This window comes from Anaerosolibacter carboniphilus, assembly GCF_014205875.1.
In the GTDB taxonomy this organism is placed as follows: Bacteria; Bacillota; Clostridia; order Peptostreptococcales; family Thermotaleaceae; genus Anaerosolibacter; species Anaerosolibacter carboniphilus.
The window spans coordinates 1-115,343 of the sequence record NZ_JACHEN010000010.1; the positions used below are offsets into that span (position 1 = coordinate 1).

Consider the following 115,343-nt stretch of genomic DNA (forward strand, 5'->3'; position numbering starts at 1 on the left):
TTTTATTTTTTTGATCCAAACGAAAAAATTATCAATTACTAGAAATTAAGAAAACCACCAGATAGATAAAATCTGGTGGTTTGTAATCAACCTCAAGAGCATCGGTTGATGCTCTTCTTTTCATGTATCGAGATGAGTAAAGATGCGACATAATCGTAGGGGCGTACATTATACGTTTGTATTCGTCGTATATGTGTCAACTTCTAGATCGTGTCATACTAAGCGCAGCGAAGTATCTAAAGGAACCTAACTACAGATCCTTCACTAGCGTTCAGGATGACAGTTGAGGGATATCTGTGGTCTGCGGGCGAACACTGTTCGCCCCTACCAATGAGCACAGTATGCCGTAAGGATCGGCACCCTCTATCGTTTCGTGGTTTTGAATCCCTGTTTTTTTCGGAACGCTGGGGGCATAGCTCCCTACAAAAAACATGATCTTCTGTGGTTTTGTAGGGTCGGACGACCCTGTCCGACCGATATTATTATGTCGCATTTTTTTACAACTGTGTCCTTATTTATTCTACTATCTAATTCCCTCAACTTTTCCTAACATTTAGAATATTTGTACCCCCTCTAGAATAAGTATTATATAGATGAGAAGAGAGGGGGATTCGGTATGAAAGTAAAGCTAAATTTCAAATTAAAGGCACTCAATTGGAAAATCATAGCGATTATGGCTATGATTATAATGATTGTGTTTGCTGGAATTTATACTGTAAAGTACTTTTTGAAGGATGATGCTGGTGTGCCTTTTGAAGTCCTAAGCGAGGAAGCAATTCCACAAAAGATACAGGAGATATTGCCAAGGTATAAGGCCCTGGAAAGAGCCCTTGCCTGCAAGATTGACGAGGAAATTTATGTCATTGTAACAAGAGGAGAAAAGCCTACAGGCGGATTTACCGTTGATATAGACCGGATTGAGAAGATAACAGAGGAAGAGAAAACAAAGCTGGTGGTATATGCACAGTTTGAAGATCCTCAACCAGGTGATGTGGTGACCCAGGTTGTTACATATCCCTATGTGGTAGCAAAAACAGAATTGAAAGCCTTACCTGATAAGATCGAGTTAAAGGTAAAATATGACGATTAATACTGAAGCCTGCATCTAAGATAGATGCAGGCTTTTTCCATGATTTACATAGAAGGATATGGCGAAATATGTCGAAAAAGTAATATAAGAACTATATAATTAGATAAAGTGCATATATTCAGAAAAGTGTGCAATTTATTCAAATCAAGACTTATGAAAAATATGACCTAAGGAGGACAACGGATGATAAATTTGAAGAAACTGATTTTATCAAGCACAATTGGATTGTCTATTTTTGCAGGCAGTATGGGCATGACCTATGGACAGGATACAATCTATAAAGTACAGGCAGGAGATACTTTCTGGATTATTAGTCAAAAATATGGAATTACGATAGAGAGCTTGATGAGAGCAAACGATGCCACAGAAAAGACCGTTCTTTACGCGGGTCAAAGCATTATTATTCCTACGGCAACAGCGGACAAGCTACATACCGTCCAATCAGGAGATACTTTTTGGATTATCAGTCAAAAATATGGGGTGGATATAAATCTTCTTATGAAGACAAACAATGCAACCCAGAGTACGGTACTTAATGTTGGAGATAAAATTATCATACCTACGAATACTACAACAACAAACAACACTACGACAAGAACTGCTGTACAGGTAAAAACATATACGGTGCAGGCTGGGGACACTTATTGGATCATTAGCCAGAAGCTAGGAGTTGATATCAGAAAACTAATGGATTTCAATGGGCATACGGAAAAAACTGTTCTCTATACAGGGCAGCAAATCAAGATTCCGCCAGTCGAGACAACAGACACAACACAAACTTCTTCTTCGGCACCTACCCAAAATACTGAGTTAAAACCTTATATTACTTATACATCCTATACGGTACAAAAGGGCGATGATTTCTGGAAAATATCTTTGAAGTTCGGGATATCGATGTATGAGTTGATGAAGGTAAATAATATGAGTGAAGCAACCGTGCTGAATATTGGAGATCAATTGAAGATACCTGTTCATCATGTTCCTGTAAAACCAACTCCTGGGAGTCAATATGGTGAATATCTTGATTGGTGGACAGAAGCCCAGTATGTGGTACCTATTGGAGCTCAGTATAAAATGACAGATTTTTATACGGGAAAGTCATGGAATATGAAGCGCACCATGGGAGCAAACCATGCGGATTGTGAACCAGTAACCAAGGCTGACGCAGAAGTCATGAAAAGTGTTTGGGATGGTGCCTATAGCTGGAAAACAAGGCCTGTTATCGTTGAATACAATGGTCGAAAAATTGCTGCTTCTGCGGCTTCTATGCCCCATGATGTTCAAACGATTACAGACAACGAATTTGGGGGACATATGGATGTTCATTTTGCCAACAGTACGCGACATAAGGATGGGGAGATCGATTGGGATCACCAGGCCAATATCAAGATTGCTGCGGGGATAAAATAAACAAAGAAAAAAGCATCCTTCTGATTTTTAAAACTCAGAAGGATGCTTTTTTTGTTTTTGCAAAACATAAAGTTTATTGTTAGTCAATACATAAGAGGGTATATATATTTACAAACTAATGTAAGGAGGTTGAGGGAATGATAAATAAGTGTAGACTTACAGTAGACAGATTAAAAAATAAGTGTGAAACGAATTGTTTTGATTTTAACACAACTGGCGATTTATACCCATTACAAGGTATTATCGGGCAAAAAAGGGCTGCAGAGGCATTAGAATTTGGGTTGGATATAAAAAAGAAGGGTTATAACATTTTTGTGTCGGGACAAAGTGGGACAGGTAGAAACAGCTATGCGTTATCCATCGTAGAAAGAAAAGCTGAGACAAAACAAGCGCCAGATGATTGGGTATATGTGCATAATTTTAAAAATCCTGATAGCCCTATTGCTCTAAACTTAGGACCAGGCACGGGAAAAGTGTTTAAAAAAGAAATTGAAAACATGATTACAAATCTTCAGAAAGAGGTTCCTCAGATATTCCAAAGCAGGGAATATGAAAATAAGAAAAGTGTATTATTGCAGCAATATGAGAAATATACACAGGATATTATCGAAGGACTAAATAATTTGGCGAAAACCTTTGATTTTACATTTACGCAGACAGAACGAGGATTGATGAGTATCCCATTAAAAGAAGGGAAGCCCATGACCGAAGAGGAATATAGAGGCCTCGGACCTGACGAAATTGAGACATTGAGAAAAAAATCAAGCCAATTGAGCCTTGAGACCATCGATATATTCAATAAACTACGGTCTTTGGAGGATGAGTTTAGAAAACGGGTAAAACAGTTGGATGAAAAAAGCGGATTGGATGTGGTAGACTTTCATATTAGCCAACTGATTGAAAAATTTGAAGGGCGGAAATGCGTAGAAGAATACCTGCGTCAGATGGAGGACGACATAGTTGAGCATATCGAGAAATTTAAATCAGGTGATAAGCCTGATTTAAGCGGAAACCCATTTGCCATGTTTCAGATGCGCTCAACGGAGGCTTTCTTCGACCGTTATCAAGTAAATCTTTTCATTGATAATGGGGATAAAGAAGGTGCACCCCTTATCAATGAAACCAATCCCAGCTATCACAATTTGATTGGTGGTGTTGAATATAAGAATGAGTTAGGTGTCATGAAGACTGACTTCATGCAAATAAAGGCTGGGGCATTACATCGGGCCAATGGGGGATATTTGATTCTTCAAGCCAAGGACATTTTATCCAATGCTTTCGCGTGGACAGCTTTAAAAAGGGCGTTGAAGACAGGAGAAATCAATATTGAAGGCTTGGACAAGCAAATAGGTTATGTGATTACCACGTCTCTAAAGCCACAACCGATTCCTCTTGATATCAAGGTCGTGATCATTGGAGATCCATATACGTACTCTATACTGTATAGTTATGATGAAGAATTCAAAAAGCTATTTAAAATTATGGCTGATTTTGATATTGAAATGGATCGAAACAAAGAAAATATGTATAAAATGGCTCGTTTCATTGCTACCCATTGTGAAAAGGAAGGATTGAAGCATTTTGACAAGTCAGCGGTAGGGCGAGTTATTGAATACAGTTCTAGGTTGGCAGATAATCAAGAAAAGCTAAGTTCACGGTTCAATCAAGTGGTAGAAGTCCTTTATGAGGCAGATATGGTAGCAGAAGCCATGGGAGCAAACATTATCAGCCTTGAACATGTGGAAAAAGCTATTGAACAAAAAATATATCGCAACAACAAGTATGAAGAAAAAGTTCTGGAGATGTTTGAGGATGGTACGCTGCTTTTGGATGTAGAGGGAGAAAAGATAGGTGAAATCAATGGTCTAGCCGTAACTGGCACAGGGGAGTATTCCTTTGGCAAGCCAAGTAAAATCACAGTGACAACCTATAGGGGGAAAGCGGGTATCATCAATATTGAAAGGGAAATCAGAAGAAGTGGGAGTATTCATGATAAAGGTGTGTTGATTTTAAGTGGATATTTCGGATCAAAGTTTGCACAGAAAAGACCACTTTCTCTATCTGCAAACATTGTATTCGAGCAGTTGTACTCTGGTGTGGATGGAGATAGTGCATCCAGTACCGAATTATACGGTCTTCTTTCAAGTCTTTCTGGGATACCTATCAAGCAATATATTGCAGTGACGGGTTCCGTAAACCAAAAGGGCGAAATTCAGCCTATTGGTGGTGTGAATGAGAAAATTGAAGGATTCTTCAAGGTATGCAAGTTGAAGGGATTGACAGGTAAACAGGGTGTAATGATTCCACATCAAAATGTGAAGAATCTGATGTTAAATGATGAAGTGATTAAGGCTGTGGAAACAGGTATGTTTAACATCTATTCTATTCATACCATTGACGAAGGTATTGAAATACTCACAGATGTATCAGCTGGCATCAAGGATGAAAAAGGAAAGTATCCTGTTGGTACAATTTATGATTTGGTAGAGAAAAAGTTGGAAGAGTTCTCAAAAGATGTGGATGAAGATGAGCAAGAAGAAAAGAATAAATCTGAGAGTAAGAACAGCGAAAAGAAGGAATAAAGCGAAAAAATAGGGCAGGTTTAAACCTGCCCTATTTGCATGCAATGATACGGGTTTCCGTGATGATATAGTCTACTGGATGATCAAAGGGATCCATTGGAATTTCTTCCACGATTTGCAGATCAAAAGCTAGGGCGATGGAAGGAATTTTTTTATTTTGCTGACTGAAAAAACGATCATAATATCCTCCTCCATAACCAATGCGATAACCATGGGAATCAAAGGCTACACCAGGAACAAGTATTAAGTCAAGACTGTTTGGATCGACGATGCGCATGGCATCCTGCTTGGGTTCTAAGATACCATAGTTCCCTGTTATCAAGTCCTGGGCTGGATCAAGGAGCTGGGAAAATTGCATTTGTTTTGTTGAAGGAATACTGATGGGAACCATGACATTTTTTCCAACGGATAGAAAGTATTGAATGATTTGATTGGTTTTTACTTCATTCCGAAAATCTACATATACTGATATATTTTTAGCTTCTTGTACCAAAAAAAATTTTTTAAGTTGTAAAAAAATGTATGAGCTCTTATTTTCCACCTCTTCAGCCGTTAATGCTTTCCGGATGCTTAATTTTTCCTTACGAATTTGATCCTTCATTTTTATCCCTCCAGGGTATGCGTAGTTTTCTATTTAGCCAAACAAAAGATGCCGAATAATGGTAATGTATAACTATTTGGAAATTCTTAGATTCATTATATAATAGAATACGAGGAAAGATGTAGAAAAATTTGTTTCTTCACAGATTCCTCACAAAGAACTATGAATTTCGTGGTAAAATGATAGAGGAAAATAAATGAATATGTAGAATTGTAAATTATAGTAGGAGATGGTGAAATGATAGAACTCTTGAATGTGACAAAGCAGTATGGAAATGGTACAACCGCCCTTTCCAATATTAATATAAAAATCGACAAAGGTGATTTTGTTTTTCTTGTAGGACCCAGTGGAGCTGGAAAATCCACTTTTATTAAGATGCTGCTCAAGGAGGTAGATCCTACGGAAGGGAAGATTATCATTGATGGTGTAGAAGCCACGACCCTATCCAGAAGGAAGGTACCCCAACTGAGGAGAAAAATGGGTGTTGTCTTTCAGGATTTTCGCCTGCTTTCCAATAAGACAGTCTATGAGAACGTGGCTTTTGCTATGGAAATCATAGAGGCTCATCCTAAAGAAATTAGAAGACAGGTACCTATGATCCTTAGCATGGTGGGTCTAAGTGAAAAATCAAAAATGTACCCTGAACAACTTTCAGGTGGAGAACAGCAAAGGGTATCGATAGCTCGTGCTATTGTAAATAATCCAGCCGTTTTGATAGCGGACGAGCCTACAGGGAACCTGGACCCTGAAACGGCTTGGGAAATTATGAAATTGATCAAACAGATTAATCGAAGAGGAACAACTGTTGTCATGGCTACCCATGCAAAAGAAATTGTAGATGTAATGCAGCAACGAGTGATCGCACTGGAACAAGGAAGAGTCGTACGTGATGACAGGAAGGGTGTATACGGCTATGAGGATTAGGACAGTTTCATATATGATTCATCAGGGATTTAAGAGTATTTGGCGGAATCGGATGATGAGTGTCGCTTCCGTTGGGTCGGTAGCATCGGCCCTGGTAATTTTGGGGATCGTTTTTATGTTGGTATTAAATATCAATAGTTTGGCAGAGTCAGCCAAGGAACAATTTGATTCCGTCCAGGTATACTTAAAAGACGAAGTAGATGGGGTAGGTATTGAAAAGATTGGGGCTGCAATTATTGCTTTGGAAGGCATTGAAGATATAGATTTTCTGTCCAAGGAAGAGGCATTAAACAATATGAAAGAGCAATGGGGAGACCAGGGTTATTTGCTGGAAGGCCTTGAAACCAATCCTTTGCCGAATTCCTTTGTCATCAAGATGAAGGATGTTAGTTATGCGGATGCTGTGGTGAAGGCACTTAAAAAACAAGATGGGATCGAAGAAGTAAAGTATTATAAGGATATTGTAGATAATCTCCTTAGAATCACCCATTTCATCCGGTTGGTGGGAATAGGTCTGATCGCAATCTTGATAGGGATTTCCATGTTCATCATTGCAAACACCATCAAGCTAGCGGTAGCGGCCAGATACCGAGAAATCAATATTATGAAATATGTTGGAGCAACCAACTGGTTCATTCGATGGCCATTCCTTATTGAGGGTGTTGTATTAGGTTGTATAGGAGCATTAATTGCCTTAAGCGTTGTAGGGTATGGGTACAAAATAGCTTTTGATATGGTTACGCAAAAACTATATGTGATGCTGTCTGCCTATATGATTCCTTCAACAATTGCAGTTCAAAATTTAGCTGTTATTTTTGTCGTACTAGGGGCAGGAATTGGTGCCTTAGGAAGCATTTTTTCTATGAGAAAGTTCCTAAGGGTGTAGAGGAAAGTTTTAAAGGGGGATGGAAGAATGAAACAAAAACGTTATTTTGTATTTTTGGTGAGTATGCTATTGATTTTTACCTTTACATTACAGGGCTTTGCATCTGACACAACCGGTGATCAAAAGAAGTTAAATCAGATCACCCAGCAGATTAAGAATTTCCAAAAAAAGATGACGGAGAATAAAAAGCAGGAAAAAAACCTAACTACGCAAATCAAGACCTTGGATCAAAAGATAGATCAGACGGAACAGGAAATAGGAGATATTAGTACGCAGATTACCATGACAAAAGCTCAAATTGACAAAACGAGAGCAGAGTTGAATGAAGCAGAAAATAAAATTGCTGGTAAAAAGAATGTCTTGAATGCTAGGCTAAGAGTTATGTATAAAAATGGAAACGTGGGCTATGCTGAAGTGCTATTGGCATCAGCCAATATTGTGGATTTTTTTTCAAAGCTGGATATGGTGCAAAAGGTAATTGATCATGATACTGGACTGCTGAAATATATGAAGGAACAGCGAGAAGCTATTGACGCCAAGAAAAAGAAGTTGGAAGCCTATGAAGGACAAATGGTTTCTATGAAAAATAAGATGGAAGTGAAACAGGATGAGCTGGAGTTGAGCAGGGGACAAGCTGCCAAAGCCAAGGAGCAGGTTCAGAAAGACAACGTAGCTCTGGAAAAGCAAATTGATGACTTAAATCAGTATGCACAAAAAATTGCAGATGAGATTAGAAGAAAGCAATCTAAGGGAGAATATACTGGAGGTCAAATGGCTTGGCCAGCTCCAGGGTACACTAGGATCACATCGCCTTTCGGATATAGAATTCATCCTATTTTGAAGACAAAGAAGCTGCACACGGGTATTGATATAGGTATTCCATTGGGTAAAGACGTTGTGGCTGCTGGGGATGGAACCGTAATTCATTCCGATTGGCTGGGGGGATATGGAAAAGTTATCATGATTGACCATGGAGGCGGTATTGTTACACTCTATGCCCATAATTCAAGCTTAGTTGCAAAAGATGGGGCGAAAGTGAAAAGAGGCCAGGTTATTTCGAAGGCGGGAAGTACAGGATTATCCACTGGTCCTCACCTTCACTTTGAGGTAAGGAAAAATGGAGATTATGTGGATCCAATTCCTTGGGTAAAATAAAGATAATGTGAAAGTCATATACTAAATAAGTATATGACTTTCTTGTTATATGCTCATAGGTAAACTATAATGAATATGGAAATATGTGGGGGTGATAGCGTGATTGAAGTAAAAAAACTCAGCAAGATATTTAAAGATGTTCAGGGAAAAGGAATGAAAAAATCTACAAAAGAAATCCATGCAGTAAAAGAAATAGAATTCTCCGTGAAGGATGGAGAGGTTTTAGGGCTATTGGGCGAAAATGGTGCGGGAAAAACCACAACCCTTCGTATGCTGGCAACGATGTTGAGACCAACCGCAGGTACAGCATTGATCAATGGTGTTGATATAATAAAAGCTCCTGAGCAGGTGAGAAACCAAATTGGTATATTATTTGGCGGTGAAGTTGGCTTATATGATAAGTTGACAGCTAGGGAGAACATTGCATATTTTGGGGCATTGAACAACATGGAGAAGCATGAGATTGATATTCGGATAGAAATGCTGGCAAAGAAGCTGGACATGATAGATTACTTAGATCGTAGAACCGGTAAATTTTCAAAGGGAATGAAACAGAAAGTTTCTATTGCACGATGTATCGTCCATGATCCTCAGGTAATGCTTTTCGACGAGCCGACCTCTGGACTTGATGTAACTGCTGCCCGGCTGATCCACGATTTTATAAAAGAATGTAGAGATATGGGGAAAGCAGTTATCTTCTCTAGCCACACAATGACTGAAGTGGAGAAGCTTTGTGATCGTATTGCTATCATCCATAAAGGAAGCGTCATTGTTGTAGGAACTGCTTTGGAATTAAAAGAAAAGTATCAATGTGAAACCATTGAAGATGTTTTTATAAGATTGGTAGGTGATGGAAGATGAACTGGAAACATGTCAAAATTGTTCTAGAGAAAGAGATAAAAGGACTATTTCGTGATAAAAGAACTTGGATTGCCAGCATTTTAATTCCTACTTTACTTTTTCCTATATTGTTCAATTTGATGGGAACGGGGATGAATAGAGTAGAGAAATCGGTGAATGCAGGTATTAAAATCGCTGTAGAGGCTCCAGCCGATGGGAAAAATGTAATCAAAGTGTTAAATGAAGATCCTATTATTGAAATTGTTGAAGAAGAGAATCCTTCAGAAGCACTAGAAAAAGGCAGAATTAAGGCTATTGTCAAGATTGGTAAAAACTTTGATCAAAAACTAAGGAATGGAGAGCAAGGTGACATTACGATCAACTATGACGAATCCAGTACAGAATCGAGCTTCGCATTGCCAAAGATAAAAGAAGTGTTGGATAGTTATGGGAATCAAATCGTTGCACAAAGATTAAGTGCCTATGGAATGGATCCCACCATATTGACACCAATCGAATTGAAAGAAAAAACCATAACCAAGGAAGAATCTGGCCCAGGTTTATTTATATTGTCATTTTTGCTGCCCCTGTTGTTAGTGCTATATCCAATTATTGGAGGAATGCCAGTCTCTATAGACTTGGCAGCAGGAGAAAAAGAGCGACAGTCTCTAGAACCACTATTATCTACAGGCGCCAGCAGGCTATCTATATTAATAGGAAAATATGTTACGGTAACTTTTGCATCGGTATTAGGTGTTGTGGCCTCATTGACAGGATTAATCATCGCATCAAAGACTTCGCCAGAAATGCTGCCTACTAATATTACAATATCTGTGCCAGGTATATTGATTATGGCTTGTGTTTCTATTATGATTGCAATGATCGTCAGTGCAATTCTATTGGTCATTAGTATTTTTGCAAGATCATATAAAGAGGCTACGACGTATATGAGCCCTCTAACCATTGTATTGATGGTGCCAGCATATTTGACCATGTTTTCTGATATCAAAACCACTTCAGATGTCATGTTTTTTATTCCAATTTTAAATGCTGTATTATTAATAAAAGAAGCACTCTTTCTGATAAATCCCATCCATATTGCTATTACCTTTGTTGTTACAGGTGTGATGATTGTAGGAGCCATCTTGTTTGCAAAGTATATGTTTGAACAAGAATGGGTGATTTTCCGTTCATAGGTAGTAACTAGGACATGGTATAATTAAAGTATCACAAAATAAAAGGAGACTAGACATGGTAATGTACAAAGCGGATGACTGGAAAGATTTAGATAGAGAAAGGATTTTGTGCATTCAAAAGCAGCTTATCGATTGGTATGAAAAGAATCATCGAAAACTTCCGTGGAGAGAGACCAGGGATCCTTATCATATATGGGTTTCAGAGGTGATGCTTCAGCAGACGAGGGTAGATACGGTGATTCCTTATTTTTTAAACTTCATTGGGAAATTTCCCACGATAGAAGTCTTAGCCCAAGCCCATGAAGAAGAGGTACTAAAAGCCTGGGAAGGTTTGGGATATTATTCTCGCGTTCGGAATCTCCAAAGGGGAGCGAAAGTAGTAATGTCTCAATATGGCGGTCTGGTTCCTAAAGAGCTTCAGGAGATTAAGAAAATACCAGGAATTGGACCATATACTGCAGGGGCTATCTTAAGTATCGCCTATGATAAGGCAGTTCCAGCAGTGGATGGTAATGTGATGAGAGTTTTTTCAAGGTTGTTTTGTATAGATTACGATATTTCTGATGGGAAGACAAGAAGAGAGATGGAGCAGATTGGAAATGTGGTTGTGCCTGAAGAGAATCCTTCTTTCTTTAACCAAGGGTTGATGGAGCTTGGGGCATTGATCTGTACACCTCTTTCACCCAAATGTATAGCATGCCCTGTTTATGGCCAGTGTCGCGCCGCCCAGAAGGGTATACAAAATGAATTGCCTATTAAGAAGAAAAAGCAAGCTGTGAAAGAAGTAGAATTAGAAGTAGCTTTGGCGTGGAAGGAGGATAAAGTGCTCCTAATGAAAAGACCCACAGAGGGACTCTTGGCAAGTCTTTGGACTTTTCCATCCGCTGTAAGAGAAGAAGGCTGGGAACCAGGAAATAGTATTATTCAAGAGTTGAAAGAACAATATGGAATGACTGTAGAAAATATAGCATACCTATTTGATGCCCACCATGTGTTCACCCATCTGAAATGGAATATGAAGGTGTATGGCTGCAATTTGGCTTCAGAAGAGAAGCTCGAATATCCTCAAGTTCAGTGGGTTACTCTGGATGAAATAAAGGATTATGCCATTCCTACAGCTTTCAAGAAGGTACTAAATAAGATCAAAAGATAAAGAGGGGGATCTCGTGTGAAGGAACAAAAGAGGATTCGGGATTATGGAGTAATCATCGGAAGGATGATACCAGGGGCAAAAAATGCAATTACCGATGTAAGAGGCGTAAAGGTAGGCCATTATACCTTAAAGAATGGGGCGATTCAAACCGGGGTTACGGCTATACTCCCCCACAATGGGAATCTTTTTCAAGAGAAAGTCATGGCGGCGGTACATGTCATCAACGGTTTTGGAAAAAGCATTGGAACTGTTCAAATAGAGGAACTGGGAACCATTGAGACACCAATTATACTTACCAATACGCTGAGCGTAGGCACCGTGGGAGATGCTCTGGTGGAATTCATGCTTGAACACAATGAAGATATCGGTATAACAACAGGCACTGTAAATCCTGTGGTATGCGAGTGCAATGATGGGTACTTAAATGATATTCGTGGTCGTCATGTGAAAAAGGAACATGTGCTATCTGCAATTCAAAGGGCAGAAGAAGAATTTCAAGAGGGTGATGTCGGTGCAGGCACTGGCATGTCTTGCTATGGATTAAAGGGTGGGATTGGTACAGCCTCTAGGATCATTTCTTTGGGTAAAAAGGATTATACGCTGGGAGTACTGGTGCTATCCAACTTTGGAAGGAAAGAAGATTTGATGATAGATGGTGTAAAAGCAGATAGGATGATTAAGGAAGTACAGAGGGAGGCGGATAATTTAGAGAAGGGTTCTGTGATCATCATTGTAGCTACGGATATCCCGCTGACGGAGAGGCAGCTCAAAAGGATTCTAAAAAGAACCTCTGTAGCCTTGAGTCGGACGGGTTCATATGTAGGAAACGGCAGTGGGGATATTGCCTTGGGTTTTACCACAGCTCACAGGATAAAGCATTATGAGAAAAGTCCTATTGTTACTGTAGAGATGTTGAATGAAAATGAAATTGATGAGGTATTTCGGGCAGTTGCAGAGGCTACTGAAGAAGCTATCTTGAATTCCATGATCTGCGCAGAGAGAACAGTGGGAAGGGCAGGCCACACAAGGGCGTCGTTGAAGGAATATATCCATGAGATCGTAAATGGATAAGACGCAGTTGTAGAAAAATGCGCCGTAAAGATAACGGTTGGACAGGGTCGTCCAACCATACAAAATTACAGAGAATTATGTTTTCTGTAGGGAACGATGGCCCCCATCGCTCCGAAAAAGAGAGGAAGTCAAAACCATGGAACGGCGAGGGCTGTCACTCCCTACGAGATACTGTGCCTATTGGTAGGGGCGAACAGTGTTCGCCCGCGGCCCACTGATACCAACCCAACTGTCATCCTGAACATCGTGAAAGATCTGTCTTTAGCTATTTAGATGCTTCGCCGGGCTCAGCATGACATCACTACAAGTTTAAATCAAACAAGCTATCTAAAACATAATAGGCGATCACTGATCGCCCCTACAGAGATAGACAGACAGGGTAATCCTTCCTCAACGAAATAACCTGCCCAAGAAAAATACCCAAATACCAAGAGGTGGACACATAGGTTCATGCCCTGCGATATGTCGCATTCTTTATTTATTACGAATCAAGCCTATCCCAGTGTAAAAACTTGGACAGGCTAAAATTTTATAATTATCAAAATAGTTCTTTAACAAACCCATAAAAAATAAATTCTATGTTTCAAAAAAATATTATATAATAATTAGAGTGACGAAATACATATTAGCAAAGTGGGTTGAGGATATGATAATTGCAGAGAAGACAGCAGTTTCCAATCGTGATGTTCGGAAAAAGATATATACGATGATTATTCCAATTTGTATGGAAAATGTACTTCAGATGCTAGCTGGCTTTATATCAACGGCTATGATCGGTTGGACTGGGGCTTTAGCTGTGTCTGCCATGGGTTTAAGTATGCGTATTACCCAGATTGTATGGGCGTTGTTTAAAGGGATAGCTACGGGAGGTACAGTTTTTGTCGCTCAAGCCTATGGCGCCCAAGAACATAAAAAGCTTAAGCATGTTATTCAGCAGACCTTGCTCTCTTCTGTTCTATTTGTCATTGTCATCCAGCAGCTTATCTATTGGAAAGCAGATTTCTTTATTAGTTGGTTTAATGCTGATGGAGAGTTGTTAGAAAAGAGTCTTGTTTACTTAAAAACAGTATCATTTGGACTTCCTTTTCTTGCGATCATGTTGGTTGTGGCCGGCGTACTTCAAGGCATGGGAAATACAAAGACTCCAATGAAAATTGCACTGATGATGAACTTGGTCAATATTTGTGCCAGCTACGTACTGATCTTTGGTAAGTTAGGCTTTCCAGTCTTAGGAATTGCTGGCGCCGCAGTTGGGACAGCCTTCGCTCAATTTGTTGGTGCTGGTATAGGCTTGTATGTTCTATTCAACAAAGATGGAGTCTTGTCTGGTTTATTAAACCTTTCTTTTCTAACGCTAAACAGACAAAAAATTCAAGACATATACAAAATGGGTATGCCTACGGCTTTTGAGTCTATTTTTTGGCAGATATGTACCATCATATTAACAAGATTGATATTAAAGTTTGGGGTAGAATCTTTAGCTGCCCATCAGCTGGGGTTACAGGCTGAGGCGATTTCCTATATGCCTGCTGCGGGCTTTAGCATCGCAGCCACTGCCTTTATAGGTCAAGCCATCGGGAGTAAAGATCCAGACCTAGGTAAAAAATATATGACTGAGATTGTAAAGGGGTCTATCGTGCTTACTAGCTTTAGTGTAGCGATTTTGTTGCTTATCCCTGGGAAGGTTATGGGCCTGTTGACCAACGATGTAGGTGTGATTGAATTGGGAATAAAGTATCTAATGCTGATGGCCGTCGTTCAGATTCCTCAGAATGTGGCAGGGGTACTGAATGGAGCATTGAGAGGCGCTGGATTTACAAAGGTGCCTATGATTGTGGCAGGAACAGGCTTGTGGTTAGTGAGATTGCCTTTTGCATATATTTTATCCCTAAAATTTGGATTGAATATTATTGGTGTTTGGCTGGCAATGACCTTTGATCTGGCTTTTCGATTTGTTTTAAGTTTTGCTTTATATAAACGCAAAAACATTTATCAATATATGACGTTTAAAAAAGAAGTGATGAAATTATAAAAAAATTTGTTTAAACTTGGAAAGCCTGGGTATCTATTTGATTAGGCAAGGTGCTTGTAAGGTTGACAAAAATGGAAAAAAAAGGTTGATTTTTTACGCCTTCTAATTTATAATAATTATTAGTTAATAAATTTTATTTAATATAAACAAATTAATGGAGGGATTAATCATGGAAAACAAAAAAACATTAGAACACTTGATGGCTGCCTTTGCTGGCGAATCTCAAGCCAACAGAAAGTATTTAGCCTATGCGAAGAAAGCAGAAGCAGAAGGAAAAGTCAATGCTGCAAAGTTATTCAGAGCCGCTGCTGAGGCAGAAACACTTCATGCTCACAAGCATTTTGAAGTAGCGGGGAAAATTAAGGATACAGCAGCTAATTTAAAGGATGCAGTAAATGGAGAAACTTATGAGTACAAGGATATGTATCCTGAGTTCTTAAAGGCAGCAGAGGATGAAGGCGATCAAGCTGCGATTCGTACATTTACATATGCATTAAAAGCTGAAGAGGTTCATGCAAGATTGTATGAAGAAGCTCTTGCAGATTTGGATAATGCCGAGGAAGTATTCTATTATCTATGTCCAGTCTGTGGAAATATTGAAAAGGCTGTTCCAGAGAAGTGTTTTATCTGTAATGTGCCTGGAGAAAAATTCATTAAGTATTAATTATATTGGTTGAGCAAAAACGGATGGAAACATCCGTTTTTTGTTTGTAAAAAAGTTGACAGAAAATGATTACGGATGTAATATATAAGTATTACACCTGTAATCATTTTCTGTTAATTTTGTTTTTCTTCACAATGGAATTGTAAGTTACAAGGGGATATAAAACTAAGATGGTAAATAGAGACTCCTAATAAAGGGGATAAAAAGGATGGGGCTTCATGAAAAAGCGATTTGAGAAGATTGGAAGAGGAAATAAGATTGTTTACATGATTTGGTGTCTGCTGATTGGATTGATTGGCAGCATTTTGCTGTACGGATGGCAGCGGGATTTTGATGAGACTTCCTTTGATGTGAATCGTGTATATGATCATATTAAAGAGCTTTCGTCTCCCCAATATAATGGTCGTTTACCAGGGACAGAGGGGAATCAACTGGCCCTAACATACATTGAGAATTACTTTAAAGAAATAGGAGTAGAACCTGGTGGAGAAGGGGACGGTTACTACCAGGATTTTGAGCACATGGTGGCTTCTTATAATGAAAAGCCTTATTTTCGTATCATCGATTCGAATGGGAATCTCTTGCAGGAATACAATATACGGGAGCATTACAGAGATTCTTTTGAGGGAAGAGGAGACATAGAGGGAGATTTGCTTTACATACCGATGCATATTCGAAATTACTCGGAAGAGGAGATCAAAGGAAAGATACTCTTGGTAGATATTGCAGTAGACGAAGAATATATAGACTATGCAAAGAACCATGGAGCAAAGGCAATCGTTGCTACCATATACGATCGTGATTGGAGATTAGATCCACGTAGAAGGATTGAGCCGATACGAATGATGAAAGGTTCGGGGAATCTATATAGACTAGAGGATCCAGGAATCATCCTCCATTATGTGGAAATACCTACATTTGTGGATTTGAAGCGTTATGCAGAAAATAAATATAGGGCTGAGATTGGATATTATTATGCTTTTCAGAATATAAGGATTTCAAATATCCTAGGAAAAGTCCAAGGGAAAAATCCAGACGCAGGCTATGTGATCATTTCGGCTCATATAGACCATGTGGGAGCTGATTATGATGGGCGTTATTTTCCCGGCGCGCTGGATGATGCATCAGGAACCGCAATGATGATGGAGATAGCTAGGGTGATCAAAGCTCAAAAATCACCGCCAGAAAAAACAATGATATTCGCTGGATGGAATAATGAAGAGGGTGGGATTGCAGGGTCTAGATACTATACAAATCATCCCATTTACTCCCTTGAGAAGACTCAGATGATCCAACTGGATTGTATAGGATCTGTGACGATGCAGGAAATTGACTTCGCTTCAGCAGGTGAAAAAGGAGTGATACTGCAGAATAAGTTTAAGCAGCTGGCAGATTTACGGGAAATCAAGGCGATAGAAAGCAATTTCTTATCCAGTGATCATGCACCTTTCATTGAAAAAAGAGTCCCGGCTGTGCTCATTGAAGACAATTTTCAAAACATTGTTCAAAGGCATCATATCCATACCTATAAAGACGATATCAACAATATCAGCAAAGAAAATTTATCAAAGGTGGCTGTCATCCTGCTGGATTATATCAAAGGGGAAGTCTATGGGGATTTTCTGCCTGACTACTTAGAAACGATAGAGTGGATTTTTTTAGGGGGATTGGCCTTATTCGGCATCATCATTTATATTATCTATTATTTGAGTAAAACAAACCCAGCTGGGGCTATTGGAAATTTAAGAATAGAAGACATATACTATGCAACACCCTTTCGGTTGTTGGCAAAGTGTTATCATTATATTTCTCTTATGACTATCGTTGTATTTATTCTGGTGTTTGTCGCCAATATTCCTACAAATTTCAATTTAATGATTGACCAAGGAAATGTATATACGAACCTTTCGATTCCTCTGACGGTGAAAAAGAGTGTGTTGTATATGAGAGGCTTATTTGCCAACGGATTCGGCAAATCAGCAGGGAAAGTGGATATTATGGAGATTGTATTGAACTCTTTTGGTAAAAGCATGATGCTGATTCTTTCAACCTTGATCCTCTCAACAATTATAGGGGTCGTAAAGGGGATTTTAGATGGTTATCGGGATACGAAAAATGGTATGCTCAGAACCATGGGAACATTGGCGGCCCTATCAATACCTGATGTTCTTATCGTAATTGCCATTCAAATCATGGTGGCTTATATGTATAAACATAATATCCTCACACCCCTTATGACAAAGGAGCTGATGAGAAAGTTCATTCTTCCCATGATCTGCCTATCTGTCGTTCCCTCTGTATATATATCAAGAATTACAACGGTGGTGCTTCATGAGGAAATGAAAAAAAGTTATGTGAAGGCTGCGAGGGCAAAAGGGCTTTCGAGATACAAGGTACTGGTACAGCATTTGTTGATCGGTGTAATCATGAAGGTGATCGATTCTTTATCTTCAGTAATACCTATCATTATTTCAAATCTAATTATTGTAGAATACTTTTTTCATTATCCAGGTGTCATTTATATGTTGCTGAAAGTATATCAAGAAAATGACCAGGCAACATTTTTAGGTCTATCTCTATCGTTAGGGCTGATGTATGTTGTCTTCAATATAGGGTTTACCGTACTATCATTTATCGTAAATCCCCTAAAAAGGGAGGGTATTCAATGAAGAAAATAAACCTGTCTCTTTTGATAGGAAGCTGCATTTTAATCGTATTGATCTTTGCCATGTTTTTTTCTCATCTACTGACGGATATAAACCCCTATAACACTCAAACCATGCGGTCATGGAATTATGAGAATGGAGATTTAAATTTGCAGGCGCCACCATACCCGCCTTCTAAAGAAAATCCTCTGGGGACTGACGAGATGGGAAGAGATGTCCTAGGTTTTATTATTTATGGTACGCAGCTGACCCTAACGATTAGCATTTTGGTTGTTATGGGGAGATTTTTATTGGCTATACCGCTGGGTGTAGCAGCAGGTTTTGGCAGTTATATTTCGAAAACGATAATCGAGCAATGCGGCATTATCTTTAGTGCACTACCAGCGCTGCTCATGGGAATCATTATTCTAAAAATGAATTTTTTTGCAAACTTGTATAAAGAACAATCCATCATCGCTTTTGTATTGGTGCTGACAGTTATCGATTGGGCAAAGCTTGGAAAGATGATTATGGAAAGGGTACAAGAAATTTTAGCAAAGCCTTTTATCAAAGGAGAAATTGCCATTGGAAAGAGTAAAATGGAGATTTCTTTGGAAAATGTAATTCCCCATTTGACGACGGAACTAGTAATACTATTTTTCATGGAGATTGCACGGGTTTTAACCATGATGATGCAATTTGGTATCTTTGGTGTATTTGTTGGAAATATGGGATTTATAGCAGATACAGAGGGGGGGCAGACCTCATTTTTAAACCTCAGTTATGAGCCAGAATGGGCAAGCATGCTAGGAAGCGCAAGAAATTACATTCGAACTGCTCCTTGGACTGTATTGTTTCCTGGGATAGCTTTCTTTATTAGTATCTTAAGTTTTAACTTGATTGGAGAAGGGTTAAGGAAACAATTGCAGGAAAGAAATTCAATGTATCTAGTATATTTGAGGCGACTATTGAGCTTTAGACAGTTTGAATGGACATTAGGAAAGAAGTGGATAAGGGAGAAGGGGCATCAGGTTTTTGTTTCTGGCATCGCGTTGTTGGTATTGTTTTCTTTTATAGGCGGAACGCTGTGGCGTCAGCATATGGGTGTTTTCCAATACGAAAAGGCCAAGGACGTATTTTTCAATGAGACCTTCGATGAGGTTCTTATTGGCACAGATCAGGGTAGGGAAACAGCTGAAAATATCAGTGAAGCTCTTGCAGAAATAGGTCTAGCACCTATTGATGAAAATGGATATGTCCGTGAATATAAGACGGAAGATATTTATATTCCTATGGAAGCCAGTGTAAAGATTCAGGGAAAAGCCATGGAAAAGAAAGAATTTGTGCATGGTGAGGATTTTGTGTTTCAAAGCTTTGGCGATATGGAACTAAGTGGAAAACTCAATGATGTCACGGAGGAGGATATGCTTTCTCAGATAGATTTTTCAGAATTTAAGGATCAGTTTTTACTTTTAGATAGTGATATTTACTCCGAAAAAGGATTTGATTACCTAGTGAAGAAAATTATGACAGAATCGGAGGCAAGGGGTGTTTTTTGTATTCTGCCAGAGGGAGAACAACTTCCTGATCCTATGGGAAAGGATGTTTATAGAGGCGCTGTCATGTGGCTGACATGGGAGATGGGAAAAGTTTTAAAATCCTTGGATGGCGGGGATGTGAAGGTAAGCTTAAAAAGTAAAAAGCTAGAGAGTATTGGCAGAAATGTTGTAGGTGTCATTCCAGGTAGTGATCCAAAGATTGGTGAGGAAGCCATTCTTTTAGGTGTAGGATATAATTATGATCAAGCCCATAGAGAAATTGGAGAGCAGCGCATTTTATTTGCCTTGGAACTGGCAAAAAGATTGATGCAGCAGAATCATGAAAAAAGCAGAACGGTTATTTTTGTATTTTGGGACGGGTCTTTAAGCAATCAATACAACGGTAAAATAGCCTATGGAAAGCAGCCTTTATATGATCCAGAGAAAAGTGAATTGTATATAGATTTGACCAAGATTGATACGGATATGGGAGATGCCATATATCTAGGCAGCAGGCAGGCACCTATAAGCAGATATTTTTCCTTCGCCTTCAATCATCAATTGGAAAACGAAATTCGTAAAAGAAATCTGCTTCAAAAGGAATATGTGGTAGATATTTCTGTGGAAGGAAAGGCAGATAACTACATGGATAAGATTCTATATTATGAAGCCAACACACCGACCATCATTCTAGGGATAAAAGATGAGAACAGAGATTCAGAAAAGAAAATAACCCTGGATAAGTTAGGGGAAATTTTGTTGGAGACCATAGAAAACAATAATCATTAATTGGATGTGAAATGAAATGTCAAATTCAAAATTATTACAGATAAAAGATCTAAAGATATCCTTTCCCTATGGGAAAGGAAGGGTACAGGTGGTACGGGATATCAATCTGGAGGTAGAAGCGGGAGAGATCGTAGGTATTCTTGGGGAATCTGGAAGTGGAAAGACCGTTAGTTCAACCGCTGTTTTAAGATTGTCTGATGGTGATGGCAGCGTTGATGATGGAGAAATTTGGTTTTGTGATATGAATTTGTTAAACCTTTCAGAGCATGAACTGGAAAAAATCAGAGGAAAGGAAATCGCCTATATTTTTCAAGATACAGTGGCTGCCTTGAATCCTTATCGTAAAGTTGGAAAGCAGATTCAAGAAATTACGAAGGTCCATGGGCTAGATGTTGAAAAAGAGGAAATTTTAAGGGTTATGAAAGAGATTGGTTTAGATAATGCCGATCTGATATATAATATGTATCCCTTTCAATTGAGTGGTGGACAGTGTCAGAGAGTAAATATTGCCATGGCTGTTGTATGTAGACCCAAATTGATTATTGCCGATGAACCAACCAGTGCAATCGATGCCTCTTTGCGGCGAAAGGTCTTACACCTTTTCAAGGATATTAATGAAAAATATGGGACGGCTATCATGATCATTACCCATGATTTTGATGTAGCGAAATTCCTATGCCATAGGGTTGTGATTATGTATGGAGGACTGGTGATGGAGGAAGGTAGAGTCCAAGAAGTCTTGGAAAATCCCATTCATCCTTATACTATAGAGCTATTAAAATGTGTGGCATCGCTAAATGAAGGAGAGGAATCATTATACAGCTTAGAAGGGATGCCGCCAAACCCTTATCAACTGGGAAACCAATGTCCCTTTTATGAACGATGCAATGATCGAATCGACTTATGTAGAGAAAGCATACCACCTATGGTGGACCTACAAGGGAATAGGAGGGCTAGATGTGTCCATGCAAAATCCGATAGGGTGTAAAGATGACATTCAAAAAGCATTGCTGGAAGTGGAAAGTCTCTCGAAGCATTATGTGGTGAAAAAGAATTTGTTTTCTCCAAAGACAGTGATAAGGGCTGTTGATCATATTTCCTTTGATATCTATGAAGGAGAGGCTTTAGGACTTATAGGTGAAAGTGGAAGTGGAAAAACGACGACAGGAGAGTTAATCCTTAGACTGATTTCAGCTGATGCAGGACGCGTGTTGTTTCAAGGAGAAGATATCTTACAGATGGGGGAAGACACTATCAGAAAAAAGAGAAAGGATATTCAGATTATTTTTCAACAAGCCCAAGAAACGCTGGACCCAAAGGCTACTATTGCTGAACTGATTGCCGTACCATTGAGGATTCATCGGATCGTACCAGCATCAGAAATTGAGTCAGAAGTCGATAGACTATTAAATATGGTGGGGTTGACAGGAAAAGATAAGCATAAATTTACCTACCAATTAAGCGGTGGACAAAGACAGCGAATAGGAATTGCCCGTGCCATCGCATCAAGACCTAAGTTGGTTGTTTGTGATGAGCCCGTATCCGCTTTGGATGTTTCTGTACAGGGACAGATATTGAATCTATTGATAGACCTTAAAAAAGAACTATCATTAACTTACCTATTTATTTCTCATGACCTAAAAGTGGTGCAGCATATTTGTGATCATATTGCAGTAATGTACAAAGGAAAAATACTTGAAATGGGTGAGAAGAATCAAATTATGGCGAATCCTACGCATGATTATACAAAACAATTGATAACATCGATGATATAAAGAGTTTCCCTGCTAAAATAGATTTTCATTGGTAATCAACTGGTAAAATAAGAGGTTTTTAGGGTATAATACTAGTGTAGACAATGACTAAAATTTTGAGGTGACAACATGAAACGAGAGGCAGTGCTAGATTTTTATATAGCAAATGGGGTTTTGTATGATACGGAAGAAGATCATATATTTCAAAGTATACAGTCCCAAAGCATATATGAGGTAATCCGTGTAATGGATAAGGTGCCTTTGTACGTAGAGGATCATCTGGAGAGAATGAGAAAATCCGCAGAGCTTTTGGACTATAGGATTCATAAGAGCGATCAAGAAATCATGGGTGAGATGGCAGCGCTGATCGAAGCAAATAAATTTCCAAATATGAATATAAAATGGCTATGTAGTGGCTTCGACAAGGAAGAACAGCTATTTCTTCAATATTTTGTCGAAAGCCATTATCCAGAAAGACAGGTTTACGAGAATGGCATCCATACGATTTTTTTTCATTCAGAGCGGGAAAATCCAAATGCGAAGGTTATGAATTTGGATTTGAGAAAGAGAATTAATGAGAAGATGAGCCTAGAGGGAGCCTTTGAAGCCATATTGATCAATCAGGATGGGTACATTACGGAAGGCAGTCGTTCTAATATATTCTTTGTGAAGGGAGATCAGGTCTATACGGCTCCACCGGGTGAAGTGCTCTTGGGCGTGACGAGGACACGAATCATGGAGGTTTGTAAAAAACTAGACATAAAAGTAATTGAACAGCATATCCATGAAACAGAGATCTCTCAAATGGAAGGTGCTTTTATGACAGGAACATCTGTCAATGTATTGCCGATTCGAAGTACAGGGGATCATGTATATGCCAGTGTGCATCATTCGATTACGGAAAGAATTGCCCAAGGATATGAGGAAGATATGGAAACATATAGGAAATCCTGTGGAATATGTTAAGGATCGAATAAGAAAGATTTTAGAGGGATATATAGGTTTGCCGGGTCTTATGCCCGGCTTTCAGCTTTTAAGCGATGTGATAAATTTGCAATGGAAGAAAATGATGGTATAATAAATAAGGAAAAATGCTTTTAATGATATTTTAAGCATCTTACTGTTGTGGTCGATGAAAAGAGTATAAAATATTGTTATATTCAGGTCAGGTGAGGAATAATATAAATTATGCTGATGAATCCACGCAAACAGTACCAATTATTTTTGAATGAGGTGAAGCATAATATGATCAGTAGAAAGAATGCCATATTGGGTGCCATGATTTTGGTACTGCTAACCAGTGTGATTACTTTTACCCTTACAAATGTTTTTGCTTTGAGCATAGGGGAGAAAGTTATTATTACGAAGAAGAATTATGATTATTACAAGGATATATCAAAAAGCTACAGCAAGGTCCTCAGCTTGAAGGAATTCATCGAGACCAATTACTATAAGGAAGTGGATGAAAGCAAGGTTGAGGATGGCATCATAAAGGGACTATTTCAATCTTTAGAAGATCCATATTCTGTCTATATGAGTAAAAAAGAATTTGACGATTTTATGACCCATACAAAGGGAACCTATGGGGGGATTGGTGTTATCATGACCCCTGGAGAAGATGGCTACATTACGGTAGTATCTCCCATCGAAGATACGCCTGGAGAGCGGGCAGGTCTGAAATCTGGGGATAAGATATTAAAAGTAAATGGAAAAGAGTATTCTGGTGAAAAATTGGATGAGGCAGTGGCTATCATAAAGGGTGACCCTGGCACCAAGGTGACTTTAACGGTTTATCGAGAAGGGAAAAATCAACCCTTCGATGTGGAAATTGTTCGAGAAGAGATTCGCTTAAAGACTGTAAAATCTCGAATGTTGGAGAATGATTTAGGATATATACGAATCACCATGTTCGATGAGATGACATCGGAAGATTTTAAGACCCAGTTAACCCAGTTGCAAAAGCAGAACATGAAAGGCTTGATCATCGACTTAAGGAATAATCCAGGAGGGCTTCTAGACCAGTGCGTAAAGATCGCCGATGAATTATTAGGAAAGACAGTGGTGGTCTATACCCAGGATCGTTCTGGTGAAAGGGAATACGAGTATTCTAATGCTGGAAAAATAGAGGTTCCCTATGTACTTCTGGTAAACAAAGGAAGTGCCAGCGCATCGGAGATTTTATCAGGTGCAGTAAAGGATACAAAATCAGGAACCCTTATTGGAACTACTACCTTTGGAAAAGGATTGGTTCAGAGAGTGAAAGCTTTAGAGGATGGAACAGGATTCAAACTCACTACATCCCAATACTTCACACCTAATGGGGTCTATATCCATGGGAAAGGCATTGAACCAGATATTGTAGTGGAAGTACCTGAGGATGAGACAGCGCAAGAGGAAGTAAAAGATGCAGATGATATTCAGCTTCAGAAGGGGATTGAAGTATTAAGGCAAAAATTGGCGAAATAATAGAAATAGTGCAGAAGTTTATAGCTTCTGCACTATTATTTTGCCCTCCAGAGGTTTTAAAGAAATGTTTAACTTAGAATCTAGAACTGAAAATTCGTGGCTATCGTGGAGTATATCCATCCAAGGCTGATCTCCAAATGAAGCAACATCGATAGTTAAAGGAATTTCTTGATGCAAACTTCTGTTGATAAAAACAAAAATACGATTGTTTTTTTTGTTTTCACCAAAGATATCCCGTTGACACTCAATGCAGCGCATATAGCCATAGATATCCTCATGAATGGGTAAGGAAATCCAATCTCCAGTGGAAAGGGCATCGTATTGGCGACGAATTTCTATGATTTTTCTATACCATGTCAGTAAAACTTGATCTTCTCGTCCCCAAGGGTAGGTTCTGCGGTTCAGCGGATCACTATAGCCTTCCACACCAGCTTCATCCCCATAATATATACAAGGAACGCCTGGGAAGGTCATTTGTACTAGGCTGAGAAGCGTTAATCGCTTTAGGGCTTTCTTTTTTTGTTCAGGGGAAAGCCGATAAAGCCCCTGTTCTTCCTTTGATAGAGACGATTCAGGCGGGGCATCTCCCAATAATGTTAAAATCCTTGGTACATCATGACTTCCAATAAGATTCATCGTTGCATAGAAGTGATGGCGGGGATAGTTTTCATATAGACACATGAAGGCTTGATGTACTTCCTTGCTATTGAAATGACCCAGGATAAAATCCAGAAGAATGTGACGAAATGGATAATTCATGATCGAATCCAGTTCCTCACCTAGTAAATATTCTCGAGATTCACCATGGCTGATTTTATGGGATGCATCCTCCCATACTTCTCCAATTAGGATACTTTCAGGATAGATTTCTTTCATCCGTTTGCGCAGTGCTTTAATGAAAGATCCCGGTAATTCGTCGGCCACATCCAATCGCCATCCCTTGGCGCCTGAGTCCATCCAATGCTGTAGGACACTATCCTCATCATGGATGATGAAGCCTTGAAAGGTAGGCTCTGTTTCATTGGTATTGGGCATGGTATCAATTCCCCACCAGCAATCATATTGATCAGGGTAGACTTCAAAGCGATACCAAGGATAATAGGGAGAAACAGTGGATTGATAAGCGCCTAAACCAGGATAGTTTCCATTTTTATTAAAATAAATACTGTCACTTCCCGTATGGCTGAAGACCCCATCCAAGATGATTGAGATGCCCAATTTTTCAGCTTCTTCACAGAGCGACTGAAAGGCTTCGTGATCTCCATACATAGGATCTATTTTCTTATAATCGGCTGTGTCATATTTATGGTTGCTGGAGGATTCGAAAATTGGATTCAAATAGATGAGGTTAATACCCAGTGACTGCAAATAAGGTAGCTTTTTTATGACGCCTGCCAGGTTGCCGCCAAAAAAGTCATACTGTACAATGGCACCTGTTTTTTGATCCCGAATATAGGAAGGGGTAGCATTCCAATCGGAGTAGAGATATGCCCCTGGTTTGGGATTCATGATCCTGCCATCCTCCGATCCATTGAAGAATCGATCCACAAAAATCTGATACATTACCGAGGATTTAAACCATGAGGGAACTAAGCTATTTTCCTTATGGACAGTGATCTGGTACGCAGGAGGTTGATAAAGATAGACTTGGCCTATACCTCCTTGCTGGTGAGGGTTGTTACCATAATAATAGGTGCTTGTATTTGTAGTAATAATAAAATAGTACCATACAAGGCACGGATAAGAAGGAAGGTCAAATACCAACCTATAGATTTGTTGATTATTTATAGATTCTACTAGCCTCATGGACAGCAGTTTTTCACCCTCTTGATCGGTCCAGAGGCGAAGGGCTACTTGATAGATTTCTTCTTCTCCATCTTCGACGGATAGGCCAAAAGAAACCCTATGCTGACAAGTAACAGCACCAAAGGGTGTTCGGTAAAAAGATTGATGGGAGTCATGATGAATCCAAGGAATTTTCAATGGGCGCACCAACCTTTCTATGATTTTGATTATGATGGGATTGTACTTCGTTATAAAGATAGAAACAGTCCGAAATAGATAACAGCTTCTGGTTAGTGGTTAGAGGTTAGTGGTATTGAAAGATATGAAAAGAAAAAGAATTTAAGCCTATCGTTGAGGGAATAGACTTTTTTCAAGATTAACGTTAAAGAGGGTATTGTAGCCCACTAACGACTGACTTCTAACCACTAACTCTACTCTCCTACATACACCGGATCAATCTGCCAAATACCTGAGGCATATTCGGATATGGTTCGATCACTGGAGAATCTTCCAGAATGAGCGATGTTGCAGACGCTCATTCTAAGCCATTGCTGAGGATTTCCATATAATTGATTGATACGGCGATGGGCATCCACATAGGATGAAAAGTCTTTTAAAACAAAATACTCATCATTTTGATAAAGAAGGGCATCGTAAAGACTTCGAAATTCATCTTGGGCTGCAGGTAAAAAACCGTTGATGAGCTGGGTGAGTATTGTTTTTATTCTCGAGTCTTGATGAAACATATCCCAAGCACTGTAACCACCGTTACGATAATAAGCTAAGACTTCATGGGCGGTAAGACCAAAAATCACAATGTTTTCTTCACCTACTGCATCCTTGATTTCGATATTTGCTCCGTCTAAAGTACCCAAGGTAATGGCACCATTCATCATAAACTTCATATTGCCAGTACCTGAGGCTTCTTTGCTGGCCGTTGAAATCTGCTCACTTACCTCAGCTGCAGGGAAAATCTTTTCAGCCAGAGAAACATTATAGTTTTCAAGAAAGACGACTTTGAGCTTATCTTTGATGGAAGAATCCTTGTTAATTAGATCTGCCAAAGTATGAATGAGTTTGATGGTTTGTTTTGCTTGATAATAGCTGGGAGCAGACTTGCCAGCAAAAATGAATGTTCGCGGCAGTATGTCAAGATCAGGGTTCTCTCGCAGTTGGTTATACAAATCCATGATATGTAGCAGATTCAACATTTGCCGTTTGTAGGCATGAATTCGTTTAATCTGGACATCAAAAATGGAATTGGGATCTACTTTTATACCAGTTTTGTCTTCAATGATTCTTGATAGGGTTAACTTGTTATTGTGTTTGATCGTAAAAATCTGTTGTTTGAAATAGGAATCCTCCTCATGATTCATGAGCTGAATGAGTTCAGAGGAATCATGGAGCCAAGCTGAACCAATGGTATCCGTAATGAGTTGGGAAAGGGAAGGATTTGATTTTATAAGCCATCGTCTAGGTGTTATCCCATTGGTTTTGTTATTGAATTTATAGGGAAAAACTTCGTAAAAGTGGGCCATTACCTGTTTTTTTAAGATTTCCGAATGGATTTCTGCAACCCCATTTACACTGTGACTGCCCACCACAGCAAGGTGGGCCATATGAACATAGCCGTCGGCCAAGATGGCCATTTGACCAATTTTTTCCCAGTTGTTAAGGTATCGCTGCCAAAGTCCATGGCAAAACCGTTCATTGATCTCATGGACGATCATGTATATCCGAGGGAGTAGGGATTGAAAGAGATCAATGGGCCATTTTTCCAAGGCTTCAGGTAAAATAGTATGGTTCGTATAAGAAATGGTTTGGGTGGTGAGTTGCCAGGCTTGATCCCAGCCCATGTCTTCCTCGTCGATTAAAATCCTCATCAGCTCAGGTATCGCCAATACTGGGTGGGTATCATTGATATGAATGGCGATTTTATTGGAAAACTCATGGAGGGAACCTCCTTTTCTTTTATAACGATGGATAATGCTTTGCAGGCTGGCGGAGACCAAAAAATACTGCTGCTTTAATCGAAGGATTCTGCCCTCTTGGTGTTGATCATCGGGATATAATATTTGGGAGATGGATTCCACTTCATGTTTATATTTTACGGCATTCAGATAATCACCACGATTAAAGGTGGAGAAATCAAAGTCTCGCATGGTTGTTTCTGCACTCCACAAGCGGAGGGTGTTGACCGTATTGTTTTGAAAACCTACAATGGGAGAGTCGTAGGGTACCGCCAGGACAGTATCATAATTCTCATGAATAAATATGGTTTTATTGTCATGCTGGTCTAAACGGACGACTCCACCAAAACGGACCTCCACAGCCTTATCAGCTTTTCGAATTTCCCATACATTTCCATGTTTTAGCCATGGATCGGGAAGCTCGACTTGATAGCCATCTACAATTTTTTGATCAAAGAAGCCATATTTATAGCGAATTCCACAACCATGACCAGGTAATTGGAGGGAGGCTAAGGAATCTAGAAAGCATGCAGCCAATCGACCGAGACCACCATTGCCTAAGCCTGCATCTGGTTCCAATGATAGAATCATTTCTAAGTCGATGGACAGTTCCTCAAAAGCTTCTAACACAATTTTTTTCCAATCGAGATAAAGGAGATTTCTCTCCATCATTTTGCCTAACAAAAACTCCATGGAAAAATAATATACCTGCTTTTTTCCCTGATTCACATAGGTTTGATTAGTATGAATCCATTTGCGACTCATAAAATCCCTAATCATCGCTCCCAATGTCATATACAAATCCATAGGAGATGCTTCTTCAATGGTTTGACCATGCATGGTTTCAAATTTTTCTAAAAACAATTGTTTGAAAAGTACTTTGTTCATGGGCCTGGAAATCACCTCCTAAAATTTTTGGGTCTGGAAGGTCAAGGTTTTATATAAGTGAGTATACTGCTGAGCCGATTGATGCCAGCTAAAATCACTATAAATTGCATTTTTAAAAACCTTGATCCATAATTTCTTATCCTGATAGGATTTCAGAGCCCTTTGAATCGTAAATAACATATCATGGGCATTGTAATGGGTAAAGCTAAAGCCATTGCCCGTACATCTATAATCGTTATATGACTGTACTGTATCCTTGAGGCCTCCGGTTTCCCGTACAATAGGAATGGAACCGTAACGAAGGGCAATCAATTGACCAATGCCACAGGGTTCAAAGCGTGAAGGCATCAGAAAGAGATCCGAAGCGGCATAAATTTTTCTCGCCAATGAATCATCAAACTGTATATGGACCGATAGTTTCGATGGATATCTAATCATTGCTTGTTGGAATAATTCCTCATATTTGGCCTCTCCCGTGCCTAGGATAACCAACTGTACATCTAAAGAAAGAAGCTCATCCAGTATATGGACTACCAGATCGAGGCCCTTAGAACTGACCAATCTGGAAATAATGGCAATCATGGGGGTATTGGAGTCCACAGAAAGGCCAAGGGCTTCCTGGAGCTTGACTTTGTTAAAGGATTTATCTTGTAGATTATCATAATAAGGAAGAAAAATATGAGGATCTTTATTGGGTGAATAAAGATCATAATCAATGCCGTTGATGATACCAAAAAGTTGTTTCCTTCTCTTTCGCAATAATCCATCCAGGCTTTCCCCGAAATAGGGTGTTTGAATTTCTTCACTATAGCTCTTACTTACTGTAGTAAGTAGATCTGAAAAGACAAGTCCACCTTTCATGAAATTGATTTGACCTTGGTATTCCAGGCTGTCAATGGTGAAATAACTATCGTCTAAGCCCAGCACATCCCCAAGAAAATACTTAGGAAATACCCCTTGATACTGAAGATTATGGATGGTAAAGATGGTACCCATGTTCTGATAGAAGGGGAGATGATTGTAAAAGGCTTCCAAAAACACACTGACAAGACCTGTATGCCAATCATGACAGTGAAGAATTTGGGGTTGGAAATCGATATGTGGCAGAAATGCCAAAGCTGCGCGACAGAAAAAAGCAAACCGCTCTCCATCATCTTCATAGCCGTAAATATGATCACGGTTGTAATAGTATTCATTATCAAGAAAATAGAAGGTAATGCCCTCGTAGCAGATTGTTTCAATACCGCAAAATTGATTACGCCAAGCGAGAGGAACGGTAATGCTTTTTTCCCAGACCATTTGCTCTTTCCAGTGTTGTTCAATCGTTCCGTATTTGGGAAGAACAACCCGCACATCCAACCCTTTTTCATGAAGAGCTTTTGGCAGTGAGCCAATAACATCTGCCAATCCCCCTGTTTTGATAAAGGGTGAAGCTTCTGAAGCGATATGAAGTATTTTAACCATTTGTTTATCATCCTCTCATTATAGACTGGTGTTCTTCTCAACAACCATGGGATATTCCCTTGAACCCCTCAACTTTTTGTCTCTGGTGACAAGAACATCCTTATCCAGTATGATATGCTTCAATTCAGAATTCTCATCTATTTCACAGTGCTGCATGACGATGCTATCCTTGATCACAGCGCCTTTATGAACCCGGACACCTCGAAAGAGAATGCTGTTTTCTACGGTTCCCTCTATAATACACCCATTGGCAATCAAAGAATTCTTGACCATGGCGCTATCCATATATTTAACAGGAGCTTGATCTTTCACCTTGGTATATATGGGACCGGATTTAACGAAGATTTCCTCCCATATATCTGTTTGGAGTAAATCCATATTGTGTTTAAAATAACTTTGGATGGAGTGAACCCTACCCACATAACCGGGATGATGGTAGCCAAACACCTTTAGACTGGATAAATTTCGAATGATACAATCCATGAGAAAATCATGACCACCCTTGGCAACAGCTTCATCAATGAGGTCAATGAGAAAAGCTTTTTCCATGATCAGCATATCCATGGAAAGTCGGTTACTTTTAGGTTTGGTGGGGCTAACCTCCATGGCTTTTACCTGACAAGCCTCATCCATGCTTAAGACGGTGGCATTGTAAAAATCTGTGGTGGCACTGTCTTCTTCAGTATAAAGGATTGTAATATCACCACCATGTTCTTTATGAAAGCGTAGTGGGTCCGTATAATTAATGTTACAAATCATATTGCTGCCAGAGATGACCACATACTTCTGGTGACTTTTCTCAAGATATTCTCGATTACAATGGAAATTATCCAGATCTCCTTTCCGAACATTATGATGATATGGAGGGGTTAGGATAAACAGTCCATCTGTTTTACGTGCCAATCCCCATTCTTTACCTGAACGAAGGTGATCCATCAAAGATCGGTATTTATCCTGAACGAGAATTCCTACATTTCGAATGCCGGAATTTACCATGTTAGAGAGGACAAAGTCAATCATTCGATAACGGCCTCCAAAGGGAACGGCCGCTGTATAGCGATTATCCGACAGTTCCTTTAGTAAAGTACCACTTTTTGTGTTGTTCACAATCCCCATTAAATCACCCATATTTCCACTCCTTTCTTAAATTACTTCTTGGTCAAACACCCGACCCCTAGAAATTTTCGTTCCTCTTGGTAGGTCCAAACCTTCACTGATGACAGTGATATCTCTTTCAGAGATGCTACTGCGAAACCAGTCGTCCAGTTCTCGATGGCCAATGGCGCTATTGCCACGGACGAGGGTCTGTTCACCCACAATTGACTTTTCAATGGTTACATTGGCACCTATTTTTACATAGGGCATAATAACAGAGTCCACAATTCGGGAGCCGGGTCCCACATAAACACCTGGAAAGATTACCGAATTTTCAACATCTCCATGAATCTGACAACCTTCGTTAATGAGGGAACGACGGACTTTTGCCATGGGAGAAATATAATTTGGAGGTTGGGTTGGATTGACAGAATAGATCCTCCAGTTTCGGTCGTATAGATCTAACTCTGGATAATCTGATAATAAGTCCATATTGGCTTCCCAATAGCTTTCAATGGTGCCTACATCCTTCCAGTAGCCAGAAAAGCGATAGGCAAACATTCGTTGGGAGCCTTGAAGCATCTTTGGAATGATATTTTTCCCAAAATCATGGCTGGATGTGACATCTGCTTCGTCCTCTTGCAAGTACTTTTTCAACAGCTGCCAGTTAAAGATATAGATGCCCATAGAAGCAAGATTATTTTTGGGATATAAGGGTTTTTCATCAAACGCTATAATCTGATTTTGTTCATTGGTATTCATAATGCCAAAACGGCTGGCTTCTTCCCAAGGAACCTCGATGACAGAGATGGTGCCATGGGCTTGATTTTTTTTATGGGCATCCAGCATAAGGGCATAATCCATTTTATATATGTGGTCACCGGATAGGATCAGGACATATTCAGGGTTATAAAGGTCTATAAAGTCAATGTTTTGATAGATTGCATTAGCAGTGCCTTTATACCACTCCCCGCCCAGTTCTTTTACATAGGGAGGAAGTACTGTAACACCACCGTCCTTGCTGTCAAGATTCCATGGGGCTCCTGTACCAATATAGGAGTTCAGTACCAACGGTTTGTATTGAGTGAGGACACCAACGGTATCGATGTCAGAATGACAGCAGTTGCTTAAGGGAAAGTCAATGATACGATACTTTCCACCAAAAGGCACCGCAGGCTTAGCCAGCTTTTTTGTAAGGATACCCAGTCTGCTTCCTTGGCCTCCAGCCAATATCATAGCAACACATTCTTTTTTATGCATCTTTTTTTACCTCCTTAACAGGTTCCGTTTCTTTTTACTGGTTCTAAGCTTTCTAATTTTTGGTTTTATATATATGGTGGCTAGGGGAGGAACCTTCACTGTTAGGGAGTAGGGTTGATTATGCCAGGGAATCGCATCAGCCATTAAGGGAGTGTTATTCACCTGGTGGGAGCCACCAAAAATGCTTAAATCGCTATTAAAAGCCTCCATATATTCGCCGAGCTGAGGTACACCAATACGATAAGCCTCTCGTACCACAGGTGTGAAATTGCAAAGAATGATCATAAAGTATTCAGGATTTATTGATTTTCTCATAAAGGTAATGATACTCTGCTGAGAGTCATGGGGATCGATCCACTGGAATCCATCCCAATCATGATCGATTTCCCATAGCAAGCGTTCAGCACTATAGAAATGATTCAAAAAACGGACATATTCATGGAGCTTATGATGCATGTCGTAATCCAGCAGAAGCCAGTCTAATCCCTGGTCATCTCTCCACTCAATGAATTGCCCGAACTCTCCTCCCATAAAAAGAAGCTTTTTACCAGGATGGGCCATCATATAACCATAGAAGGCGCGAAGATTGGCAAATTTCTGCCAATAATCTCCAGGCATTTTATTTAATAAAGATTTTTTTCCATGAACGACTTCATCATGGGAAAGGGGCAAAACAAAATTTTCCGAAAAGGCGTACATAAAGGAGAAGGTAACCAACTCATGATGCCATTTGCGGTGAATCGGGTCCATTTCCATATAACGAAGCATATCATTCATCCATCCCATGTTCCATTTATAGCTATAGCCTAAACCCCCTAAATATGTAGGCTTTGTTACCAAGGGCCATGCTGTAGATTCCTCAGCAAACACCAATACATTGGGATATTTATGACAGATGGTTTCATTTAATCGTTTCATGAAAGCAATGGCTTCAAGATTTTCCCTGCCGCCATGACAATTGGGCGTCCATTGATCAGAGGATTTTCCGTAATCCAGATAAAGCATGAAAGCTACCGCATCCACCCGCAAACCATCTAAGTGATATATATCCAACCAAAAGAGGGCATTGGAAATGAGAAAGGACCATACTTGAGGCTTTGTAAAATCAAAATTTCGTGTGCCCCATTGATGGTTTATAGCGCGCTGGGGATCTTGATACTCATAAAGTGGTGTACCATCAAAATTAGCAAGTCCGTGGGCATCGGAGCAAAAATGGCCAGGAACCCAGTCAAGAATAATGCCAATCCCTTTTTGATGGCAACTATCAACAAAATACATGAAATCTTCAGGTGTTCCGTATCGACTGGTGACAGCGAAATATCCAGTGGATTGATATCCCCAGGAACCGTCAAAGGGATGTTCTGTGAGAGGTAATAGCTCGATATGCGTGTAGCCCATCTCAACGACATAGCTGATCAGCAACGGAGCCAATTCCCTATAGGTATAGAAATCTCCATTATCTTTTCGCTTCCAGGAACCTAGGTGTACTTCGTATATATTTATTGGTGCGTTATAAAGAGAATTTCGACTCCGCAGACTCAACCATTCTTCATCATGCCATTGGTATTTTTGAAGGTTGAAGACTTTTGAGGCAGTGCCAGGTCTGGTTTCTCCAAAAAAACTGTAGGGATCTGCCTTATGAAGAATTTTTCCTTGGGATGTATGTATTTCGTATTTATACAAGGCTTCTTCCTTTAGGTTGGGAAAGAACAGAGACCAAATTCCTGATGGATCTACCAAGGAGAATGGGTGAAGGCTACCCTGCCAATCATTAAATTCCCCAATCAAGTAGACTGCTGCAGCATGGGGAGCCCAAAGGGTAAATTGAATGCCTGGTATACCGTCTTTGGCCACCAAATGGGCGCCAAAAAGGCCGTAACAATGGTAATGCCGTCCCTCTTGAAAAAGATTAATGTTCTCAGGCTCTAGTGATAACGCCTTCATTGGTTTGGATTCCACCTTTCTCATGGGTTTACAGGGTCATTCAGACAACCTTATTAATGTATATGTTCAGGCTGCATAGAAATGACTAAATTCACTATTCGTTAACACACAAGGATATATATATGATCTATTTCATGGATTTATCACCTTTTTTGTGTGTTGTGGTAAAAAATTCCTGAATTTATGGCCATAATGTATATATAAGAATGGGAAAAGGGGAAATGAGAATGGTAGAATTCTTAAGATGGAGTAAGACAATGGTAGTAATATTGGCCGTAGGCGGAATATCATTCCTTCAGTATAAAAAAATTCACGACTTTGAATACAAAGCCATGGGCTTTACAAAAACCACACTTAGGAAGAAAGTATTGAATGGGTTCATGATGGGTGTATTGGGCGGTAGCTTAGGAACCATAGTTATCCTTATGCTTGGGGTTACGATAGAACCTAGAGATTTTATCTACCTATTGCCAATGGCCTTTATGCTCATGTTGATCAATGTCCGTTATGTATGCTTTGCCTATGGGGGTGGCCTGTTAGGCATCGTCAGTCTTTTATTGGGTCTTCCCAAGATAAATATACCAAGCCTCATGACAATCGTAGGCGTTCTCCATTTGGTAGAGAGTATTTTAATATGGCTAGATGGACATCGGCATGCTACACCTATTTTCATCGAGGACGAAAAATACGGGATTGTCGGCGGATTTTTACTACAACGATTCTGGCCCATTCCCTTTATTGTATTGTTGGCGATGATGGGGACCTTAGGGAGTGAAAACCTGCCCTTACCCATGTCTATGTTTGTAGCAGTCTTGGGGTATAGCGATATGGCTTTATCCAGCACACCTAACCAAAAATCGAAAACTTCGGCCATAAGGCTTTTGACGTATAGCGCAATACTCATTCTTCTTTCAGTGATGGCCAAGAAATATATATTGTTTCAATGGATTGCTGTCAGTTTTGCAGCATTAGGACATGAAGCTTTAGTATTGTGGGGCCAAAAGGAAGAGAAAAGGAAGGCTCCGCTATTTAGGCATCATCGCCGTGGAATTACTGTATTGGATGTGAAAATGGATGGATCTAAGAAAAAAATGGATCTAAATCCAGGAGATGTGATTCTAAGGATAAACAATCATCCAATTTATGATAAGGCAGACATTCAGGTTGTTTTAAGCAGCTTTCCCCAGAGAATATGGATGGAGATCATCGATGCAGCAGGGAAGCAGAAGACCATTGAATATAAACATAGGTATGGAATGGATAGCTTTGGGCTGATTATCGTACCCCAAAATTCATCTGTTGTTTTTCTGCCAAGTCCATCCTTAAGTCCAATAAAGAAATGGATCGAGAGTATAAAAAAGTAACAATTCATAAGAGAAAGATACCTTTTAAGTCATGAAAAATAGATTTGATAAGATAAATCAAAAGACCAGCTCTAAAAGCTGGTCCTTAAATTGTTTTTTGTTGTAATTTGTGTTTATACATTCGAAAGTCTGCGGTTCGAAATAGTTCCTTGCTATCCGAGGCATCTTCAGGAAAAGAGGCGATACCATAGCTGAATGAAACTTGTACTTCTCTGTCTTCTGTAGAAAGTGTTCTTTCCTTTAATTGTTGAGTAATTTGTTGAAGCTTTTCCTGACTGCTTTCAGCAGTTGTATTTAAAAGGATGATGACAAACTCATCCCCGCCATATCGACCAATGATATCGGACTCCCGTATATTTTCGCGGAGCACCGAGGAGAAGGCTTTTAAAGCCAAGTCGCCAGTTTGATGACCATACATATCATTAATGATCTTCAAGTCGTTTAAGTCGATTACACAAAGGCAAAAGCTTTCATGATATCGCTTTGCTCGCTTATAAATACTCTCAAACAGTTCGTCAAAATAATGTCGATTGTATACTTTTGTCAATCCATCGTATCGGGAAAGAAACAGGGTTTTCTCCAGCAACATTACATTTTTAATGGCAATGCTCAGCTGATTTGCTAGGTACTCTATAATAGCAGTATCATGAATGTTAAAAGCATCCTCGTGCTGGCTGTTGTCTACATTGATCATTCCATAAAGTTTGTTGTCAATAAGGATGGGCGCAGAAATGGTAGCTCTAAGGGATAGGGCATCGGCATCTTCAAATTTAGTATAGGTTTCCTTTGCCAGGAATTTTTGATTAAATTTCATTGGGTTTTCTATGATACATGGCTTGGCATAATTGCCTTGAGTGTATTGGTATAAGAAGGTTTCTTCCACAGCCATACTTATTCTGGAGAGCCCCTTTAAGTCATAGCCTACAGCAGCCTTAAACTCTAGGCGATTATCATTATTTATGATAAGGATACTGCCAGCATCGGCTTTGTCGATAAGCTGGACAGCCTTCTTAACTACAGTGTTTAAGAATTCGTCAAAGTCTTTGATATCTAGAATCGAGTTGCTGATTTCTAACATTGCTTCCTTGATCAAATTATTCTTCTCCAGTTTTTCATTTAGATGAGTGATGCTGGAAATCGTCTGGGTTTGTCTGTCAACGATCTTATAATGATGCTTCAATGCCCTGGCATGGGCAAGTCCGAATATACCTAATAAAGCTGCTGTTAACAAGGGAAACAATAGGCTGGACTGTAGTCCCCAAATATCCAATAGCAAAGTGGCAATAAAGGGAGACAGTAATATAAGTATGCCTAAACGTGAAAATAAACCGATCTTTTTCTTTTCGCTCATGGAACGCCACCTTCATGTATTATAATTCAAGTCATGTTTAAATTATTCTAGAATTATTCCTATTCTCCTTCACTATTTCTAACATTATTTTGGCCATGGCCGTATATTGATTTTGACGAAATGGATAAAAAAAGCGACCCATTGTAGATGCCCAATGGGCGCCTCTACAACCTTAACCTGAACCTTAAAGATTTACATCATATGCATTGACTTTCAAAAAAAGGAGAGATATAATTAAGCATACGAACAAGTGTTTGATTTTCCATTATCTGTTTATAATGGATGAAAAATAGGTGTGTTATAATTTGTATGAATGCTGAAAAGAGGAGTATGTAGGATGAATAGATTTGAAATTGCATCGGAATACAAGCCTACAGGGGATCAGCCAAAGGCTATTGCATCCCTGAGTGAAGGGCTTACAAATGGAAAAAAGCATCAGACCCTATTAGGGGTAACCGGGTCAGGAAAAACCTTCACCATGGCCAATGTGATCGAGAAGGTACAAAGGCCAACCTTGGTGATTGCCCATAATAAGACGCTGGCCGCCCAGCTGTGCAGTGAATTCAAAGAGTTCTTTCCCAACAATGCAGTTGAATTCTTCGTGAGCTACTATGACTACTATCAGCCGGAAGCCTATGTGGCCCATACAGATACTTACATTGAAAAGGATGCTCAGATTAATGATGAGATTGATAAATTGCGACACTCGGCTACAGCATCTCTTTATGAACGAAGGGATGTAATCGTTGTTGCCAGTGTGTCTTGTATATATGGATTGGGAGATCCTGTGGACTATGAGACCCAGGTATTGTCCCTTCGTCCTGGGATGACGAAAAGTCGGGATGATATATTGAGAAAACTGGTGGATATTCAGTATATGCGAAATGATATCAACTTTGTGCGGGGGACCTTCCGCGTCCGAGGAGATGTTATTGAAATTTTTCCTGCTTCATCTTCAGAGAATGCAGTGCGAATAGAATTATTTGGAGACGAAATTGACCGAATTACAGAAGTGAATGCACTGACAGGGGAGATTATCGGTCTTCGAAATCATGTATCGATTTTCCCTGCATCCCACTATGTAACCACCCATGACAAGCTGGAAAAGGCCATCCTAGATATAGAAGGGGAGTTAAAGGGCAGAGTTCAGTACTTCAAGGACAATGAAAAGCTTATTGAGGCCCAACGAATCCAGCAGCGAACCATGTACGATATTGAGATGCTAAGAGAAGTGGGATTTTGTCAAGGTATTGAAAATTATTCACGACACATCTCTCAAAGGCCGCCAGGAAGTAGGCCATTTACTTTGATTGACTATTTCCCTGATGATTTTTTAATCATCGTGGATGAGTCCCATGTGAGCATTCCTCAGATTCGGGGCATGTACGCTGGAGATCGCTCTCGAAAGGAAAGTCTTGTGGAATATGGCTTCCGACTGCCCTCTGCCTATGACAATCGTCCTCTAAACTTTGGAGAGTTTGAGAGCTTGGTCAATCAAATTGTTTATGTCAGTGCAACGCCAGGTCCTTATGAGAAAGAACACAGCGAAAATACAGTGGAGCAAATTATTCGTCCTACAGGACTGATTGACCCAGAAATCACAGTGCGACCGATTAAAGGACAGATTGATGATTTAATCGGGGAGATCCATGGTGTGATTCAAAATAAGCAAAGAGTACTGGTTACTACTTTAACCAAGAAGATGGCGGAGGATTTAACCAGTTACTTTAAAGATGTAAACATCAAGGTGAGATATCTTCATTCAGATATTGATACATTGGAAAGAATGGAGATCATTCGGGACCTCCGATTGGGTGTATTTGATGTATTGGTTGGTATCAACCTCTTAAGAGAGGGCTTGGACCTGCCAGAGGTGGCTTTGGTTGCCATTTTAGATGCGGATAAAGAGGGCTTTCTTCGTTCAGAAACCTCCCTTATACAAACCATTGGTAGGGCTGCTAGGAATATTCAAGGGAAAGTTATCATGTATGCCGATAAAATTACAGATTCAATGGCTAAAGCCATTGGAGAAACCAATCGTAGAAGAGCGATCCAGGAATCCTACAATGAGGAGCACGGCATTGTTCCCCAGGGCATTGTCAAAAAGGTACGGGATGTGATCGAAGCGACGAAGGTGGCAGAAGATAAAGAACGATATGGTATGGAAGAAAAACTGGATGAGATGGAGAAAGAAGATATCCTGAATACCATTAAGCGATTAGAGACTGAAATGAAGGAAGCTGCAATCAATCTTCAGTTTGAGAGAGCTGCTGAACTGAGAGATAAGATCCTTGAACTAAAAGATACGTTGGATAATATGAGGTGAAGATATGGCAAAAAATAGTATTATTGTAAAGGGTGCCAAGGAGCACAATTTAAAGAATATAGATATAGAAATTCCTAGAGATAAATTTGTAGTCATGACTGGTTTGAGTGGGTCAGGAAAATCCTCCCTTGCCTTTGACACAATCTATGCGGAAGGACAAAGACGATATGTAGAGAGCTTATCGGCATATGCCAGACAGTTTCTAGGCCAAATGGAGAAGCCAGACGTAGAATATATCGAAGGTCTCTCTCCTGCCATTTCCATCGATCAAAAGACCACCAGTCGAAATCCCCGTTCTACAGTTGGCACAGTGACAGAGATTTATGACTATTTGAGATTGTTGTTTGCTAGGATTGGTACGCCCCATTGTCCCATCTGCGATCGAGAGATTACCCAGCAAACAGTAGATCAAATTGTAGACAAGCTGATGGCCTTGGAAGAGAGAACAAAAATTCAGCTGTTGGCACCCTTGGTCCGCGGTAGAAAGGGAGAACATACCAAGGTGCTGGAGGGCATTAAAAGGGATGGCTATGTAAGGGTTCGAATCGATGGAGAAATTCGAGAGATCGCTGAAGATATTAAGCTGGAAAAAAACAAAAAGCACACCATAGAAGTAGTTGTGGATAGGATTGTGATCAAGGAAGGCATTGAGAAAAGATTGTCTGATTCCATTGAAACAACTTTATCCTTGTCAGAGGGGTTGGTAATCGTCAATATCATTGATGGAGAGGATATGCTGTTCAGTACGAAGTTTTCCTGCCCAGAACATGGTATTGGCATAGAGGAATTGGAACCGAGAATGTTCTCCTTCAACAGTCCCTTTGGTGCGTGTCCTGATTGTAATGGAATCGGCTATTTACAGAAAATCGATTCTGACTTAATTATCCCGAATGCTTCCTTAAGCATTCGAGAAGGGGCTGTGGCACCTCTTTCTAATTCTTCGGAAGGTACCTACTATTATGAAATGATTGATGCCTTGGCCAAGGATCATAGCGTGGATCTAGATACACCGATGGAACAGCTGCCCGAAACCTTTATCCATGAGGTCCTTTATGGTACTGGGAAGCGAGCCATCGAATTTACTTACGAAAGCAAATTTGGGGGGATGAAAAAGTATCGTTCTCCTTTTGAAGGAATTATTAAGAATTTGGAACGAAGATACAAGGAAACAAATTCTGATTATATGCGGGAAAAAATCGAAGAATTTATGAGTTTAACACCCTGTGATAGCTGTAAGGGTATGAGATTAAAGCCTGAGGTGCTTGCCGTAAAAATTGCTGGAAAAAATATAGCAGAGGCAACAGAATTTTCTGTAAGAAGTGCTTTAGATTTCTTTGGCAACCTGGAGCTTTCAGAAAAAAACAAGATGATCTCTCGACAAATTTTAAAGGAAATTAATGAGCGATTGGGCTTCCTGGTGGATGTTGGCTTAGATTATTTAACCTTATCCAGGGCAGCAGGAACCCTTTCAGGAGGAGAATCTCAGCGGATTCGTCTTGCTACCCAGATTGGTTCTAGCCTGGTAGGCGTACTATATATTCTAGACGAACCAAGTATTGGACTGCATCAAAGAGACAATGAGAAACTGCTGAAAACCTTGCGAAATCTAACGGATTTAGGGAATACCTTGATTGTTGTGGAGCATGATGAAGACACCATGTTTGCAGCAGATCACATCATCGATATCGGACCAGGTGCAGGAGCAAACGGAGGGAAGATCATTGCCCAGGGAACTGTGGATGATATTATGAACAGCGAGGACTCCATTACTGGTCAATATCTTGCAGGCAAGAAGAAAATTGAAATCCCAGCAGAGCGAAGAGCACCTAACGGAAAATGGATTGAAGTGGTGGGTGCCAAGGAGAACAATCTCAAGAATTTAACAGTGAAAATACCCTTGGGGGTATTTGTATCCGTGACTGGTGTTTCAGGTTCAGGGAAAAGTACATTGATTAATGAGATCCTTCATAAAAAATTATCCATGGAGCTTCATCGAGCCAAAAGCAAACCTGGAAAGCATGAAGAAGTTCGAGGTTTGGAATATATCGATAAAGTCATAGATATTGATCAATCACCTATTGGAAGAACACCTCGATCCAATCCAGCTACTTATACAGGAGTTTTTGATATGATCCGAGATGTCTTTGCACAGGTTCCTGAAGCCAAAGTTCGAGGATATCAGAAGGGACGATTTAGCTTCAATGTAAAAGGTGGCAGATGTGAGGCTTGCAAGGGTGATGGTATTATAAAGATTGAAATGCATTTTCTTCCAGATGTGTATGTACCCTGTGATGTATGTAAGGGCAAGCGGTATAATCGTGAAACCTTGGAGGTAAAGTACAAAGGTAAATCCATTTCTGAAGTATTGGATATGACTGTGGAAGAGGCTGTGAGTTTCTTTCAGAATATACCTAGTATCAAAAGAAAACTGGAAACCTTGCATGAGGTAGGCTTAGGATATATTAAATTAGGTCAGCCGTCGACCCAGTTATCAGGTGGAGAAGCCCAACGAATTAAGCTAGCTACAGAACTTAGCAAGCGAAGTACAGGCAGAACCCTATATATTTTGGATGAACCTACTACAGGGCTTCATATTGCTGACATCCATAAGCTAATTGGCGTATTGAATAGGTTGGTAGAGAGTGGAAATACAGTTTTGGTAATTGAGCATAATTTAGATGTGATCAAGACCAGCGATTATATCATTGATCTTGGACCTGAAGGTGGGGATAAAGGTGGCCTTATTGTAGGACAAGGTACACCGGAAGAGATTGTTAAAATTCCTCAGTCCTATACGGGACTGTTTTTGAAGAAGGTATTGGATAGGGATTTAAAAGCCTAGCGTTGCGCTAGGCTTTTTTTAGATAAATAATAGGGATTAACTTACATATAATGAAGAATTACATGAAAGATACGACTAAAGTACTAGGATAAATAGAAGGATTTTGCAACCTATATAGCTAATATAGAGAGGAAGCAATTTGTTAGGAGGTAAGCATGACAAGTCCTTTGACAATAAATCAGAGAATTCGAATGAAACTCACCAATGAGCTTGGTGAGGTAGAGTTGGCTGGGACGATTGAAAACATTACAGAAAATGACATTTATGTCTTGCTGGACTATAAATTTGCACATAACAAAAATAAGCTTGAAGTTGCTTGTACAATTTGGGATCAATCGGGTAAAGCCTATCTTTTCAATTCCTTTATCCATACAATAAAGGGACAAAGTTTGAGGTTAAAAAGGCCTCAGGATTCGGAAATGGAACAATTAAAACGCAGAGATCAAGTGAGAGCGGGCGTAGATATTCCTGTATCGTGCTATATAAGAAGCTATGGGGATATGGAAATAAATAGCGAGAAATTTGTTCCAGCAGTAGTGAAGGATTTAAGTATAGGGGGGTTATTACTCCATTCTACTTTATCACTTCCTGTGGATACGGTTATTGTACTGGAATTGCCACTGGAGGAAGAACTGATTCTCGTTACCGTAAGAATATTGAGAAATCAAACATGCGAGGAAGGTTATGCCATGGGTGGACAATTTGTGGCCCTGGATGACCGAGATGTTCAAAAAATTAGAGCCTTTGTTTTCCGAACGCAGATTCGTTTTAAAAGGCAGAAAGAGCCAGTGACACACAATGGGTAGTCACTGGCTTTTATGTAATTTATCATTGATTAAGAATAATACCACGGACTTCTTGATCTTTGTTTAATACCAATCCGATGTGATCGCCAATTCGTAAGTCACCAAAAGAAAGATTCATCTGCTTATCATTTCGTTGAAGAATGATGATGACATTCTCCTTGACCTGGAGATTTGGTTCAATATAGGTATCTCGATCATCATAATGCTCTTCGATGGTTATAAGGTTACTTTTCTTATCTATGGCCAATATTTCTCCATAAATGAACTTTTCCTTCTCAAGAGGATTCGCTTCTGGAAAATCTCTGAAGACATAGGGTGATTGAATGGAAATCGTGTTAGATAACTCATCCCAGTGAATCTGAGCATGAAGCTGCTCAACGATAAATCTTATGGGCAAATATATCCGATCTTTATGAACGATAGCGCTGGCAGATAGGAGTGGTTCGTCATTCAACTGAAGGAGGACATCCTTCGAAATGACTTGAATGTTTTCTAACGTCGGTACTGCTGCCACCATGGATGTGGTCAGAATACATATAACAAAAAAAGTAGTACTTGCTTTTATCATTGCACTTTTCATAAATTTCCCCCTCTATATCATCGATATTGAGAGGATTAACCAATTTTCTAAAAAATATACACAAACTATTTATTTTCCTTTTAAAGGAACTCCTTTAGTTTGGAAAAGACCCATGAGTTGTCTTTGCATGTCAAGGGAAGTACGAAGAAGAAGGCGCCCTCTATCATGATGCAAAGTCAGTATGAGTTGATCTCCCTCTAGCGTATAATGCAGAAAATCTGAATAGTAATAAACGCCTGGATGATTATAAATAGAAGTATTAAAGGGGATATCTATTCTAGGATCGAATCCTCTAATAATAATAGCGGCTTGCGTAAGTTCAGCTTGGAGAGATTTGCCTCCGTACCAAAGAAGCAACTCAACGACTAAGACTGCTATAAGAAGCTGTGCTATAAAAGAAAGTGAAAAGTCCAAGGTCCTTAGATTTTTGAGTGCCAAAAGAAGCAAAATGCCATAATAATAGAGACGATTGTAAATGGGACGTTGAATAGGTATGGTGTTCATTAGAGCGCTGGCTGTTGGCGTCATCCTACGGATGAATAGATATTTATAACCATTTTGAAAGAGTACAAATAAGAAAATATAGCTAAAGGCATATAATAACGGAGCCGATGAAAAAAGTAATTCTGGAAGGAAAGGACTTAGCATCATCATGAACAGAATCGCTCCCATTAAGCCCACTGTAAAGCTGATGCTTCGTTGTGAATTGCTCATCATTTTCATCTCCTTTTATAAAATGATATCCTAATCTATTATATACAAATTTGATTTAAGTATCAATTTTGGTAAAATAGAAGTAATCGTATTGTACTTTGAAGAAACGTGAGGAATGTTATATGGTGGATTTAAGTGAACAACTGAAAAAACTACCAGATAAACCTGGTGTTTATTTGATGAAAGATAGTCATGGAGAAATTATCTATGTAGGCAAAGCCATCTCCTTGAAGAATAGAGTGAGACAATACTTTCAGTCTTCCAAAAATCATCCACCAAAGGTTCGTGCCATGGTGGAAAATATCCATGATTTTGAGTATATCATCACAGATTCTGAAGTTGAGGCATTGATGCTGGAGAGCAATCTGATCAAAAAGCACAGACCAAAGTATAATGTGCTGCTGAGAGATGATAAGCATTATCCCTATATAAAGGTTACCCTAGGTGAAAAATACCCTAGGGTAATGAAAACCAGAAAAGTGATTAAGGATGGTGCCAGATATTTTGGACCCTATATCCATGTAGGTGCAGTAAACCAGACCATCGAAATATTAAAGAAATTTTATCCGCTGCGAACTTGTAGTAAAAGCCTAGAAAAACCTCAGGAACGACCTTGTTTGAATTATCATATTGGGAAATGCCTTGGACCATGTACTGGGAATGTGAATCAAGAAGCATATGATAAGATGATCCAAGAAATCATTTTATTTCTCAGTGGAAAACAGGATGAATTGGTGAAAGAGATTTCTAAGAAAATGCATTTAGCAGCAGAAAATATGGATTTTGAAAAGGCTGCGGAATATAGGGATCAAATCATAGCCATTCAAAGTATTTTGGAAAAGCAAAAGGTGATTTTCGCTACAGACATTGATCAAGATGTGATTGCCATGGCTCGAGGTGTGGATGAAGCCTGCATCATGGTCTTTTTCCTACGGGGAGGCAAGCTCATGGGGCGAGAACACTACATGGTGAACGCTACAGATGAGGATGATAGAAAGGAGATTTTAAGTTCCTTTTTAAAACAGTTTTACGGAGGTACCGCGTTTATACCGAAAGAAATATTGCTGGAGGAGGAGCTTGAGGATAGTGATCTCATTTCCCAATGGCTAACGATGAAAAAAGATGGAAAGGTCAGTGTGAAAAACCCTAAAAAGGGAGAGAAAAAAGAACTGTTGGATATGGTGCATAAAAATGCTGTTGAAATCCTAGAGCAATTTAGTGAAAAACTCATCAGAGAAAGGCAAAAGAGCTTAGGAGCTTTAGAGGAATTGGCCGCATATATGGGATTGGATAGAAAGCCTTACCGAATTGAAGCCTTTGATATCTCCAATACCCAAGGAATTCATTCTGTGGCCTCCATGGTGGTGTTTGAAGGTGGGAAACCTAAATATAGTGACTATCGAAGATTTAAAATAAAAACCATAGAGGGACCCAATGATTATGGTAGTATGCAGGAGGTTGTGTATAGGCGATTTAAACGGGGGTTAGAAGAAAAAGAAGCTATGGAGAAAAAGGGAATTGTAGATGAAGAAGGAAAATTTTCTAGACTGCCTGATCTCATATTGATTGATGGAGGCTTAGGACAAGTAAATGCTGCAGCGGAAGTATTGTCTGCATTACAGGTAGATATTCCAATCGCAGGGATGGTGAAAGATGATCGACATCGAACAAAGGACCTGATCTATCAAGGCGTAGAGTTAGGTTTGAATAAAACATCAAATGCTTTTCTACTGGTTGCGAAGGTGCAGGAGGAAGCTCATCGATTTGCCATTACTTACCACAAAAGTCTCAGAGGAAAGACAGCGGTACAGTCCGTACTGGACGAAATTCCAGGAATTGGTGAGAAGCGAAGAATTGCCCTACTTAAACATTTTCAATCCATTGATAGAATTAAAAAGGCAGATGTGGAGGCTCTCTGTGAGGTAGAAGGAATGAATCGGAGAGCCGCAGAGCAGATCAAAGATTATTTTGATAGGGGAAAGCAAGAGGAAAGGTAGGGAGAAGCTGTGAGAAGCGTTAGTATCGGAGAATTGTGCAAGGATTTAAATCTAGAGGTTATTTATCAATCAAATCAAGGAGATATCAAGATTACTGTCAACGATGTGAATCGACCTGGCTTGCAGCTCACGGGTTTTTATAAATCCTTTGCCTATGAGCGGGTGCAAATCATTGGGAAGGTGGAGTGGAATTACTTTGAGACACTTACACACCAGCTTAGGAAGCAGAGGGCAAAGGAACTTTTTTCCTATCCCATTCCCTGTGTAATCATTGCAAGGGATTTGGAGGTTTATGAAGAATTATTGGAGGCAGCTGTGAAGTTTAACATACCCCTACTGCGGACCAAGATGCCAACTACAAAGTTTGTAAGTGTTTTGATAAGTTATTTGGAGGATAAGCTGGCGCCAGTGATTACAAGGCATGGAGTATTGGTAGAGGTTTATGGTATTGGTATCTTAATGGTTGGAGAAAGTGGAATTGGAAAAAGTGAAACGGCCTTGGAATTAATCAAAAGGGGGCATCGGTTGGTTGCAGATGATGCTGTGGAAATCAAAAGGGTGGATAACAGTACGCTGGTGGGAAGCGCTCCTGAAGTAATCCGCCACTTTATGGAGATTCGTGGGGTTGGTATTTTGGATGTGGTACAGTTATTTGGGGTTGGCGCCGTTCGAAATACAAAAGCGATTGATATGGTGATTGAATTGGAGAATTGGAATGATCAGAAACAATATGACCGCTTGGGAATGGATGAAGAATACAACAATATATTAGGTGTAGATTTGCCCAAAAATACAATTCCCATCAAACCTGGTAGGAATTTGGCCATGATTGTGGAAGTGGCGGCAAGGAATCACCGTCAAAAAAGGATGGGTTTCAATGCAGCAGAAACACTAAACAATCGCTTGCTCAAGCAGATGAATGAAGATGCAGGAAATGAGTAAATAAGTTAAGGCAGAGAACTTTCTCTGCCTTTATTCATTCATTACACTTATTTTCGAGCGCATTCTGATGCGGAGCCTTTTAGGATTTCAAGGCCATGGGCAAGGCTAGGCAGGATGTATTCTAGGCTTTCGCGTACAGCCTTAGGACTGCCTGGGAGGTTAATAATCAATGTATTGTTTCGTATGCCAGAGATTGCTCTGGAAAGCATAGCTCTGGGTGTGATTTGTAGACTATTGTAGCGGATCGCTTCGGAGATTCCTGGCGTTAGGCGATGAACAACCTGGAGTGTTGCTTCTGGCGTGATATCACGCTTTGAGAAGCCTGTTCCACCAGAGGTTAAGATTAAATCAACGCCAAGCTCGTCGCTCATAAAAATCATTTCTTGAGACAGAGCATCGGCTTCATCCGGTAGGATGATATATTTTTTCGTAATGTAGCCATTTGTTTCCATCATTTGTTGAATGACGATTCCGCTTTCGTCTGCTCGCTCGCCTTTAGATCCTTTGTCGCTGGCAATAATAATACCTAATGTAAACATGTGATGGCCTCCTTTGTAGTGGGGTTAGTGGTTAGAGTAAATCTAATTCTAGGATTTAATATATTTAAATGAAAATCGACACAATGTTATAGATACTTACAAGTTAATAACCTCGTATTCATTATCAAGTAGATTCAGATACAATATTTTTCTTCGAAGGAGTTCGCCTCGTCCAATCAAAACCTTCAACCCTTCGCTTACTTGGATAGAAGCCACCAAGGCAGGGGTAAAGGATGGGTTCCCTAGCGTCTGCTCAATACCTTTGACACTATCCACGGGATAGATATGGCTTAAGGTACGGTCTCCTGGAAGGATGGTTGTGATTTGCCCATACCAGCCTGCGATGGCGCCGTGGATCATGGGAATATTCAGTTCCTCTGCGACGGCTTGAACAGTCATACGAGATGGAATATTGTCTAGTGCATCCATTACAAGATGATGTCCCTGAAGAATCTCCCTACCATTTTCAGGGGTAAGTCTTTGGAGAATAGGATTTACGTTTATAAAGGGATTCACAAGTTTCATTCGCTCCTGGGCCTTTGCTGCCTTCGGAACACCAAGGGAAGCTACATCCGATAATAGCTGTCGGTTCAAATTGGTTTCATCAAAATGATCTCCATCTACGGCTGTAATGGAACCAATACCCAATCGACCCAACATTTCGATGAGATAGCCTCCTAGTCCACCACATCCTACGACACAGACTTTGAAAGTTTGCAGGTTTTCATTTTCAGCCAAAGATAGGGTGGCCATATTCCGCTCATATCTTTTCACCATCAACCACCTCCTACAGGCGGGAATATGGATACGGTGTCTCCATCATTTAAAAGTTGATCGAGGACACCATCACGGCCATTGACTAATAAAATAGCTACATCTTCTTCTGGAATGCCTAGCCCATCGATTACTTCTTTAGGGGTACGATTTGTTTCAAGATTTACGATGAGTTCTTTGCCTCGACCATTGCGAAGGGTAGCAAAGAGACGGACTTTGATGCTCATGGTTTCACCTCCTAGGGACACATAACAAATTTTCTAGTCCATAGACAATCGCCGCAGGAAGGATTTACGCCATAACAATCGGCTTCCGTATTCCTTACCATATCACAGCCTTCTACCAAATCGCAATCGATACAAGACGGATACAGGTTATGATAGATTGTCTGACGAAAATCTGCATAGGACTTTTGATGCCAGATTTCATAAAGGGAATGATTTTGAATATTGCCAAAGGAGTGACGCCCAACCTGTTTTTCGCGGCCAAAGACATACTCCTGATAAGGGTGAGACAGTCGATAGCATGGGACCACATCACCTGAGGCACAGACAAAAACGGCATCCTGCTCTATAAAATTGCATCTTCTTTCGGTTTTTAATTCATAATTCGGTAGAAGGAGCTGGATACCCTTCTTAAAAGAATAATTTCTTATTTGATGAAATAAAGCTTTCATTCTAGGGTTTTCATAGCGTGTATAAAGTATTTTTACAGCATTTTCTTGGCATTGAGGAAGTAGGTTGGAAATGATAACACTCTGGGCATTTAACGCCGCAGCAAGGTCAATCACTCGAAAAATATCATCCATATTATCTTCAGAAGCTACAAATTGAAGCTGAAGTATTGGTGTGCTTTTACTCAGTTGTTTTTTTGATTGTCGAAGATTGGTCAAATGATGAACTACTTTTTCTAGGGGAACGCCGCGAATGCTTTCAAAACGTTCTTCTAAGCCATCAATCGATACAGTAACAACATCTACATGTTTTATTACCATGTCTAATAATTCTCCATAAAGAAGTGTGCCGTTGGTAGTGAGGGTAAGGTGGTAGTCTTTCAGCATTTGGATTGCCTCTTGGAAGATGGGAGAGAAGGTAGGCTCTCCAATGCCCCCAATGACAATTTCTTTGATGGTATTCTGTTTATTCATTTCTGCTGTCAAGTGGACTAGGCTGCTCATACCGAGATCGGTGGGTGGACTATTCCATGATTTACGATAGCATATGCTGCAATCTAAATTGCATCGATCAGTAAGCTCTAAATATAATTTTTGAATGGTCATCTCATCACCCATTTTCTGTATAGATTAACAATAAGGGCTTCCAATGGAAGCCCTATATGTTTTAAATTATTTATCTCCTGCTGCCACTTCTGCATCTGCCAAAATATTTTCAGAGATCTGCAGCTTGTTTAATCGATCAGCCGTAGGAATACCTTGAGCATTCCAACCTCTAAGGCTATAGTATTCAGGCAGCAACTCGGACAACCTATGCACATTACCTGCAGAAGGACCTCCAGGAATTGCTTCATTCAATAATCTGCTTGGCAGTGTATCTTGAGAAGGATCAATACCTGCTTGGAGGTTGAATAGTTTTTCGATATTCCAAATTCTCTCGCCAGCATCCAATACAGTTTCAGCTGTCAAGTCAGTGCCAAGAACTGCGTTTAACATATCAGCATAATCTTGAGCGCCCATGGCAAAGGAAGTAAATAAACATAAGCCAGATGCATCAATGGCAGCTGTTAAGTCCTGGAATATTTTTGCCCATAATGCTTTGCCTTCTAAAGTGAAGCGGTCAAGCTTCTCTGGTAATCCAAGGATTTCAGGAGAGATTAAGTAACCTCTTACGTGGCAACCGCCTCGATTTGAAGTAGCATACTGCAATCCATGGCCTTGAATACCTCTTGGATCATAGGCAGGGAGCTCTTGCTTCTTAACGGTCATGGAATACTCAGGTACACCATACATTTCAGCAAGTCTATAGGAACCTTCGGCAAGCTTGTCACCCAAGCCATCTCTTAAGCCCATGCGTTTTGTCCATTCGATGACTGCTTCAGCATCACCAAACTGAAGGCTAATGCCATTCAACTCATCATCCTTGATGTAGCCTTTTTCATAAAGCTCCATGGCGGCTGCGATGGTAGCACCGGCAGAAATTGTATCCAATCCCATCTCATTACACCAATAGTTTGCCTTGATAACAGAACCTAGATCGGATACGCCACAGTCTGAACCGAACGCCCAAATTGTTTCATACTCAGGTCCGCCGCCTTCGATGTCATCAACCTTGCAGTAGCGTCCACAGGCAATTGGGCAACGATAGCATGGATCTTTCTTCACCAAATATTTTTCAGCTAAGGTCTCCCCGCTGATTTCTTCCGCTTTATCGAAAACTGAAGTTTGGAAGTTGTTTGTAGGGAAAACACCATTTTCATTGATAATATTAACGAGTACAGCTGTTCCATAGGCAGGAAGGCCTTGACCTGTAACACCGTTTTCGCGGATTTTCTTTGTACAGCTAGATACAACTTCTTTCAATTGATCACCGTTGAATAACTGAACTTTTTGGCTTCCTTTTACAACGATGGCTTTTAGGTTCTTAGAACCCATGACAGCACCAACGCCGGAACGTCCTGCAGCGCGGTCGTAATCATTCATAATAGCAGCAAGTTTAGATAATTTTTCACCAGCAGGTCCAATTGTGAGAACCTTTGCCTTCTCAACACATTCTTTTTCGAGAATTTCAGTTGTTTCAGATACAACTTTACCCCAGAGATGAGCAGCATCTTTAATTTCGATTTGATCGTCTACGATATTCAGATAAACAGGTGCATCGGCCTTACCTTCAACAATAATCATATCAAAGCCGCTGAATTTTAATTCTGCACCCCAGTATCCACCAGAGTTAGAGCATGCTACTGTTCCTGTAAGTGGTGATTTGGTAACTACCATGTATCGACCACCAGTAGGTGTTGGTGTACCTGTCAAAGGCCCTGTAATGAAGATCAATTTATTTTCCGGACTAAGGGGTTCGACTTCTGGGCTGACTTCTTCGCATAGTATTTTTGTTCCTAATCCTCTACCACCGATGTATTTTTTTGCTTTTTCTACATCTAAAGCTTCAACCTTCCAGCTTTTTTCATTAAGATTAACTCTTAAAATTTTTCCAGTATATCCGTACATTTGAATCCCCCTTTATTTTATTTTGGTCATCTAGAGATAATGCAAAGCTGATGCCAAAAAAAGAAACCCCTAAAGAATAGGGGTGTTAGATAAAAGGTGTTCTAAAACAGAACAGCACGCGGTGAATATGTATGTTCTAAATCGGAACAATGTTCAAAAATGGAACAATCGATGTTAAACTTTTCAATTTTACGATAAAGGGTGTTTCTTCCAATATCTAAAGCTTCGGCTGCTAAGGAAATATTTCCTTTGAATTTTCTTAGAACATAAAGAATATGTTGATGTTCCAGATGTTCCAGTTTAAGACAAGAATCCTCTAATCTGGAAGAAACAGGTTGAACACCGGTAGTCTTTTTACTCATATCCAAGGGTAGGGATTCTGTGTTGATGATCAATTCCACGATGTTCTCCAATTCCCGAATATTTCCAGGCCAATCGTATTGGAGTAAGTGCTCCATATACTCAAAGGGGATTGCTACCTTCCGTTTATTTAAACGTTTGGCGATGGTATCCATAAAATAGTCGATGAGAAGGGGGATATCCTCTTTACGTTCACGAAGGGGGCAAAGATAAATGGGCAAGACATTGAGTCGATAGTATAGATCTTTTCGGAAATTGCCCATTTCCACTTCCTTACGCAAGTCTTTGTTTGTGGCAGCAATGATTCTTACATTTACAGGAATCTGTTTTGCACTGCCAATTCTTGAGACGATACCCTCTTCAATAACCCTTAGGAGATTTGGTTGCATTTCCAAGGGCATTTCACCAATCTCATCTAGAAAGATGGTACCACCGTTAGCCATCTCGAACTTGCCAGGATTTCCCCCTCGCTTTGCTCCTGTGAAAGCGCCTTCTTCATAACCAAATAGTTCGGATTCGATAAGGTTACGGGGAATCGCACCGCAATTTACAGCGACGAAGGCTTCTTCATTACGATTGCCATGATTATGAATAGATTGAGCAAATACCTCTTTACCAGTGCCGCTTTCACCCAAAATCAGAATTGTAGATTTGCTATCAGCAATTTTTTTTGCATAATCAATATTCAAGAGAAACCGTTCATTCTTTCCAATGATTTTATTAAAGGTATAGATGGCATGACGATCAGCGATTCTGTTCGCTAATTTACGAACTTTTTTTACTTCCTTAAACACGCAGATAATCTGTTTAAGGCCCTTTTCCTTATCGATCAGTGGGTAGGCGCTAAGGCTAAATTGAAGTTTATTCTTTCGAGCATTGACATAGACATCTTCATCGACAAAAGTTTCTCTCGAGAATAAGGTAGTTTTGACACGATCCCAGCCTTCGAAGATCTCCCAAGTTTTCATTTTCAAGATTTCATTTTCTCTAAAACCAAACATTTCTGTGACGTGCATGTTGGCTGATTGAATCGCACCAGATAGATCACAGGTTAGAATACCAGCGGGAATGGAATCGATAATGGTTTCAATATGCTGTTTTGCTAGCACCAATTTTTCTGTATAACTTTTGACTTCCAACATTTTTTCGATGGCATTGGCTGCAGCGACTACCATCCCTAAGGTGTGGGAATGGACGAGCTCACTATAACCTGTCAAATCTAAAACACCAATGATCTTTCCCTCTGGGTCTCGAATGGGGGAAGCGGAACAGGTCCAACGATGATAGGCCTTTATAAAGTGTTCTTTCCCTGAAACCTGAACGGGCATTTCTTCTGCCAAGGCAGTCCCCATGGCATTGGTTCCTATATGCTGCTCATCCATATAGGAACCAGGCACCATTTTAAAGTCAAAGGCTTCGGATAGGATACCTTCATCTCCAATGACACTGAGAATACAGCCTTCTTCATCGGTAAGGATGGAAAAAAAGTTGGAACCTTTTACAAAACCATAAAGCTGATTCATGAATGGTTCAGCAGCAACCATCAGATCTCTTTTTTCCTCCAGCTTTCTTCGCAATGCATCGTCGGACAAGATTTTGCTGCTAAAGACCCTTGTAATGTCAATACCCATCTCTTGACATCGGGTGTGGGAAAGCGAAATATATTTTTTTTCCATGATCATTTGCATGTGCTTCAACCAAATCCCCCCAGACAGATAAATATTTACCATAAGAAGTGAAGAGTACTATAAAAAATATTTAATAGAAAATTCGAAAAATATTCTACTCCATTATACCGCAATCTTGAAATGAAATAAATCAGAAATCGTTGAAGCGATAAAGGAGATGCAATATTCCTAATTTTCCCCAAGGCAACACAAAGGACAAAAGATATGCTAAAATTGAATGGGTTAATCCAAAACTCATCGACGATTTGGTGACGAAGGATTCGTATAGTGGTTTTGAGTGTATTTGAAATATATAAAGGGCATGAATAGGAAGGGAAGAAGCAAATGGAAGGAAAAAACTATCTAACACCTGGGGAAATTGCTGAAACTACAATTCAAACAGGTATGAAAAAAGTAAAGCTAACATGGGTGCATCAACTGCTTTTGGGAATTCTGGCCGGTGCGTTTATTGCATTTGCAGCAGAGGGCTCTAATATGGCTGCCTTTAATTTATTTGCCAAGCCAGAGACCTATGGGCTTGGAAAGGTATTGGCAGGGGCTATTTTTGGAACAGGTCTAATGTTGGTAGTATTGGCCGGAGGAGAACTTTTTACTGGCAATACGTTGATTGTCATGGGGATTTTAGATGGCAAGGTAAAGCTCCAGGATATGTTGAAAAACTGGTTTTTTGTCTATTTGGGAAACTTTATCGGTTCCCTTCTGATCGCCCATATGATGGTGCAATCGGGGTTGATGAATAGCGGTGCCAATGTATTGGGGGGGGTGACCATCAAAATAGCATCCTATAAGGTAGGGCTTACCTTTATACAAGCATTCTATCTCGGCATCATGTGTAACTGGCTAGTTTGTTTGGCTGTATGGTTGGCTTATGGTGCCAAAGACATGGTGGGAAAAATATTTGGTATCTTTTTCCCTATATGGCTATTCATCACGTCAGGGTTCGAGCATAGCATTGCCAATATGTACTATATTCCCGCAGGAATTATGGCAAAATCAAATCCAGCTTGGGCAGAGGCTTCCCATCTGGCCGGAGAAAAGCTGTCCCATTTAAACTGGGGTACGTTTATTATAAATAATTTGATTCCTGTAACATTAGGAAACATCGTAGGCGGAAGTTTGTTTGTTGGAGGGGTTTACTGGTTTGTCTACATGAAAAAGAATGAGAAAAAAGAAGCAACGAAAATAGTCGCTTAATGGGCCTATAAATAGAAATAGGGTGAGAAAGATTTCTCACCCTATTTCTATTTATGATCACATGGCATTCTTGAATATTTGAATCACCTCTTGCAATGTAGCCAGGCGAGGATTTGTCAATTGACAGGCGTCTTTCTTTGCATTGACAGCCATGATCTCGAAGTCTTCTTCTTTCACACCTAACGCAGCAAGACCTGAAGGAATACCCACGGATACGGATAGTTTTTTAATGGCTTCAATAGATTTTTGGGCAGCTTCATTCACAGAAAGCCCTTCTACATTTTCGCCCATGGCAATGGCGATATCTCTGAAACGATCGGCACAGGCAATCAAGTTAAACTGTTCTACATGGGGCAGAAGGATGGCATTACATACGCCGTGAGGTAGGTTATAGAAACCACCCAACTGGTGAGCCATGGCATGGACATAACCTAGGGAAGCATTGTTGAATGCCATTCCGCCTAAGAATTGGGCGTAGGCCATTTTTTCTCTTGCTAACATATTGGTACCGTTTGCAACAGCAGCAGGTAGATACTTCGAAATAAGCTGAATTGCCATAAGGGCAGCGGAATCTGTTAATGGCGTAGCCGCAATTGAAACATAGGCTTCAATGGCATGGGTCAAAGCATCCATTCCTGTAGCAGCAGTTAAAGCTGGTGGCATGCCAGCCATCAATTCTGGATCATTAATAGAAAGGGCAGGTGTTACACGCCAATCAACGATGGCCATTTTAACTTTTCTGCTTGTATCTGTAATGATACAGAAACGAGTCATTTCAGATGCTGTTCCAGCCGTTGTATTTACTGCGATAAAAGGAACCATAGGATTTGAAGAGCGGTCTACACCTTCATAATCATGGATTTTTCCTCCGTTTGCAGCCAAAAGGCCAATGCCTTTTGCACAGTCATGGGAAGAACCGCCGCCAAGGGATACAATGGCATCACATTTTTCTTCTTGCCATACGTTAAAGCCCGCATCCACATTGTGATCTGTTGGATTTGGCTCTGCACCGCCAAAAACTACAGCTTGAAGTCCGGTATTCTCAAGAATGGACTTGATTTTATCAGCTACACCCATTTTTACAAGACCAGCGTCTGTGACGACCAAAACCTTATTGCCCCCTAAAATCTTCATCCGACTGCCCACTTCATTTACACATCCTGCACCAATTAGATTTACCGTAGGAATAAAATATGCACTTACTGCCATGAGAATTTCCCCCTTTTTAAATTAAATAAGATCATGATAAAATAAAGTCATGTCTTAAATGTCAAAGAATGCATCCAAATAGAGCAATCCTCACCTCCTTAGATATTTTGATTTTTGGTGGTATAAACATACCTCCTTTCATAAAAGAGTAAATGACTATAATAAAACAGTTAAATTTCGTTATGCTAGATTCTATTCCCTGTGGGGAGGGGAGTAGTTTTTCTACAGTGAGGCGCGTTATTTCAATAAGATATTATAAGAATATTTTTAAAATTAAAACAATTATTATTTTAATGACAAGTGAACGCTATAAAATCTTTATCTACCTATCTGATAAAAAATAGAAATTTCTTGATTTTTACAATTAATATAGCAAAAAATATAATAAAGTTATAAAGTAAATTATATTTTCTTTAAAGAAACTGATTATTTTTTAATTAACGATTTGGAAATATAACCGAATATGACGAACATGACAAATACAATTTCATTGTGAAGTGGCCAAAAAGAGGGGAAAGGGGGAAACGCATTTGGAAATGAACACTGCCATATTGCTAGCAGGTGGTAAGAGCCGCAGGATGGGATTTGATAAAAGATTTATTGAGATAGAGAATAAGACAATGGTCGATTTTCAGATTGAAAGATTATATAAAGCATTTCAAAGAATTCTTTTGATTACAGATGATAGACGGCTTTTTTCCGGCTGTTCTTGTGAAGTGATTGAAGATGAGTTTAAGGACATTGGGGTTCTTGGGGGGCTTTATACAGGACTGAAAAATTCATATACGATCTATAACTATGTTCTAGCCTGTGACATGCCAAGCATAAACTACAATTATATCGAATATATGAAGGAATTGCTTAGGGAAGCACCGAAAGAATATGATGGGCTGGTTACTCGATATGGAGAGTGGATCGAACCCTTTAACGCTTTTTATCACAAAAATTTGATACATCCATTAAAGGATGCCATCGAAGATGGTCATAAGCGGATATCTTTCGTTTTAAAAAAATGTGATGTTTTATATGTGGATGAGAGGACTGCCAGGAGCTTTAGCCCAGATTGGAGAATGTTTACAAACTTAAATTCAGAAGATGATCTGAAGAAATATTTGCAGAAGAAAGATTAATTTTCTAAAAAGAAAAAATCTTTGTATGGTTTTTTCCATTTTCGTATGCTATAATTTTTAAAGATTCAGTCAATTTTGAAATTAAAACAAATTGAAGAGTTTTTCCGAGTCATATTTTCTAAAGTATTTTACTAAGAGAATATGACCTTTGGGTACAAGAAGAAATTCTTGCACCTCCCGTAATTTGGAAAGGAAAAATACTATTTTGCTAACAAAACAATCCTTTCTGGGATTGTTTTTATTGTTTTTGCTTTGATTAGAGGGGGGCGAATGATGGAGTTGCTGAAAGTAGATACGGTAGAACAAGTGATGAAAAAGATGGAGGATTATTTTAAAGACTTGGTTTTGGAAGGACAGGAGATACATATTGCAGATGCATTGGGTAGAATTTTGTATGAGGATGTCGAAGCCCCTTTAGAGCTTCCTGAGTTTCGGCGTTCAACCGTTGATGGATATGCTGTTTTGGCCAAGGATACTTTTGGAGCTAGTGAAGGACTCCCTACTTTTCTGAACAATATAGGCAAGGTTGAAATGGGAAAAAGTACAGAACTAATAGTAAACAGTGGAGAATGTGTATATGTGCCGACGGGTGGTATGTTGCCTTCTGGGACCGATGCCATGGTGATGATTGAGCATGCGGAACATTTGGACGAGTTGACTTTAGCGGTATATCAGTCTGTTGCACCTGGAGAAAACGTTATGCAAGTGGGCGAAGATATCCAAAAGGGAGAAATTTTATTGAAAAGAGGGCGAAAAATAAAAGCTCAGGATATCGGTGCTTTGGCAGCCCTAGGAATCGAAAAGATAACGGTATTTGAACGGCCAAAGGTTGCTGTCCTTTCAACAGGAGATGAAATCGTTGACCCGTTTTCGAAGGTACAATTGGGACAAATACGTGATATCAATACCTATGCCCTATCAGCCATGATAGAAGAATTTGGAGGAGAGATTGTTCATCGCCTTGTCATTCAGGATGAGTACAACCAGTTGAAGGAAAAGGCAGCAGAAGTTTTGAAAGATTGTCATGTTTTGGTGATTTCAGGGGGCAGCTCTGTTGGCACCAAGGATGTCACAGCAAAAGTAATCAATGATCTTGGAACACCAGGGGTTTTTGTGCATGGTATTGCCATAAAGCCAGGGAAGCCAACGATTATTGGGAAGACAAATCATAAGGCAGTTTTTGGGTTGCCAGGTCATCCTGTATCTGCCATCATTGTTTGCAAAGTGTTTCTCGGATACCTATTGGATCGATTGCAAGCCCAAGAAGCAGGGGAGCATAAGACAATCTATGCCGCTGCCGCCGCTAACATCCATTCGTCACCTGGAAAAGAGACTTATCAAATGGTCATCTTGGAAGATCAAAATGGCGAGTATTTGGCCAAACCTATACATGGGAAATCCGGAGCTATCACGTTGCTGACAAAGGCCCATGGCTATATACGTATCGATACCAACAAAGAGGGCATCGAGAAGGGTGAAAAAGTGAAGGTAGTATTATTTTAGGGAAGGGGGAGAGCACACTTGAAAAAGAAAGAGCGAAATTTATATCTTTCCAATGTAGATGTAGAAGAGGCTTTGGACCTATATTTTCGGAGGGTAGATGAGCACCTTTATGGATTGGATGTAGAAAAGGTCCAAGTGATTGAGTCTCAAGGAAGGGTTACTGCAAGCCCAGTTTTCGCGAGATTGTCATCTCCAAATCATAACGCAGCGGCCATGGATGGTATTGCGGTGAAGGCTAAGACGACCTTTGGCGCATCAGAAGCCAATCCGATGCGATTAAAGCAAAATAGAGACTTTGTATTTATTGATACGGGAGACCCCATACAAGAACCCTATGATGCGGTCATTATGATCGAAGATGTGGTGGAGATTGACGAGGAAACCGTTGAAATTATAAAAGCTGCTTCTCCGTGGCACGATATCCGACCCATTGGCGAAGATATTGTTGCCCATGAAATGATTGTGCCTTCCCACCACACCATACGCCCTGTAGACTTGGGAGCATTGCTGAGTGGTGGAATTTTGGAAATAGAGGTATATCGCAAGCCTAAGGTAGGAATCATGCCCACAGGGTCTGAGATCATAGAACCCCATGAACCCATGGGAGAAGGTAAAATCATCGAATCCAATTCCAGGGTATTTGAAGGTCTTATCAAGGAATATGGAGGAAATCCCAATCGATACAGTCCTGTTGCCGATGATTATGGGCTGCTTCGGGAGCAGTTGTTGGCAGCAGTGGAAGAAAATGATATGGTTATTATCAATGCAGGTTCATCAGCAGGATCAGAGGATTATACAGTGAAGCTAATCCGTGAGCTTGGGGAGGTGCTGATCCATGGAATCGCTACGAGACCCGGTAAGCCCACTATCTTGGGAATTATCCAAGGGAAACCGGTCATGGGTATACCTGGATATCCTGTATCGGCATATTTTGTATTCGATACCTTTGCCAAACCGCTGATTGCCAAATATTTAGGGCAAGGAGTTCCCAATCGTCCACGGGTAGAAGCCGTTGTATCAAAAAGAATCGTGTCTGCATTAAAGCATAAAGAATACGTAAGAATGAAGTTGGGGATGGTAGATGATCAATTAATTGCTACACCATTAAACCGGGGGGCAGGTGCCACCATGTCCTTGGTAAGGGCAGATGGTATTTTGATCATTCCTCAGAATAGTGAAGGGGTCGAAGCAGGAGAGCGAATACAAGTGGAGCTGCTGAAGGATATGCAAGATATCCATCATACCATTGTCTCCATAGGGAGCCATGATCTAATCATGGATATGATGGGGAACTATATCCATCGTCAGAATGCCAGATACCACCTATCTTCTGCCCATGTGGGCAGTCTAGGTGGACTGATGGCCCTACGAAGGGGTGAGGCCCATATGGCGCCTATCCACCTCTTAGATGAGGCGTATGGAGAATATAACATTTCTTTTGTTAAGAAATACCTGTCCAACCTGGATATGGCACTCATCAAAGGCGTAAAAAGAATTCAAGGATTCATATTGCCGAAGGAAAATCCTAAAAACATCAAAAACTTCCATGATTTAACCAGAGAAGATGTTCAGTTCGTGAATCGGCAGAGAGGTGCAGGAACAAGGATTCTTGTAGATTATAAATTGAAAGAGAACCAGATTGATGGGGGAGCCATCAGTGGATATGATCGGGAAATGACAACCCACATGGCAGTAGCAGCAGCAGTGGCTTCAGGGGCCGCTGATGTGGGAATAGGAGTTTTATCGGCTGCCAAAGCATTAGATTTGGATTTTATACCCATTGGGGACGAGGAGTATGACTTCGCAGTTCCAACAAAATATCTAGAAAACACCATGATAAAGCTATTCATTAAAGTTCTTCAATCCCATGAATTAAAAGAATCCTTAGAGATAATGGGAGGATATAAGTTCGACCGTGCAGGAGAAATTATAATAATAAACTAAATTGTTAGTTGTGAGGACAGAGGGGGGAGAACGATGAAGGATACTTCAGGGAGAAATATCAACTATCTCAGAATCTCCATAACGGATCTGTGCAATCTAAGATGTATGTACTGTATGCCTCAGGATGGAATTGAAAAGAAGCATCACAAAGAAATCTTATCTTTAGAGGAAATCTATCAGGTGGCAAAGGTGGCAGTAGATCTTGGGATTCATAAGATTCGAATTACGGGTGGAGAACCTTTGGTGCGAAAGGGGATTATAAAGTTCATTGAATCCATTGCACAGTTAGATGGGGTAAAGGATTTAGCCATGACCACCAATGGACTCTTGTTGAAGAAATATGCCATGGATTTGAAAAATGCAGGGATCAATAGAGTCAATATCAGTTTAGATACATTGAAGGCAGAAAAATATGAACAGATTACCCGGGGTGGGAAATTAAAAACGGTCCTAGAGGGTATTGAAGAGGCAAAAAAGGTTGGACTCAATCCTATTAAGATCAATACGGTGCTAATTGGTGATTTTAATGATGATGAAGTAGAAAACTTTGTTGAACTAACCCTTAAGGAAAACATTGAAGTTCGATTCATCGAATTGATGCCCATTGGTCAGGCAAGTACATGGGCAAGAAATCGGTTTGTTTCCAACAATAGCATCAAAGAGCGGATTTCGGAACTGATTCCTATTTATGATGGAGATAAGCACAGTCCGGCAAAATATTATAAGCTGCCTGGCGGAAAAGGAAAAGTCGGATTTATTAATCCCATCAGCAGTCATTTCTGTAAATACTGTAACCGCATTCGGCTAACTGCCGATGGACGACTGAAGCCTTGTCTTCATTCCAATCAAGAAATTGATATTAAGACGGCTTTGAGGCATCATATCGGGGATTTAAGAAAGCTTATGGAAGAGGCAATTTTATCGAAGCCATCCCAGCATACGTTAAACGATTTAAACCATGAACCCATTGACAGAGATATGTATCGCATAGGAGGATAACATGAAGCTAACCCACATAGACGAACATGGAAGAGCGAAGATGGTTGATGTAGGAGAGAAGGCGGATACCCAACGGGTGGCTATTGCCGGAGCATCGATACAAATGGCACCCCAGACCTTATCCATGATCAAAGAAGGAAAAATGAAAAAAGGAGATGTCCTTTCGGTGGCGCAAGTAGCGGGAATTATGGGTGTAAAGCGAACCAGTGAATTGATTCCCATGTGCCATAATATACTGATTTCCGGTGTAGAGATGAACTTTAGAATCGATGAGGAAAACAGTATGATTCACATAGAGGCTACGGTAAAGACCGTTGGAAAAACAGGAGTAGAAATGGAAGCCTTACAAGGTGTATCCATCGCAGCCCTTACAATTTACGACATGTGTAAAGCGGTAGACAAGGATATGGTCATTTCCAATATCCGATTGATAAAAAAAACGGGTGGCAAGTCTGGCACCTATATCCGAGGAGGAGAGTGTGTTGAAGGGTAAAGTGATCGCTATCAATATCAGCGAAAAAAAAGGTGTACCGAAAAAAACAATTGAGCAAGGCATGTTTAGAGTAGATCATGGATTAGAAGGAGATGCCCATGCGGGGAACTGGCATCGACAGGTAAGCCTCTTAGGAAACGAAAGCATTGAAAAAATGAAGGCTATTGGAATAGAGGGCTTATGCACCGGGAAATTTGCTGAAAACATTACAACAGAAGGTATCGAGCTATGGACATTGCCCATAGGAACGAAGATTCAGATCGGTGAGACCATACAGGAGGTTACCCAGATTGGAAAAGAATGTCATACAAAGTGTGCCATCTTTCATCAGGTAGGAAATTGTGTTATGCCTACTGAAGGGATTTTCACCAAAGTATTGAAAGACGGCATCATCAAAGCGGGTGATGAAATTATCGTATTAAAGTAAAAAAAGAATCACTCTCCTTGCTAAAGAAGAGTGATTCTTTTTAACTATTGGGAGCTAAGCCTTTCACCCGATCTAATACTTCGCCAATACGAAGTGTGGATAGGGGGACTTCTTCTTCGGTAAGAACATCCATTTTCAGCAGCAAGTCTGTACTATTCTCTCGAAGACCTGCAAAAACAAGCTCTGTATTATTTGATTTCAATACTTCCTTTACATTTTTTAGAGAAATTGCACCAGAGGAATCGATGGCAGGCATATTCATAAGATTTAGCACAACGATGTCTGCGTCTTCAGCCTCAATTTCCAACTTGCTGATGATGGTATGGGCCACACCAAAAAACAAAGGACCTTCAATGGTATAGGAGGCGATTTTTTGGGTTAGGCCTGTACAATCAATTTCATATTTTTTTAGATAAACTTCTCCCATGCGAAGCACAAAGAAAAACATAGAAAGCAATGTACCGAAAGCTACGGCAATGGTTAAGTCCGTGAAGATCGTTAAGAGGGTTGTCGCAATGACCACGGTGCCAGCTCGTTTGGATGCATAAGCAATGGTCCGTGTGGCATTGTATTCTACCATCTTTATGGCTGTGCCCATCAATATGCCGCCCAAAACAGCCAATGGAATTATTGAAGCCAAAGATCCGAATTTTAAGGTGATTACCAATAACACAACACCATGAAGAACGCCAGATAATCTTGTTCTTCCACCTGCGTTTACGTTAACAACGGAACGGACGATGGCGCCTGTCCCGATGAGTGCACCAAATAAGCTGGCTACGGTATTGCCAATCCCTTGTCCAATCAACTCACGATTGGAATGATGCTTTGTCCTGGTCATTTCATCTACAATCAGAGAAGCTAAAAGAGATTCTATACAGCCGAGCATGGCTAACACAAAACCGGAACGTAGAATCTGATACAATGCTTCAACTTTGAAAATTGGGAAAGCAAATGTTGGGAGTCCACTGGGAATCGTACCTACCAGGGCATCTGTTGGTAAGAAATGTATTCCTAATAAGGTTCCCGCAATAAGGGCCACCAAAGAGGCTGGTATCTTCTTCGTTAGCAGAGGAAATAACAGCATGATCAATATGGTGATGGAGGCCAATACAGGATTGGTTTGAAAATATGTAATCATTTTAATGAAAATTAGAAAGCCAATACCATTGGTGAAGCCGATGATCACAGTTTGCGGGATCAAATGGATATATTTGCCCAATCGAAATACACCGATTAGGATTTGAATGATGCCTGCGACGAGCATGGAGGCAAATAGAGCCTCTAAGCCAAACTTCTCATATAGTTCAATGAGTACGACTGTCATAGCACCAGTAGGACCATTGACTTGAGCAGGGGTTCCACCAAACAATGTGGACAAAATCCCTGTGATAATGGCAGAATACAATCCTGCTTTTGCCCCAGCCCCAGAGGCCACACCAAAGGCTAATGCGAGAGGCAGCGCTACAATGGCTGTTGTAAAACCACCTAGGATATCGCCTTTTAGGTTCTTGATATCATAGGCCAAAACATGATTTTTTTTGGTCAATTTGTACCCTTCTTTCGTTTGATTTTTTAAAAGTGCAACCAATATTATTATTTTATTCTTTTCCAGAGGGCATTTCAAGAGAATGTTAAATGGAAATGTATTAGGAGAGCTTGGAAAATGAAGGCGTAAGGAGATATTGTTAGAAATATATTAAAAAATAGGCGTTTGACTCCTAAGAATGCTTATAAATATTTTGTAATAAATATTATGCAAAAATGAATTTACTATCTTTAGAAGATAGTGTATGATGATTAAGATGTTGAAAACATCAAGAAATGAAGGAATTCCAATAGGAATAGTTGGATAGGAAAAAATGTATTTTTTTGAAGAAAATACATGGTTACGAAATTACACATTTCGACAAAGAATTGATAATTTTATAACAAAAAAACTACACAGGAAACAAATTAAATGTTATAATGAGTTGGGGTATCCGTTAGGAAACTTTAGGATACAAGAAGATAACTGGAAAAACTGGAATTTTGAGGAATCGGATTTTAGTTTTGTAAGCGTTAGGTTGAGCAAATCAAATATGATTTTCATTCAATAAAAGTATTAAGGAAAAGGGGAGGTACTATGGCTAAGAACATTTTTACTCAGGAAAACTTTGCAAAACTGGATACCGTGATTGCAAAGCACAAAGGACAAAAAGGAGCTTTAATGCCTATTCTTCATGAAGCGCAAAAAATCTTTGGATGCGTTCCATTAGAAATCCAAAAGAAGGTTTCAGAAGAATTGAACATGCCATTGGCAGAAATTTATGGGGTAGTAACATTCTATTCACAGTTTACCCTTGAGCCGAAGGGAGATTATGTAATAGGTGTATGCTTAGGAACTGCCTGCTATGTAAAAGGAGCTCAAAAGCTCATTGACAAGGTCAAGGAATTGGCAAAAGTAGAAGTCGAGGGCACTTCCGCCGATGGAAAATTCTCTTTGGTAGCTACTAGATGTATCGGTGCATGTGGTCTTGCACCTGTATTAACTGTAAATGAAGATGTATATGGCAGATTGGTTGAAAGCGATGTTCCTGGCATTATAGCAAAGTATTAAAATAAAGATTTACAGATTCTCTTAGTGAGGACGGAAAACGATTGTTTTCCAATATATAACAATCGTATTTAAGCAGTAGAATCCACTATGATAATTAGGAGGGATTTAATCATGAAATCTATCGCAGAATTGGCGAAAATCCGTGAAGAGGCATTAAAAAAAGTTGATATAAGACATGACAGAGAAGGTACAAGAATTGTTGTTGGTATGGCAACTTGTGGAATTTCCGCAGGGGCTAGACCTGTTTTAATGCAGTTGGTTGAGGAAGTAAAAACGAGAAATCTTCAAGATGTGATTGTTAGCCAAACAGGATGTATTGGGGTTTGTAGACTTGAGCCGATCATTGAGGTCTACAGACCAGGTCAAGAAAAAGTAACCTATGTTGAAATGACAGCTGAAAAGGCAAAAAGAATTGTTGCTGAGCATATCGTAAACGGCAAAGTTGTTGACGAATACACAATTGGAGCAGCGAAGTAGTCGATAAATTCATTTCGTGAGGAGGTAAGAAAATGGAATTATATAGATCACACGTCCTAATCTGTGGTGGTACGGGATGTACTTCTTCAGGTTCAAAAAGCATTGAGCAGGCGTTTAACGAAGAATTAGCAAAACACAATTTAGTAAAGGAAGTAAAATTAGTTAGAACGGGATGTTTCGGTCTTTGTGAAGCAGGTCCTATCGTTATCGTATATCCAGAAGGTGCTTTCTACAGCCATATTAAAGTAGAAGATATCGCAAGAATTACTGAGGAGCACTTATTAAAGGGTAGAATTGTTACAGACTTATTATTCAAAGAGGCAGTAGTAGAAGATCAAGTTCGTTCTATTAACGAAGTAGACTTCTATAAAAAGCAGCAGAGAGTTGCGTTAAGAAACTGTGGTGTTATCAATCCAGAAGATATCACTGAATATATCGCATTTGACGGTTATAAGGCTTTAGCGAAGGCTTTAACTGAAATGTCAAGAGAAGAAGTTATTGAAACAATCAAAAAATCAGGACTTCGTGGCCGTGGGGGCGGTGGTTTCCCATCTGGACTAAAGTGGGAATTCACATACAAAGCCCAAGGCGATCAGAAATATGTTGCATGTAACGCTGACGAGGGAGATCCAGGGGCGTTTATGGATAGATCTGTTCTTGAAGGAGATCCTCATGCCCTTATTGAGGCCATGGCAATTGCTGCTTATGCAGTAGGATCTAATCAAGGTTATGTTTATGTAAGAGCAGAGTATCCAATCGCTGTAGATAGATTACAAATTGCTATTAATCAAGCAAGAGAATACGGATTATTAGGAAAAAATATTTTTGGTACGAACTTTGAATTTGATTTAGAAATCAGATTGGGTGCAGGTGCCTTCGTATGTGGAGAGGAAACAGCATTGTTAAACTCCATCGAAGGTAAGAGAGGTATGCCAAGACCAAGACCTCCATTCCCAGCGATCAAAGGTTTATGGGAAAAACCAACATTGTTAAATAACGTTGAAACCTATGCAAACGTACCTCAAATCATCTTAAATGGTGCAGATTGGTTTGCAAATATCGGTACAGAGAAGTCAAAGGGTACAAAGGTATTCGCCCTTGGTGGAAAGATCAACAATACAGGTCTTCTTGAAATCCCAATGGGTACAACGCTAAGAGAAGTAATCTTTGATATCGGTGGCGGTATTCCAAATGGTAAGGCGTTCAAAGCTGTTCAAACAGGTGGACCATCAGGCGGATGTATTCCAGCTGCACACTTAGATACACCGATAGACTATGACAACTTAATTGCCCTTGGTTCCATGATGGGATCTGGTGGTATGATCGTAATGGACGAGGACAACTGTATGGTGGATATCGCAAGATTCTTCCTAGACTTTACAGTGGATGAGTCCTGTGGTAAGTGTCCTCCATGTAGAATTGGTACAAAGAGAATGCTTGAACTATTAGATAAAATTACAGAGGGTCATGGTGAGGTAGGAGATATTGAGAAGCTTGAGAGATTAGCTGAAAATATCAAGGCATCTTCTCTGTGCGGACTTGGACAGACAGCACCAAACCCTGTATTATCTGCATTAAGATACTTCAGAGATGAATTTGAAGCCCATGTATATGACAAAAAATGTCCAGCGGGTGTATGCCAAGGCCTATTAAGCTTCCACATCACAGATGGATGTAAAGGTTGTACACTATGTACAAAGGCGTGTCCAGTCAATGCAATCTCAGGAGAGAAGAAAGGATTACACGTTATCGATACAGAAAAGTGCGTGAAGTGCGGGGCTTGTATTGATAAGTGTCCATTCAAGGCGATCATTAAGAAGTAATGGTTCGGACTTCTATTTTAGTAGAAAAGGAGCGTGCAGCAGTGGAAAAAGTTACTTTAACCATTGATAATATAAAAGTTGAAGTGCCTAAAGATTATACAATACTTCAGGCGGCAAAGTCTGTAGGTATCAATATTCCTACACTATGCTACATGAAAGATGTTAACGAAATTGGAGCATGTAGAGTCTGTCTTGTTGAGATCCAAGGAGCTAGAGGCTTACAAGCTTCTTGCGTACACCCAGTTGCAGAGGGTATGATCATCAAGACAAATACAAAGAAAGTTAGAGATGCAAGAAAATCAACAGTAGAGTTGATTCTATCCAATCACAATAGAGAGTGTTTAACTTGCTTCAGAAACAAAAATTGTGAATTACAATCATTATCTGAAGAGCTAAATATTACGGAAGTACCGTTTGAAGGTGCTAAAACAGAAGCGTTCTTTGATAACAAATCCCACTCCATCGTAAGAGATTCCAGCAAGTGTATTCTTTGCGGTAGATGTGTAAACGTATGTAAGAACGTACAAGACATCGGTATTCTTGAGTTCAACAACAGAGGCTTTAAGACAACAGTAGGTCCAGCCTTTGAAGTGAGTATGTCTGATGCACCATGTATCTATTGCGGACAATGTATCGTAGCATGTCCAGTAGCAGCTTTAAGAGAAAAAGAAGATATCGAGAAAGTTTGGGAAGCCATTGAAAATCCAAACATCCATGTTGTTGTTCAAACAGCACCAGCTGTTAGAGCAGGCCTTGGTGAAGAGTTTGGATTACCAATCGGTACAAGAGTTACAGGTAAAATGGTTGCTGCATTAAAGAGACTTGGATTTGATAAAGTTTATGATACAAACTTTGCAGCTGACTTAACAATCATGGAAGAAGGACATGAGTTACTACACAGAATTCAAAATGGAGGCACACTGCCAATGATCACATCCTGTTCACCAGGTTGGATCAGATTCTGCGAATTCAATTATCCAGAATTCCTAGATAATCTATCTACTTGTAAGTCACCGCATCAAATGATGGGTGCAATTATCAAGTCATACTATGCAGAAAAGAATAACATTGATCCTAAGAATATCTTTGTTGTTTCCATCATGCCATGTACTTCTAAGAAAACGGAGTCTGCTAGACCCGAAATGAAGGGAAATGGCTACAGAGATGTAGACGCTGTATTAACAACAAGAGAATTAGGAAAGATGATCAAGCAAGCCAGAATCGATTTCAATAAATTAGCAGATGAGCAATTCGACCAAGATTACCTTGGAGAATACACAGGTGCTGGTGTTATCTTCGGTGCTACAGGTGGCGTTATGGAAGCTGCATTAAGAACAGTAGCCGAAGTTCTAGAAGGTAAAGAATTAGAAAACATCGAATACAACGCGGTAAGAGGTGTTGAAGGTGTTAAAGAAGCTGAGTTAACTCTGGGTGGTATGAAAGTAAAGATTGCTGTTGCCCATGGTACTGCGATGGCAAGAAAAGTGCTTGAGATGGTGAAATCCGGAGAGAAAGAATATCATTTCATTGAAGTGATGGGATGCAGTGGTGGTTGCGTAACAGGCGGAGGTCAGCCACAGGTTCCTGCTCAGACTTTAATGGAAGTTGACGTAAGAGTAGAAAGAGCGAAAGCGCTATATGAAGAAGATACAGTGTTGGAATTCAGAAAGTCTCATACGAACCCACAAATTATCAAGTTATATGAAGAGTTCTTAGGCAAACCAAACAGCCATAAGGCCCATGAATTACTGCACACCCATTATTTCGCAAGGGAAAAATTCCCTTTAAACAAGGAAGAAGGATGTTGCTGTGGTCATGATGAAGCAGCTGTAGGAAAAGATCATTAATAATATAAAAAGGCGTAGGTGATAAATCACCTACGCCTTTTTGGTAATAGAATTTTATGGCACAGACATCTTACTTGGAAAATGTATCGGAACTTTGTGAAATTTCTGACAAATAAAACAAAGCAAATATCTAAATTTGTCGAAAAATTAGGCGTGCAGAAGCGACAGGATATGGAGAAAAGAAAGAGGCAAGTAGACAAAAAATAAATAGAAGTAATATACAGATTGATATTGTCAATATAAAAATGTATTGTATAAAAATAAATATAAAAAGGTAATAAATAAAGAGACCATTAAATTTCTAGTTTTTAGAGATGAACATGTCTAAACTCGCAGAAGTAGGGATATTATTAAAAATAATTATCTATAAAAAATAATAATTGTTGAAAAATTAACAATGTAGCATTATAATAAAATTAGGATCTGACAGGTGGATTGTATTCACCTGGAGGACTACAATGCAAGAACTAATTGCAAGGAAAATTCTGAGCAAAAGGTGAGAGGGTGATTATTGTGATGAAATCATAACTTTCCTTACCTTGGGAAGTTTTTTGTTTTTTGTAGAGGGGAGTATTGTGTGAAATGGAGAAGCGAATTGGTGTGGTTGCTGTGATTGTAGAAGACAAAGAAAGTGTTGAACAGGTCAATAAGCTGTTGAGTACTTATGGTGAAATCATAGTGGGAAGAATGGGGATTCCCTACAAGGAAAAGCATGTAAATGTCATCTCTATTATTGTGGATGGAACAACCGATGATATCGGTGGATTGACAGGTAAATTAGGTAGGCTAAGAGGCGTGACCGTAAAAAGTGCATTAACTCAAAAATAGGAGGAAGAAGAATGGATACATATCAAATCATTCAAGAAGATCAAATAGAAGCATTGTTAGAAGAGGGAAAGAAAGCAACGAAAGAAGAAGTATTGGAGATTATCGAAAAGGCTAGGGATTGCTATGGATTAAGCTTGGAAGAAGCCGCTATACTGCTGCAAACTGAGGATGATGACATATTAGCCAATCTGTTTGATGCCGCAAGATATATCAAAGATAAGATTTATGGAAATCGCATTGTTATTTTTGCTCCTTTATACACAAGTAATGAATGTACCAACAATTGTCTGTACTGTGGCTTTCGCGTAGCCAATAAACAGCTTCATAGAAGAACGCTGAATGTTGAAGAAATTGTTCATGAGGCGCAAGCCATCGAAAAACAAGGACACAAAAGAGTTTTGATGGTCTGTGGAGAAGACCCAAGAAAGACGCATATCAATCATATTGTGGATGCAGTAAAAGCGGTTTATCAGGGTGCAGATATAAGGAGAATCAATGTAAATGCAGCACCCATGCCTGTGGAAGACTTCAAAAAGCTAAAAGAGGCAGGAATTGGAACATTCCAGATCTTCCAGGAGACGTATCACCGGGAAACCTATAAAAAAATGCATCCATCTGGTTCTAAATCAGATTATGATTATCGCTTGACTGCCATCGAGCGGGCCCTGGAAGCAGGCATTGATGATTTCGGTATCGGGGTATTGTTAGGATTATACGATTACCGGTTTGATGTATTGGCTACTTTAATGCATGCTCAATATATGGACGAACGCTATAGCGTAGGGCCCCATACCATTTCTATACCAAGACTTAGACCCGCATTGGATGCAGCATTGAGTGAAACCCCTTATCCTGTATCTGACAAAGATTTCAAAAAAATTGTGGCGGTATATCGATTGACAGTTCCTTACACTGGGATTATTTTATCCACTAGAGAAAGGGCTGAACTAAGGGATGAGCTATTGAACCTAGGTGTTTCTCAAATCTCTGCAGGTTCAAAGACCAACCCTGGGGGATATGAGGAAGATGACCGAGAAGCAACGCAGTTTGAAACCAGTGATGAACGTTCTCTTGATGAGATGTTGCAAGTGGTTTGTGAGCAGGGACATCTGCCTAGTTTTTGTACAGCCTGTTATCGGGCGAATCGAACTGGGGCGGCTTTTATGGAACTGGCAAAAGATGCCCACATCCATGAATTTTGTCAACCTAACGCCATACTAACCTTTAAGGAAAACTTGGTTCATTTTGGATCAGAAGAAACCAAGGCAAAGGGTGAAAAAATGATCGCTCAAGAACTGGAAAAGATTGAAGATGAGAAAGTGAAAAAGGAAACCCAGGAACGTTTGAAGCGAATTGAAAAAGGCGAACGGGATCTGTATTTCTAAGAGAGAGCCGTTATCAGATGTAGGCCCTCGTCGTTCCGAATAAGGACTAGTAGGAGACGACCTATGTGTCGTTCTGAATATCAATCGGGTAGACCCATAGGTTTGCCCCTACGAAAGTACAATTGGGATAAAAAACACTGGAGGATATCAATGGAGAACAAGGAGATAAAGCACTATCTGATTATGGCAGGATCAACCAATCATATGCTGCGGGGAGACAAACTGTTAAAGGACGAAGGTATTGAAACGGCCCTTGTGCCTGCGCCATCAGAGTATGGTTCTGTATGTGCCATTGCCATTCGAGTAAATGTGGAAGAGCGGGAGAGGGCAGAAAAATATCTTTTAGACCATAATATTACCATTCAAGGAATCTATCCAGACAAACCGAAGAAATTATCGGGACTAGTGGAAAAGCTGATGGATTCTGTACTGTCAGAAGATTTTATCGGCGTCATGAAGAAAATTGAAGAAGGGCAAGATTTAGCCTTTGAGGATATCGTGCTGCTTCTTAAAACGGAGAGAAAGGCTGAGTTAGACGCCTTGTTTGCTGCTGCGGATCGCATGCGAAAGGAAATCATCGGAGATGTGGTGGATATTCGGGGCGCTATAGAGTTTTCAAATATTTGTAGAAAGGATTGCAAATATTGTGGTATTCGAGCAACATTACCAGAACTAGAACGCTATCGTATGGATGAAGATGAGATTATGGAAATCGTCCATGAGCTTCATCAAATGGGACTCCAAACAGTCATCCTGCAGTCAGGGGAAGACCTGTGGTGGACCCCAGTTAAAATTGTCCAGCTGATTCGACGAATCAAAGTTGAAACAGGTATGCGCATTACGCTGAGCATTGGAGAACGGCCAAGGGAAGAATATGAATTATATAAAGAGGTTGGCGCAAATAACTTTCTACTAAAGATCGAAACGACCAATCGTGAGATTTTTGAGTTTATCCATCCCGATGATGATTATGATCATCGTATAGAATGCTCCAAGTGGTTAAGAGAGCTAGGCTATATTAACGGTTCTGGATGTATCATTGGATTACCAGGGCAAAGACCTGAAGATATTGCCCGGGACATTCTCTTCTTTAAAGATATGGGAATCAATATGATCGGTATTGGACCCTTCTTGCCAGCAAAGGGAACCCCTTTTGAGAAATACCCTGCGGGCAGCGTAGATATGACATTAAAAGCAGTGGCTGTGACGAGAATTGTGTGCAAAAGGGTTTATATACCTGCAACGACGGCATTGGCCTCTTTAGATCCAGATGGTCAGACAAAAGCATTGCAGTCTGGTGCCAACACCATTATGTTGATCAATACGCCGGCGAAATATAGATACAATTATCAAATTTACAGTCAGAAGAACATGATAGATTTGGAGGCTGCGTTTAGGGCCATTGAAGAAGCAGGAAGAAAGCTGCCGCCATATTTAAGAGTAACAAAGGAGGGATTGAAGGATGCAGGAAACACCGAGAAGTAATCGACTTCATATCGCTATTTTTGGAAAGCGGAACGCAGGAAAATCAAGCTTGATCAATGCCCTAACAAAACAGGATATTGCATTGGTGTCAGAGGTAGCAGGAACCACCACAGACCCGGTCTATAAATCCATGGAGATTTTACCCATTGGACCTGTGGTGATTATTGATACAGCTGGAATCGATGATGAAGGTATTCTAGGAGAGCTAAGGATTAAAAAAACCTATAAGGTGTTAAATAAAACAGAGCTAGCTGTTTTGGTAGTAAGCGGCAAGCAGGGAATTACTGATTTCGATCGAGAGATCATCAGCAGAGTAAGGGAGAAGAAGATTCCTTTGGTAGGTGTTGTAAACAAGGTTGACACGGAAGATATAGAGGACGCCATCATAGAAAACTGGCAAAAGACATATAACCTGCCTTTTGTAAAGGTAAGTGCCTTGAATGGTGAAGGGATCGAAGCATTGAAGCAGCTCATGATTGATAATGCAAACATTGAGAAGCAAGAAAAGGTGATTGTGGGAGATTTGATCGAGGCTAATGACTTTGTGGTTCTTGTGACACCGATTGATAAGGCAGCTCCAAAGGGCAGAATGATTCTTCCCCAGCAGCAAACCATTCGAGACGTGATTGATCATGGTGCTATTTCCATTGTTACAAGGGAAACAGAGCTAGCAGAAACCTTGAAAAGCCTAGGAAAGAAGCCGAAACTGGTCATTACGGATTCCCAAGCCTTTGTAAGGGTCAACGAAGATACACCCAAAGATATTGCCTTAACTTCTTTTTCGATTTTATTTGCTAGATATAAGGGAGATTTAGAGGAATTGGTGATGGGTGCTAAGAGAATCAAATCCCTGAAGCCCGGTGACCATGTATTGATCTGTGAAGGATGTACCCATCATAGGCAAGAGGGGGATATTGGTAAGGATAAAATTCCAAAATGGATCGAGACGATGGTGGGCGGCCCATTGCATTTCGAATGGACATCGGGGACCTATTATCCAGAATCTGATGAAATGAAAAGGTTTGATCTGATCATCCACTGTGGAGGCTGCATGTTGAATCCAAAAGAAATGGAGTTTCGAATCAATCAAGCCATTTACAATGAAACCCCTATTGTGAATTATGGGGTTTTGATCGGTTATATCACAGGGGTATTGGAACGGGCCTTAGAGCCTTTTCCAGAAGTAAAAAGAATGTTTTTGGAAGAATAATGAAGGAGCAGCTTCTATGCGTTGAAGCTGCTCCTTCATTATTCTTTTAAAAAAGTGTTTTACAATTCTAACAATTATGATAAAATAAAACAAATTGGAAACGTTTCCAGTAACGTTTCCGAAAACGTTACCAGTCGGAGGAAGAAGAATGGCAAATGCAAATATTAAAGATATTGCTGAGATCGCAGGGGTCGCAATAAGCACAGTTTCGAGGGTTTTAAACAATCATCCCGATGTAAAGGATGAAACGCGAAAAAGAGTATTAGAAATTATTGAAGAACATAATTATATACCAAATAATAGCGCAAGGAATTTGAAAAAAACGAATTCCAATGATATAGGAGTTTTGGTAAAGGGTATCTATAACCCCTTTTTTGCTAAGATTATTCAATCGATTGAGGAAGAAATAGATGCCCATGGCTATACGATGATTCTTCACTATAATGATGATAATGCAAATGATGTTGAAGCTGCCATTGAGTTAATCCTAGAAAAGAAGTTGATAGGCTTAATTTGTCTGGGGGGGAATTTTAGCAATTTGAACCTAGAGCAGTTTTCAGAACTGGAAATTCCTATCATTTTAGCATCAACGGATATGGAAGAGCAACAGAAACTAGATTTTTTTTCAAGTGTCACCATAGAGAATGAGAAAGCGGCTTACGATGCGGTAGCCTATCTATGCAACTTAGGCCATAGGAGAATTGGCATCATCACCACTGGCGAAGAAGATCAATGTATCGGAAATCTGAGGATGAAAGGATATAAGAGAGCATTGAAACAATACGGTATTCCTTATGACGATCGTTTATTTGAAATAGGAGAATATACTTTTGAATCGGGTTTTCATGCGATGAATAAACTTTTAGACAAAGGCCAGGATTTTTCAGCTGTATTCATCACATCGGACATCATGGCGATCGGAGCTTCCAAGGCCATTCTAAGCAGAGGAATGAGAATTCCTGAGGATATTTCAGTGGTAGGGTTTGACGGCATCGACTTTGCGAGGTTTTTTCATCCATCCATTACTACTGTGAATCAGCCAGGAGAGTATATGGGAAAGAAAAGCGCAGAAATTCTATTTGATATGATCAAGAAGAAAAAAGGACATCAGCATATCATTTTAAGGACCGAACTGCTGGAAGGAGAATCCTGCAAAAAATTATAGATAGGAGGGATAGAAATGTCATATCTTTGATTATGACAGTGAAGTAAATCTAAGCCTATAAGAAACGAAATTAAAGGGGGATTACAATGAAAAAGTCTAAAAGAATCATGGCCATAGGAATGATGCTCATCTTCATTCTATCAACATTTCTGTTAGCTGCCTGCACGCCACAACAACCAGCACCACCAGCAGGAACGGAGCCACAAGGGGAAGAGAAAGAGCCAGTTACAATTGATATATTCCAGTTTAAGGTTGAAATTGCAAAAGAATTAGAAGAGGCTGCCAAAGCCTACATGAGTGAGAATCAACATGTAACCATCAATATTCAGACTGTTGGTGGTGGAGATGATTATGGTGCGGCCTTAAGGGCGAAAATTCAGTCTGGAGCAGAACCGGATATCTTTAATATCGGTGGGCCACAAGATGTAGAGGATTGGAAGTCCAGACTTGAAGATTTGTCTGATCAACCTTGGGTAAATCAAGCCCTTGAAGGAGTATTGTCAGGGGTGACAGTAGATGGAAAGACCTATGCCCTGCCCTTTGCTGTAGAGGGATATGGATTTGTATACAACAAGGCAATCTTTGAAGCAGCAGGTATTGATGGATCAAAGATTACAGATTATGCAGGTCTGGAAGCTGCAGTAAAAACGCTAGATGATAAAATAAAGGCGGGAGAGTTAAAAGAGAAATTCCCTAACCTTGTTGCTGTTTTCGATTTACCAGCCAGGGAAACATGGGTTACAGGGCTCCACGCGTCCAATACAGCTCTTTCTCAAGAGTTTGCAAGCTCGCTGGATGCATTTGCAGCCAAAACTGTGGAATTCAAGCATGCAGAGGCCTTGAAGAATTTGATCGATTTACAAGCAAACTACTCTCCAAATGCAAAAACAAAGGCCAAGTTAAATGCAGTGGATTATGCCACCCAGGTGGATGAAGGAATTGCCATTGAACGGGTGGCCATCATTCAACAAGGCAATTGGATCTACAATGGTGTAAAGAGTGTTGATGAAGAAGTCGCGAATAATTTAGACATCCTACCGATGCCGATAAAGGGTGTAAAAGAAGATTCCATACCGCTTGGTGTGCCAATGTATTGGGCTGTTAATGACAAAGGAACTGATGCGGAAAAGGCAGCTGCGAAGGATTTCTTAAACTGGCTTTACACATCTGAAAAGGGAAAAGACTACATTGTAAATAAATTCTTCTTTATACCACCACTAAAAGGTTTTGAAAACCTAGAACCCAAAGACTCACTCGGGCAAGCAGTGAAGCGATATGCAGAAGCAGGAAAGACAATGCCATGGGTATTCATGGGTTATCCTACAGGATGGGGTATGGATGTATTGGGCGTAGAAATTCAGAAGTACTTATCTGGAGAAATCAAGTGGGAAGATGTTGTGAAGAATTCCAAGGCCCAGTGGGAGGAAATGAGAAAATAGGTTTTGATAGAGACTGGGGAGGGACCATTGCCCTCCTCAATTTTCTAGAAGTGATTTTGTCTTGAGTGGATTAAGGTACTAGGAGGATATTATGAAGAAATCAAGACTTTGGTTTGGCTTTTTCGTTGGACCAATCCTAATTGCCTTCTTAATGGTTGTCATTATACCCGCTCTATTGGGAATTTACTATTCATTTACCGATTGGAATGGGATCGAAAATAACGCATCCTGGGTAGGTTTGGGTAATTATATTGAAATTCTCACAAAAGATCCAGATTTTTTACAGGCTTTCCTATTTACAACAAAATTTGCTTTTGTATCCGTGATTACAATCAATATCATGGGTTTTGGACTGGCCTTGCTGGTAACGAAGGGAATGAAAATCAGCAATATCCTGAGAAGTATTTTCTTTATGCCAAATCTTATTGGAGGACTTATATTAGGATTTATCTGGCAGTTTATTTTTACGAAAGCATTAGATTCCATTGGGAGCAAGATGGGAATAAGCTTCTTACAGGGGTGGCTATCCACACCAGAAACAGGCTTCTGGGGACTGGTGATCTTAATGTCATGGCAGTTGGCAGGATACATGATGGTTATTTATATCGCTGCCCTACAAAGCATTCCTGAGTCCTTAAAGGAAGCTGCAGAAATTGACGGAGCCAATGGACTCCATCGGTTAATTCATATTACCATCCCTTTGGTAGCACCTGCATTTACAGTGGGCCTTTTTTTGACACTGTCGAATTCTTTTAAGCTATTCGACCAAAATTTATCCCTGACAAATGGAGGTCCCTTCAATGCAACACAAATGCTGGCATTAAATATCTATAAGTCAGCTTTTGTATTTAATAAATTGGGGCTTGCCCAGGCAAAGGCAGTCATTTTTCTATTTACCGTCGCCGTTATTACACTGACCCAATTGAGTTATAGCAAAGATAGGGAGGTAGAAATGTAATGAAAAATGGGTACCTCAGAAAAATAGGGTGGCCTGCCCTAGGAACGATATTAGGCATTCTATTCTTATCACCCCTCTATATCGTATTTGCCAACTCCTTCAAAACTCAGAAAGGGATTTTTACCAATGTCATGGCATTGCCCTTTGGAGAATTCTTTACCTTAAACAATTACATAGAGGCCTTCACAGAACTTGACTTTATTCAATCTTTTTTCAATTCTCTTCTCATCACGGTATCCAGTACCATCTTCATTGTTATATTTGCATCCATGGCTGCTTGGATGCTGGTAAGAACAAAAACAAAGCTAAGTACCGTCCTCTTTTTCCTATTCGCAGGGGCGATGCTGATTCCTTTTCAATCGGTGATGCTGCCGCTAATCAATATTATGGGAAAACTTGGATTGTTAAACCCCGTTGGACTTGTATTTATGTATTTGGGCTTTGGATCCAGTTTGTCCATTATGCTCTATCATGGATTTATCAAGAATATCCCTGTAGAGTTGGAAGAAGCGGCTACCATTGATGGATGCAACACCTTCCAGATTTTCTGGTATATCGTATTTCCACTGCTAAAACCCATCACTGTAACGGTGTGTATTCTCAATATCATGTGGATATGGAATGACTTCTTATTACCTCAATTGGTAATCAATAGGCCTGGTTGGCATACCATCCCATTGAAAATGTTCTATTTCTTTGGTCAGTATTCTAAGAAATGGAATTTGGCTTTGGCAGGGCTTGTCATTGCCATGGTACCTATCGTCATATTCTACTTTATTGCCCAAAAACATATTGTGAAGGGTGTTACCCAGGGATCTATAAAATAACGATGAAAGGTGATTGCTTTGAAGACTTTCAAAATCAGTGAGAAAATTTATAAGTATAGATTTGGTGCGCCGCGGCCTACTGAAATTATTGCGGATATCGGAGAAGAAACCACGAAGGCAGAGATAGATTATTTTCACATAGCAGCGGGTGAAAAGCTCAAACTTACCTTCAAGATGGAGCCAGAAGATATGATTTGGGGGTTGGGGGAAAATCAGAGGGGCATGAACAAACGAGGTGGTTTGTACATATCCTACTGCAGCGATGACCCAAACCATACACCAGATAAAAAATCACTGTATGGTGCCCACAATTTTATGATAATCGATGGAGAAGTAAAGTTTGGTGTGTTTATTGACTATCCAGGACAAGTGGTTTTTGATATCGGAAATGATCATAAAGATATCATTGAGATCATAATAGATACTTTGGATGCAGATGTTTATATGATTCAAGGGGATCAGCCACGGGAAATCGTCCATGAATTCTTGAAACTCATTGGAGATGGATACGCACCGCCAAAATGGGCTTTCGGCTACCAGCAGTCCCGATGGAGTTACCCAGACCAGAAAGCCATTGATGAGGTAGCGGATGCATTCATACAGCATGATATTCCATGTGATGCTATCTATCTGGATATTGACTATATGGAAGATTTTAAGGATTTTACAATCAGTAAGGAAAGATTCCCTAATTTTAAAGATTATGTTAGTACCATGAAAGAGAAAGGGCTTCGATTGGTGCCCATCATTGATGCAGGTGTAAAAATTGAGAATGGTTATAGGATCTATGAGGAAGGTGTAGAAAAGGGATATTTTTGTCTAGACGAAGATGGAAAGCCTTTCGTGGCGGCGGTATGGCCAGGAAAAGTGCATTTTCCAGATTTTTTTAATCCTGAGGCCAGGCGATGGTTTGGCTTGAAGTATAAAGATATGATCGAATGCGGTATTGAAGGGTTTTGGAACGATATGAATGAGCCTGCAATTTTCTATTCAAATCGTGGGTTAGAGAAGGCCATCGAAAAAGCCAAGACTTCAGAAAATGAAAATTTAGATATCTACACGTTCTTCGATTTAAAAGATGTTTTTGAGCATATGTCCAATGCGGTGGAAGATTATCAATCCTTTTATCATAATATAAATGGAAAACTTGTGAATCATAATATGGTGCATAATCTATATGGCTGCAATATGACAAGGGCAGCAGCAGAAGGATTTAGAGAAATCCACCCCAATAAAAGGTTCCTGCTGTTTTCCCGGGCTTCCTCTATTGGTATGCATCGATATGGAGGGATTTGGACAGGAGACAATCATTCTTGGTGGGAACATTTGCTTTTAAATTTGAAAATGATGCCATCATTAAATATGTGTGGTTTTTTATATGCCGGTGCTGATACCGGTGGCTTCAGTGGAGATTGTAATGCGCAGCTGATGATACGTTGGCTTCAAATGAGCCTATTTACGCCATTGCTGCGGAATCATTCAGCCATGGGAACCAGAAGACAGGAGCCCTATGCCTATGATCAAGAAAGCATGGGGATTATGAGGGAAATGATCCGCCTTCGATATGCCCTGGTGCCTTATCTTTATTCAGAGTACATGAAGGCACTGATGGCAAAGGATATCTTCTTTGCTCCTTTGGCCTTTGCATATCAGGATAGAATGTCAAAAAGGGTAGAGGATCAATTACTGGTGGGAGAATCCCTCATGATTGCACCCATATATCAGGAGAATGCAGTGGGAAGATATGTTTGGCTGCCGGAAGATATGGTTCTTTGGAGGGTTGATTGTTATCAGCAGAGGGAATTCAAAGTAATGAGGATGGGTCATCATTATATGGATGTGCCTTTAAACCAGGTACCCATTTTTATTAGAAAAAACAGACTGCTGGTTCTGGGTAACCATGGACCTAATATCGATCGTCTCGATCCTTCTGAGGTTTTTGTCATTGGATTTGTAGAGGATCAAACTTCCTATGTTTATTATGACGATGATGGAGAGACCTACGGTTATCGAGAAGGGATGTACTCAAAGATTTTCATGGATATACATCGAAAGAATGGAAATTTGGATATACAGATTAGGGTTATAGGGAGACCAGCAACCAAAAAGATTCACTTCGATATAGTGGATATGCAAGGCAATGTGACACAAAGGACAATGGTATTGGAATCATCAAAGTAATGGATAAGAGGGGAATGCATATGTTGGAGAGAAGCAGCGGTATTTTGATGCATATTACATCTCTACCCAGTCCCTATGGAATTGGGACCTTTGGCAAGGAGGCCTATGGATTTGTTGATTTTTTGGAAAAAGCAGGCCAAAAGTATTGGCAGCTGCTTCCTTTAGGGCCAACGAGCTTTGGAGACTCACCCTATCAATCTTTTTCATCCTTTGCAGGCAACCCATATTTGATTGATCTTGAAATCTTAGTCGAAGAAGGCTTACTAAAGTGGGATGATATCCATGGGGTTGATTTTGGCAGGGATAAGGAAAAGGTCGATTATGAGAAGTTATATAGGAATCGGTTTCTCATTCTAAGAAAGGCTTTTGAATCAGGGAAAGTGATGTATAAACAGTCCATAGGAGAATTTAGGGCCGAGAACAGAAATTGGCTCGAGGATTACGCTTTATATATGGCTGTGAAGGTACGGTTTGGCATGAAACCTTGGAAAGATTGGGACGAAGATATAAAGTTGAGAGAAGAAAAGACCCTTTGGCGCTATCAGAAGGAGCTCTCAGGTGAAATGGAATACTGGATCTTTCTGCAGTTTCTTTTCTTCAAACAGTGGGAGAAGTTAAAAAGATACGCCAACGATAAAGGGATCCACATCATTGGAGATATTCCCATATATGTGGCAGAGGACAGCGCAGATACTTGGGCCAATAGTGAGATATTTTTCCTTGATGAAAAGAAACGACCAGTAACCATTGCTGGTTGTCCGCCTGATTCTTTTTCGGAAATCGGTCAGCTATGGGGAAATCCCATCTATCGGTGGGATCTATTGGGGCAAAGAGATTATGATTGGTGGATTGAACGAATAAGAGGAAATTTCAGATTGTACGATATTCTTCGTATCGATCACTTCCGTGGTTTTGAGTCCTTTTGGGAAATTCCCTATGGGAGCAAGACGGCTGCCACCGGTCGTTGGGTAAAGGGACCTGGTATGAAACTGTTCCAAGCAGTGAAGGAGCAGCTAGGGGATATGAATATTATTGCTGAGGATTTAGGGTTCTTAACAAAGGAAGTCATAGACTTTAGAATAGAATCTCAATATCCAGGCATGAAGGTACTGCAATTTGCCTTTGATGTAAGAGAGGAGAGCGACTATCTACCCCACAACTATGAGAAGAATTGTGTGGTCTATACGGGTACCCATGACAATGATACGGTGATGGGATGGATGGATACGGCAAGTAAGCAGGATGTTGAACATGCTATAAAGTATCTGAATCTGACAGAGGAGGAAGGGTATCACTGGGGATTTTTACGAGGCGTTTGGAGCTCTGTAGGGGTATTGGCCATTGCACCTATGCAGGATTTTCTAGGGCTAGGCAGTGAGCATAGAATGAATACCCCATCCACCATCGGAGGCAACTGGCAATGGCGGGTGAAAAAAGAGATGTTGACAGAAGAACTGGCAGAAAAAATCAATCAATTTACAAAACGATATGGAAGATAGGAGGGGCGATGTTGAATCAGGAGCAGTTGAAAAGCAGCGTTCTTAGAAATCTAAAGGCTGATTATGGGAAAGTAATTGAGAATGCCACCATCTATGAAAAGTATCATGCAGTTTCAAAGGCGATCATAGAGCAGCTTGCAGATGATTGGTATAGAACAGGTTCTACCTATGAAGAAGGAAAGCAGGCATACTATTTATCAGCAGAGTTTCTCATGGGCAGAGCCCTTGGCAACAATCTTATCAATTTAGATATTTATGAAGATGTAAGAGATACCTTAAAAGAACTAAAGATAGATTTGAATTTCATCGAGGAGGCAGAAGAAGATGCAGGGTTAGGCAATGGGGGATTGGGAAGGCTGGCGGCCTGCTTCTTAGATTCTTGTGCGACCATGAACCTTCCAGTGACAGGCTATGGTATCCGCTATCGCTATGGACTCTTTCGACAGAGATTTGAAGATGGATTTCAGAAGGAAGAGGGAGATCATTGGATGGCACATGGAGATCCATGGTCTGTCAGACGGGAAGAGGACGAGGTCCTCGTTCAATTCAAAGAGGCTACCGTTCGGGCAGTACCTTATGATATGCCTATTATCGGTTATAAGACGAAAAACGTAAATACCCTGCGGTTATGGCAGGCTGAGCCAATCAAAGATTTTGATTTTCAACAGTTTAACAATCAGGAGTTTGATAAAGCTGTAAGGGAAAAAAATCGAGCAGAAGATATATCCAGAGTATTATACCCAAACGATGACAAGCTGCAGGGAAAGCTGCTCCGATTAAAGCAGCAATACTTTTTCGCTTCAGCATCCTTGCAGGATATGAAGAAAAAGTATAAGGGCAAATATGGGAATCAGTTCGAGTCTTTTCACGCCTATCATGCTGTTCAACTGAACGATACCCACCCAGTGGTGGCTATCCCGGAACTGATGCGATTGTTGATGGATGAGGAAGGTCTTGATTGGGAGCAGGCCTGGGAAGTTACACAGAAGACGTTTTCATATACCAATCATACCATCCTAGCCGAAGCTTTAGAGCAATGGGATTGTAAGTTATTTAAAAGATTACTGCCCAGAATATATCAAGTGATTCGGCAAATCGATAAGAAGTTCGCTTTGAAACTAAGAGACAAAGGATATGGAATAGAAGAAATTGAGAAGTTAAGGATCATTTCCAATGGAAGTATTAAAATGGCATGGTTAGCAATCTATGGCTGTCACACCACCAATGGGGTGGCTGAATTACACACGGAGATATTGAAGAACCATGAACTAAAGGAATGGTATAGGCTGTATCCCCATCGATTCCAGAACAAAACCAATGGGATCACGCCAAGGAGATGGCTGCTGTTGAGTAACCTTGAACTGTCAAAGCTTATTACAGAATTACTGGGAACAGAAGCGTGGGTTACAGATTTAAACAAGCTAAAGGAACTGGAGAAATATAGAGATGATAAAGCTATTCTAAAAAAATTTGCAGAAATCAAGATGAAAAAGAAGAAAGCATTGGCTGCCTATATAGAGAAACATGAAGGAATTCCAGTGAATACATCGTCTATATTTGATATTCAAATCAAAAGACTCCATGAATATAAAAGACAGCTTTTGAATGGGTTTCATATTTTGGATATATATTTTAGAATAAAAGAAGATCCCAAATTGGACTTAATACCGAGGACTTTTATATTTGGGGCGAAGGCAGCGCCTGGGTATTTCAGGGCGAAAGGAATCATCAAGTTTATCAATGAAATCGGAAAAAAGATAAATACAGATCCAGATACAAAAGACAAGATGAAAGTTGTCTTTGTGCAAAATTATCGTGTTTCTTATGGGGAAAAGCTATTTCCGGCAGCGGATATCTCTGAGCAGATTTCTACTGCAGGGAAGGAGGCTTCCGGCACAGGCAACATGAAATTCATGCTGAATGGTACGCCTACCCTTGGCACCTTCGATGGGGCAAACGTAGAGATTGTAGCTGAAGCGGGAGAAGAAAACAATTTTATCTTCGGTGCCAGGATAGAAGAGCTGGAGAAGATCAAAAACAGTTATGATCCCAAAACATATTATGAAAACACACCGGGTTTAAAGCGGGTGGTGGATAGTTTGGTAGATGGAACCTTTGATGATGAAGGAACAGGCATGTTTAAAGAATTATATGACTCCCTTTTGCTAGGAACTAACTGGCATAAAGCCGATAATTACTTTATTCTTAGGGATTTTGCTGAATACAGAGAGGCCCATAAAGAAATTGATAAAGCCTATCGTAATCCCGAGGAATGGTCAAGGAAATGCTGGATGAATCTAGTCAATGCAGGAAAGTTTAGCTCCGATCGAACCATAAAGGAATATGCAGATAAGATCTGGTATATAAAGCCCAAAAGGATTTTGTGATTTTTAAGGAAATAGCTTGCGCAAAAGCTTGTGATAAGTACTTAGTTGGGGGCTATTTCCTTAAAAATGGGGAGTGCAGAGGGGATCCCCCTCGCCGGTTTAGAGGGGGTGCTCAGGAGCGTTAGCTCCGTCGAAGGGGGAAGTAGTTCCCCCTAGCGAAGAACAAATTGCAAAGCAATTTTGTTCTCACAAGCAGAAGGGCATATAGCGCTTAGTTTTATAATAAATATAGAGTAGGAGGTGCTGCGATATGGCAATGAAAAAACAAAGACCTTTTGCTCTTTTTTTATGTCTATTATTATGTAGCTTTATTATATGGGGACCCATTTACTTTTTGGAATTCAAGCCTGGAGTCCAACAGGAAGATCCGATGTCAAATACAATCAAATGGAGGGGTGTCATTACCCTATGGGACTATCCTCACTTAGATGTGAGCAACGGTAGCCGTTACGGATGGATTGTAAGCAAAATTAAGGCTTTTGAAAAGGCGAATCCAGGGGTATATATAGAATTAAAGCCCATGGATTTAAAGACAGGCCCCCTAGAGTTGGAAACAGCCATACAAACAGGCACCTTTCCCGATATCGCACCCGTAGCCACTGATTTCGCTATCATAGATCGAGGTGTTTTAGAACCTGTCGATAAGTATTTAACCCATGAGGAGGAAGGGGACTATAAAACCCAGGCATTGAATGCAGTTCGTTACAATGGAAAAACCTGGGGTTTTCCTTCCATGATGACCACCTATACCATGCTTTTGAATTTGGATTTGTTTCAAGAAAAGGGTATTGATCCACCTAAAGATGGAAATTGGACCTATGAAGAATTCGTAGAAACCACAAAGGTCCTCACCTTTGATAAGAATGGAGATGGAAAAAACGATGTATATGGATTTAACTCCTTCATTGATTTAAATAGCTACAATACATGGGGAATTCTATTATCTGATGGGGCCCAGGTTTTTGATGACAGCTTGAATTATCGATTCAATGATGAAAGGGCAAAGAGCGGGTTAAAAAAATTGGTGGATCTAAAGCAGGTTTACGGGGTAACACCACCAAATTTTGGAGAAAATACAGAGAGAGAGGCTTGGGAGAGCTTTTATAAGGAGAAGAAGGTAGCCGTATATCCTGTGGGTACCTGGGCAATAAATGTATTAAACAACTTAAAGAATCAAGGACTAGGGTTTCAAATAGGCGCTGCCAATTATCCTATAGGGGAAAAGGGCATACCTATCTCCTTATCTAATAATGTGTCGGCCTATGGAATTTTTAAGCAAAAGGATCCCCAGAAGCTGGAGATGTGTGTAAAATTTTTAAAATTTGTTACAGCCGATGAATTTCAAAAGGACTTAAGCAGATTAGGCGTATTTCCTGTGAAAAAGAGCGGGGAAGATATTTATCAATTGGATCTACTTATGGCAACAGTTGAAAAGAGCTTGGCCTACTGTGAGAATCTACCCACTCATCCCAACTGGATGACTATTGATGGCATCCTGCAGAGTCAGATCCGTTTGGCTGTTCTAGGGAACAAAACGGTGGAGGATGCCCTTCGAGATGCCCAATTGAAGATCGAGACCTATAACAGGATTACCCAAGAGCAGTAACTGGGGAGAATAACCTTGTATTTCATCAATCAAAAAGGTATACTAATCATGACAAATGAAGGGATATAAGAGATCGATATGAGGAGTTGTTGGAATGACGATAAACGAAATTTATGAAAAATTGAAAGAAAAAATTCAAATAGAGCATATTCGAAAGAACGAGATGATGAAGGAACATACCTCCTTTAAAATAGGAGGACCCGCTGATATTATGATATTGGCCTCAACGGTGGAGGAAATTCAGCATGGGCTACGGGTCTGCAAAGAAAATAATATACCATACTATGTCATTGGGAATGGCAGCAATCTATTGGTGCGAGATAAGGGAATTAGAGGGGTTGTCATTAAAATTGCTGAGAACTTCAGTGAGGTTACTATAAGTGAAAATCATATTAAAGCCCAAGCGGGGATACTGCTGTCTGTCTTGGCTAAAAAGATTATGAGAGAAAGCCTTGAGGGTTTTGAATTTGCCAGCGGCATACCGGGTACTTTAGGAGGCGCTGCAGCTATGAATGCTGGAGCCTATGGTGGTGAGATGAAGGATGTAGTCACAGGTGCTTTGGTGCTGGACCATTGTTGTAATGTGATTTACTTAGATCGAGAGCAGCTGGAATTTGAGTATAGAAACAGCGTGATACAAAGGGAAGGCTATGTGGTATTGGAAACAGATATCGCCCTTCAAAAGGGTGATTATGAGCGTATCAAGGAAATCACAGCAGAGCTTACTGTGAAGAGAACAACAAAACAGCCCTTGCATCTGCCCAGTGCTGGTAGTACTTTCAAAAGACCGCCGGGATATTTTGCTGGAAAGTTGATAGAGGATGCTGGATTGAAGGGTGTACGGGTTGGAGATGCGCAAGTATCGGAATTGCATTCTGGTTTTGTAGTAAATGTGGGAAATGCCACGGCCGAAGATGTGATTCATCTTATCAAGTTGATTCAAAAGGTTGTACGAGATCAGTTTGGCGTGGAGCTTCATCCAGAAGTAAGGATTGTAGGTGAAGAATAGCTAAAAGAACAAACACTATAGTCGTCAATGATGCTTGACGAAGAGATAACGGAGTGAGAAAAATGAAGATTTTTGCAGATTATCATACCCATACCATCTATAGTCATGGAAAAGGGACCATCCAGGAGAATGTAGATGAGGCCATTCGAAAAGGTTTACGGGAAGTGGCGATTTCTGATCATGGACCTAGCCATGTAACCTATGGCGTTCGACGAAAAGACGTCAAGAAAATGCGGGAAGAAATCGATACGATCAACAAGGAAACGAATGAAATAAAGGTAAAATTAGGGATGGAAGGAAATATTATCAGTACAGACGGTAAAATTGATATTGATAAGGATATTCTAAAGGATTTAGATATGGTTTTGGTTGGTTATCATTTTGGTGCATTGCCCCATAGAATCTCCGACAGCTTTAACATCCATGTCAACAATGTGCTGGCGAAGTACCTGCCCTCAGTAGATAGAAAAGCTAGAGTTATTAACACAAAGGCTGTGATTGAAGCGGTATATAATAATTCTATTGATCTCATCACCCATCCTGGTTCGAAAGCTAATATTGATACAGCGGAACTGGCAAAGGCTGCTGCCAAGAGAAACACAGCCCTAGAAATTAACAGTAGCCATGGGCATCTCACAGTAGAGTATATAAAAGTAGCCATGAAAGAAGGGGTAAAATTTATTATCAGCAGTGATGCCCACAAACCTCAGGATGTTGGGAATGTAAAAGCTGGGATTGACCGTGCCGTGGCTGCTGGACTGAAGGTAGAGCAAATTTTAAATGCTGAAGAGTAGACAAAGGGGGGATATACAATGAAATTTGTAGTTATCACTGGACTGTCGGGAGCTGGAAAGAGTCAAGCGATGAAAAGCATGGAAGACCTTGGCTTTTATTGTGTGGATAATCTTCCCCCTTCATTGATCCCTAAATTTGCAGAGCTTTGTTTCCATGCAAAGGGTGATATTGAGAAAATAGCATTGGTGATCGATATTCGTGGGGGAAGATTCTTCGACGACCTGTTCGAGAGCCTTGATACCATTGAAAGAATGGGCTATCTCTATGAGGTCTTGTTTTTAGAAGCATCTGATGAGGTATTGATCAAGCGCTTTAAGGAAACCCGAAGAAACCATCCCTTGAGTCCTGAAGGAAGAATTATTGATGGTATTGAAGCGGAGAGAGAACGGTTAGCCCAATTGAAGGGAAAAGCTAAACACATTATAGATACCTCCAACCTTACATCAGCCCAGTTACGAGAAGAGATTCGAAAAATCTATCTAGAGGGTCTAAAAGCAGAAAATCTAACCATCTCTATACTGACCTTTGGATTTAAGAAAGGTCTTCCACTGGATGCAGATCTTGTATTTGATGTACGTTTCTTACCAAATCCACATTATATCGATGCTTTAAGAGATTATACAGGGCATGAGCCGGCTGTGAGAGAGTATGTAATGCAATGGCCCGAAAGCATTGCTTTTGTTGAAAAACTGAAGGATATGATTCACTTCTTGATTCCTTATTATATTAAAGAGGGAAAGACCCAATTGGTGATTGCCATTGGCTGCACAGGAGGAAAGCATCGATCGGTAACAGTGGCAAATATTTTATATGAGAGTTTGCTGGAGAAAGGACATCGTGTAACGATCAATCATAGAGATTCTGTAAGAACTGTAAGGGAGTAGATGGGTATGAACTTCTTTGATTGGTTGAAGCCAGGACTGGGAATCAAGCGATGGCTTTTGATGATGGTATTCGGTATCATCATCATTGGGTGGGGATTTTATCCTTTTTTATATGGCACATTGGATATAAGCACATCATGGAAATATCGTATGATGTTTCTTATTATCGGCTGTATACTTGTGATGATATCAGGTAAGCCGATCCGTTTATTTTTGATTCATTTGCTGGACTTGAGCTACACTGGCCTAGGAAACAGAAATCCCATGGACAGGGTTTCCAATGGAAAAAAGGTTCTGATGAGAGGACCGAAGGTAGTTGTTATCGGAGGTGGTACTGGATTGTCAGTACTCCTTCGCGGAATGAAGAAGTACACGTCCAACATCACCGCCATTGTCACTGTAGCCGATGATGGTGGTGGATCTGGAAAGCTGAGAGAAGACTTGGGTATGCTGCCACCAGGGGATATTCGGAACTGCATTTTGGCTTTAGCCAATACAGAGCCGAGTATGGAGCGACTTCTTCAATATCGATTTGAAGAGGGTTCTTTAAAAGGGCAAAGCTTTGGAAATCTTTTGATTGCCGCCATGAATGGCATCTCCGATAATTTTGAAGAGGCTATACGGAAGATGAATGATGTTTTGGCCGTGACAGGGAAAGTTTTACCTGTAACCTTGGAGGATGTTACCCTGTATGCAAAATTAAAGAATGGTAAGGTCATCAAAGGGGAATCTCAAATTCCTGTGAAGGTACGAGAATTGGATAGTGAGATTGAGCAGGTATTTATCAAGCCAGAAAATGCAAAATCCCTCCGTGAATGCGTGGAGGCCATTGCCAGTGGAGATGTAATTGTATTAGGGCCAGGCAGCTTATATACCAGTGTTATTCCCAATCTTCTGGTTCCAGATTTAGCCGATGCGATTAAACGTTCCAATGCGATTAAAGTGTATGTAGCCAATGTCATGACTCAGCCTGGTGAAACCGATGGATATAGTGTTTGGAAACATTTGGATGCCATTGTTCGCCATATGAAAGGCCAATCCATTGATTATGTTTTTGTGAACAATGAATTGATTTCAAAGGAAGTTCTTCACAAGTATGTGGAGGATGGAGCCGAGCCGGTTTGCTTGACACCTGAAGATCGAAGAATGATTGCCCAAATGGGAATTCATATTGTAGAAGGCCCCTTTGTGGAAGTAAAGAAGAAATACATTCGTCATGATGCAATCAATTTATCGGAACAAATTGTGAAGCTAGCACTAGAGGAGAAATATGCTACTGATAAACTGAGGATTTTTGATTATTACTACCTTCACGATAAATTAAAGAAAATAACAAAAATATAAAATATTATACAAGCGACACGATTTAGTGTCGCTTATATTTTTCACTAAGCATCTCGGAAATCAAAGCTGCTGCGGTTCTTTTTGTCAAAGTTTCTATATCGACTTCCAGTTCGATTTCATTAGAAAGCTTTTTAATGGTTTCCAACTGTCGTTTTGTAGGTGGATCATCGGGAATTGTATTTTGAATGGATTCCTTCCCGGCATCGAAGGGCAAATTGCTTTCTTCAAACTCTTTTAGATCCAGTTCTTCCAAAGCAGTCATACCGATATTGGTAAAATCTCTTAAGGCCCTTGCTTTTGCTCTGGTAGATGCCATACGGATGATATGGGGGGCGAGATTGCTGCGAACAGAATTAGGACTGGCATCGCCAAAATCGATGAAGCGCCTTCCGTTTGCTTCGACTGTTGCTTTGCATACAGCGGTGTTGTTATTATCCGCAGATGGAAACTGCAGCAGTTCAACAGATATGGAAGTCAATTCCTGTTGATGGGCAAGATCTAAGAGGCCTTCATAGGTGACAAAATTTTTCCCTTGAAGATTGATTACAAATTTTTCATTTAATGGCATAAGATCACCTGTCTTTTTTAAACATTTTATTATTATTTTGCTGATTTCTAGCTACAATAAACTAGGATAATAATGCTTTTATAGGGAGATATAAACTTTCGATATAATTTGACTTATTTCTGTGCTATAATGATTGGAGAAATAATGAATGAATACATAAAATTTGGCATTGGCAACATAAGGAGGACAAGATGAAGATTAAAAAATTTGGTGCCATACTTTGTGCAGCAGCCCTTATTTTTAGCGGTACATTTGCCTTTGGTGATACGGTAGACTCGATCAGTACATTCATAAAGAATGGGAAGATCGTTACTTATTCAGATTTTACAGAAGAAGATGATTTCAAAACAATTACGCCTATTGATCACCAGTACAATGAATATCAAAATTTTGCCCACGGATATTCTATAAAGTATCCCAACCATATGTATGTAGATGTATCCATTTCACCAGTAAAGACCTTGATCTATGATAAAGAGAAAAGCATAGAGATCTATTATGACAATTTTAAAGGAACATCAAATTCTGCTGCTGCTTATATTGGCTATAGCAATCGGTTCTTGAAAAATACCAAGGATCACTATAAGGAGTATGAAGATACTTTACATATTAATGGCATGAAAACCCACTTACTAAAATGGGATCGAGAAAAAATGTCAAAGATACCAAATGATAAAAACTACTATGTCAGTGCAGAAATCGTTAAGAATAGTCATGAAGTATATACTATCATCATAAAATCAGCGAAGCCTTTTGAAAGCTATGAAGAGTATATGGAACTTATCCAGAGCTTTCGGCTAATAGAAAAAAAAGGAACACCTCAGGTGCACTTAGACCAAGGGAGAACTTATCACGGCTTAAATGATGAGACAAAGGAATTTTATGACAAATATTTTAAAGATTCTAAGGAAACAAGATGGGGGATTTTTGAAAACACTGCACCTAGAGATTTTGGTTTTTTAAAGTCTTTGGAAGATCAGTTAGACTATACCTTTGATTTTTTGGTATTGTATCAATCCTTCTCCAGTGATGGATTTCCTATGGAAGAAATGAAAAATGCCTATGAGAACAATCGATATGTGGAATTGACCCTTCAGACAATGTATCTAGATGGTAGGGATAACAGCAGTGTGACCTACGACATACTACAGGGAGAATATGATAGCTATTTTCAGGAATATGCACGGCAGGCAAAGCTTTTTGGACATCCTATACTTTTCAGACTAAATAATGAAATGAATGGAGATTGGTGCGTATATTCCAGCTATTTTACATCAAAGGATCCAGAAATGTTTAAAGCGGTATGGAAATATGTTTATAATATTTTTAAGGATGCTGGTGTAGACAATGTACTGTGGGTATGGAATCCTCATGATGGTTCCTTTCCAAATTTCGCATGGAATCATGCCCTGAATTATTATCCAGGCGATGAATTTGTAGATATTATTGGCTTAACAGGATATAATGCAGGAACCTATTATCCAGGTGAAAAATGGAGAGGGTTTGATGAAATATATGTGCCCTTGTATGCGGAATATGATAAGATATTTAGCCAGCCATTTATGGTCACAGAATTTGGATCAAATTCTGTGGGTGGCGATAAAATCCAATGGATCCATGAGATGTTTGATTCTATGAAAAAATTCGATCGGATCAAGGTGGCCATTTGGTGGAATGGAATTGACTGGGATTCCCAAAGGAACCCTGCAAGAATTTATAGATTGGATCAAAGTCCAGAAATGATCGATACCTTCAGAAATAGACTAAAAGAATACAAGATAACTGAATAGTTCATGAAAGAAGTACAGAATGGATAGGTGTTCAGATCCAGCCTGTACTTTTTTATAGTATAAGAAAGTATATTTTCTTATACTATAAAAAAGCAGGGGTGCAGGGGAAGTATTCCCATGCCGCAGTCAGAGGAGTCCTCAGAAAGCTGCTTTGCAGCCGTCGAAGGGGAACTAGGTTCCCCTAGCGAAGCACACGTAGTGTGCCTTTTTTATTTGATCTTTAATAAAGTTATGTAGTAGCGAGAAGATTCATGGGTCTATAGAGAAACCATTTTACAAAACCTTGAATAAAATAGATTATGAATATATTTAAATTTAACATTGAAAGCACAGATGTATTATGATAACTTAATATATATATGTTTGTGGTAAGAAAATAGAATTGTTAGAAAAATAAATTGCAGTTTCAATATATTAAGGAGTGGACATTGTGAGGGAGGAAATAAGCTCTGGCGGTGTAGTTATTTTCGGAAATGCTATACTGCTGTTACGCAAATATAATGGAGACTGGGTATTACCAAAGGGAAAAGTAGAAGAACATGAAGATACAAGCACAGCAGCTGTTAGAGAGGTTCTTGAAGAAGGTGGCGTGAAGGCAGAGGTGCTGAAATATTTGGGAGAAATTCATTATTCTTTTAAAAATAGCTGGCAAAATCATGAGGTAGTAAATAAAACAGTTCACTGGTATTTGATGAAGGCAAGAAATATGGATTGTAATCCCCAAAAGGAAGAGGGCTTTATCGAAGCGCGATTTGTTCATATGAACAGAGCTGCTGAACTAGCAAAATACGATGACGAAAGAGATATTATCAGCAAGGCCATTCAGGCGATGAATAATTTATAAAGTTGAGACCTCACCAATGGTGAGGTCTTTCATATGCATAAAAATACGATGATTAATTATTTTCCAGGTATAAAGGTAGAGCATAGTGCATCATCGCTGGTATTTGCACGGTTAATATGCTTAGGATTTACTTCGATTTTGCTTGCATGACAATAATCGTTCTTATAAAACTTACAGTTGGAAACATGACACATTACTTCCATAGTTGGATGAGCTCCTGACTGCATTCGTTTACACCTCCTCATTTGGTTTCATATATATTGTGCACCATTTTTCTTTGAAAAAAACTGACCAAAAAAAGTTAGTAATCATTAAAATTTTACATTCCTAATCATATTTTCATAGATATTTACGTAAATTATGTTATAATATTAGAAATATATAAATGTTGCTTATTTATTCAAGAATTTCAAGCAGTGACTTTGAAGTGGGTGATAAAATGTCCTTTTCTATGGAAACAAAAAATGAACTGTCCCGGCTTATTCCTGAGGATTATTGTTGTCAATTGGCAGAGCTATCTGCTTTGATTCGAATGAGCGGAACCATTCAACTTGCAGGGTTTCAGAAAATGAATGTTCGAATTGCAACAGAAAATGCAGCTGTTGCTCGCAAAATCATCAAACTTCTTAAGACATGTTTTGGAATCCACACAGAGCTGATGGTTCGAAAAAATAGAGTGTTGAAGAAGAATAACAACTATATGATGGTGATCAACAACACTTCAGGTGCAAACGATATCCTACAAAAATTGGGAATATTAAGAAAAGAAGATGAACAGTTTTCCATAGATTATTCAATTCCCCAAGAGCTATTAAAGAAAAGATGCTGTAAAAGAGCCTATTTGAGAGGTGCTTTCTTGGGTGCGGGATCTGTCAGTGCCCCAGAGAAAACCTATCATCTTGAACTTGTGACCAGCAGTGAAGAACACAGTGAAGATTTAAAAAATTTAATAAATGAATTTGATTTGGGTGCAAAGATTGTCCAGCGGAAGAATAGCTATGTGGTATATCTGAAGGAAGGAGATCAGATTGTAGACCTTTTAAATATTATCGGAGCCCATAATGCATTGTTAAATTTGGAGAATATAAGAATTGTGAAACAAGTGAGAAATAATGTCAATAGAATTGTGAATTGCGAGACTGCTAATTTAAGCAAAATTGTCAATGCTTCCATACGGCAAATTGAAAATATTGAATATATTGAAAAAACCCATGGGTTCAAAATCTTGCCCGATGGCTTAAGGGAAATTGCCGAGCTTCGTTTGGAATTCAAAGAAGCAAGCTTGAAAGAATTAGGACAAATGCTTACACCACCTGTAGGAAAATCAGGGGTGAATCATAGATTGAGAAAAATTGAGAAAATTGCGGAAAAAATAAAGCAAAAAGAGGGGGATGTATAGTAATGACCACAAGGGAAGTAACAATTGTCAATAAGCTTGGTCTTCATGCGAGACCTGCAGCATTATTTGTACAAATGGCGAATAAGTTTACATCAGATATTACCGTAGAAAAAGGATCAAAAAGAATTAATGCAAAAAGCATCATGGGAATTATGTCTTTAGGTGCTGGAAAAGGAGATGTCATCACCTTGATGGTCGAGGGACCAGATGAGGAAGAGGCGATTCTTGAACTAGTGGATCTTATTGAGAATAAATTGTTAGAGCTATAAACTACCCAATAATGGGTAGTTTTTTTACCCAAAAAATAAGGTGGCAGCCCTAGAAAAAATAAAGAAATATAAAGGAATAAACGATAAAGTGTCGAATTTGTAATTAGCTTTAAATTACCATCAATTTCCCGGAGGACATCATGTATAAGATCAAGGTAGACTTTTTAATAAATGGCATGATCTTGGCAAAAAATATTTATGACTGTGATGGTACCATTTTGCTTGCAGCCGGTGTACGCATAAGGGATAGTTATATAACCAAACTCAAAGAACTTCAAATTGACGAGGTATATATACAAGCAGAAGAAACTGCAGATATGGTGATAGAAGATATCATACATGAGCAAAATAGATTGGAAGCAAGAAAGCTAGCCAAAACCATAATGGAAAACATCAGAATGGGAAATAACATTGAAATGAAGGAAATATACAGACGTGTCAATTTGATCATCGATGACTTGCTGAATCATCGAAATGTAATGGTTCAACTCTGTGATATTCGTACAGTAGATGATTATACCTTTGCTCATTCTGTAAATGTATGTGTGTTATCCATTATAACAGGTATTTCCATGGGCTATAATCATCAAAGGCTTAGGGATTTGGGAGTAGGTGCCTTGCTCCATGATATTGGAAAAATGCAAATTGCAGATACTATATTGAATAAGCCTGGTGAACTGAATGAAGATGAATTCGATGTAATTAAAAAGCATTCAGATTTAGGGTATGCCCTTTTATGTGAAATTCCAGATATCGCGATAGATGTAAAAATCGTTGCTTTGACGCATCATGAACGCTATGATGGCAGCGGTTATCCCTTTGGGAAGAAGTCAGAGGAAATTCATGAGTTTTCAAGGATAGTGGCGGTTGCCGATGTCTATGATGCCCTAACCAGCGATCGTGTATATAAGCAGAAAATATTACCCCATCAAGCAATGGAATATTTAATAGCCATGGCTGGGCATCTCTTCGATCCAGAGATTGTCAAAGCTTTTATTCGATACATAGCCGTCTATCCCCTTGGTTACATCGTGGCGTTGAGCTCAGGGGAAAGGGGCATCATTATTGATTCAAATCATCAATTTCCAACGCGACCCAAAATTAGGGTTGTCTATGATGCGCAAGGCCAAAAATGTACCGAGAGAAGAGAATTAGATTTAATGGAGCATACATCCATCATGATTACAGATGTATTAGAAAAACTATGGTAGATTTGATATAATATTAGGTATGAACAATGTTTCATGCCTTTTTATTTTTGTAATTGGCTCAGTGAATACTCCATGTTGATATTCTGCCAGAAGCTTAAAAGAGGTGATAAATAGATGACAAAGAATGAACAGATTCTATCCTATATAAAAAGTCTTCCATTAGGAGGCAAAATATCTGTAAGACAGATTGCTCAAGATATGGATGTCAGCGAAGGAACAGCTTATAAGGCTATTAAGGATGCAGAGCTAGAAGGAGTTGTCAGTACAATACCAAGGGTAGGTACGATACGGGTAGAAAAGGTTGAAGATAAGAGAATACAGCAGCTGACCTTTGCGGAGATTATCAATATTGTGGAAGGTCAAGTGATCGGCGGTCATGAGGGAATTTATAAAACCATTCGAAAATTTGTGATCGGTGCCATGGCCTTAGAAGAAATTGCAAGGTATATTTCAGAGGGTGACCTGCTCATTGTGGGAAACAGAGACGATGTGCACCGGCTTGCATTGGACAAAGGCTGTGCCATTCTAATTACGGGAGGCTTTTCCTGTAAGGAAGAAATAAAGCGAATAGCTGCTGAAAAAAAGCTTCCTATCATTTCGACAAGCTATGATACGTTTACAATTACCTCCATCATCAACCGCGATATCCAGGAAAAGCTAATTCGTAAGCAAATACTCCTGGCAGAAGGTATCATGCCTAAAAAATTACATTATCTAGAAAATAGCTATAAAGTACGGGATATGAAACGGGTGATGAAGCAAACAGGACATAGCAGATTTCCAGTGGTAGATAAAAATATGCACGTGATAGGAGTTGTCACACCCCGGGATATCGCGGGGGTTGATGATGATGAGTGGATTAGCAGCCATATGACGGAAAATCCTATCATTATCGACAGAACAACCTCTGTTGCCTATGTATCCCATGTCATGATCTGGGAAGGTATTGAAATGGTTCCTGTTGCGGATGGGAAAAAGCTGGTGGGTGTAGTAACGCGCCAAGACGTTATTCGAGGGCTTCAGTATATAAGAAGCCAGCCCCATCTTGGAGAGTCCTTTGAAGATATATTATTGAATCATTGCAAGATGGAAGAAACGGAAAAAGGCGTGATGATGACTGGAGAGATCACACCCATGATGCTTAATGAATTAGGAATTGCCAGTGCAGGAGTTTTAGTTATGCTCATGTCTACAGCAGGATATCTGGCGATTAAAAAGCATAAGCATCTTGACAGTGTATTGGATAGCTTTATGATCTACTTTATCAAACCATTACAGATGGAGAGCAAGATTGAGATTCAAGCGGAGATCATCAATATGGGGAGAAAATTTTATAAAGTTGATATCTCTGTTTTTCATGAAAAGGAAATTGTTTCAAAAGCCATGATGTCAGCGAAGCTGCTGAAAAAATAATCTAAGGGAGAAAGGAGGCGCCTATGAAAGATTTTGTTCATCTCCACCTTCATACAGAGTATAGTTTATTAGATGGATTCGCAAGAATTTCTCAATTGATGAAGCTGGTAAAGGAACTGGGTATGAAAGCAGTGGCCATTACGGATCACGGTTCCATGTTTGGGGTCATTGATTTTTACAAACAAGCTAAAAAACATGGCATTAAGCCCATCATTGGTTGTGAGGTATATACATCGGCCAGAACCATGTATGATAAGGATCCTGTAAAGGATAAGAACCAAGGACACTTGGTTCTTTTGGCAAAGGATATGACAGGATATAAAAATATCATGAAGCTGGTTTCCATGGCTTATATTGATGGTTTTTATTATAAACCCAGAATTGATTTATCCCTATTGGAAAAGCACAGTGAAGGAATTATTGCCCTAAGTGCGTGCTTGGCTGGAAGTATTCAACGGGAGTTGATGAATGATAATTATGAGGGTGCCAAAAAGGAAGCCCTCAGATTAGAGAACATATTTGGAAAGGGCAATTTCTATCTAGAACTCCAGGATCATGGCATTGAGGAACAACAAAAGGTAAACCACGGATTGATGAGGTTAAGTAAAGAAATCGATATTCCATTGGCAGCTACTAATGATGTGCATTATCTCAAAAAAGAAGATGCCCATGTCCATGATGTACTGCTGTGCATTCAGACAGGAAAAACCTTGGAGGATCAAGAACGTTTGAAGTTTCCTTCTGAGGAATTTTACGTAAAGTCACCAGAAGAAATGGTAAAACTTTTTCCCTATGCACCAGAAGCCATAGAAAATACTGTAAAGATCGCTGAATTATGCAATGTGGAATTCGACTTTAATCAGATTCACCTACCGAAATATGATGTGCCCGATGGATATGATGAGAAAAAATATTTGAGAGAGCTTTGCTATAAAGGACTGGAAGAAAGATATGGGGATTATGGTCAGGAATTGGTAGACCGACTGGATTATGAGTTAAATACTATCGAAAACATGGGTTATGTGGAGTATTTTCTCATCGTGTGGGATTTCATACGCTATGCTAAAGAACATAATATCATGGTAGGGCCTGGTCGTGGTTCCGCCGCAGGCAGCATTGTGGCATATACTTTGGGGATTACGGATATTGATCCCATAAAATATAACCTCATTTTTGAGAGATTTTTAAATCCAGAAAGAATCAGCATGCCTGATATTGATATTGATTTTTGTTTTGAAAGAAGACAAGAGGTTATCGACTATGTAATACGAAAGTATGGGCAGGAGAAGGTTGCACAAATCATTACTTTTGGAACCATGGCGGCCCGAGCTGCCATTCGGGATGTAGGAAGAGCTTTAAATTTACCATACGCCAGGGTGGATCAGATTGCGAAACAGATCCCCTTCCAATTGGGTGTAACTATTGACAAGGCATTAGAACTAAACAAGAGCTTAAAGGATCTGTATGATGAGGACCAAGAAGCTAAATATTTGATAGATGCAGCCAGGGCTGTGGAGGGGATGCCAAGACATGCCTCTACCCATGCAGCAGGTGTAGTAATTTCTAAAGAGGCTGTGGATGAGTATGTGCCCCTCTACATGCATGACAATGGCATCACCACCCAGTTTACCATGGGGACATTGGAAGAACTGGGATTATTAAAGATGGATTTCTTGGGTTTAAGGAATCTTACGGTAATACGGGATGCCTTGGACTTGATTGAGAAAAACTATGGTATCAAAATTGATTTTTCAAAAATGGATTATGATGATAAGAAGGTTTATGAGATGATCAGCCGCGGCGACACCTTAGGGGTCTTCCAGTTGGAGAGTTCTGGCATGCGTCAATTTATGAAGGATTTGAAGCCTGACTGCTTTGAGGATATTATCGCGGGCATCTCACTTTTTAGACCGGGCCCTATGGATTCTATTCCGAAATATATTGCCTATAAAAATAATCCTACTGCGGTGAAGTACCTTCATCCGAAGCTGGAGCCCATCCTGAATGTTACCTATGGCTGTTTGGTTTATCAGGAGCAGGTAATGCAAGTGGTGAGAGACTTAGGCGGGTATTCCTATGGACGCAGTGACTTGGTTCGCCGGGCCATGGGAAAGAAGAAGATGGATGTGATGGAGCAGGAACGACAATATTTCATCTATGGCAAAGAAGATGAGAACGGAAATCTAGAGAACCCAGGGTGTATTCGAAATGGTGTACCGGAGGAGATTGGGAACCAGATTTTTGACGATATGATTGATTTTGCCAAGTATGCCTTTAATAAATCCCATGCGGCGGCCTATGCTGTTCTAGGATATGAGACTGCCTATTTGAAATACTACTATCCTGTAGAGTTTATGGCGGCATTGATTACCAGTGTCATGGGGAATGCTTCCAAGGTGGCTCAATATATTCAGGATTGTAAAAAGTTAGGTATTGAAATATTGCCTCCCAGTGTGAATGAAAGTTATGGGAAGTTCACTGTGGAAGGCGGGAAAATTAGGTTTGGTTTGATGGCTGTCAAAAACGTGGGTTTATCAGTTATTGAAGCGATTGTGACGGCGAGGGATCAAAAAGGTAAGTTTGTTAGCTTTATGGATTTTTGTGATAAGGTAGACACAAAAGAAATGAACAAGCGAGCCATTGAAAGCCTCATTAAATGTGGTGCCTTTGACCATATGGGCGCAAACCGAGCCCAGCTTTTGGCTATTTATGAAAAGGTGCTGGATGGAATTCATCAGGATCGGAAACGGAATATTGATGGACAGGTATCTCTCTTCAGTGCCTTTGAAGAGGTGATACCGCAGACCATGGGAGAAGAAATGCTTCCCAAAGTGGCGGAATTCCAATTAAAGATTCTTTTGATGATGGAAAAGGAAATGTTGGGATTGTACATCAGTGGACATCCATTGGCTGAATTTGCTGAGGAAATCAAAGAAATCTCTACCGTGAGCACCGGAGAGTTGATGGAGTTAAAGGAAGATTTTGAAAACAGTGACTTAGAAGATGGATCCTTCGTCCGCATTGCGGGTTTGATTGTTCATCGACAGAATAAAGTAACAAAGAACAACAACATGATGGCATTTTTGAACCTGGAGGATTTATTTGGATCTGTGGAAGTCCTTGTATTTCCAAATGTCTACGAAAAACATGTGAGCCTTCTGACGGAGGATAGTGCCGTGGTGATTGACGGTAGGATCAATATGAAAGAAGATGAGGAACCTAAAATTATTGCAGAAAAAATAGTACCCTTGGTGAAAAAAAACAAAGGGGAAGGGGCTGCTGCTTCTGCAAAAGTCCCGGGACAGAAACTCTCTTTAAAAATCAGTAAGGAAAAAGGTATGCACATGCTGGAACAGATTAAGCCGACTTTAAGCAAGTGGAAGGGAGATATACCTGTCTATCTCTATGTGGAGGGAGAAGATTCCAAGCTTGTGAAAATGAAGGCGGAGAAGAATCTGTGGGTAGAATTGAATCCCAGCTTATTAGAGGAATTAGCCCAACTACTAGGGCGTGATTGTATCAAAGTGAGTTAATCATATGTTGCTATTTTAAGAACAGGGTGTGTTTATACCCTGTTCTTTCTATTTGTGATCAAGTTCCCATTTAAAATTGGCACAGGACAAAGGGGAAGATAATATACTGATAATGGTAAGCGTATTTCAGATGTTGAATATGAACCCATATGTGTGCAGTATAGCTTGGGCGAGTGAAAGAGGGGAGGTACCACAACATGGAAGAAGGAATTCATATTATGATTGACCACAAAGAAAGCGTCGAAATACAAAAAGGGATGACACTTTTGGAACTGAGCAATACATATAAACATCAATATGGAACACCCATTGTGGCAGCGAAAGTGAATAATGATCTGAAAGAACTAAATTATGTTGTAAACGAAGCCGCAAACATTGAATTTATCGATTTAACAAAAATCGACGGTATACGGATCTACCAAAGGAGCCTGGTGTTTGTATTTATTCGGGCAGCCATGGAAATACTGCCAGACAGCAAGGTCACCATTGAGCATTCACTCAGTCGAGGATTATATTGTGAAATTCACTACAAGCGACCCATCTACGAATCAGATGTTTTAGAGATTGAGGCGAGGATGAAGGAGATCGTTGAACGGGATGAGCCCATTACAAAAAATAACACGACCATTGAGGAGGCGAAGGAGATCTTTGCAGAATGGCATCTTGATCCTAAAATTAAGCTCCTTGATTATAAGACCATAACTGATATCAATATTTATTCCTGTGGATGGCTGAAAAATTATTTCTATGGATATATGGTACCGAGCACGGGCTATCTAAAGCTATTCAAACTAAAGTACTACATGCCAGGTATTATTTTAATCCATCCGGAAAAATCCAATCCAAATCAATTGCCTGAGTATCATGAACAGCATAAAATGGCTGCCATTTTTAAGGAATCTGCCAATTGGGCGAAAATTATGAACGTGGAGTATGTGGCCAGTTTGAATCACTTGATTGAGCACAAAAAACATGGTGAAATCATCCGCGTTGCCGAGGCCCTTCATGAAAAAAAAATAGCTCATATTGCAGATCTAATTACCCAAAAAAAGAAAAGAATCGTGCTGATTGCTGGGCCATCCTCCTCTGGGAAAACTACATTTGCGCAAAAGCTCATCGTTCAGCTAAAGGTGAATGGCTTAAATCCTGTATCCCTATCAACCGACGATTATTTCGTCAATCGAGAACTCACACCAAGGGATGAAAAGGGTGAGTATAATTTTGAAGCATTGGAAGCGGTGGATGTAGACTTGTTTAATGAGCACCTTACGAAACTCATCCTTGGTGAAGTCGTGGAAATCCCAAGCTTTAATTTTCAAAAGGGCATTCGTGAATATAAGGAGCGTTTCTTAAAAGTAAAAGAGGATCAACCCATTATCATTGAAGGAATTCATGGACTGAATGAGCGGTTGACGGAAGATATTCCCCATGACAAGAAATTCAAGATATATATCAGTGCATTAACCCAATTAAACATCGACGATCATAACAGGATCAATACCACAGATACACGATTGATCAGAAGAATTATAAGAGATAATAAATATCGTGGGAAAACTGCTCTGGATACATTAAAACTATGGGAATCGGTTCGCAGAGGAGAAGAAAAGTATATTTTCCCTTACCAAGAAGATGCTGATATCATGTTCAATTCATCCTTAATCTACGAGTTGGCTGTTTTAAAAAAGCATATTGAACCCCTTCTATTGGAGATAAGCATGGAAGAGAAGGAATATTCTGAGGCAAAGCGGCTTCTTAAATTTTTAAGCTATTTTCTATCGATTGTAGATGATTGCCTCATCCCCAAAAACTCATTGATTCGTGAGTTTATCGGTGGAAGCTGGTTCTATGAGTAACATAATGATGAATACAGAGATGAGAGCAACGAATATCCGTTGCTTTTGTCTTTATTGGAGATCAAAAGCACGGGCTTTATGCGGAGATATCGTAATGAAGAAAAATAATAATGGAAAGACTATAATAAAAAGTAACACCTTTCTTGATACGGATGATATAATCTATACATAGAAAGGACATTATTTTACAGAATATATAGTACCGATATTGAAATTAACTTGATTTTAGATTAAAATATAAACAAAATTACTACTCCAAAGAGGAGGGCCTATGGATGTGGACTGTTGTATATATGGCACATAGTCAAGAAGACGCGGATAAGATTAAGACTACCTTAAGCGAAGAAGGATTTTTAGTAAAAATTAGGCCGATCGGTAAGGAAGAAAATCGGGTATATGAAGTACTGGTACCGAATGGGGAAGTAGAGGAAGTACACGAGGTTTTAATTGACCTAGGCTTATAAGAAAGAGCTATACTAAGGGAAAGACCTTTTTTAAAAGGGACTTTCCCTTAAGAAATGTTTAGAAATATCTGAATACATAGTATTAAGAAAGGGGACTCGAAAGAACATGCGAAAAATTGGGGTGCTAACAAGTGGTGGTGATTCACCAGGAATGAATGCCGCCATAAGAGCTGTGGTGAGATCAGCCATCTATCATGATATAAAAGTGGTAGGGATTAAAAGAGGTTATGAGGGACTCATCAATGGAGACATTGAAGATATGAATCTATCCTCGGTGGCAGATATCATTCATCGTGGCGGTACCATGCTGAGAACTGCAAGAAGCGATGAGTTTAGAACAGAAAAAGGATTTAATAAGGCTTTAAATGTCATCAAGATCTTCGGTATAGAAGGGATTGTGGTAATTGGAGGCGATGGTTCATTCAAGGGAGCAGAGAAACTGAGTCAAGCTGGTATAAGTACCGTTGGTTTGCCAGGTACCATCGACAACGATTTGGCCTATACTGACTATACCATTGGATTTGACACAGCAGTCAACACGGTGGTCAATGCCATCAGTAACATTAGAGATACATCCACTTCCCATGGAAGAGCCAACATTGTGGAGGTAATGGGAAGACATTGTGGAGATATTGCCCTTTATGCAGGATTGGCTGGCGGTGCAGAAAGTATTATCGTACCAGAAGAGCCGTTTTCCATCGATGAGATCTGCAAAAGACTGATTCAAGGAAGAAATCGTGGAAAGCTACATAGCATTATTATTCTGGCTGAGGGTGTACTGAATGATGCCAACGAGCTTGCGAAGGCCATTGTAGAGAAAACGGGCGCAGATACAAGACTGACAACCCTAGGGCATATACAAAGGGGCGGAAGTCCAACAGCTTTTGACAGAAATCTGGCAAGCCGTATGGGTGGCAGAGCAGTGCAACTGATGATGGAAAACAAAACCAGCCGTGTTGTGGGCATCAAAGGTAATGAAATTATTGATTTAGATATTTCAGAAGCTCTTTCCATAAAGAAAGAAATCAATAAAGATATGTTTGAATTGGCAAAAATATTATCAATTTAGAAAATGAGGAGGGACATGGATGAGAAAGACAAAAATTGTATGTACCATAGGGCCAGCTAGTGAGAAAAAGGATGTATTGGAAAAGATCATCCTCCAAGGAATGAATGTGGCTCGTTTAAATTTTTCTCATGGAAGTCATGAAGAGCATTTAAAGCGTATTGAGGTAGTGAAGGAAGTAAGGGGAGAATTAGGTTTGCCTGTGGCCATATTATTGGATACCAAGGGACCAGAAATCAGAACAGGAAACTTTAAAGATGGAGAGGCTTTCCTGCAAGAGGGAAAAGAGTATACCCTGACTACAAGAGATCTTCCAGGTGATGAAAATATCTGTACGATTTCCTATAAAGAACTTCCTCAGGATGTAAAAAAGGGAGATAGCATTCTGATCGATGATGGTTTGATCTGTCTAGAGGTGTTAGAAGTCATTGAAAATACAGACATTAAATGTTCAATAAAAAATTCGGGTACGGTAAAGAACCACAAGGGCGTAAATGTCCCGGGGGTAAAAATCAATTTACCAGCCATTACGCAGAAGGATACCGATGATATTGTGTTTGGTATCCAAAATGATATCGACTTCATAGCGGCATCCTTTGTAAGAAAAGCTTCCGATGTATTAGAAATTAGAAAAATTTTAGAAGCCCATAATGCTGGAGATATCCAGATTATATCGAAGATCGAAAACCAAGAGGGTGTAGACAACATCGACGAAATCATCGAAATATCCGATGGAATTATGGTAGCCAGAGGAGACCTGGGCGTTGAGATCCCAACAGAACAAGTACCATTGGTGCAAAAGATGATTATCAAAAAGTGCAATGCAGTAGGTAAGCCAGTCATTACAGCCACTCAGATGCTTGATTCCATGATTCGTAATCCAAGACCTACCAGAGCAGAGGTAACTGATGTGGCCAATGCCATTTTTGATGGAACAGATGCCATCATGCTATCTGGAGAGACAGCCGCAGGAAAGTATCCTATTGAAGCGGTAAGTACCATGGCCAATATTGCAAAAACTACAGAGGCCTCCCTTAATTATGAGCAGATTTTGAAAGAAAAGGGAATCGGTAAGGACAAAACCATTACAGATGCTATCAGCCATGCTACTTGTACGACTGCGCAAGATTTAGGGGCATCAGCCATTATCACAGCGACTTCATCAGGCCATACAGCAAGAATGGTTTCCAAGTTTAGACCAAAGGCACCGATCATTGCTACGACGACAGGGCAAAAAGTAGCTAGAAAGTTAGCTTTGACATGGGGCACTTATCCTGTGGTGATTCGAGAAGCAAAATCTACCGACGAAGTATTTGATGCAGCAATCCAGAAATCCCTTGATACAGGTCATATCAAAGGCGGAGATTTGATCGTTATTACTGCAGGCGTACCTGTAGGTGTGGCTGGTACAACAAATACGATCAAGGTTCATATTGTAGGTGAAATCCTAGTAAAGGGTATGGGTGTCGGTAAAAACTCTGCCGTTGGCAAGGTGTCCATCGTGAACAATGTTGAAGAGGCAGAAACTAAATTCAATGACGGTGACATATTGGTTGCCGTAGCTACTGACAAAGACATGGTGAAGTACATGGAAAGAGCAGCAGCCATCATTGTTGAAGAAGGCGGATTGACCTCCCATGCAGCCATCGTTGGCTTACATTTAGGTATTCCTGTGATTGTGGGCACCGCCAATGCTACGACCATATTAAAAGATGAAATGATGGTAACCGTTGACAGCATCAGAGGATTGGTGTACCAAGGAAAAGCCAGGGTATTATAAAAATTTTAGAAGTAGAAGTGCACAGCCGAACCGATAAAGGTTCGGCTGTTTGCATAAGCTTATAAATAGGATATAATCAAATAGTAGGTTATATGTCCTAGGAAAAGGGTATTGAATATCAAGGAGGTGCATAAGATGTATGTAAATGACGCATGGATTCGTGTAAGATATGAGGAAACCGACCAGATGGGTGTTGTATACAATGGCAATTATTATACCTGGTTTGAAGTGGGCAGATCAGAGTTTTTTCGATCCTTGGGATATACCTATGCCCAGATGGAGAGAGAAGGAATGATTTTGCCAGTTATTGAAAGCGGCTGTATCTATAAAACACCTGCAAAATATGATGATGAAATATTGATCAGAACAACAATCAAAGGATTGAAGGGTATACGGATAGAATTTCAGTATGAAGTCATTCATAAAGAAGATGGAGAGTTATTGGCTACGGGAAAAACGATTCATGCTTTTGTTGACAAAAGCCTAAAACCAGTAAATTTTAAGAAGATGAATCCAAAAATATGGGAGATTCTACAAGATTGCATGAAAGAGGTGGAGTGACATGCTAATGCGTCTTATTTTACTCTTTACGATGGTACCCTTGGTAGAACTGGCTATTTTGTTTAAATTAAATCAATACATTGGACTGGGTTATACTTTGGGAATTGTCATCTTCACAGGGGTTCTGGGCGCTTATTTGGCCAAATCCCAAGGCAATCAAATCCTGTCTCGAATCAGACTGGAGATGGGGGAGGGAAGGATGCCAGGAGATGAATTAATCAATGGATTGTGCGTATTAATTGGAGGGGCCATGCTTCTTACCCCGGGGATTTTGACCGATACAGCAGGATTTATCCTCGTGATTCCAGCCACCAGACATGTGGTAAAAATATATATCAAGAATAAATTTAAAAAGATGATTGATGAAGGAAGGGTAAACTTCTACTTCCGATGGTAATGATAGGGGATGAGACGAAATGGAAAAAAGAATTTTAGGAAAGACGGGACTAGCAGTGTCCGTCATCGGTTTTGGAGGTATTCCGTTACAGCGGGTGGATCAGGAGATGGCAAGGAAAATGATCCAAAAGGCTTCTCAACTGGGCATCAATTTTATCGATTCTGCAAAAGGTTATACGGTTAGTGAAACGTTGATTGGACATGGGCGGAAAGGTGAACGAGAGAATTGGGTGATTGCTACAAAATCCATGGCAAGAAGCTATGACGCCATGAAAGCAGATGTGGCAAGTAGTTTAGGGAGCTTTCAGACTGACTATATAGACTTGTATCAACTGCATAACGTTCGAACGCAAGAACAATATGATGAAGTCATGGGAGAGAATGGAGCCTATAGAGCATTGTTAGAGGCGCAGCAGGAAGGAAAGATTGGACATATTGGTTTTACCACCCATGATGTCCATATGTTGGAGAAAGCCATAGAATCAGGATATTTTTCTACGGTTCAGTTTCCTTATAATATCGTTGAAAATCAAGGAGCAGCACTTTTCGAGAAGGCCAAGGCTGCAAATATTGGGGTTATCGTTATGAAGCCCATGGCAGGTGGTGCCATAGATCAGGGTAGCTTAGCTCTGAAATATATTGTAGAAAATCCTAATGTTACAACAGCGATTCCAGGAATGGATAGTCTGAATCAAATTGAAGAAAATGCTGCTGTAGGCAAGCAAAAGGAACCCCTTACCTCTGAAGAAAGAGAACAAATCCAGAAGATTGCCCTAGCATTAGGCGAGACTTTTTGCAGGAGATGTGGATACTGTGGGCCTTGTCCTCAAGGAATTGATATATCGACGCAGTTTCTTTTGGAAGGGTATTATTTAAGATATGACCTAAAGGATTGGGCGAAGGAGAGATATGTCGCCGTAGGAAAGAATGCAAGCGACTGTATCGAATGCGGCATGTGTGAACCTAAATGCCCTTATGATTTACCAATTCGTAAAATGCTGCAAAGAGTTAAGGAAAATTTGTCCTAGATTTGCAAAATTAACACAGATTTATTGGTATAAAGTTCTAAATTATGTATAATAATCTATAGTAGCTTTTGTTTAAAAGTGAAAGTGGTAACTGATTCTAATTTTCGTGGCACAAGAAATTTTGGTGCCATATTTTTTTGGAAAATTATCGAACCTCGATGAAGGTTTCATTGATGGGCGTAGGGATGGACGACCCTGTCCATCCGTTGAACGGCATGATTTGATGTATAAGAACGACACTTTGTTGATTCTAAACCTTATAATGTATAAAAAAGAGAAAGATGGTGATTCATCTTTCTCTTTTACATTACTGAACTTCTGGGTTGATAAATAAAGGCTTTTTCATACTATCAGCTAGATTCATATCTCCCAATGTATTTACAGGTTGACCTTCTACAAGGATTTGCACTTTGTTTACGACGATGATGCTGGTATAACTATAAACAATGGCATCTACCATCATTTTTTGTAAATCAGGGCGATCAATGTATACGCTCGTAAATTCTTTGGATAAATTCAATATCAGTTGATCCTCTGTTAAGGTATGGCTGACAAGATTCACTTTTTGAGGAATCGGTGCCATTAGACCCGCTACTTTTTGCCCGCCTACTTCACCAGTTCTTAATGCATGAAAGATATTTTCATAGATCATGTTTTGATCACTCAGGCTGACTGGAACAAGGAGTGTTCTGTTTTGCTGCTGATTTAACCCAAGGTATACCTTAGGATTGATATCGGCACTGAAAACTTCTCGCGTGCTCATACCGCCGAAAATATTATCAGATTCTTTTCCGTTTACTAAGAACTTTACCTTGTTAACACCAGGTATAGCTGTCATAGCATTGACAAAGCTCTTTACAGCAACTTTTCCAGCAGCATCTTGATTGAAACTCTCTAAGTCAGAGCCTAGATGAAGGATCGCAGTACCTTGACGGATTTGAATCTTACTCACACCAGGGATGGAGGATTGGAAGCCTAATACATCAGATCCTTTTCTCATTTGATCAATGGTAGCTCTCAGTGGCGCACGACTTGAAGTAACAAAGCGGGTTACAGGAACCATATACTGTGAGTTTTGAGAATCAGGGAAGAACAATGTTACTCCCATTTTTCCTTTGCCTGCTATATTGGTTGCAGGGATATAAGGAGAAATGGTAGAATAGGTTATGTTTAAAGCCAATGGCTCTAGCTGTTTTAGCTCTTGGGCGGTACCATAGATGCGGAAAACATAGCTTCCATCAGGTAACCCAAGCTTTTGTTGGGATAAATCCAACTGATACGCCGCTTGGTCTTCGATGTTGTTTTTATTTTCTGGAGCTGTTTGAACAAAATCAGAAGCCGATAATGTTTTTATCGTTTGGTTGTCCTGAAGAATCTCAAGGATCAGTAGATTATCTGATTCATAGGTTAGTGCTTGTGGTTTACTGCTTCGAATGTAAAACGAATAGCTAGAAGGGTTTTCTAGATCAAAAACTTCTGAATCGCCAGCATAGACAAGCTCAGCAGGAGAAACTTTGGTTGGCAGCTTAGGCCCTTGGAATTTTGGCATTTGGATTTTGGGCAATTTGAATGAAACATTCATATTTAAGCCATTTTTTTCGATAGGGATAGTTGTTGCCGTAACGCAAATAATACCTACAAGACAAAGATTTAATAGTGATCGAAGCATAAGATTCCTCCTTAAATTCAAAGCTTGTCCAAGATTTATTTTCTACTTTCATTATAAGGGATTTTTTTAAAAGGGAAAAGGGGACTAACTTCACATTTTTATCCAAATTCTAGGAAAATTTATTTTTCATATCAAGAGCAACCCTTTTCTGTTATACTGAGCGTCAGCGAAGGATCTAAAAATCAAGGAAATTATGAGGGGTATTCATACAGAGATTTATGCAAGGAGAGAAAAAAATGAAAAACAATATCGTTGAAAAGAACAAAATCTACGAAGTACATATAGATGATATCGGTCATAACGGCGAAGGGATTGGCCGCATTGAAGGGTTTACTGTATTTGTCCAAGGCGGTGTGCCGGGAGATGATCTGAGGGTAAAGATCGAATTGGTAAAGAAAAACTATGCCGTGGGAAAAATCATTAAGTTGGTAGCGCCATCACCCAGTAGAATCATCCCTGTCTGCCCTATCGCCGATACCTGTGGCGGATGCCAAACGCAGCACATCGATTACAAAGAGCAGCTGCGGTTAAAGACCAATACGGTAAAAGCCAACATTGAACGGATTGGGAAGTTGGAAGGGGTATTGATCCACGATACCTTGGGAATGGAAGAGCCTAGCCGATATAGAAACAAGGCACAATTTCCTGTGGGCAATCTAGACAATGAAGTGGCGATCGGATTCTACAAGAAGGGAACCCATGAGATCGTCAATACCTCCAGCTGTTACATTCAACATGAAGTCAACGACCGAATCGTAGAAGTCCTAAGAGAATATATGGAGCGATATAAGGTATCCGCCTTCGATGAGGAGAACGGTATGGGTTTGATCCGTCATATCCTTACGAAAGTAGGGTTTACCACCGGAGAGATCATGATCGTATTGATCACCAATAGAAGAAAAATTCCTCATCAGGAAGAACTCATTCAAGCATTGATTAGTGAAGTTCCCGAGATTAAGAGCATCGTCCAAAACATCAATATGAAAAAGACCAACCGAATACTAGGGGACGAATGTATTACCCTATTTGGTGATGATAAGATCGTAGATTATATAGGAAGCTTGAAGTTTCATATCTCCGCTCTATCTTTCTTCCAAGTAAATCCTATGCAGACCAAGGTATTGTATGAAAAGGCCCTGGAATATGCGGGGTTGACAGGAGAGGAGACTGTATTTGATGTATATTGCGGTATCGGCACCATTTCCCTATTTTTAGCTCAGAAGGCAAAAAAGGTCTATGGTATAGAAATCGTGGATGCCGCCATCGAGGATGCCAAGGAAAATGCAAGGATCAATGGCGTGGAGAATGCAGAATTCTTTGTAGGGAAGGCAGAAGAAGTGGTCCCACGGCTTTACAAAAAAGGAATTACTGCCGATGTAGTGGTGGTAGATCCACCTAGAAAAGGATGTGAAGAAGAGGTACTGGATACCATTGTGAAGATGAATCCCAAAAGAGTAGTCTATGTCTCCTGTAACCCAAGTACTTTGGCTAGGGATTTGAAGTATTTGGATGAAAGGGGCTACAGGACTGTAGAGGTACAGCCTGTAGATATGTTCCCTCACACCACACATTGCGAAGCGGTTGTGAAAATTGAGCGTGTCTGAAACCATTGCAGGTCAAGGATTTAGACGATTTTCTACCTTTATAATGATCATGTGACCTTTGAAACGATAAAATGATGTCATAACCTACAAACGAAGTGAAAACAAGCTCAGCTGAACTTTTCTCGATAAACTGGACACCATTGAGTTAGGTTTTTCTACCGTTTTCGGGCATGTAAACAATTTTTTGTATTTTCCTCGACCGGGCAATAATAATGGTCGGGTATCGTTCTTTTCGGGTTAACATAAAATGAAGATTGGTGAAACAAGTGTTGAAGGAGTAGAGACCTGTATCAACAGATACTGGCATCAAGCAGAAAGAATGGGCGTATTTTGAAGATGGGTGGCATCCCTCTGGTCGGTAAAGGATAATCAAGAGGAGGTTTATTTATGAAAATTCGACAACGATACACATGCCCACTTGAAATAGTACATGATTTTCTTAGAGGAAAATGGAAGACGATCATATTATATCAACTAAAACACGGACCTAAATCTTTAATTGAACTTGAAAAGTGCATTGTAGGGATTAATCAGAAAATGCTGATACAAGATTTAGCTGATTTAATTGAGTTTCAGGTAGTTAATAAAATAAAATATGAAGGTTACCCGTTAAAAGTTGAATATAGTCTTACAGCGGAAAGAGGACAAAGAATTATTGAAGCTATCAATATATTGCAATCTATAGGAAAAGAGTACATGAACGAAAATATAAGTCCGTGAATTTGATACTAACAAAAAAGTAGGTAATTCAAAAATGAATGAATAATTGGTACAATTTATTTGTTATACATACTATATGTTTCGTGCTAATGTTCTTTCAATATAAGCAATATAATCAAGCACGAAACTTGCATATTGAACGTGAATATAAGTATTATCTGTCGATGTAAATTCTCTATTACGTTCAATATAGATGCTTAATTAAAGGAGGACAGTTATGAAAAAGGCATTACTAATTATTGATGTTCAGAATGATTATTTTGATAATGGGGCTTATCCGTTATCTAATGCTAACATGGCAGCGAAAAACATTCAGGGTGTGCTGGGCAAGTTTAGAGCAGAAGGAGATTTAGTCGTATTCATTAAGCATATTAACATGAAAGAGAGTGCTACATTTTTTAAGCCAGAAACACTCGGTTCAGAGATTTATAAAGCAATTGAGCCAATTGAAGGAGAAACGGTTATTATCAAACACACTCCCAATAGTTTCAGAGATACGGAACTACATCAGTTTTTACGATTACAGAAAATTGAAGAATTAGTGATTGTAGGTATGATGACACAGCATTGCGTAGATACAACAGTTAGAGCAGCTTATGATTTAGGATATTCCAATATACTTCTTTATGATTGCTGTGCAACGAGAGACCTGGTTTTCAGCGGCGAAACTATAGCTGCAAATATAGTTCAATCCACTTTTATGGCTGCACTGAGTCGCGGTTTTTCAGATGTTATGAGTTCTACAGAATACTTGAGGAAAATTAAATGAAGACTAATAGTAATTATCAAAATAAGGTTAATGATTTAGTATCTCAGCTTCATGAAGGTTGCTTCCTTGTTAGCAATAATGAAAAGGAGATAAATGTAATGACCATAGGCTGTGCACTGATTGGATACATGTGGCAAATGCCTATGGCAATGGTACTTGTCAGAGGCACACGGCATACGAAAGAATTGCTTGAGAGTTCAGATGTTTTTACTATAAACATCCCAAAGAAATTTGAAATGCTAAGGGAGTTAGAAATATGTGGTAAAGCAAGTGGTCGTAAAGTAGACAAATTTGAGAAATGCAATTTCAAAACAGCTTCAACAGATTCTGGTGCAATATACATCACTGGATGTAAAACGGTGCTAGAATGTAATATCGTATATAAGCAGATTGTTACATCTTCAAATTTAAGAAGTGATATCCTTAATAATATTTATAGCAATGAGGATTACCACACTTTATACTTCGCAGAAATCACTAGAATTATTTAGGATGGGATTCAGGTTATTGAAAGCCACATGCTCATACCAAGTACCTGCGTATTGAGAAAGCGTTGGAGTGTAGAAATCTTGTAAATGAAAGTATTCTTAGTATAGGTAATTGGCTAGGATAATCATAGCCGTAGACAGTTATGATACTAACTATCTTTAATAGAAGTTGCATTAAAAAAGGTTTTTGCCAAATTTACACTACCGCCAAGGCACCACTAGGTCTTCACGACATCATTTTTGTCTACTCAAGGCACGTGGAAGCGATAGTTCTGATGACGTATTGTGGTTCGAAGGAGAAAAAGTAGGGTTTGACCACAAGATGTGTGGTTTTGAAGCAAAAAATGAGCAAAAAACCGGGTCGAAAAGTGCATTTTTTGATCCGGTTTTTTGGGGTGTTTTATAGATGACATAGGGCAAATTCGAAAAAATCGATGGTTTTGCGTTAGCTTTGAAGGCACAATTGAATATTGAATAAGTGAATAATTATGAGGCATAGTTTTTAGGCCAACTTAAATGACCTACAGACTCTGCCTCTTTTTTTATTTCAAGAAATCAGAAAGAGAGAAAGACGATGATGTCAGAATTTTTTATGTATGGCT

The 115,343-nt window shown here is 39.8% G+C and carries 90 protein-coding genes and 1 riboswitch; of the genes, 69 read left to right on the forward strand and 21 right to left on the reverse strand.

Annotated elements, in window-relative coordinates; all coding sequences use genetic code 11:
• Positions 1 to 616: 616 nt before the first annotated feature.
• The 3 genes from HNQ80_RS09040 to HNQ80_RS09050 all read left to right on the forward strand — a co-directional run bounded on the left by HNQ80_RS09040 (position 617) and on the right by HNQ80_RS09050 (position 5,082).
• Entirely contained in the window at positions 617 to 1,090 is a 474-nt protein-coding gene (locus HNQ80_RS09040) for a protease complex subunit PrcB family protein (RefSeq protein WP_184310327.1), read from the forward strand.
• A 183-nt stretch (positions 1,091 to 1,273) separates the two neighbouring features.
• Positions 1,274 to 2,500: a LysM peptidoglycan-binding domain-containing protein gene (locus HNQ80_RS09045; protein WP_207726934.1), complete on the forward strand. Its 1,227-nt coding sequence runs from the start codon at positions 1,274 to 1,276 to the stop codon at positions 2,498 to 2,500.
• Positions 2,501 to 2,637: 137 nt separating this feature from the next.
• Complete coding sequence (locus tag HNQ80_RS09050) at positions 2,638 to 5,082, forward strand: Lon protease family protein (protein ID WP_184310328.1); 2,445 nt, start codon at positions 2,638 to 2,640, stop codon at positions 5,080 to 5,082.
• A 31-nt stretch (positions 5,083 to 5,113) separates the two neighbouring features.
• On the opposite strand, the gene HNQ80_RS09055 is transcribed toward HNQ80_RS09050, so the two are convergent.
• Positions 5,114 to 5,683, reverse strand: a complete 570-nt coding sequence (locus HNQ80_RS09055) for a 5-formyltetrahydrofolate cyclo-ligase (protein ID WP_184310329.1) — start codon at positions 5,681 to 5,683, stop codon at positions 5,114 to 5,116.
• Between the two features lie 237 nt (positions 5,684 to 5,920).
• On the opposite strand from HNQ80_RS09055, the gene ftsE reads away from it, so the two are divergent.
• From ftsE to HNQ80_RS09130, 15 genes are all read left to right on the forward strand, one after another.
• Positions 5,921 to 6,607 carry a cell division ATP-binding protein FtsE gene (gene ftsE / locus HNQ80_RS09060; RefSeq protein WP_184310330.1) on the forward strand — a complete coding sequence of 229 codons (687 nt, stop codon included), beginning with the start codon at positions 5,921 to 5,923 and terminating at the stop codon, positions 6,605 to 6,607.
• Complete coding sequence (gene ftsX / locus HNQ80_RS09065; protein WP_184310331.1) at positions 6,597 to 7,493, forward strand: permease-like cell division protein FtsX; 897 nt, start codon at positions 6,597 to 6,599, stop codon at positions 7,491 to 7,493. The genes ftsE and ftsX overlap by 11 nt, the downstream gene beginning before the upstream one ends.
• A 27-nt stretch (positions 7,494 to 7,520) precedes the next feature.
• Positions 7,521 to 8,648 (forward strand): murein hydrolase activator EnvC family protein, encoded by a 1,128-nt coding sequence (locus HNQ80_RS09070; RefSeq protein ID WP_184310332.1) that lies wholly within the window; start codon positions 7,521 to 7,523, stop codon positions 8,646 to 8,648.
• Positions 8,649 to 8,747: 99 nt separating this feature from the next.
• Positions 8,748 to 9,509: an ABC transporter ATP-binding protein gene (locus HNQ80_RS09075; protein WP_330602815.1), complete on the forward strand. Its 762-nt coding sequence runs from the start codon at positions 8,748 to 8,750 to the stop codon at positions 9,507 to 9,509.
• Positions 9,506 to 10,684: an ABC transporter permease gene (locus HNQ80_RS09080; RefSeq protein WP_184310333.1), complete on the forward strand. Its 1,179-nt coding sequence runs from the start codon at positions 9,506 to 9,508 to the stop codon at positions 10,682 to 10,684. The genes HNQ80_RS09075 and HNQ80_RS09080 overlap by 4 nt, the downstream gene beginning before the upstream one ends.
• A gap of 55 nt (positions 10,685 to 10,739) precedes the next feature.
• Positions 10,740 to 11,837: an A/G-specific adenine glycosylase gene (gene mutY / locus HNQ80_RS09085; protein WP_207726935.1), complete on the forward strand. Its 1,098-nt coding sequence runs from the start codon at positions 10,740 to 10,742 to the stop codon at positions 11,835 to 11,837.
• Between the two features lie 15 nt (positions 11,838 to 11,852).
• A complete protein-coding gene (locus tag HNQ80_RS09090; RefSeq protein WP_330602816.1) occupies positions 11,853 to 12,908 on the forward strand; it encodes a DmpA family aminopeptidase in 1,056 nt (351 codons plus the stop codon).
• Positions 12,909 to 13,554: 646 nt separating this feature from the next.
• Positions 13,555 to 14,940 (forward strand): MATE family efflux transporter, encoded by a 1,386-nt coding sequence (locus tag HNQ80_RS09095; RefSeq protein ID WP_184310334.1) that lies wholly within the window; start codon positions 13,555 to 13,557, stop codon positions 14,938 to 14,940.
• A gap of 169 nt (positions 14,941 to 15,109) precedes the next feature.
• Positions 15,110 to 15,604, forward strand: a complete 495-nt coding sequence (locus tag HNQ80_RS09100) for a rubrerythrin family protein (protein WP_184310335.1) — start codon at positions 15,110 to 15,112, stop codon at positions 15,602 to 15,604.
• Positions 15,605 to 15,822: 218 nt separating this feature from the next.
• Positions 15,823 to 18,273, forward strand: a complete 2,451-nt coding sequence (locus tag HNQ80_RS09105) for a M28 family peptidase (protein WP_184310336.1) — start codon at positions 15,823 to 15,825, stop codon at positions 18,271 to 18,273.
• Positions 18,270 to 20,576, forward strand: coding sequence for a hypothetical protein (locus HNQ80_RS09110; protein ID WP_184310337.1), 2,307 nt, complete (start codon positions 18,270 to 18,272; stop codon positions 20,574 to 20,576). Before HNQ80_RS09105 ends, HNQ80_RS09110 begins: the two co-directional genes overlap by 4 nt.
• A 16-nt stretch (positions 20,577 to 20,592) precedes the next feature.
• The gene (locus HNQ80_RS09115) at positions 20,593 to 21,564 is read left to right on the forward strand and encodes an ABC transporter ATP-binding protein (protein ID WP_184310338.1); all 972 of its coding nucleotides are present in this window, start codon (positions 20,593 to 20,595) and stop codon (positions 21,562 to 21,564) included.
• Positions 21,542 to 22,351: an ATP-binding cassette domain-containing protein gene (locus HNQ80_RS09120; RefSeq protein ID WP_184310439.1), complete on the forward strand. Its 810-nt coding sequence runs from the start codon at positions 21,542 to 21,544 to the stop codon at positions 22,349 to 22,351. The genes HNQ80_RS09115 and HNQ80_RS09120 overlap by 23 nt, the downstream gene beginning before the upstream one ends.
• 108 nt (positions 22,352 to 22,459) lie before the next feature.
• Positions 22,460 to 23,296, forward strand: a complete 837-nt coding sequence (locus tag HNQ80_RS09125; protein ID WP_184310339.1) for an aminotransferase class IV — start codon at positions 22,460 to 22,462, stop codon at positions 23,294 to 23,296.
• Between the two features lie 279 nt (positions 23,297 to 23,575).
• On the forward strand, positions 23,576 to 24,796 hold the full coding sequence (locus HNQ80_RS09130; RefSeq protein ID WP_184310340.1) for a S41 family peptidase: 1,221 nt from the start codon (positions 23,576 to 23,578) through the stop codon (positions 24,794 to 24,796).
• An 18-nt stretch (positions 24,797 to 24,814) separates the two neighbouring features.
• On the opposite strand, the gene HNQ80_RS09135 is transcribed toward HNQ80_RS09130, so the two are convergent.
• The 6 genes from HNQ80_RS09135 to glgB all read right to left on the reverse strand — a co-directional run bounded on the left by HNQ80_RS09135 (position 24,815) and on the right by glgB (position 35,226).
• On the reverse strand, positions 24,815 to 26,788 hold the full coding sequence (locus HNQ80_RS09135; RefSeq protein ID WP_330602817.1) for a glycoside hydrolase family 13 protein: 1,974 nt from the start codon (positions 26,786 to 26,788) through the stop codon (positions 24,815 to 24,817).
• Between the two features lie 224 nt (positions 26,789 to 27,012).
• Positions 27,013 to 29,439: a glycogen/starch/alpha-glucan phosphorylase gene (locus tag HNQ80_RS09140; protein ID WP_184310342.1), complete on the reverse strand. Its 2,427-nt coding sequence runs from the start codon at positions 29,437 to 29,439 to the stop codon at positions 27,013 to 27,015.
• 18 nt (positions 29,440 to 29,457) lie between these two features.
• A complete protein-coding gene (glgA, locus tag HNQ80_RS09145; protein ID WP_184310343.1) occupies positions 29,458 to 30,903 on the reverse strand; it encodes a glycogen synthase GlgA in 1,446 nt (481 codons plus the stop codon).
• An 18-nt stretch (positions 30,904 to 30,921) separates the two neighbouring features.
• Positions 30,922 to 32,031: a glucose-1-phosphate adenylyltransferase subunit GlgD gene (glgD, locus tag HNQ80_RS09150; protein ID WP_184310344.1), complete on the reverse strand. Its 1,110-nt coding sequence runs from the start codon at positions 32,029 to 32,031 to the stop codon at positions 30,922 to 30,924.
• Positions 32,032 to 32,046: 15 nt separating this feature from the next.
• Positions 32,047 to 33,258: a glucose-1-phosphate adenylyltransferase gene (locus tag HNQ80_RS09155; RefSeq protein WP_184310345.1), complete on the reverse strand. Its 1,212-nt coding sequence runs from the start codon at positions 33,256 to 33,258 to the stop codon at positions 32,047 to 32,049.
• 6 nt (positions 33,259 to 33,264) lie between these two features.
• Complete coding sequence (gene glgB, locus HNQ80_RS09160) at positions 33,265 to 35,226, reverse strand: 1,4-alpha-glucan branching protein GlgB (RefSeq protein WP_279288979.1); 1,962 nt, start codon at positions 35,224 to 35,226, stop codon at positions 33,265 to 33,267.
• A gap of 203 nt (positions 35,227 to 35,429) precedes the next feature.
• Here glgB and HNQ80_RS09165 point away from each other — a divergent pair, with 203 nt between their 5' ends.
• Positions 35,430 to 36,566, forward strand: coding sequence for a PDZ domain-containing protein (locus tag HNQ80_RS09165; protein ID WP_184310347.1), 1,137 nt, complete (start codon positions 35,430 to 35,432; stop codon positions 36,564 to 36,566).
• Positions 36,567 to 36,651: 85 nt separating this feature from the next.
• On the opposite strand, the gene HNQ80_RS09170 is transcribed toward HNQ80_RS09165, so the two are convergent.
• A complete protein-coding gene (locus HNQ80_RS09170) occupies positions 36,652 to 37,917 on the reverse strand; it encodes a sensor domain-containing diguanylate cyclase (RefSeq protein ID WP_184310348.1) in 1,266 nt (421 codons plus the stop codon).
• A gap of 337 nt (positions 37,918 to 38,254) precedes the next feature.
• Between HNQ80_RS09170 and uvrB the strand changes: the two genes are divergently transcribed.
• From uvrB to HNQ80_RS09185, 3 genes are all read left to right on the forward strand, one after another.
• The gene (gene uvrB, locus HNQ80_RS09175) at positions 38,255 to 40,243 is read left to right on the forward strand and encodes an excinuclease ABC subunit UvrB (protein WP_184310349.1); all 1,989 of its coding nucleotides are present in this window, start codon (positions 38,255 to 38,257) and stop codon (positions 40,241 to 40,243) included.
• Positions 40,244 to 40,247: 4 nt separating this feature from the next.
• Positions 40,248 to 43,085 (forward strand): excinuclease ABC subunit UvrA, encoded by a 2,838-nt coding sequence (uvrA, locus tag HNQ80_RS09180; RefSeq protein WP_184310350.1) that lies wholly within the window; start codon positions 40,248 to 40,250, stop codon positions 43,083 to 43,085.
• 155 nt (positions 43,086 to 43,240) lie between these two features.
• Entirely contained in the window at positions 43,241 to 43,891 is a 651-nt protein-coding gene (locus HNQ80_RS09185) for a PilZ domain-containing protein (protein WP_184310351.1), read from the forward strand.
• Positions 43,892 to 43,913: 22 nt separating this feature from the next.
• Here HNQ80_RS09185 and HNQ80_RS09190 read toward each other — a convergent pair whose 3' ends face one another.
• Both HNQ80_RS09190 and HNQ80_RS09195 read right to left on the reverse strand, forming a co-directional pair.
• The gene (locus tag HNQ80_RS09190; protein WP_184310352.1) at positions 43,914 to 44,471 is read right to left on the reverse strand and encodes a stalk domain-containing protein; all 558 of its coding nucleotides are present in this window, start codon (positions 44,469 to 44,471) and stop codon (positions 43,914 to 43,916) included.
• A gap of 69 nt (positions 44,472 to 44,540) precedes the next feature.
• Entirely contained in the window at positions 44,541 to 45,185 is a 645-nt protein-coding gene (locus HNQ80_RS09195; protein ID WP_184310353.1) for a hypothetical protein, read from the reverse strand.
• A 122-nt stretch (positions 45,186 to 45,307) separates the two neighbouring features.
• Here HNQ80_RS09195 and uvrC point away from each other — a divergent pair, with 122 nt between their 5' ends.
• Entirely contained in the window at positions 45,308 to 47,182 is a 1,875-nt protein-coding gene (gene uvrC / locus HNQ80_RS09200) for an excinuclease ABC subunit UvrC (protein WP_184310354.1), read from the forward strand.
• A 9-nt stretch (positions 47,183 to 47,191) separates the two neighbouring features.
• Positions 47,192 to 48,124 (forward strand): HPr(Ser) kinase/phosphatase, encoded by a 933-nt coding sequence (gene hprK, locus HNQ80_RS09205; RefSeq protein WP_184310355.1) that lies wholly within the window; start codon positions 47,192 to 47,194, stop codon positions 48,122 to 48,124.
• Between the two features lie 47 nt (positions 48,125 to 48,171).
• Here hprK and HNQ80_RS09210 read toward each other — a convergent pair whose 3' ends face one another.
• From HNQ80_RS09210 to HNQ80_RS09235, 6 genes are all read right to left on the reverse strand, one after another.
• Positions 48,172 to 48,663: a MogA/MoaB family molybdenum cofactor biosynthesis protein gene (locus HNQ80_RS09210; protein WP_184310356.1), complete on the reverse strand. Its 492-nt coding sequence runs from the start codon at positions 48,661 to 48,663 to the stop codon at positions 48,172 to 48,174.
• A gap of 96 nt (positions 48,664 to 48,759) precedes the next feature.
• Entirely contained in the window at positions 48,760 to 49,440 is a 681-nt protein-coding gene (locus tag HNQ80_RS09215; RefSeq protein ID WP_207726936.1) for a HesA/MoeB/ThiF family protein, read from the reverse strand.
• The gene (locus HNQ80_RS09220; protein WP_184310357.1) at positions 49,440 to 49,664 is read right to left on the reverse strand and encodes a MoaD/ThiS family protein; all 225 of its coding nucleotides are present in this window, start codon (positions 49,662 to 49,664) and stop codon (positions 49,440 to 49,442) included. The genes HNQ80_RS09215 and HNQ80_RS09220 overlap by 1 nt, the downstream gene beginning before the upstream one ends.
• A gap of 11 nt (positions 49,665 to 49,675) precedes the next feature.
• Positions 49,676 to 50,728 (reverse strand): tungsten cofactor oxidoreductase radical SAM maturase, encoded by a 1,053-nt coding sequence (locus tag HNQ80_RS09225; protein ID WP_243183094.1) that lies wholly within the window; start codon positions 50,726 to 50,728, stop codon positions 49,676 to 49,678.
• 54 nt (positions 50,729 to 50,782) lie between these two features.
• A complete protein-coding gene (locus HNQ80_RS09230; protein ID WP_184310359.1) occupies positions 50,783 to 52,618 on the reverse strand; it encodes an aldehyde ferredoxin oxidoreductase family protein in 1,836 nt (611 codons plus the stop codon).
• Between the two features lie 101 nt (positions 52,619 to 52,719).
• Positions 52,720 to 54,666, reverse strand: a complete 1,947-nt coding sequence (locus HNQ80_RS09235; protein ID WP_243183104.1) for a sigma-54-dependent Fis family transcriptional regulator — start codon at positions 54,664 to 54,666, stop codon at positions 52,720 to 52,722.
• 324 nt (positions 54,667 to 54,990) lie between these two features.
• Here HNQ80_RS09235 and HNQ80_RS09240 point away from each other — a divergent pair, with 324 nt between their 5' ends.
• Complete coding sequence (locus HNQ80_RS09240) at positions 54,991 to 55,860, forward strand: formate/nitrite transporter family protein (RefSeq protein ID WP_184310360.1); 870 nt, start codon at positions 54,991 to 54,993, stop codon at positions 55,858 to 55,860.
• 57 nt (positions 55,861 to 55,917) lie between these two features.
• On the opposite strand, the gene HNQ80_RS09245 is transcribed toward HNQ80_RS09240, so the two are convergent.
• Positions 55,918 to 57,069 carry an iron-containing alcohol dehydrogenase gene (locus HNQ80_RS09245; RefSeq protein WP_184310361.1) on the reverse strand — a complete coding sequence of 384 codons (1,152 nt, stop codon included), beginning with the start codon at positions 57,067 to 57,069 and terminating at the stop codon, positions 55,918 to 55,920.
• 536 nt (positions 57,070 to 57,605) lie between these two features.
• On the opposite strand from HNQ80_RS09245, the gene HNQ80_RS09250 reads away from it, so the two are divergent.
• The 6 genes from HNQ80_RS09250 (at position 57,606) to HNQ80_RS09275 (ending at position 63,565) form a co-directional block, all read left to right on the forward strand.
• Positions 57,606 to 58,199 carry a molybdenum cofactor guanylyltransferase gene (locus HNQ80_RS09250; protein ID WP_243183106.1) on the forward strand — a complete coding sequence of 198 codons (594 nt, stop codon included), beginning with the start codon at positions 57,606 to 57,608 and terminating at the stop codon, positions 58,197 to 58,199.
• Positions 58,200 to 58,289: 90 nt separating this feature from the next.
• Positions 58,290 to 58,410: riboswitch (molybdenum cofactor riboswitch) on the forward strand.
• A 62-nt stretch (positions 58,411 to 58,472) separates the two neighbouring features.
• Positions 58,473 to 59,702, forward strand: coding sequence for a molybdopterin molybdotransferase MoeA (locus HNQ80_RS09255; RefSeq protein WP_184310363.1), 1,230 nt, complete (start codon positions 58,473 to 58,475; stop codon positions 59,700 to 59,702).
• Between the two features lie 18 nt (positions 59,703 to 59,720).
• The gene (locus tag HNQ80_RS09260) at positions 59,721 to 61,646 is read left to right on the forward strand and encodes a molybdopterin biosynthesis protein (protein ID WP_184310364.1); all 1,926 of its coding nucleotides are present in this window, start codon (positions 59,721 to 59,723) and stop codon (positions 61,644 to 61,646) included.
• 33 nt (positions 61,647 to 61,679) lie between these two features.
• On the forward strand, positions 61,680 to 62,645 hold the full coding sequence (gene moaA, locus HNQ80_RS09265; RefSeq protein ID WP_184310365.1) for a GTP 3',8-cyclase MoaA: 966 nt from the start codon (positions 61,680 to 61,682) through the stop codon (positions 62,643 to 62,645).
• Position 62,646: 1 nt separating this feature from the next.
• Entirely contained in the window at positions 62,647 to 63,138 is a 492-nt protein-coding gene (moaC, locus tag HNQ80_RS09270; protein ID WP_184310366.1) for a cyclic pyranopterin monophosphate synthase MoaC, read from the forward strand.
• Positions 63,128 to 63,565, forward strand: a complete 438-nt coding sequence (locus HNQ80_RS09275; RefSeq protein WP_243183097.1) for an MOSC domain-containing protein — start codon at positions 63,128 to 63,130, stop codon at positions 63,563 to 63,565. Before moaC ends, HNQ80_RS09275 begins: the two co-directional genes overlap by 11 nt.
• Positions 63,566 to 63,605: 40 nt before the next feature.
• Here HNQ80_RS09275 and HNQ80_RS09280 read toward each other — a convergent pair whose 3' ends face one another.
• The gene (locus tag HNQ80_RS09280) at positions 63,606 to 65,114 is read right to left on the reverse strand and encodes a SulP family inorganic anion transporter (protein WP_184310367.1); all 1,509 of its coding nucleotides are present in this window, start codon (positions 65,112 to 65,114) and stop codon (positions 63,606 to 63,608) included.
• 576 nt (positions 65,115 to 65,690) lie between these two features.
• Here HNQ80_RS09280 and HNQ80_RS09285 point away from each other — a divergent pair.
• The 20 genes from HNQ80_RS09285 (at position 65,691) to HNQ80_RS09380 (ending at position 91,313) form a co-directional block, all read left to right on the forward strand.
• A complete protein-coding gene (locus HNQ80_RS09285) occupies positions 65,691 to 66,164 on the forward strand; it encodes an NADH-quinone oxidoreductase subunit NuoE family protein (RefSeq protein WP_184310368.1) in 474 nt (157 codons plus the stop codon).
• A gap of 111 nt (positions 66,165 to 66,275) precedes the next feature.
• Entirely contained in the window at positions 66,276 to 66,641 is a 366-nt protein-coding gene (locus HNQ80_RS09290; protein WP_184310369.1) for a (2Fe-2S) ferredoxin domain-containing protein, read from the forward strand.
• A 32-nt stretch (positions 66,642 to 66,673) separates the two neighbouring features.
• The gene (nuoF, locus tag HNQ80_RS09295) at positions 66,674 to 68,464 is read left to right on the forward strand and encodes an NADH-quinone oxidoreductase subunit NuoF (RefSeq protein WP_184310370.1); all 1,791 of its coding nucleotides are present in this window, start codon (positions 66,674 to 66,676) and stop codon (positions 68,462 to 68,464) included.
• 41 nt (positions 68,465 to 68,505) lie between these two features.
• Positions 68,506 to 70,311, forward strand: coding sequence for an NADH-dependent [FeFe] hydrogenase, group A6 (locus tag HNQ80_RS09300; RefSeq protein WP_184310371.1), 1,806 nt, complete (start codon positions 68,506 to 68,508; stop codon positions 70,309 to 70,311).
• Between the two features lie 582 nt (positions 70,312 to 70,893).
• Positions 70,894 to 71,139 (forward strand): TM1266 family iron-only hydrogenase system putative regulator, encoded by a 246-nt coding sequence (locus tag HNQ80_RS09305; RefSeq protein ID WP_184310372.1) that lies wholly within the window; start codon positions 70,894 to 70,896, stop codon positions 71,137 to 71,139.
• Positions 71,140 to 71,150: 11 nt separating this feature from the next.
• Positions 71,151 to 72,524, forward strand: a complete 1,374-nt coding sequence (gene hydG, locus HNQ80_RS09310; protein WP_184310373.1) for a [FeFe] hydrogenase H-cluster radical SAM maturase HydG — start codon at positions 71,151 to 71,153, stop codon at positions 72,522 to 72,524.
• 150 nt (positions 72,525 to 72,674) lie between these two features.
• Positions 72,675 to 74,009 (forward strand): [FeFe] hydrogenase H-cluster radical SAM maturase HydE, encoded by a 1,335-nt coding sequence (hydE, locus tag HNQ80_RS09315; protein ID WP_207726938.1) that lies wholly within the window; start codon positions 72,675 to 72,677, stop codon positions 74,007 to 74,009.
• A complete protein-coding gene (gene hydF, locus HNQ80_RS09320; protein ID WP_184310374.1) occupies positions 73,987 to 75,219 on the forward strand; it encodes a [FeFe] hydrogenase H-cluster maturation GTPase HydF in 1,233 nt (410 codons plus the stop codon). Before hydE ends, hydF begins: the two co-directional genes overlap by 23 nt.
• Positions 75,220 to 75,367: 148 nt before the next feature.
• Positions 75,368 to 76,384 carry a LacI family DNA-binding transcriptional regulator gene (locus HNQ80_RS09325; RefSeq protein WP_184310375.1) on the forward strand — a complete coding sequence of 339 codons (1,017 nt, stop codon included), beginning with the start codon at positions 75,368 to 75,370 and terminating at the stop codon, positions 76,382 to 76,384.
• 86 nt (positions 76,385 to 76,470) lie between these two features.
• Positions 76,471 to 77,823: an ABC transporter substrate-binding protein gene (locus HNQ80_RS09330; RefSeq protein WP_184310376.1), complete on the forward strand. Its 1,353-nt coding sequence runs from the start codon at positions 76,471 to 76,473 to the stop codon at positions 77,821 to 77,823.
• 91 nt (positions 77,824 to 77,914) lie between these two features.
• A complete protein-coding gene (locus tag HNQ80_RS09335; protein ID WP_184310377.1) occupies positions 77,915 to 78,781 on the forward strand; it encodes a carbohydrate ABC transporter permease in 867 nt (288 codons plus the stop codon).
• Positions 78,781 to 79,608 (forward strand): carbohydrate ABC transporter permease, encoded by an 828-nt coding sequence (locus HNQ80_RS09340; protein ID WP_184310378.1) that lies wholly within the window; start codon positions 78,781 to 78,783, stop codon positions 79,606 to 79,608. The genes HNQ80_RS09335 and HNQ80_RS09340 overlap by 1 nt, the downstream gene beginning before the upstream one ends.
• 18 nt (positions 79,609 to 79,626) lie before the next feature.
• Positions 79,627 to 81,789 (forward strand): TIM-barrel domain-containing protein, encoded by a 2,163-nt coding sequence (locus tag HNQ80_RS09345; protein WP_184310379.1) that lies wholly within the window; start codon positions 79,627 to 79,629, stop codon positions 81,787 to 81,789.
• A gap of 20 nt (positions 81,790 to 81,809) precedes the next feature.
• On the forward strand, positions 81,810 to 83,288 hold the full coding sequence (gene malQ / locus HNQ80_RS09350; RefSeq protein ID WP_184310380.1) for a 4-alpha-glucanotransferase: 1,479 nt from the start codon (positions 81,810 to 81,812) through the stop codon (positions 83,286 to 83,288).
• On the forward strand, positions 83,210 to 85,675 hold the full coding sequence (locus HNQ80_RS09355) for a glycogen/starch/alpha-glucan phosphorylase (RefSeq protein WP_330602818.1): 2,466 nt from the start codon (positions 83,210 to 83,212) through the stop codon (positions 85,673 to 85,675). Before malQ ends, HNQ80_RS09355 begins: the two co-directional genes overlap by 79 nt.
• 250 nt (positions 85,676 to 85,925) lie before the next feature.
• Complete coding sequence (locus HNQ80_RS09360; RefSeq protein WP_243183098.1) at positions 85,926 to 87,281, forward strand: ABC transporter substrate-binding protein; 1,356 nt, start codon at positions 85,926 to 85,928, stop codon at positions 87,279 to 87,281.
• 94 nt (positions 87,282 to 87,375) lie between these two features.
• Positions 87,376 to 88,290: a UDP-N-acetylmuramate dehydrogenase gene (murB, locus tag HNQ80_RS09365; RefSeq protein ID WP_184310381.1), complete on the forward strand. Its 915-nt coding sequence runs from the start codon at positions 87,376 to 87,378 to the stop codon at positions 88,288 to 88,290.
• A 62-nt stretch (positions 88,291 to 88,352) separates the two neighbouring features.
• Entirely contained in the window at positions 88,353 to 89,084 is a 732-nt protein-coding gene (locus HNQ80_RS09370; RefSeq protein WP_184310382.1) for a PHP domain-containing protein, read from the forward strand.
• Between the two features lie 18 nt (positions 89,085 to 89,102).
• Positions 89,103 to 89,969: an RNase adapter RapZ gene (rapZ, locus tag HNQ80_RS09375; protein ID WP_184310383.1), complete on the forward strand. Its 867-nt coding sequence runs from the start codon at positions 89,103 to 89,105 to the stop codon at positions 89,967 to 89,969.
• A 6-nt stretch (positions 89,970 to 89,975) separates the two neighbouring features.
• Entirely contained in the window at positions 89,976 to 91,313 is a 1,338-nt protein-coding gene (locus tag HNQ80_RS09380; RefSeq protein WP_184310384.1) for a gluconeogenesis factor YvcK family protein, read from the forward strand.
• Between the two features lie 22 nt (positions 91,314 to 91,335).
• Here HNQ80_RS09380 and HNQ80_RS09385 read toward each other — a convergent pair whose 3' ends face one another.
• Complete coding sequence (locus tag HNQ80_RS09385; RefSeq protein ID WP_184310385.1) at positions 91,336 to 91,881, reverse strand: hypothetical protein; 546 nt, start codon at positions 91,879 to 91,881, stop codon at positions 91,336 to 91,338.
• A 191-nt stretch (positions 91,882 to 92,072) separates the two neighbouring features.
• Between HNQ80_RS09385 and HNQ80_RS09390 the strand changes: the two genes are divergently transcribed.
• On the forward strand, positions 92,073 to 93,671 hold the full coding sequence (locus HNQ80_RS09390) for a glycoside hydrolase family 26 protein (protein WP_184310386.1): 1,599 nt from the start codon (positions 92,073 to 92,075) through the stop codon (positions 93,669 to 93,671).
• Positions 93,672 to 94,101: 430 nt separating this feature from the next.
• Complete coding sequence (locus HNQ80_RS09395) at positions 94,102 to 94,515, forward strand: NUDIX hydrolase (protein ID WP_184310387.1); 414 nt, start codon at positions 94,102 to 94,104, stop codon at positions 94,513 to 94,515.
• Positions 94,516 to 94,571: 56 nt separating this feature from the next.
• Here the strand turns inward: HNQ80_RS09395 and HNQ80_RS09400 are convergent, their stop codons facing one another.
• A complete protein-coding gene (locus HNQ80_RS09400; RefSeq protein WP_184310388.1) occupies positions 94,572 to 94,742 on the reverse strand; it encodes a DUF1540 domain-containing protein in 171 nt (56 codons plus the stop codon).
• Between the two features lie 212 nt (positions 94,743 to 94,954).
• On the opposite strand from HNQ80_RS09400, the gene whiA reads away from it, so the two are divergent.
• The 12 genes from whiA (at position 94,955) to HNQ80_RS09460 (ending at position 109,491) form a co-directional block, all read left to right on the forward strand.
• Positions 94,955 to 95,914: a DNA-binding protein WhiA gene (gene whiA, locus HNQ80_RS09405; protein ID WP_184310389.1), complete on the forward strand. Its 960-nt coding sequence runs from the start codon at positions 94,955 to 94,957 to the stop codon at positions 95,912 to 95,914.
• Positions 95,915 to 95,916: 2 nt separating this feature from the next.
• Positions 95,917 to 96,183, forward strand: coding sequence for an HPr family phosphocarrier protein (locus HNQ80_RS09410; protein ID WP_184310390.1), 267 nt, complete (start codon positions 95,917 to 95,919; stop codon positions 96,181 to 96,183).
• A 140-nt stretch (positions 96,184 to 96,323) separates the two neighbouring features.
• Positions 96,324 to 97,394 carry an HD-GYP domain-containing protein gene (locus HNQ80_RS09415; protein ID WP_184310391.1) on the forward strand — a complete coding sequence of 357 codons (1,071 nt, stop codon included), beginning with the start codon at positions 96,324 to 96,326 and terminating at the stop codon, positions 97,392 to 97,394.
• A gap of 114 nt (positions 97,395 to 97,508) precedes the next feature.
• The gene (locus HNQ80_RS09420) at positions 97,509 to 98,807 is read left to right on the forward strand and encodes a DRTGG domain-containing protein (RefSeq protein ID WP_184310392.1); all 1,299 of its coding nucleotides are present in this window, start codon (positions 97,509 to 97,511) and stop codon (positions 98,805 to 98,807) included.
• A 23-nt stretch (positions 98,808 to 98,830) separates the two neighbouring features.
• Positions 98,831 to 102,340, forward strand: coding sequence for a DNA polymerase III subunit alpha (locus HNQ80_RS09425; RefSeq protein ID WP_184310393.1), 3,510 nt, complete (start codon positions 98,831 to 98,833; stop codon positions 102,338 to 102,340).
• A 197-nt stretch (positions 102,341 to 102,537) separates the two neighbouring features.
• Positions 102,538 to 104,196 carry a nucleoside kinase gene (locus HNQ80_RS09430; RefSeq protein ID WP_184310394.1) on the forward strand — a complete coding sequence of 553 codons (1,659 nt, stop codon included), beginning with the start codon at positions 102,538 to 102,540 and terminating at the stop codon, positions 104,194 to 104,196.
• A 275-nt stretch (positions 104,197 to 104,471) separates the two neighbouring features.
• Complete coding sequence (locus HNQ80_RS09435; protein ID WP_184310395.1) at positions 104,472 to 104,660, forward strand: hypothetical protein; 189 nt, start codon at positions 104,472 to 104,474, stop codon at positions 104,658 to 104,660.
• A gap of 106 nt (positions 104,661 to 104,766) precedes the next feature.
• Entirely contained in the window at positions 104,767 to 105,729 is a 963-nt protein-coding gene (pfkA, locus tag HNQ80_RS09440; protein WP_184310396.1) for a 6-phosphofructokinase, read from the forward strand.
• A 19-nt stretch (positions 105,730 to 105,748) separates the two neighbouring features.
• Entirely contained in the window at positions 105,749 to 107,506 is a 1,758-nt protein-coding gene (pyk, locus tag HNQ80_RS09445) for a pyruvate kinase (protein ID WP_184310397.1), read from the forward strand.
• A gap of 135 nt (positions 107,507 to 107,641) precedes the next feature.
• Positions 107,642 to 108,067 carry an acyl-CoA thioesterase gene (locus HNQ80_RS09450; protein ID WP_184310398.1) on the forward strand — a complete coding sequence of 142 codons (426 nt, stop codon included), beginning with the start codon at positions 107,642 to 107,644 and terminating at the stop codon, positions 108,065 to 108,067.
• Position 108,068: 1 nt separating this feature from the next.
• On the forward strand, positions 108,069 to 108,464 hold the full coding sequence (locus HNQ80_RS09455) for an FxsA family protein (protein WP_184310399.1): 396 nt from the start codon (positions 108,069 to 108,071) through the stop codon (positions 108,462 to 108,464).
• Between the two features lie 19 nt (positions 108,465 to 108,483).
• Positions 108,484 to 109,491: an aldo/keto reductase gene (locus HNQ80_RS09460; RefSeq protein ID WP_184310400.1), complete on the forward strand. Its 1,008-nt coding sequence runs from the start codon at positions 108,484 to 108,486 to the stop codon at positions 109,489 to 109,491.
• Between the two features lie 307 nt (positions 109,492 to 109,798).
• Here HNQ80_RS09460 and HNQ80_RS09465 read toward each other — a convergent pair whose 3' ends face one another.
• On the reverse strand, positions 109,799 to 111,160 hold the full coding sequence (locus HNQ80_RS09465) for a GerMN domain-containing protein (protein WP_184310401.1): 1,362 nt from the start codon (positions 111,158 to 111,160) through the stop codon (positions 109,799 to 109,801).
• Positions 111,161 to 111,408: 248 nt separating this feature from the next.
• Between HNQ80_RS09465 and rlmD the strand changes: the two genes are divergently transcribed.
• The 4 genes from rlmD (at position 111,409) to HNQ80_RS09485 (ending at position 114,744) form a co-directional block, all read left to right on the forward strand.
• Positions 111,409 to 112,764: a 23S rRNA (uracil(1939)-C(5))-methyltransferase RlmD gene (rlmD, locus tag HNQ80_RS09470; RefSeq protein ID WP_184310446.1), complete on the forward strand. Its 1,356-nt coding sequence runs from the start codon at positions 111,409 to 111,411 to the stop codon at positions 112,762 to 112,764.
• 387 nt (positions 112,765 to 113,151) lie between these two features.
• Positions 113,152 to 113,484: a winged helix-turn-helix transcriptional regulator gene (locus HNQ80_RS09475; RefSeq protein WP_184310402.1), complete on the forward strand. Its 333-nt coding sequence runs from the start codon at positions 113,152 to 113,154 to the stop codon at positions 113,482 to 113,484.
• 217 nt (positions 113,485 to 113,701) lie between these two features.
• Entirely contained in the window at positions 113,702 to 114,253 is a 552-nt protein-coding gene (locus HNQ80_RS09480; protein WP_184310403.1) for a cysteine hydrolase family protein, read from the forward strand.
• Entirely contained in the window at positions 114,250 to 114,744 is a 495-nt protein-coding gene (locus HNQ80_RS09485; protein ID WP_184310404.1) for a flavin reductase family protein, read from the forward strand. Before HNQ80_RS09480 ends, HNQ80_RS09485 begins: the two co-directional genes overlap by 4 nt.
• The last annotated feature ends 599 nt before the right edge of the window (positions 114,745 to 115,343 follow it).

Bases quoted from the DNA above. Each gene is read 5' to 3' on its own strand.
- glgD (WP_184310344.1), bottom strand. From the start codon at position 32,031: ATGGGTGATTTAATGGGGATTGTGAACAACACAAAAAGTGGTACTTTA.
- HNQ80_RS09450 (WP_184310398.1), top strand. From the start codon at position 107,642: ATGTATGTAAATGACGCATGGATTCGTGTAAGATATGAGGAAACCGAC.
- mutY (WP_207726935.1), top strand. From the start codon at position 10,740: ATGGTAATGTACAAAGCGGATGACTGGAAAGATTTAGATAGAGAAAGG.
- HNQ80_RS09130 (WP_184310340.1), top strand. From the start codon at position 23,576: ATGATCAGTAGAAAGAATGCCATATTGGGTGCCATGATTTTGGTACTG.
- uvrC (WP_184310354.1), top strand. From the start codon at position 45,308: ATGGTGGATTTAAGTGAACAACTGAAAAAACTACCAGATAAACCTGGT.
- malQ (WP_184310380.1), top strand. From the start codon at position 81,810: ATGTTGGAGAGAAGCAGCGGTATTTTGATGCATATTACATCTCTACCC.
- HNQ80_RS09420 (WP_184310392.1), top strand. From the start codon at position 97,509: ATGACAAAGAATGAACAGATTCTATCCTATATAAAAAGTCTTCCATTA.
- rapZ (WP_184310383.1), top strand. From the start codon at position 89,103: ATGAAATTTGTAGTTATCACTGGACTGTCGGGAGCTGGAAAGAGTCAA.
- HNQ80_RS09230 (WP_184310359.1), bottom strand. From the start codon at position 52,618: ATGTACGGATATACTGGAAAAATTTTAAGAGTTAATCTTAATGAAAAA.
- HNQ80_RS09485 (WP_184310404.1), top strand. From the start codon at position 114,250: ATGAAGACTAATAGTAATTATCAAAATAAGGTTAATGATTTAGTATCT.
- HNQ80_RS09120 (WP_184310439.1), top strand. From the start codon at position 21,542: ATGCAAAATCCGATAGGGTGTAAAGATGACATTCAAAAAGCATTGCTG.
- HNQ80_RS09385 (WP_184310385.1), bottom strand. From the start codon at position 91,881: ATGCCATTAAATGAAAAATTTGTAATCAATCTTCAAGGGAAAAATTTT.
- glgB (WP_279288979.1), bottom strand. From the start codon at position 35,226: ATGAGAAAGGTGGAATCCAAACCAATGAAGGCGTTATCACTAGAGCCT.
- HNQ80_RS09170 (WP_184310348.1), bottom strand. From the start codon at position 37,917: ATGAGCGAAAAGAAAAAGATCGGTTTATTTTCACGTTTAGGCATACTT.
- HNQ80_RS09070 (WP_184310332.1), top strand. From the start codon at position 7,521: ATGAAACAAAAACGTTATTTTGTATTTTTGGTGAGTATGCTATTGATT.
- HNQ80_RS09225 (WP_243183094.1), bottom strand. From the start codon at position 50,728: ATGGGTGATGAGATGACCATTCAAAAATTATATTTAGAGCTTACTGAT.
- hydE (WP_207726938.1), top strand. From the start codon at position 72,675: ATGGAGAACAAGGAGATAAAGCACTATCTGATTATGGCAGGATCAACC.
- HNQ80_RS09110 (WP_184310337.1), top strand. From the start codon at position 18,270: ATGAAGAAAATAAACCTGTCTCTTTTGATAGGAAGCTGCATTTTAATC.
- ftsE (WP_184310330.1), top strand. From the start codon at position 5,921: ATGATAGAACTCTTGAATGTGACAAAGCAGTATGGAAATGGTACAACC.
- HNQ80_RS09380 (WP_184310384.1), top strand. From the start codon at position 89,976: ATGAACTTCTTTGATTGGTTGAAGCCAGGACTGGGAATCAAGCGATGG.
- HNQ80_RS09415 (WP_184310391.1), top strand. From the start codon at position 96,324: ATGTATAAGATCAAGGTAGACTTTTTAATAAATGGCATGATCTTGGCA.
- uvrB (WP_184310349.1), top strand. From the start codon at position 38,255: ATGAATAGATTTGAAATTGCATCGGAATACAAGCCTACAGGGGATCAG.
- HNQ80_RS09125 (WP_184310339.1), top strand. From the start codon at position 22,460: ATGAAACGAGAGGCAGTGCTAGATTTTTATATAGCAAATGGGGTTTTG.
- nuoF (WP_184310370.1), top strand. From the start codon at position 66,674: ATGGAATTATATAGATCACACGTCCTAATCTGTGGTGGTACGGGATGT.
- HNQ80_RS09245 (WP_184310361.1), bottom strand. From the start codon at position 57,069: ATGGCAGTAAGTGCATATTTTATTCCTACGGTAAATCTAATTGGTGCA.
- HNQ80_RS09250 (WP_243183106.1), top strand. From the start codon at position 57,606: ATGAACACTGCCATATTGCTAGCAGGTGGTAAGAGCCGCAGGATGGGA.
- HNQ80_RS09190 (WP_184310352.1), bottom strand. From the start codon at position 44,471: ATGAAAAGTGCAATGATAAAAGCAAGTACTACTTTTTTTGTTATATGT.
- HNQ80_RS09210 (WP_184310356.1), bottom strand. From the start codon at position 48,663: ATGTTTACATTAGGTATTATTATTGCCAGCGACAAAGGATCTAAAGGC.
- HNQ80_RS09370 (WP_184310382.1), top strand. From the start codon at position 88,353: ATGAAGATTTTTGCAGATTATCATACCCATACCATCTATAGTCATGGA.
- pyk (WP_184310397.1), top strand. From the start codon at position 105,749: ATGAGAAAGACAAAAATTGTATGTACCATAGGGCCAGCTAGTGAGAAA.
- murB (WP_184310381.1), top strand. From the start codon at position 87,376: ATGACGATAAACGAAATTTATGAAAAATTGAAAGAAAAAATTCAAATA.
- HNQ80_RS09305 (WP_184310372.1), top strand. From the start codon at position 70,894: ATGGAGAAGCGAATTGGTGTGGTTGCTGTGATTGTAGAAGACAAAGAA.
- HNQ80_RS09185 (WP_184310351.1), top strand. From the start codon at position 43,241: ATGACAAGTCCTTTGACAATAAATCAGAGAATTCGAATGAAACTCACC.
- HNQ80_RS09045 (WP_207726934.1), top strand. From the start codon at position 1,274: ATGATAAATTTGAAGAAACTGATTTTATCAAGCACAATTGGATTGTCT.
- HNQ80_RS09040 (WP_184310327.1), top strand. From the start codon at position 617: ATGAAAGTAAAGCTAAATTTCAAATTAAAGGCACTCAATTGGAAAATC.
- HNQ80_RS09355 (WP_330602818.1), top strand. From the start codon at position 83,210: ATGGCGGGTGAAAAAAGAGATGTTGACAGAAGAACTGGCAGAAAAAAT.
- HNQ80_RS09140 (WP_184310342.1), bottom strand. From the start codon at position 29,439: ATGAACAAAGTACTTTTCAAACAATTGTTTTTAGAAAAATTTGAAACC.
- HNQ80_RS09400 (WP_184310388.1), bottom strand. From the start codon at position 94,742: ATGCAGTCAGGAGCTCATCCAACTATGGAAGTAATGTGTCATGTTTCC.
- HNQ80_RS09235 (WP_243183104.1), bottom strand. From the start codon at position 54,666: ATGCAAATGATCATGGAAAAAAAATATATTTCGCTTTCCCACACCCGA.
- HNQ80_RS09460 (WP_184310400.1), top strand. From the start codon at position 108,484: ATGGAAAAAAGAATTTTAGGAAAGACGGGACTAGCAGTGTCCGTCATC.
- HNQ80_RS09100 (WP_184310335.1), top strand. From the start codon at position 15,110: ATGGAAAACAAAAAAACATTAGAACACTTGATGGCTGCCTTTGCTGGC.
- HNQ80_RS09240 (WP_184310360.1), top strand. From the start codon at position 54,991: ATGGAAGGAAAAAACTATCTAACACCTGGGGAAATTGCTGAAACTACA.
- HNQ80_RS09455 (WP_184310399.1), top strand. From the start codon at position 108,069: ATGCTAATGCGTCTTATTTTACTCTTTACGATGGTACCCTTGGTAGAA.
- HNQ80_RS09340 (WP_184310378.1), top strand. From the start codon at position 78,781: ATGAAAAATGGGTACCTCAGAAAAATAGGGTGGCCTGCCCTAGGAACG.
- HNQ80_RS09330 (WP_184310376.1), top strand. From the start codon at position 76,471: ATGAAAAAGTCTAAAAGAATCATGGCCATAGGAATGATGCTCATCTTC.
- HNQ80_RS09465 (WP_184310401.1), bottom strand. From the start codon at position 111,160: ATGCTTCGATCACTATTAAATCTTTGTCTTGTAGGTATTATTTGCGTT.
- HNQ80_RS09095 (WP_184310334.1), top strand. From the start codon at position 13,555: ATGATAATTGCAGAGAAGACAGCAGTTTCCAATCGTGATGTTCGGAAA.
- HNQ80_RS09290 (WP_184310369.1), top strand. From the start codon at position 66,276: ATGAAATCTATCGCAGAATTGGCGAAAATCCGTGAAGAGGCATTAAAA.
- HNQ80_RS09410 (WP_184310390.1), top strand. From the start codon at position 95,917: ATGACCACAAGGGAAGTAACAATTGTCAATAAGCTTGGTCTTCATGCG.
- HNQ80_RS09285 (WP_184310368.1), top strand. From the start codon at position 65,691: ATGGCTAAGAACATTTTTACTCAGGAAAACTTTGCAAAACTGGATACC.
- moaC (WP_184310366.1), top strand. From the start codon at position 62,647: ATGAAGCTAACCCACATAGACGAACATGGAAGAGCGAAGATGGTTGAT.
- uvrA (WP_184310350.1), top strand. From the start codon at position 40,248: ATGGCAAAAAATAGTATTATTGTAAAGGGTGCCAAGGAGCACAATTTA.
- HNQ80_RS09080 (WP_184310333.1), top strand. From the start codon at position 9,506: ATGAACTGGAAACATGTCAAAATTGTTCTAGAGAAAGAGATAAAAGGA.
- ftsX (WP_184310331.1), top strand. From the start codon at position 6,597: ATGAGGATTAGGACAGTTTCATATATGATTCATCAGGGATTTAAGAGT.
- HNQ80_RS09055 (WP_184310329.1), bottom strand. From the start codon at position 5,683: ATGAAGGATCAAATTCGTAAGGAAAAATTAAGCATCCGGAAAGCATTA.
- HNQ80_RS09255 (WP_184310363.1), top strand. From the start codon at position 58,473: ATGGAGTTGCTGAAAGTAGATACGGTAGAACAAGTGATGAAAAAGATG.
- HNQ80_RS09115 (WP_184310338.1), top strand. From the start codon at position 20,593: ATGTCAAATTCAAAATTATTACAGATAAAAGATCTAAAGATATCCTTT.
- moaA (WP_184310365.1), top strand. From the start codon at position 61,680: ATGAAGGATACTTCAGGGAGAAATATCAACTATCTCAGAATCTCCATA.
- HNQ80_RS09325 (WP_184310375.1), top strand. From the start codon at position 75,368: ATGGCAAATGCAAATATTAAAGATATTGCTGAGATCGCAGGGGTCGCA.
- hydG (WP_184310373.1), top strand. From the start codon at position 71,151: ATGGATACATATCAAATCATTCAAGAAGATCAAATAGAAGCATTGTTA.
- glgA (WP_184310343.1), bottom strand. From the start codon at position 30,903: ATGGTTAAAATACTTCATATCGCTTCAGAAGCTTCACCCTTTATCAAA.
- HNQ80_RS09430 (WP_184310394.1), top strand. From the start codon at position 102,538: ATGGAAGAAGGAATTCATATTATGATTGACCACAAAGAAAGCGTCGAA.
- HNQ80_RS09105 (WP_184310336.1), top strand. From the start codon at position 15,823: ATGAAAAAGCGATTTGAGAAGATTGGAAGAGGAAATAAGATTGTTTAC.
- HNQ80_RS09155 (WP_184310345.1), bottom strand. From the start codon at position 33,258: ATGCATAAAAAAGAATGTGTTGCTATGATATTGGCTGGAGGCCAAGGA.
- HNQ80_RS09435 (WP_184310395.1), top strand. From the start codon at position 104,472: ATGTGGACTGTTGTATATATGGCACATAGTCAAGAAGACGCGGATAAG.
- HNQ80_RS09335 (WP_184310377.1), top strand. From the start codon at position 77,915: ATGAAGAAATCAAGACTTTGGTTTGGCTTTTTCGTTGGACCAATCCTA.
- HNQ80_RS09390 (WP_184310386.1), top strand. From the start codon at position 92,073: ATGAAGATTAAAAAATTTGGTGCCATACTTTGTGCAGCAGCCCTTATT.
- whiA (WP_184310389.1), top strand. From the start codon at position 94,955: ATGTCCTTTTCTATGGAAACAAAAAATGAACTGTCCCGGCTTATTCCT.
- HNQ80_RS09215 (WP_207726936.1), bottom strand. From the start codon at position 49,440: ATGGTGAAAAGATATGAGCGGAATATGGCCACCCTATCTTTGGCTGAA.
- HNQ80_RS09050 (WP_184310328.1), top strand. From the start codon at position 2,638: ATGATAAATAAGTGTAGACTTACAGTAGACAGATTAAAAAATAAGTGT.
- HNQ80_RS09165 (WP_184310347.1), top strand. From the start codon at position 35,430: ATGGTAGAATTCTTAAGATGGAGTAAGACAATGGTAGTAATATTGGCC.
- hydF (WP_184310374.1), top strand. From the start codon at position 73,987: ATGCAGGAAACACCGAGAAGTAATCGACTTCATATCGCTATTTTTGGA.
- HNQ80_RS09220 (WP_184310357.1), bottom strand. From the start codon at position 49,664: ATGAGCATCAAAGTCCGTCTCTTTGCTACCCTTCGCAATGGTCGAGGC.
- HNQ80_RS09425 (WP_184310393.1), top strand. From the start codon at position 98,831: ATGAAAGATTTTGTTCATCTCCACCTTCATACAGAGTATAGTTTATTA.
- HNQ80_RS09360 (WP_243183098.1), top strand. From the start codon at position 85,926: ATGGCAATGAAAAAACAAAGACCTTTTGCTCTTTTTTTATGTCTATTA.
- HNQ80_RS09195 (WP_184310353.1), bottom strand. From the start codon at position 45,185: ATGAGCAATTCACAACGAAGCATCAGCTTTACAGTGGGCTTAATGGGA.
- HNQ80_RS09475 (WP_184310402.1), top strand. From the start codon at position 113,152: ATGAAAATTCGACAACGATACACATGCCCACTTGAAATAGTACATGAT.
- pfkA (WP_184310396.1), top strand. From the start codon at position 104,767: ATGCGAAAAATTGGGGTGCTAACAAGTGGTGGTGATTCACCAGGAATG.
- HNQ80_RS09480 (WP_184310403.1), top strand. From the start codon at position 113,702: ATGAAAAAGGCATTACTAATTATTGATGTTCAGAATGATTATTTTGAT.